The sequence below is a fragment of the Acidovorax sp. M14 genome, from assembly GCF_049331375.1.
Taxonomy (GTDB): Bacteria; Pseudomonadota; Gammaproteobacteria; order Burkholderiales; family Burkholderiaceae_C; genus Acidovorax.
In genome coordinates this window covers 1,293,550-1,406,871 of sequence record NZ_CP186263.1, presented here as the reverse complement: position 1 = coordinate 1,406,871, position 113,322 = coordinate 1,293,550, and the positions used below count along the sequence as shown (strand labels likewise).

The window sequence follows — 113,322 nt, the reverse complement described above, 5'->3', positions numbered from 1 at the left end:
CTGTTTGTGATGGACGGCAGCCGCCGCAGCGCCCACGCCAACGCCTACTTCACGGGCTTTGGTGCCGCCAAGCGCGTGGTGTTCTACGACACCCTGCTGCGCCAGCTGGCCCCCGGCGAGGTGGAGGCCGTCCTGGCCCATGAGCTGGGCCATTTCAAGCACCGCCACATCGTCCAGCGTGTCGTGATGATGTTTGCGCTGAGCCTGACAGGCTTTGCGCTGCTGGGCTGGCTCTCCACCCAAGTCTGGTTCTACACCGGGCTGGGCGTGCGCCCCAATATCTCGCTGGACCCGGCCATGGCAGCTGCCCCCAATGACGCACTGGCATTGCTGCTGTTCATGCTGGTCGTGCCGGTCTTCACATTTTTCATCTCGCCGCTGTTCTCGCAGCAGTCGCGCCGCCATGAGTTCCAGGCGGATGCGTATGCCGTGGCCCAAGCCAGCGGCGCCGATCTGTCGTCGGCCCTGCTCAAGCTGTACGAAGACAACGCCTCCACGCTCACACCCGATCCGGTGTACGTGAAGTTTTACTACTCGCATCCACCGGCCACCGAACGGCTGGCGCGCATGCAAACCCCTGCTCACCCATGACTACCATGTTGAAGAAAAAAGACTGGTCTACGCTGACCCGCCGTGCCCTGACAGCCACAGAAGTCGTAGCAAACCTGGCCAAGCTGGAAGGCTGGAGCCTCAGCGGCGACGGCGCCAACGTCGCCATCGAGAAGATCTACCACTTTGCCAATTACTACGAGACCATCTCGTTCGTGAACGCGCTGGCGTTCATTGCCAACGCGCAAGACCACCACCCCGACCTGTCGGTGCATTACAACCGCTGCGTGGTACGGCTGAACACGCACGACGTGCACGGCATCTCCAGCACCGACTTCGAGTGCGCCACACAGTTCGACGCGCTGGTCGCGCTGTGACACAGGCCCACCATGGCTGAACGCAGCGCCCTCATGGAAGGTACCGTGGTGGCCAGCCATGGGCGCCACTGTATGGTCGAGACCCCGGATGGGGAGCGCCGCATCTGCCACCCCCGTGGCAAAAAAAGCCAGGCCGTCGTCGGCGACCATGTGCTGTGGCAGGCACCGCCGCCCGGCCAAGGCGAAGAAGGCACCATCGAAAAGGTCAAGGAGCGGCGCAACCTCTTTTACCGCCAGGACGAGATCCGCACCAAGTCGTTTGCCGCCAACCTGGACCAGGTGCTCATCCTGATTGCGGCAGAGCCGGTGTTCTCGGAAAGCCAGCTGTCCCGCGCACTGATTGCGGCAGAAGCTGAGGGCATCAAGCCCATCATCGCCCTCAACAAGAGTGATCTGGTCGAGCCCTTCGCCCGCGCATGGGAGCGCCTACTGCCCTACCGACACATGGGCGCAGGCAAACACTACGGTGTACTGCCGCTGTCGCTGGCGCTGTCCAGCGATGTGGACCGCGCCCTGCTGATGGAACACCTGCAGGGTAAAACCACGCTGGTGCTGGGCCCGTCGGGCTCAGGTAAAAGCACGCTGATCAACCTGCTGGTGCCCGGCGCTTCTGTGCTGACCGGGGAAATCTCGCAGGCGCTGAACTCTGGCAAACACACCACCACCAGCACCCACTGGTACTGGATGGATGCGGCGCGCACCACCGCACTGATCGACTCGCCGGGGTTCCAGGAATTTGGGCTCCACCATATCGCCCCCATGCAGCTCGCCGCCTGCATGCCCGACATCGCAGAACACGCGACGGCCTGCAAGTTCTACAACTGCACTCACCTGCATGAACCGGGCTGTGGCGTACTGGATGCTGTAAAAAGTGGCCCAAGCGCTGGAGGAATAAGCCCCTCGCGCTACAAAATATATAGCGATTTATTTGAAGAGCTGAGCCACACCCGGTATTGAGGACCTCCGCCTGAAGCGCTGCTCTACGCCGCGCCAACAAGCTTTGACCCGCTAGCCCAGCAAGCGCGCCAGCGTGAGCAACGCCAGCAGCAGCATCCAGACCACCACCGAGCGCCACACCAGGCCGACCACGCTGCGCAGGTGGCCCACTTCGGGCTCGCGGCCAGGGGTGGAGTCGCTATCGCCCATGTCAGCGTCGATCTCCAGGCCCTGCGGAGCATGCAGCTCGGTGCGCGCCTTGAGCGCCTCACCGCCCAGGCGCACATTGATGGCCCCCGCTGTCGCGGCGAGCACCACACCATCGTTGTCGTTGGGAAACCGCTGTGCGTGAAAACGCCAACCTTCAATCGCTTCTTCAAAGCTGCCCACCACCGCAAAACTCAGCGCCGTGAGCCGCGCTGGCAACCAATCGATGGCGGTCCAGGCCTGTGCCGAGGCCTGCTGCAGGGATTCGCTGGCTGGCAGTGCACCGGTACGCTGCTTGTAGTGCCAGTAGCGGGAGACAAATTCAGCCAGGCGATACAGCACCGCTCCCGTTGGCCCCAGCCCCAGCGCAGCCAGCACCGAGAACCAGGCCAGCACGCCAAACACGTGCCGGTGGGCGGCCAGCACCGAATACTCAATCACATGGCGCACGATCTCGCTGCGCGGCAGCGCGCCCACATCGACCTGCTGCCAGTGCGCGAGGCGCTCGCGGGCCGCATCTTCGTCCCCCTCCTCCAGCGCATCGCGGATGCCAGTGAAGTGGTGGCTGAACTGCCGAAAGCCCAGCGTGACATACAGCACCGCCACACTCCAGAGCACTGCAAACGGCCAGCCCAGCCCCCACAACAGCAGCCAGTGGATGGCCAGCGTGACCAGTGCAGGAACAAGCACTGCGAGGCTCCACGCCACCCAGCCGTGGTGCGATTTGCCCGCGTCGAAATTGCGGCTCACGGATAGCGCCCACGCACGCAGCCCCGCATGGATGGGATTGCTGCGGGCCAGGGGACGTGCCTGCTCGATCAGCAGAGCGAACAGGATGGCGAAGAAACTCATGGAGGGCAATGATACTGGCGCTTCGCCCTGGTGCACCCCATTGCGCGCACGGCAGCTTCAGGCCTGCATGAAGCGGTAGAAATTACGCAGCATGCCCGCCGTGGCACCCCAGATGAAATGGGTTTTGCCACCCTGCTCGTAGGGCATGGAGAACCACTCGCGGTGCACGCCATCGCGATCAAACACGTGGCGACGGTGACGGGCCGGGTCCAGCAAGAAGGCCAGGGGCACCTCGAACAGGTCGGCCACTTCATACGGGTTGGGCTGCAGCACGCAATCCGGCTGCACCAGAGCGACCACGGGGGTGATGATGAACGATGAGCCGGTCACATAGGTGGGGAGGGTTCCCAGCACCTCGACAAACGCACGGTCGAGCCCCACCTCTTCCTGTGCTTCGCGCAAGGCGGTGTCGGCCGGGCTGGCGTCTTCCGGATCGGCGCGCCCCCCCGGAAAGGCAACCTGCCCGGAATGGGTGGACAGATGTGCCGTGCGCTCCGTCAGCAGCACCATGGGTTGCTCACGCAACACGATGGCCAGCAACACGGACGCATGGGCCGGCTCGCGGTTCATGAACTTCTTTTCCAGCACCACCTCCGGCTCCCACTGGGGCGGCTGCGCAAAACGCGCACGCAGTGCATCGGGCGTCTGCGCCGCCAGGGGCACGGCAGGCAGGTGCGCATCCACCCCGACCACCGGCACCATTCGGGGGTCAAAGTCGGGCAGGCTCGACAGAGGCGCGATGACCGATGAGACGGCGGGAGGAGAAGGAGGGTTCACAACTAGCGGAACAGGTTGTCGACAGACAAAAAACAAAAAGCCGCTACAGGCTGACGCTGTAGCGGCTTGTCAGGACAGGCCCTCGCCTTGCTTGGATTAAGCGGCGGTGGCAGCAGCCTTGACGCGCGAAGGCAGCTTTTCCTTGATACGTGCCGACTTACCGCTGCGATCACGCAGGTAGTACAGCTTGGCACGACGCACGTCACCACGGCGCTTGACTTCAATGCTGGCGATCAGCGGGCTGTAGGTCTGGAACGTACGTTCCACGCCTTCACCGCTGGAGATCTTGCGCACGGTGAAGCCGCTGTTCAGGCCGCGATTGCGCTTGGCAATCACCACACCTTCGTAAGCCTGCACGCGCTTGCGGTTGCCTTCCACCACGTTCACGCTCACGATGACGGTGTCACCAGGGGCGAATTCGGGGATGGACTTGTTCAAGCGGGCAATTTCTTCCGCTTCCAGGGTCTGGATCAGGTTCATGTGAGTTTCCTAGTGATCTTGTCCGCGCCAAAAATGGCTGCGTCGGGATTGACGTCTCAGTGTTTTGCGGGAGAACTCCCGGGCAAAACGGCCGGCCAGAGGATCGAAAAGCCTTTGATTATAGCAATTCAGCCGAGCTTGGCCAATACTGCTTCATCGGCGGGGGCCAAACGCCCGGCCTGGCGTGCGGCGTCGATGAGATCGGGCCGATGGCGAGCCGTGGTGGCCAGGCGCTGGTCGCGCCGCCAGCGCTCGATCTGTGCATGGTGGCCCGACAGGAGGGCAGCAGGCACCTGCTGCCCCGCCCACTCTTCCGGCCGCGTGTAGTGCGGACAGTCCAGCAGGCCATCCAGTGCCGGATTGAAACTGTCGAGCTGGTGGCTGCCCTCGTCATTGAGCACACCGGGCTGCAGGCGCGCCACGGCATCCAGCAAAGCCATGGCAGCAATCTCGCCCCCAGAGAGCACGAAGTCGCCCAGGCTCATCTGCACAGTCACATGCGCATCGATGAACCGCTGGTCGATGCCTTCGTAGCGGCCACACAACAACACCGCGCCCTCGCTGGCAGACCAGCGCTCCACAGCGGCGTGGTTCAACGACTCGCCGATGGGAGAGAAAAGCACCACCGGCGCCTGAGCCTCCTCGGGCTCACCCCGCTCCGCCCGGATGGCCGCGAGGCAGCGCGCCAGAGGTTCGGCCATCATCACCATGCCCGGGCCGCCGCCAAACGGACGGTCATCCACCCGGCGGTAGTTGCCGTCGGCGTAGTCCCGGGGGTTCCACAGGCGCACATCGACCTGGCCGCTGGCATAGGCGCGTCGGGTCACGCCGCTTGCCAAGAAGGGGGCAAACAGCTCAGGGAAAAGGGTGATGATGTCAAAGCGCATGGTGCGCGGCGCGGCTCAGGGGGCGCCTGTCAATAGTCGGGCTGCCAGTCAACGGTGATACGTTTCTCAGCCAGATCCACCTTGTCCACAAAGGCCGAGACAAACGGGATCATGCGCTCCTGCGCCTTGCCGTCCTGCTCGTAAGCCAGTACCAGCACGGTCTGGGGGCCGGTGGACATCAGCTCGCGCACCTGGCCCAGCGCCACGCCTTCGCGGTTGAATACCGACAGGCCGATCAGATCGACCCAGTAATACTCGTCATCCGAAGTGGATGGAAAACTGGAACGCGGCACAAAAATCCGTGCGCCCCGCAACGCCTCTGCGCCGTTGCGGTCGTCAATGCCCTGCGCCCAGGCCACCACGGAGTCCGAGTGGTCCTTGGCCTGGCGGATGGGCAGCAGCACGGTGCCGCTGAAGGTCTTGGCCCCGCGCTCGGACGGCTGCAGGTACCAGCGTTTGGACGAAAAAAGTGCCTCGGGATTGCTGCTGTGCGGCAGCACCTTGAACCAGCCCTTGACGCCCCAGGCATCTGCAATGCGCCCTACTTCAACGGCGTCAGCAGGCAGTTCTGCGGGTTCGAGGGTCAGTGGTGTGGTGGCCATGGCAGTGAATCCAGAATGAGAAAAGGGCGGGTTCCGCCAGACCAGCCGACGGAACCCGCCCTTTTCGGGGCGCTTTAAGCAGCCTTCTTGGCGGCTTGCTTGATCAGGCGGTCCACCGTGGGGGAGGACTGGGCGCCCACGCCCACCCAGTAAGCCAGACGGTCTTGCACGATGCGCAGGCCTTCTTCGGATTCCTTGGCGGTCGGGTTGTAGAAGCCGATGCGCTCAATGAAGCGGCCGTCACGGCGCACGCGCTTGTCAGCAACGACGATGTTGAAGAAAGGACGGCCCTTGGAGCCGCCGCGGGAGAGTCGAATGACGACCATGATTTATCCTTCGGGTGGTGAACTCCGGCAACATTTGCCGTAAGCCACAGTGTTCGCAACCATATTCGCAACGCTTGAGACACGCGACATGGCCACCCGGCCAGCGACACGCTGCAAAGCCCGCGATTATATCTATTTGTTCCAATGTCCACCATCCGCCCCAGCACCGACAGCGATATCCCCGCCATTACCGCCATTTACCAACACCATGTGCTCCACGGCACGGGCACGTTCGAGATCGATCCCCCTTCCGAAGCCGACATGGCAGGCCGCCGCGCTGACGTACTGGCGCGCGGGCTGCCCTGGCTGGTGGCCGAGCAGGATGGACAGGTGCTGGGCTTTGCCTATGCCAACTGGTTCAAGCCCCGTCCGGCCTACCGTTTCTCGGCCGAGGACTCGATCTACGTGGCCAACAGCGCCCGGGGCATGGGCCTGGGCCGCAAGCTGCTGGCCGAGCTGGCCGTGCAGGCCGAGGCCGTGGGCGTGCGCAAACTGCTGGCGGTGATTGGCGACTCGGCCAACGCGGGCTCCATTGGCGTACACCGGGCACTGGGCTTCACCGATGTGGGCATCATGCGCTCGGTGGGCTGGAAGTTTGGCGCCTGGCGCGATATCGTGCTCATGGAAAAGACCCTGGGCGCGGGCGACACCACCTCCCCCGAATAACGCGACGCCCCCATGAAAAACAAAACCGTGGCGGCCTGGCTCGCCTTTGTGGGCGGGCCCTTGGGCCTGCACCGCTTCTATCTGCACGGCCTTTCCGACATGCTCGGCTGGCTGCTGCCCATTCCCACGGCGCTGGGCATCTATGGCATCCAGCGGGTGCAACAACTCGGCCAGGACGACCACTACAGCTGGGTGCTGATTCCGTTGCTGGGCTTCACGATTGCCGCCTGTGCGCTGCGTGCCATCCTGTATGCGCTTATGACGGCCGAGGCCTGGAATGCGCGCTACAACCCCAGTGCCGCGCCCGATGCCGCACCGGGCCGGACGCAATGGATCACCGTGGGCGCCATCGTGGTGTCGCTGCTGATTGGCACCACGGTGCTGATGGCCAGCCTGGCGTTCAGCTTCCAGCGGTACTTTGAATACCAGATCGAGGAGGCGCGCAAGATCTCTCAGTGATCTGCCGACAGGCACCCAAACAAAAAGCCCCATTGAATTCGCATTCAATGAGGCTTTTGCGCTAGTGCTGCTTGCCCTGAAAGCTATCTATTTAATAGCAATCAGAAGCACCTGGGCATATCGCCCATCAGAACAGCTGCAGGCTGATCCAGTAGGCGACGGCGGCCACAAACGCACTGGCGGGAATGGTCAATATCCACGCCCAGATGATGTTGCCCGCCACACCCCAGCGCACGGCGCTGGCACGCTGGGTGGAGCCCACACCGACGATGGCGCCCGTGATGGTGTGCGTGGTGGAGACCGGAATGCCCAGCGTGGTGGCCAGGAACAAGGTCAGCGCCCCGCCCGTTTCGGCACAGAAGCCGCCCACCGGCTTGAGCTTGGTGATCTTCTGGCCCATGGTCTTCACAATGCGCCAGCCGCCAAACATGGTCCCGAGGCCAATGGCCACGTAGCAGCTGATGATGGCCCAGGTGGGGGGCGAGGCATCAGACGCCGACGAGTACCCCGTGGCAATCAGCAGCAGCCAGATGATGCCGATGGTCTTTTGCGCATCATTGCCGCCGTGCCCGAGGCTGTAGGCGCCGGCAGACACCAACTGCAGCCGGCGGAACCATTTATCCACCTTGCTCGGGCGCGTGCGCCGGAAGATCCAGGCCACCGCCACCATCATGAGCGAACCCAGCGCAAAACCCAGCAGTGGCGACACGAAGATGAACGCCACGGTCTTGAGGATGCCTGCCGAGATCAGCGCCCCCGCACCAGCTTTGGCAATTACCGCACCCACGATGCCACCGATGAGGGCGTGCGAGGAGCTGCTGGGAATGCCGTAGTACCAGGTGATCACGTTCCAGGTGATCGCGCCCACCAGGGCGCCAAACACCACGTGCGTATCCACAATGCCCGGCTGCACAATGCCCTTGCCCACCGTCGCCGCCACGCTGAGGTGAAAGACGAAGATCGCCACAAAGTTGAAGAAGGCGGCAAACAGCACCGCCTGCGCCGGTTTGAGCACACCGGTGGAGACCACCGTAGCGATCGAATTAGCCGCGTCGTGGAACCCGTTCATGAAGTCGAACAGGATCGCCAGGGCCACAAGCAGAACCACAACCCAGAGGGCCGTCTGTACGGTTTCCATACTGGTCAGCCTGCGGGGTTCAGGAGTTTTCGAGGACGATGCCCTCGATGCAGTTGGCCACGTCCTCGCACTTGTCGGTGATGGTCTCCAGCAGCTCGTAGATGGCCTTGAGCTTGATCACCTCGCGCACATCGGGCTCCTCGCGGAACAGCTTGCTCATGGCGCTGCGCATCACGCGGTCCGCGTCGGATTCGAGCTTGTCGATCTCCTCGCAGGTCTTGAGCGCAGCCTCGGCCACGGCCGGGTCGGCGATCTTCTCCAGCAGCTTGACGGCATCGCGCAGGCGCTCGCAGCACTTGAGGCTCAGGTCCGTGAGGCGGGTGATTTCTTCCGTCATGTGGCGCACGTCGTACAGCGCCATGGTCTCGGCCGAGTCCTGGATCAGGTCAGCCACATCGTCCATGGTGTTGATCAGCGTGTGGATCTGCTCACGGTCGATGGGGGTGATGAAGGTCTTGTGGATGGCCTTGTTCACCTCGTGTGTCACGCGGTCGGCAGCACGCTCGGCGTTGTCCACATCCTGGTTGTACTTGTCGCGCAGGTGCGGGTCGCTGTAGTTGGCCACCAGTTGCGAGAAGGCCCGGGCCGCCTCGACGATGCGGTCCGCATGCTGGTTGAACATTTCAAAAAAATTGCCTTCGCGTGGCAACAGCTTGGCAAACAGCATGGAGACTCCTGGATCGGGAACGAATGGTGAGAAAAGGCTGCGCCATGACAAAACCATGACGCTTTCGTGACCCGGCGAGTTTAACCGTGCGCCCTGCAGGGGGTTGATGCCGCTGCCTCATGCAGTCATGCCGCCCTACGCGCAGGGCCACGGGCGGCGGGGCGACGCCCGTCTCGGCCTTCCCCCGTCAGGCACCCCGGAAGATGAAATACACCGCGCCCACCAGACACAGCCCCGCCCAGAGGTAGTCCCATTTCAGGGGTTGACCCATGTAGAACACGGCGAACGGCACAAACACGCCCAGCGTGATGACCTCCTGCATGATCTTGAGCTGCCCCACGTTGAACTGGGTGAAGCCGATGCGGTTGGCTGGCACCTGCAACAGGTACTCAAACAGCGCGATGCCCCAGCTGACGAGGGCTGCAACGTACCACGGCGAGGAGGCCAGGTTCTTGAGGTGCCCATACCAGGCAAAGGTCATGAAGATGTTGCTGGCGGTGAGCAGCAGCACCGTTTGCAGCGAGATGGGCAGGGACTGGAGCGCGTTCATGGTGAGGCGTCAGGGCTGAGAGAGTGAACGAATCGATCGATTATGAACAAAATCAGCCGATCGCGCCGGTGTTACATGCCTTGACAGCTATTCATTTAATAGCAACATTCTCTCCACTGCACCCGGCAGAAGACACAAAAAAGGCACTCCACTGGAGTGCCTTTCAGAGAGTGCGGCACCGACTGGGCGGTGCGTTTGCTGCAGCGGCTTATTCGCCCAGGTAGGCGGCGCGCACCTTGGGGTCGCTCAGCAGTTGCTGGCCGGGGCCGGTCATGGTGATCAGGCCCGACTCCATCACGTAGCCACGGTCGGCAATCGCCAGCGCGCGGCTGGCGTTCTGCTCCACCAGCACGATGGTCACGCCCAGGGCGTACACATCGCGCACCACCTCGAAGATCTTGTCCACCATGATGGGCGATAGACCCATCGAGGGCTCGTCCAGCAGCAGCACCTTGGGCTGGCTCATCAGTGCACGGCCCATGGCCAGCATCTGCTGTTCGCCGCCCGACATGGTGCCAGCCAGCTGGTCCTTGCGCTCACGAAGGCGCGGGAAGATGGTGAACATCTTCTCGATGTCGGCCAGGATGCCCGCTTTGTCGGAGCGTGTGTACGCGCCCATCTGCAGGTTTTCGGTGATGGTCATGCGCGCGAACACGCCGCGGCCTTCCGGCACCATGACCAGGCCCTTTTTCACCAGATCCCAGGCGCCCTTGCCCTTGATGCTTTCGCCCAGGTACTCGATGTCGCCATCGTTCATCGCCAGCGTGCCGGTGATGGCCTTCATGGTGGTGGTCTTGCCAGCGCCGTTGGAGCCGATCAGCGAGACCAGCTCGCCTTCGCGCACTTCAAAGTCCACGCCCTTCACGGCCTGGATACCGCCGTAGGCGACCTTCAGGCCCTTGACCTGCAGCAGTACCTTGTTGGATTTTTCGGCCATTCTCAATGTCCTCCGGTGCCCAGATAGGCCTCAATCACTTTTTCGTTCTTCTGCACTTCGGCAGGGTTGCCCTCGGCAATCTGCTTGCCGTAGTCGAGCACCGTCACACGGTCGCACAGGCCCATCACCAGCTTCACGTCGTGCTCAATGAGCAGGATGGTGCGGTTGTCATTGCGGATGCGGTCGATCAGCTCGCGCAGCTGCACCTTCTCGGTGGCGTTCATGCCGGCGGCGGGCTCGTCCAGCGCGATCAGCTGCGGGTCGGTGGCCAGCGCACGGGCAATTTCCAGGCGACGCTGGTCGCCGTAGCTCAGGGTACGCGCCTTGTAGTCGGCAAACTTGCCGATGCCCACGTAGTCCAGCAGTTCCTGGGCACGCTTGGCAATCGCGGCTTCTTCTTCCTTGAAGCCCTTGGTGCGCAGCACCGCGCCCAGCAGGCCGGACTTGGTACGGATGTGGCGGCCCACCATCACGTTCTCGAGCGCCGTCATTTCGGCAAACAGGCGAATGTTCTGGAAGGTGCGGGCGATACCGGCCTTGGCCACTTCGTGCACGGCCGTGGGCTCGTAGGGCTTGCCGGCCAGCTCGAACGTCCCGGCGTCGGGGGTGTACAGGCCGGTGATCACGTTGAAGAACGTGGTCTTGCCCGCGCCGTTGGGGCCGATCAGGCCATACACCTGGCCGCGCTGGATGGTGATGCCCACGTCGGACAGGGCCTGCAGGCCGCCGAAGCGCTTGGAGATACCGGCGACCTTCAGCACCACTTCATTGGATTTCTCTGTCATTGCTAACTTTCGGTGGTGTTCTTCTTCAGGTCTTCTGCGTCAGGCTCTTGCCGTGCTCAGGCGACGGCCACAGGCCGCGGGGGCGCATCAGCATGATGATGATCATCGCCAGGGCAATCAGCAGCTGGCGCAGGATGGCGGAGTCGAGGCGACCGTCCGTCATGGCCTGCAGCGGGCCGGCCACGTAGCGCAGCACTTCGGGTAGGGCCGACAGCAGCACGGCACCCAGGATCACGCCAGGGATGTGGCCGATACCGCCCAGCACCACCATGGCGACGATCATGACCGACTCCATCAGGCTGAAGGACTCGGGCGACACGAAGCCCTGGAAGGCACCGAACATCGCACCCGACACGCCGCCGAACGAAGCGCCCATGCCGAAGGCCAGCAGCTTCATGTTGCGGGTGTTGATGCCCATGGCCTTGGCTGCGATTTCGTCTTCACGGATCGCCATCCAGGCGCGGCCGATGCGCGAGTCCTGCAGGCGGTAGCAGATCACGATGGAGACCACCACCAGCACCAGGAACAGGTAGTAGTACAGCGTGACGGAGTTGATGTCGAAGCCGAACAGTTCCAGGCGTTTACCCAGGTCCAGGCCGAAGATCTTGACCGAGTCGATCTGGCCCAGGCCCTTGGGGCCGTTGGTCAGGTTGACGGGGTGGTCCAGGTTGTTCAGGAAGATGCGGATGATTTCGCCGAAGCCCAGCGTCACGATGGCCAGGTAGTCACCGCGCAGCTTGAGCGTGGGCGCCCCCAGCATGGCGCCAAAGAACGCCGCTAACAACGCCGCTACCGGTATCACGATCCACAGCGAGGTGTGCAACCCGTTGGGAAACATGGCGGCAAACGCCGCAAAGTTGTCCGCGAGGTGCGGCGACGCCATCAGGGCAAACAGGTAGGCGCCCACGGCGTAGAACGCCACATAGCCCAGGTCCAGCAGGCCGGCGTAGCCCACCACGATGTTCAGGCCCAGGGCCAGCAGCACATACAGCAGGGCCAGGTCGGCAATGCGCACCCAGGCGTTGCCGAAGGATTGCAGGATCAGCGGCAGCACCAGCAGCGCCACGGCGCCGATGATCCAGTTGGTTTTGGTGTTCTTCATGGTGTGAGGCTCCTCAGGCGCGATCGGCCACACGCTCACCCAGCAGGCCCGAGGGGCGCAGCGTCAGGATGATGATGAGCACGATGAACGCAAAGATGTCGGTGTAGTGGCTACCCAGCAAACCGCCCGTGAGCGTGCCGATGTAACCCGAGCCGATGGCTTCGATGAGGCCCAGCAAAATACCGCCCACCACCGCACCGGCCAGGTTGCCAATGCCGCCAAACACCGCCGCCGTGAAGGCCTTGAGACCGGGCAGGAAGCCCATGGTGTGTTGTGCCGTGCCGTAGTTGGACGCGTACATCATGCCGGCGATGGCCGCCAGCACGGCGCCGATGATGAAGGTGGCCGAGATCACCATGTCGGGCTTCACGCCCATCAGGGATGCCACGCGGGGGTTCTCCGCCGTGGCGCGCATGGCGCGACCCAGGTTGGTGTGGTTGACCAAATAGACCAGCGAAGCCAGGGCCACCGCCGTCACGCCCAGGATCAGGATCTGCGTGGGGGTGATGAAGGCGCCACCCACCTGGAACGGCGTGCTGGGCAGCAGCGTGGGATACGGCTTGTAGTTGGGCTTCCAGATGATCATCGCCAGCGTCTGCAGCAGGATCGACATGCCGATGGCAGTGATCAGGGGTGCGAGGCGCGGGCTGTTGCGCAGCGGCTTGTACGCAATCTTCTCGATGGTGTAGTTGAGGGTGGCAGCCACCACGCACGCGATGATGGTGGCCAGCAGCAGGATGGTCCAGCCCGGCGCGCCCGGCATGGCGGCCTGCATCATTCCAATACAGCTCCAGCTGGTGAGGGCGCCGATCATGAGCACCTCGCCGTGGGCGAAATTGATGAGTTGAATAATGCCGTACACCATCGTGTAGCCCAAGGCTATCAAGGCGTACATGCTGCCGAGTACCAGACCGTTGATGATCTGTTGCAGCAAAATGTCCATAAGAGAAGTCCTTCGTTTGTGACGTACCCACCGCTTTGGCACCGGAATCGGTACAGCCTTGTGGGCCCGACTGCCATCTAGCAAAAAACCCGCCAGGAATGCAGCTGTGCGGGTTTGTGGACGGGATTGTAGCGAGTAGTCACAACCGCCCCAATCCAAGCCGGGCGGGGTTTTCCCTCGGGTTTTGGTCACATCAGCGCGCCACGCACTGCATAAGCATTTTTGATGCACGCAAGATAATTGATGTGCAAACTTATTACCTTAATCATGCCGAATCGGCATAACGCGGTTTTTAAGGATGCAGCTTCGGCTGAAAAGGGACCGCCCCACTCCCTGGCGGTCTAGAGGCCGGCCCCGCGATCAGACGCCGGTGTCTGGCGCCTGCACGTCCGGGTGGGCGGCGGCGACATTGCGCTCGCGCAAATCCCGCATCTTCTGGGCGATCTTGATCTCCAGCCCCCGCTCCACGGGCTGGTAAAAGCCGGGCTCGGCCATGCCTTCGGGCAGGTAGTTTTCGCCTGCTGCAAAGCCGCCCTCTTCGTCATGGGCGTAGCGGTAGCCCTTGCCGTAGTCGAGCTCTTTCATCAATTGGGTGGGCGCATTGCGCAGGTGCATGGGCACCGGGCGTGTGCCGTCCTGCTTGACCCAGGCACGGGCCGCGTTGTAGGCCTTGTAAACGGCGTTGGACTTGGGGGCGACGGCCAGGTAGACCACGCATTCGGCCAGCGCCAGCTCGCCCTCGGGGCTGCCCAGGCGTTCGTACACCTCGCTCGCGTCCAGCGCCAGGCGCAGCGCGCGGGGGTCGGCCAGACCAATGTCTTCGGCCGCCATGCGCACCAGGCGGCGCGCCATGTAGCGCGGGTCGGCGCCACCGTCGAGCATGCGCACCAGCCAGTACAGCGCGGCATCGGGGTCGGAGCCGCGCACCGACTTGTGCAGCGCGCTGATGGTGTCGTAGAACTGCTCGCCGCCCTTGTCGTAGCGGCGCATGCGCTCGCCCAGCACCTTGAGCAGCCACGCGTCGGTGATCTCGGTGAGCTTCTCCTGCGCGGCCGCCATGGCCAGCGTCTCCAGCGTGTTGAGCAAGCGGCGCGCGTCGCCATCGGCATAGGCTACCAATCGGTCGATTGCTACGCTTTCAATAGCTGGCAGCGCTTGTTCTGCCTGTGCCAGGCCCACAATTCGCTTCAAATCCTCTTCGAACAAGGGCTGCAGCACATAGACCGCCGCCCGCGACAGCAACGCGGAGTTGACCTCGAACGAAGGGTTCTCGGTGGTGGCGCCGATGAAGGTAAACAGGCCTGATTCGACATGCGGCAGGAAGGCGTCCTGCTGGCTTTTGTTGAAGCGGTGCACTTCATCGACAAACACGATGGTGCGCTGCTGCATCAGCCCGTCGCGCGCGGCCTGGGCCTGCTCCACTGCTTCGCGGATGTCCTTGACCCCGCCCAGTACGGCGCTGATGCTGATGAACTGCGCATCAAACGCGTCGGCCATGAGCCGCGCAATGGTGGTCTTGCCCACGCCAGGCGGGCCCCACAGGATGCAACTGTGCGGACGGCCCGACTCAAACGCCAGCCGCAGCGGCATGCCCGGGCCCAGCACATGCTGCTGGCCGATCACCTCGCCCAACGTGCGGGGCCGCAGGCGCTCGGCCAGGGGCTGGTGGCTGGATGGGTGCGCCGAAGAAGGGGCTGAGGCACTGCGTGCTGCCATGGTCGTGTCCTGTCTACAGTAGGCTGATTTTCAAGCCAGATAGGCCTCTAGCGCCTACAAATCATGCGCTGGCAGCTACATTTTTAGGATCAACCTATTGCTTCACGACATCAGCCCCTGCCGGAGGCTTGAACTGGAAGGTGCTGGCGGGCAAGGCCGCATTGGCCTGCATGCCGTTGAAGCGGATCAGCGAACGCTGGCCAAAGCTGTCCAGGATGTCGAGCGCCGCCAGTTGCTCGCCCGCAAAGCCCACGCGCACGCTCTTGAGCTGACCGTCCTTGGTCTTGGGGCTGGCCAGCACCCACTGCAAACCATCGGCGTCGGGGGCGGCCTCCAACGTGAAATCGGCCTTCAACGCCGACAGGTCGGGCGCCGATGCCAACAGCGCGGCAGGGGTGCTGCCCAGCGCTTGCGACTGTGAGCGCTGCGTGACCTGATTCAGGTCCACGTCATACAGCCACAGCGTTTGGCCGTCGGCCACGATGGTCTGCTCGAAAGGCTTCTTGTAGACGAACTTGAAGCGCCCGGGGCGCTGAAACTCGAAGCTACCGCTCGACGTCTTGGTGCGCGCGGCCTGGCCGTCCTTGGGCGGCGATGTCACGGTCTGCGTGAAGTCGGCCTTGCCCGTCTGCGTGCCCTTCATGAAGGATTCCAGGCTTTTCAGCCCGTCAGCGCTAGCCACGCTTGCCGCAGCAGCTATCAAAATTGCAGTAGCGATCTTTTTCAACACGAACTCCTGTAAGGGGGGACCGGCCTTGCGGTCCAGCCGGTCACTCGCTGCGGTTGGGCACCAGCACTTCACGCTGGCCGCTGGCCGTGAGGGCGCTGACCAGACCGGCTTTTTCCATGTCTTCCAGCAGCCGCGCCGAGCGGTTGTAGCCAATGCGCAGCTTGCGCTGCACGTACGAGATGCTCGCCTTGCGGTCCTTGAGCACCACTTCGACGGCCTGGTCGTACATGGGGTCCTTCTCGCCGCCTTCACCACCGCCGCCTTCCCCTGACAGATCGCCCTCGCCATCCACAGTTCCGCCTTCGAGCACGCCTTCTATGTAGTCCGGCTCCCCTTGTTCCTTGAGGTAACTGACGACACGGTGTACTTCCTCGTCCGACACGAAAGCGCCGTGCACGCGGATCGGCAGGCCCGTGCCGCTGGCCATGTAGAGCATGTCGCCCATGCCCAGCAGAGCCTCGGCGCCCATCTGGTCGAGGATGGTGCGGCTGTCAATTTTGGAGCCCACCGAGAATGCAATGCGGGTAGGAATATTGGCCTTGATCAGGCCGGTGATCACGTCCACGCTGGGGCGCTGGGTGGCCAGGATCAGGTGGATGCCCGCGGCACGCGCCTTCTGCGCCAAGCGGGCGATGAGTTCTTCGATCTTCTTACCCACCACCATCATCAGGTCAGCCAACTCGTCGATGATGACCACGATGTGTGGCAGGCGCTGCAGCGGCTCGGGCTCTTCGGGCGTGAGGCTGAAGGGGTTGTAGATGAACTCTTCCTTGGCCTTGGCCTCGTCGATCTTGGTGTTGTAGCCCGCCAGGTTGCGCACGCCGAGCTTGGACATGAGCTTGTAGCGGCGTTCCATCTCGGCCACACACCAGTTCAGGCCGTGCGCCGCCTGCTTCATGTCAGTGACCACGGGCGCCAGCAGGTGCGGAATACCTTCGTAGACCGACATTTCCAGCATCTTGGGGTCGATCATCAAAAGGCGCACATCGCGTGCCTCGGCCTTGTACAGCAGCGAGAGGATCATGGCGTTGATCCCCACCGACTTGCCCGAGCCCGTGGTACCGGCCACCAGCACGTGCGGCATCTTGGCGAGATCTGCCACCACCGGGTTGCCCACGATGTCCTTGCCCAGGCCCATGGTGAGCATGCTCTTGGCCTCGTGGTAGACCTGCGAGCCCAGGATTTCGGACAGGCGGATGGACTGGCGCTTGGCGTTGGGCAGCTCCAGCGCCATGTAGTTCTTGCCAGGGATGGTCTCGATCACGCGGATGGACACCAGGCTGAGCGAGCGGGCCAGGTCCTTGGCCAGGCCCACGATCTGCGAACCCTTGACGCCCGTGGCAGGCTCGATCTCGTAGCGGGTGATCACGGGGCCAGGCATGGCGGCCACCACGCGCACTTCCACGCCAAAGTCCTTGAGCTTTTTCTCGATGAGGCGGCTGGTCATCTCCAGCGTCTCGGGCGCTACGGTCTCCTGGCGCTGCTGTGGACCGTCGAGCAAATCCACCAAGGGCAGCTTGCTATCGGGCATGTCGGTGAACAGTGGCTTCTGGCGCTCTTTCACCACCCGGGTACTCTGGGGGACGTCCACCAAAATCGGCTCAATGATCTGCACGGGTTCAGGGTGGTGCACTTCGCTTTCGGTGCGCTCTTCCAGCACTACCACCTCACGTTCGCGCGCGGCCTTGCGGCCCACGGCGACGTCCTTTGCCACTTCGCGTTTCTCAAGACGCGTCTGCACCAGTGCATCAATCCGCCCCCCCAGAAACTCCGCCACATGACCCCATGAAAAGCGGAACACCAGAGCGGCCCCCGCCACTGCCAGCACAATGGCCAGTAAGCCAGAGCCCGTGAAGCCCAGCCATTTCACACTGGCCGGCCCTACCAGGTACCCCAGCACCCCTCCGGCGTGCCCGGGCAAGAAGGACTCGAAGCGATACAGCCGCGACCACTCCAGCGCGGTACTGGAACACATCAGCACCACCAAACCGATCCAGAACGTAGCCCGGCGCACCAAGGGGCTGGCGGCACCGGCCGCCAACTCGCCACCACGCATCCAGCGCGCCAGCGATGACAGCCAGGCGCGCACGCCAGCTGCCACGCACCACCACACCGAGAAGCCCAGCGCAAAGTAGCTGCCATCGGCCAGCCAGGCACCAAAGCGCCCTGCCCAGTTCGCCACAGTGCGCACATCCCGCGTGCCCGAACTGGACCAGGCCGCGTCCTGCGCCGAATAGCTGACCAAGGCCAGCAGCCAGAAAACCAAGGCCAACAGGCCCACCACCAGGGCAATCTCGTGGCCAAAACGGGCGGCGCCCGTGCGGGGCGGCGACTTTGCCGCCGCAGATGCATTCAGGGTATTGAGGGAATAGGTCATAAACGTGCGGGGTGAGCTTACCGCATGCATTGCGCGTGACACGCCGCTAGGCGTAGCGCCGCCCAAATGCCCATCAGCCGAGCGCGTTCAGACGGTCCTTGAGCAAAGTGGCCCCGTTAGGCAACGCTTCAATAAAGCCGCGCTCCTCCAGGTCCTTCATCACCCGGCTGACCATTTCACGGGAGGCCCCCACCATCTTGGCCAGGTCCTGGCGCGAGATTTTTTCCTTGATCAGCAGCTGTCCTTGCGCATCGGCGACTGCGAAGTCCAGTAGCGCATGGGCCACACGGCCATACACATCCAGTAACGCCAGTGACTCAATCTTGCGATCCGCGTGCCGCAGCCGCTTGACCAACCCACGCATCACCACCAGCGACATGGACGCGTTCTCGGCGAGACAGCGGGCAAACTCCGCACGCCCCAACATCAGCACGTCGGTCTGCACCTCGGCACGCACCGTGGCTGAATGCGGTTCGTTGTCAATGATGCTCATCTCGCCCAGATAGTCACCCTGGGCCAGGGTCGCCAGGATCACCTCGCGCCCGCGGCTGTCGGAGGTCATCACCCTGGCACGCCCGGTGAGCAGGATGAACAGCGCATTGGACTTTTGTCCCTGCTCGACCAGCACCTCGCCACGCTTGAAGCGGCGCTTGATCACCGCGCCGCTGATCACCTCGGCCTGCGCCACCGTCAGCAGCGAAAACAGGGGGACCCGGCGCAGCAGGTCGAGGTTGGACAACATCGTGGACATGCAAACTTCTCCTTTCAGGGGCGCGACCCAACCGGAGCCGCAACGGGTTATTGATGGGTTCTTACAATCACCGTGATTGAAAAAGGGGCCTCTCCCGCGAGCGGTGATCGGTTGATACTCCCTGGATCAACCCCCAGCTTTCCCAACAGCGCCCCATGTAGCGGGCGCAAAACACAGGCTTTTACCATGTCCACCACCCAACACGCGAAAGTTCTGATCCTCGGCTCTGGCCCTGCGGGCTACACGGCAGCCGTCTATGCCGCGCGCGCCAACCTGAACCCGGTGCTCATCACCGGCATGGCCCAGGGCGGTCAGCTGATGACCACAACCGAAGTGGACAACTGGCCCGCCGACGTGCACGGCGTGCAGGGCCCGGACCTGATGCAGCGCTTTCTGGAGCACGCTGAGCGCTTCAAGACCCAGATCATCTTCGACCACATCAACAAGGTCGATTTCAGCAAGCGCCCTTTCACACTCACCGGCGACAGCGGCACTTACACCTGCGACGCCCTGATCCTTGCCACGGGCGCTTCGGCCAAGTACCTGGGCCTGCCCTCTGAAGAAGCGTTCATGGGCAAGGGCGTGTCCGGCTGCGCCACCTGCGATGGTTTCTTCTACCGCGACCAGGACGTGTGCGTGGTGGGCGGCGGCAATACCGCCGTGGAGGAAGCGCTGTACCTGTCCAACATCGCCCGCAAGGTCACGCTGGTGCACCGCCGCGACAAGTTCAAGGCCGAGCCCATCCTGGTGGACAAGCTCCACGAAAAGGTTGCTGCCGGCAAGATCGAGCTCAAGCTCTTCCACACCCTGGATGAAGTGCTGGGCGACAACACGGGCGTGACGGGCATCCGCATCAAGAGCACGCAAGACGGCAGCACCCAAGATATCAAACTACAGGGCTGCTTCATCGCCATCGGCCATGCGCCCAACACCGAAATCTTCCAGGGCCAGCTGGAGATGGAAAACGGCTACATCATCACCCAGGGCGGGCTGAAGGGCTTCGCCACCCAGACCAGCGTGCCCGGCGTGTTCGCCGCGGGCGACGTGCAGGACCACGTTTACCGCCAGGCCATCACCAGCGCCGGGACCGGCTGCATGGCCGCGCTGGACGCGCAGCGCTTCCTTGAACAAGAAGCTTGATCACGAGCAAGCCCCCCACGCTCCGCAGCTGCGCGGGTCGCTGCCCCCCCAAGGGGGCTTTTTTGTCTTGGGGCGGCCCGTCGACAAAAATCGGGCTGCAGGCTATAATCTGTGGCTTTGCTGAATTCGGCCCGTTTTTTGCGGTCATCCGAAACCGGCGAATCGGGTTACCGCCACCCTTTCTGGCGAGGTGAGGCCGCAAGCAAACTTGAGCAAATCAAACGCCCAGGGCTCAGCGAACGGCCGTTAATACAGTATCGGAGTGTCCTCATGGCACGCGTCTGCGACGTAACGGGCAAGAAGCCCATGACTGGGAACAACGTTTCCCACGCCAACAACAAAACCAAGCGCCGGTTCCTGCCGAACCTGCAATACCGCCGTTTCTGGGTTGAGAGCGAAAACCGTTGGGTGCGCCTGCGTGTTTCGAGCGCTGCCCTGCGTTTGATCGACAAGAACGGTATCGACTCGGTGCTCGCAGACCTGCGTGCCCGTGGCCAGGCTTAAGGAGTAGCACCATGGCAAGCAAAGGCGGACGCGACAAGATCAAGCTGGAATCCACTGCGGGTACCGGCCACTTCTACACCACCACCAAGAACAAGAAGACCATGCCCGAGAAGATGGCGATCATGAAGTTTGATCCCAAGGCTCGCAAGCACGTGGAATACAAGGAAATGAAGCTGAAGTAATTCAGCCTCTTTCTGGTCTTCCCAAAAGCCGCCCGGCGTCCAGCCCGGCGGCTTTTTTCATGGGCATGCAGGTCTTTGCGTACAGCCTGGCGGCATCCCCGCCGCGCTCCTTCCTTCTCCGCTGAAGCCAACAAAAAACCGCTGCAGGCACAAGTCCTTACAGCGGTTTGTTGGGAGGTGCGCCTGAGGTGCCCGGACCTGTAGCCAGCCCCTCAACGTCCTGAGAACATCTGGTCAGGCACGCGCAGCGCGCAGTCGGATGGAGAACTCTCGCAGAGCCGCCACACCGCTTTCTTCCGCACGGCGGCACCAGGCTTGCAGGTCAGCAGTCAGCTGCTCGCGGGACTGGGAGGTGTTCAACCACAGCTGACGCAGCTCTTCGCGCATGGTCACCATCTTGTCGAGCGTCGGAGATGCCGCACGGGCCTGCGCCAGCTGCGGCAAGGCGCCCGCTGGCACCTTCTCGGCATCGCGGTGCAGCCAGCGCTTGGCCGCCTTGAGCACCGACACATCGGCCTGACGCGCCTGCAGCGCGGCAATCTCGTCCCTGCAAGCCTGCCGCACGCCGCGCGCATAGCCAGCCATCACTTCGTAGCGGTTGGCGATCAAGGCTTCCAGCGTCTTTTCGTCGGCCACGGGCTTCACATCGCCCAGTTGCAGCTTGGGCGGCACCTTCTTCACCGTGGCCCAGCCGATTTTCTTCATGAGGCTGATGTACACCCAGCCAATGTCGAACTCATAGGGCTTGACCGAGAACTTGGCCGATGTGGGGTACGTGTGGTGGTTGTTGTGCAGCTCTTCGCCACCGATGATGATGCCCCAGGGGGACAAATTGGTGCTGGCGTCCTGCGCCTCAAAGTTGCGGTAGCCCCAGTAGTGACCCACGCCATTGACCACACCGGCGGCCCAGAACGGAATCCAGAGCATCTGCACCGCCCACACTGCCGCGCCCAGGGCGCCGAACAGGGCTAGGTCCAGAATGAGCATCAGGCCCACGCCTTGCCAGCCGTAGCGGGTGTAAACATTGCGCTCCATCCAGTCATCGGGCGTGCCGTGACCGAACTTCTTGATCGTTTCCATGTTCTTGGACTCGGCGCGGTACAGCTCGGCGCCGCGCCACATCACGGTGTCCAGCCCACGGGTCTGGGGGCTGTGCGGGTCGTCCACGGTTTCGCATTTGGCGTGGTGCTTGCGGTGGATGGCCACCCATTCCTTGGTGACCATGCCGGTCCCAATCCACAGCCAGAAGCGGAAGAAATGCGAAGGAATGGCATGCAGGTCCAGCGCGCGGTGGGCCTGGGCGCGGTGCAGAAAGATCGTGACCGCTGCGATGGTGATGTGGGTCGTGGCGAGGGTGTACAACACGATCTGCCACCAGGCCAGGTTCCACAACCCATTTCCAAGCCAGTCAATGGCGGCGTTCAGTACAGCCCAGTCGGGTAACAGCATATTCACAAAAACCTTACTACAGAGAACCTGCTCACCAACGAAGCAGCTATTTCATTTTAGAGGGCCTGCCTCTGAAAGGGTCAGGGAAATCCAGCGTGTTTACGCTGGTTTAGAGCCCTACACCCAGCATTTCAGTCCTTCTTGGCCCAGATGGCCGCAAAGAATCCGTCAGTCTGGTGCAGATGGGGCCACAGGCGCAAATAACTACTGCCCGATGCACCGCCACTGCACAAACCCTTGGCGCCTTCGACCTTGAGTTGCTCCAGCAGCTCGCTGGCGTCCAACAACTGGAAGTCCGGATGGGCGGCACTGAACGCCTCGGCAATGGCCTCGTTTTCTTGCGGCAGGATGCTGCAAGTGGCGTACACCAAGCGGCCGCCCGGCTTGAGCAGGCGGGCCGCGCTGTCCAGGATGGACGTCTGCTTGGCCACCAGTTCTTCAACGGCCTTGGGCGACTGGCGCCATTTGAGGTCCGGATTGCGCCGCAAGGTGCCCAGACCCGAACAGGGCGCGTCCACCAGCACGCGGTCGATCTTGCCTGCCAGACGCTTGACGCGGTCATCGCGCTCATGGGCGATGGCGGCGGGGTGCACGTTCGACAGGCCGCTGCGGGCGAGGCGGGGTTTCAGTGCATCCAGGCGGTGGCCCGACACATCAAAAGCGTACAAACGCCCGGTATTGCGCATGCTGGCGCCAATGGCCAGGGTTTTGCCCCCGGCCCCGGCACAAAAGTCCACCACCATCTCGCCGCGCTTGGCATCCAGCAGCAGGGCCAGCAGCTGGGAGCCCTCGTCCTGCACCTCGATGGCGCCGCGTGTGAAGGCGTCCAGCTTGGTCAGCGCGGGCTTGTCGTCAATGCGCAGGCCCCAGGGTGAATACGGCGTGGGATGCGCCTTGATGCCTGCTTTGGCCAACTCTTTTTGCACATCGGCGCGCTTGTCCTTGAGGGCATTGACGCGCAAATCCAGGGGGGCGCTTTGGGCCAGACTTTCCACCAGCGGCCAGAAGCCATCGCGCAGCTGGTCCTTCAGGGGCTTGACCATCCATTCGGGCAGGTTGTGGCGATGGCGCTCCATCAGGTCATCGACCGTGACCGCATCGCACTGGTCGAGCCATTTTTTTTCCTGCTCGGTCAGGGCGCTCTTGAGGAAATCACGCGGACCATGAAACCCCAGGATGGCCAGCCGGCGCTCCTTGGGCCCCGAGCCCGACGGGGCCATGTGGTCAAACAGCAGCTTCTTGCGCAGCACGGTGTAGACCGTTTCCGCCAGCGTGGCGCGCTCGCGCGGCCCCAGGCCCCGGTTGTCGCGGAAGAAACGCGACACCACCGCGTCGGCGGGGTGTTCAAACGTGAGGGTGAGCCTGACCAGTTCGGCGCAGGCGTCGAGAAGAACTTTGGGATGCATCCTGCGATTGTCCCATTCCCCGCCGCGCTACCAATATCCCCCTACCCTCCCACTGCGACAGCCGCAAGTCCACGAGCAAGCCACTCCATGCACGGCCAAGTCGTCAGCGGCTGTAGATCGGCTCGAACGCCGAGCGCTCGATCTGCTGCAGGGTCGGCGACTCACCCGCCCACAGCACCAGCGCGGGGCCCGGCAGGCTCAGGTTGCGCTCCAGCGCGCGGCACAGGTGGTAGCGGCTTTCATCGTCCATGCCCGGCAACTCGACAAACACCAGGTAGGCCCTGCGCTGGGGGTATTCGCGCAGGTTCTTGCGCACCAGCCAGCAACGCGCCAGCGGTGCGCAGCGGGCCAGCTCAGACTGCAGCTCGGCCAGCTCGAACGAGCTGAGGTCATGCCGCACGATCTGGCTGAAGAACGAGGTGCCCGACAACTCTTCCCAGGCCCGCTCTTCGGATTCTTGAGCACGCTCGAGCCGCTTGCGCCATTGCTTGAAAGCGGCCGCATCGTGGTCCAGCCCCAGGCGTGGAGTCTCCAGTTCGGCCAATGCCGTGCGCGCAGCCCAGTAACGGTCGCTGCTGCCGGTTTCCCACAGGCGGTGCAGCAGCAGCAGCTTACCCTCCCGATCCTCCTCTGCCAGGCAGGGCACCAGCCCGCGCAGCGCGGCAGGGTATTCGGGGCTGCGCTGCAGGGCCAGCTCGTACAGGGAACGGACATCGGCATGCGGGTCCAGATGGCGCTTCAGGCGGGCCAGTTCCACCAGGTCGGCGGCGCTGCTCTGTGCCGTCGATGCACCCAGGGCATCGGCGCGTGCGCGCACGCGCCCCAGCCAGGCGTGGTGCTGCTTCCATTCGCTGGCGTTGTCGCGGCACCATTGCTTGTCGAAATGGGCCACCCAGCGTTTGGCATCCGGGCCCAGCAGGGCCAGCGCGTTGCCGCGCGACCATTCCGGCAGGGTGGGCGTGGCGTCCAGTGCCTCGATGCGGTCGCGCAGGCTGGGGTGGGTGTCGTCCAGATTGCTCAGACGCTTGAGCGCCTGGCGCAGGGCGTCATTGGCAAAGGCGGCATCAGGGGCTTTGGCCAAGGCGCGGCGCATGCTGCGGTAGGGACCCACCGGCAACGGGTTGCCCGCCGCTGCACACCAGTGGTTGCCCCAGAACTCCGCCTGCAGCCAGGCACCCCGGATCTCGATCTCGGCCAAGGCCGCAGCGGTCACTTCGCGGCCCAGTAGCTTGCCAGCGATGCGGTCGGCCTCGTATTCGTCCTGGCGGGCCAGTGCAAAGGTCTTCGCTGAAAACCGCGGAAAGTACCAGCGCATGAACAGCTGCGTGGCAGCAGCCACCGGCCCCTCATCGTCGGCCAGGCTGTGATTCAGGCGCATCCACGACAGGCGGGTGCGGTAGATCCAGGCCGCAAAGCGGCCGTGGTCGCCCCGCAGGTGACCGTACTCGTGCGCCAGCACCGCCAGAAAACGTGGCCGGTCCAGCGCCATCAGCAGGGGTAAGCCAATGCTCAGGTGGTTGACCGCCCCACCCAGCAGACCGTAACGCGGCAACTGCTGGATGCTGGCATTGAATTCGTCGGTCAACGTGACCTTGTGAATGGGCGGGCCCTTGATCTTGCGGCGGATGCGCGCCAGCGCTTCAAACAGGTCGGGCGCGTCCAGCGCGGTAATTTCAACGCCCTCCGGCGCATCAAACCGCACCCACAGCGCACGCAGGCTGACCCACAGCAGACCTCCGGCCCCCAGCAAGGCCCAAACCATCGCCAACCGAAAGCGCCCATGGAGCAACTGGGGCACCACCCACAACAAAATACCCACAGCGAGCGCCAGACACCCCAGCACCCAGGCATAACCCAACGCCGCAAACGCAGCCACACTGCGGCGGTACGCACGGCTGTTGCCGGCGCTGGCATGCTCGCTCATGCGCACCATGTGCACAAAATCTGCCTGGTCCACGGACTTCCCTCACTCTGGTTGATTTTTTTCAGCCGCCATCCTAACCACTCACGCCACCGCAGCACCATGACCGACGACGACCTGCCCGAACTCATCCGCACGCCACCCGGCCTGTACCGCCACTACAAGGGCATGCTCTATGAAGTGATCGACACCGTGCGCCACAGCGAAACGCTGGAACCCATGACGCTGTACCGCGCGCTGTACGGCCAGCGTGGCTTGTGGGTGCGGCCCGCCGCCATGTTTGAGGAGCAGGTACTGATCGACGGGGTGCTGCAGCCCCGCTTCCAGAAATGCGCAGAGGGGACGGCGCCCGTATAGCTGGCACCCAAAAGCGGCTTCGGTGCTCGTCCGAAAAGCGCTCTACGCTATATTTTCAATAGCAATCAGATCGCTGCAGCCGGGTGTTAGCTACAGCGTTTGAATTAGCGCCCGTACGGCGCGCGGGTAAATCACATGCTCCTGGGTCAGCACCCTGGCGGCCAGCGTCTCGGCCGTGTCATCCGGCAGCACTGGCACCACGGCCTGGTCCAGGATGGGCCCCACATCCAGCTCGGCCGTCACCTGGTGCACCGTCACGCCCGCAAACTTGCAGCCCGCATCGATGGCGCGCTGGTGCGTGTGCAGCCCGGTAAAAGCCGGCAACAGCGAAGGGTGGATATTGATGAGCCGCCCCGCGTAGTGCGCCACAAATGCGGGCGTCAGGATGCGCATGAACCCCGCAAGCACCACCAGGGCGGGCTGGTGTCGGTCGATGGTGGCAGCCAGTTCCGCATCGAACGCCTCGCGGCTGGCGAAGGCCTTGTGGTCTAGCGCCTCGGCGGCGATACCGTGCTCGCGCGCAAACACCAGCCCCGCAGCATCCGGTTTGTTGCTGATCACGGCCGCCACGCGGGCGCCATAGCGATGGGCCCAGTTCTCTTGTTGCGCGGTGCGAACGATGGTGGCCATGTTCGAGCCGCCGCCAGAGATCAGAATGACGATGTTCTTCATAAATTGCCACGGATTATCCCAGCCATGCCTTTTGATCCTGCGACCCGCCCCCTTACCCCCAACGAAGCCCGCGTGCTGGCCACCCTGATGGAAAAGGCGCGCACGGTGCCCGACAGCTACCCCATGTCACTCAACGGTCTGGTCACCGGCTGCAACCAGAAAACCAGCCGTGACCCGGTGATGAACCTGAGCGACGCCGAGGCGCAGGAGGCACTGGATTCGCTCAAACTGCTGACCTTGGCGTTTGAGAGCAGCGGCAACCGCACCACGCGCTGGGAGCACAACTTTCAGCGCGGCGTGGGTGTGCCCGAGCAATCGGCCGTGCTGCTGGGCCTGCTCATGCTGCGCGGCCCGCAGACCGCCGGCGAGTTGCGCATCAACGCCGAGCGCTGGTACCGGTTTGCGGACATATCCTCGGTCGAGGCGTTTCTGGACGAGTTGCAGGAGCGCAGCGCCGAAAAGGGTGGCCCGCTGGTCGTGCAGCTGCCCCGCGCGCCCGGCGCCCGCGAGCAGCGCTGGGCGCACCTGCTGTGCGGGCCGGTGGACATGTCTGCCAGCCAAACACCCGCAGCTGGCGCGGGCGCCAGCCCCTCCCCCGCCCTGCAGGCCCGCGTGGACGCACTGGAGGCGGAGGTGGCAAGCCTGCGCAACACCGTGCAGCGGCTGTGCGCCGAGCTGGGCATTTCCCCTGACTTCAGTCCAATGTCGCCACCCGGACAGGAATAAAACGAACGACCGTGCTACAAATGCGGATCACTTGGAGACAAACCGATGGATCTCGCATTTACCCCCGAAGAACAGGCGTTTCGCGAAGAGATTCGCGCCTGGGTTAACGCCAACCTGCCCAAGGAAATTTCGCACAAGGTGCACAACGCCCTGCGCCTGACCCGCGAAGACATGCAGGGCTGGGCCAAGATCCTGGGCAAGAAGGGCTGGCTGGGCTTTGGCTGGCCCAAGGAGTTCGGCGGCCCCGGCTGGACAGCCGTGCAAAAGCACCTGTTTGAAGAGGAATGCGCCCTGGCGGGCGCGCCACGCATCGTGCCGTTTGGCCCGGTGATGGTGGCCCCGGTGATCATGGCGTTTGGCAATGCGGAGCAGCAAAAGCGCTTCTTGCCCGGCATCGCCAGCGGCGAAGTCTGGTGGAGTCAGGGTTACAGCGAACCCGGTTCGGGCTCGGACCTAGCCAGCGTCAAGACCCGCGCCGAGCGCGTGGGCGACAAGTACATCGTCAACGGCCAGAAGACCTGGACCACCCTCGGCCAGCACGGCGACTGGATGTTCAACCTGGTGCGCACCAGCACCGAGGGCAAGCCCCAGACCGGCATCTCTTTCCTGCTGGTGGACATGAAGTCCAAGGGCGTGACCGTGCGCCCCATCAAGCTGCTCGATGGCGAGTGCGAAGTGAACGAAGTGTTCTTCGACAACGTCGAAGTGCCCGCCGAGAACCTGATCGGTGAAGAGAACAAGGGCTGGACCTACGCCAAGCACCTGCTGAGCCACGAGCGCACCAACATCGCCGACGTGAACCGCAGCAAGCGCGAGCTGGAGCGCCTCAAGCGCATCGCCAAGACCGAAGGCGTGTGGGACGACCTGCGCTTCCGCGACCAGATCGCCCTGCTCGAAGTCGACATCGTGGCGCTGGAAATGCTGGTGCTGCGCGTACTGTCTGCCGAGAAGTCCGGCAAGAACTCGCTCGACATTGCGGGCCTGCTCAAGATCAAGGGCAGCGAGATCCAGCAGCGCTACGCCGAGCTAATGATGCTGGCCGCAGGCCCCTTTGCCATGCCCTTCATCGAAGAGGCCATGGAAGCCGGCTGGCAGGGCAACTTCCCCGGCGGCGTCACCGCCAACGCACCGCTGGCATCCACCTACTTCAACCTGCGCAAGACCACCATCTATGGTGGCTCCAACGAAGTGCAGCGCAACATCGTGGCTCAGACCGTCCTCGGCTGATCCCAAGTTCCAGGAGACAAGAACATGGATTTCGATTTTTCTGACGACCAGGAACAACTGCGCGACGCCGTGCGCAAGTGGGTGGACAAGGGCTACACCTTTGAGCGCCGCCGCGCGGCCGTGGCCGCAGGCGGTTTTGACCGCACTGCCTGGAATGAACTGGCCGAGCTGGGCCTCACAGCGCTCACCGTGCCCGAAGCGCACGACGGCATGGGCCAGGGCGCCATCGACGCGATGGTAGTGGCCGAAGAACTGGGCCGTGGCATCGTGCTGGAGCCCATCGCCCAGGCCTTCATCGCCAGCAGTGTGCTGTCGCACTACGCACCCACTGAAGTGCAGAGCGCCTGGCTGCCCCGTGTGGCCAGTGGCGAAGCCCTGATCGTGCTGGCACAACAGGAGCGCAAGGCGCGCTACCGCCTGAACGTTTGCGAGGCAAAGGCGGCTCAAACGCAATCAGGGTATGCGGTAACAGCTATCAAAAGCGTAGTACCCACTGGTGACAAGGCCGACGCCTTCATCGTCCCTGCGCAACTCGACGGCAAGATGGCCCTCTTCCTGGTCGAACGCACTGCGAGCGGCGTGACCACGCAGGGCTATGTCACGCAGGATGGCAGCCGCGCCGCCGAGGTGCAACTGGCCAACGCCCCCGCCACGCTCCTCACCACCGACGGCCTGGCCGCGCTGGAGCTGGCCGTGGACACCGGCATCGCCGCCACCTGCGCCGAAGCCGTGGGCGTGATGGACAAGACCGTGGCCATCACCGTCGAATACATGAACCAGCGCAAGCAGTTCGGCGTGTTCATTTCCAGCTTCCAGGCGCTGCGCCACCGCGTGGCCGACATGAAGATGCAGCTGGAGCTGGCCCGCTCGATGAGCTACTACGCCAGCCTCAAGCTCGGCGCTCCTGCGGAAGAACGCCGCGCCGCCATGGCCCGCGCCAAGGTGCAGCTGGGCCAGTCGATGCGCTTTGTCGGTCAGCAGGCCGTGCAATTGCACGGTGGCATCGGCGTGACGGACGAATACATCGTGAGCCACTACTTCAAGAAGCTTACCCAGCTGGAAGTGACCTTTGGCGACACGCTGCACCACCTGGGTGAAGTGTCCGCCCGCATGCAAGACACCGCAGGCGTGTTTGCCTGACGGTCACTGACGCAGGCGCGTCACAGCCATCAACGATGCTCGTGGATTCACTGGTCCACGGGCATTTTTTCTTTCTGGAGACAGCTTCATGAACAACACACTCTGGCTGCAACGCCGATCTCTCCTGCTGGCCACCGCTGCTGCGGCCACCCTCGCCTTGGCTGGCTGCGCCACCCAAAGCCCCAGCCTGGCCGAGGCACCACCCATCGTCTTTGTGCACGGCAACGGCGACACCGCTGCGCTGTGGCAAACCACCGTGTGGCGGTTCGAATCGAACGGCTGGCCCCGCGAGCGCCTGCACGCCATCGACGTGCCCTACCCGCTGTCGCGCGATGAGGATGCCAAACCCCAGGCAGGCCGCACATCGGCCGCAGAGCACATGGCCTACCTGAAGGCCGAGGTGGACAAGGTGCTCCAAGCCACGGGCGCCCGCCAGGTCGTGTTGGTGGGCAACTCACGCGGCGGCAACGCCATCCGCAACTACATCTACAACGGCGGCGGCGACAAGACCGTGAGCCACGCCATCCTGGGCGGCACCCCCAACCACGGCGTGTGGGCGATCCCGGGGTTCCGTGAAGGCAACGAATTTTCCGGCACCGGTCCCTTCCTCAAAGCACTGAACGCCCCCAAGAACGCAGCGGGCGACGAAGTGAGCGGCCCGGTGAAATGGATGACCATCCGCTCGGACAACAACGACAAGTTCGCCCAACCCGACGGCCTGTGGATCGGCCAGAAAGGCACGGCCACCAACGTGACCGCCGCAGGCCCCGAACTCAAGGGCGCCACTAACGTGGTGATCCCGCGCATCGATCACCGCGAGACGTCGTACTCCCCCGCTGCGTTTGAAGCCACCTACCGTTTCATCACAGGCAAGGCGCCAGCACGCACCGAGATCGCTGCGGAAAAATCTGTGGTGCTGAACGGTAAGGTCACGGGCCTGGGCGTTGACTCCACCGACCCCAAGACCGGCAACTTCAGCAACAACCTGCCGCTGGCGGGCGCACAGCTGGAGGTATATGCCACCGACCCTGCCACCGGCACCCGCAAAGGCAACCCTTTGCTGCGCAAAACGGTGGGACCTGATGGCCAATGGGGTCCGCTGGCGATTGCACCCGGCGCACCCATCGAGTTCGTGATCACCGCACCGGGCTATGCGACCACCCACATCTACCGCAGCGGATTCCCGCGCAGCAGCGACCTCATCCACCTGCGCGCAGAACGCATGGCCGATGCCGACAAGGGTGCCGACAGCGTCGTGACCCTGACCCGCCCGCGCGGCTACCTGGACCCGGCGCGCGACAAGATGCTGCTGGACGGTGCAGTGCCTGCTGGGGTGCCCGCAGGGGCCGGCGTGGCCTCGGCCAAGGTCAAGCCTGCCGGTGGCGTGCGCAGCATCGTTGCCGAATTCAATGGCGAACGGGTGGTGGGGCAGACCTGGCCTGCTGCGCAAGGCCACGTGGTGATGCTGGAAATCAGCCAGTAGTTGGCCGATATCCCTGCGCGCACGTCAGGGCACTGCGATCCGTCGCGGACACAAGCGCATCAGTGCGAGTGCCCTGCGTGACCGTGGCTTTCCGCACGCTTGCGGTCTTCCACAACGTTCACCGTCGCGCCATTGGGTAGCACCATGTCTCCTGGCCGCTGCGCAGCGCCACATTCGCCCAACCACCGGCCCTCGAACTCGGTGCGCCCTGGAACGAAACGCACAGGTTTGGAATAAGTGACCTCAAACACGCCGCGGTAGGCGGTTTGAAGGTCGCCTGACAGTTGTACCGTGGCGTCCACGCGGTTGTCGTGCACATAGCAAACGGTGCGCACCTCACTGCCACGTGCATTTTTCTTTACTCTCACGTTGTGACAATGCTCCTGCCCGGGCACGATCGCAAGCAACATGATCGGCTCCGCCTGGCGATCAGTGCATTGCAAAACCTTCTGCTCATTCGCTACCGAGTTGCCGGTACTGCGGACCGTGACCTCCCAGAGCCCCGGCTTTCGCGCCGGCATCTGCTGCGCATTTGCAGATTGGATAGCGACAACACCCATCCACACGCCCAGGCCAGCAAGGCACGACCAGCGTGCGACATGCGCAATCTGTCTCATCAAAAATCTCCAGTAAAAGGGGCTGGCAGCGCTTGACGGAACACTCCAGCCCCAAGCTTCACGCTTCCTGACAGGCTCAGCGCGCCTGTCGGCGGTGGAAGTAGATGAAGAACGCAGCCATCAATGCTGACAATATCAATAGCCCCCATTCGGACAAAGTTGGAATGGATGCTGGAACGGCGATCGCCACAAAAGTCACGCTCACCGTACAAGACGCGTTGACCGGGTTTGTCGTATAGGTATTGCCAACCAGGGTGCCCCCGCACGCTCCGCCACTGGTTGCGATACGCGCCACAAAGCCAGGGTCGGGCGTCACTGTGTAGACCACGGTGTTACCGGGCGCTGCAACATTGGTCACCCCCAAGGGCGTGACAGTGCCATTGGCGCCTGCGGTTGCCGTCACGGACAGCGGTGCAAAGCTGAAAGCCACATTGCAATCGGCCGTCACCGGGTTGACGGTGTAGGTGTTGCCGGTGAGCACGCCGTTGCAGGAGCCACTGGCGCTGAGAGTATTGCCTGCGTTGGGTGTGAGCGTGTAGGTCACAGTCCCGCCTACTGGCACCGTGCGTGAGCTGGCGGGAGTCACAGTTCCTCCGGCTCCAGACGTCATGGTGACGGTAGCGGACAGAGCAAAATTGGCGACTACTGCGGCGTCCGCAGTCATGGCGGGTACGGTACATGGGTTGGTGGTGCCCGTGCATGCGCCCGACCAGCCGGTGAAGATGCTTCCCGATGCCGCCGTGGCCGTGAGTATGGCCTGGCCGCCGTCTGCCACTGGCAGCGTGCAGGTGGCACCGCAGTTCATGCCAGCAGGCACACTGACCACAGTGCCGCTGCCCGCTCCCGACTTGGTCAGGCTCAGGTTGTGCAGCGTGGCGGCTACCGAGTTGGTGTCGCCAGCAGTGTTGTTGGCAGTGTTGTTATCGGTGACACCCGCAGGGGTCGCAATGCTGAAAACCGTGGATGCCGAAGTCGGCCCAGTCACGGTCGCACCGAAAGTGAGCGTGACGCTCCCTCCGACCGGAATGTCCAGCAGCACACCGCCACCAGGCAGAGTACCCGCCGAGGGCGCCCCACCCTGACACGATCCGCCCGCTGTGCCGCTGCAGGTCCAGTTGCCCGCTGTGAGGCCCGACACAGTCGGCTGCGTCAATGCCGCTCCAATCACAGGAGCCGGACCGTTGTTACTCACCACGACGGTGTAAGTGGAAGCGCTGCCCGCAGCGGTGGCCGATACACCATCGCTCACACCGACCGTCAAGTCTGTCAACGTTGCACCACTGACAACGCGGGTCTGCACCAACGGCCCCAGCACCGTACTGGCCCCTGTGGCTGACATGGAGTAGGTGCCATGGTTGAGCGAGTTGGTCGGACTGCTGGCGCTCGCACCGGCGGGCACGCCCCATACGATCTCAAAAGTTCCACTCTGGTGGTCGACCAATGAGCCAAAGTCGCAGGTCACTGTGCCCGCCGACCCCACCGCCGGTGTCGTACAAGTCGCACCAGCAGGCGCTGTCACCGACTGAAACACCGCATCGACGGTGGCAGTGTTGGCTGCGTTTCGCACTTGCGGGCTTTGCGCACTGACTTTGCTGTTGAAAACCATCACCCCGCTGTTGTTGCTGTAGGTGTAGGTGTAGGCCACGTTGTCGCTTGGCTGGGCGGTCGTGGGCCCAGTGGCTGAGACCAAGAGGCCGGCAAAGAAGGGGCCGATCGAATCTACGTAAACCTCCCCTGAGTGACCGCCTTGGCTGCAACCTGCGGCGATGACCTCGACTTCGACGGTATCACCGACATCCAAAAGTCCGTTCCCAGGAGCCACGTCAATCGCCTGCCAGCCGGTGTACTGATAGCCCCCCAGGGTCTGCCATGGCACGCCTGGCTGGGCCGCAAAGTTGAAGGTGTAGAACAGGCGCGTACCCTTGGTGACGTTACGCACTTCGACGTAGAAATAGGCTTGTTGTTCAGGGCTGTGGCCGCCGTCCTGGATCACCGGAGCGACGGCCATGCGCAAGTGCACTTTGCCATCCACGGGGTCCACATCGGCTAGCACCATCTGGGCGGACTGCTGGATGCCGCTGGCACGGTTGTTGTTGCCACGCGCGTTGATCCGTGCGCTGTACGAGCCCTGAAACGGGATGGTGATGGCTTGTCCGGGTGCGTCTGGCGCACTCGCGGGCGAGCCGGATGCCGCGCTCACCACCTGCGTCACTGGGGCCGTAACGGGAGGCTGCAAATTCAGATGGCTTTTCTGGGTGGGCGGGAATGTGGCAATACCGTTGTTGCGGTAGTTGGTCACCGTCCAGCCCGTGAAATCTCCACTTTCGAAATCGCCGTTCACCACCCCCGCCTGAGCGGTGGATAGCAAACACAGCGCAGCAACAAAGAGCGCGAAGACTCCACGCAAGCAGCGGCAAGCCAAGGTCCGCAATGCCATCCAGTTATCGATCATTTTCAACACTTCCCCCTCTTGGTAAACCGCAAATTCCCGCGGATGGCCGCGGGTTGACTCACACACAAAACCAAACTGATTTCGAACGGCTGGCGCACAGGCAAGCCTCTCCCCTCGTTGGCCTTCAAGCCATCGAAAGAGAATGGGTAACTGGTTGAATGGGTGGGCGATGCTGCGCGAGTGCAGCCGCAGAAGCCCCTGCGCAGGGCTATGTCACGAAGACGAGCCCCTTGCCGAACACTGCACGCACCGGCAAGGGCATGCTGGTGATTTCCAGAGTCTTGCGGCGCAACCGGTTGAGCGCCGACTCGATGCGGTGGAAGTCGTCCTCCAACCCTCTTCCACCCACGGCGTGCATCAAAACCTGCTTGCTGACAACCACGCCCTTTGTCTTGAAAAGGCAAGACAGAAGTTCAAGCTCACGGGTCGTAAGAGGCACCAGCAGTTGATTGGGCGCGCGCAAGGCCGCATTCGCTGCGTCCAGCTGCCAGGGCACAGCAACCGACGCGTCGCCTCCCCCTTGCAAGCGCTTGCTGCGCAACTGGGAACGGATGCCAGCCACGAGTTCCTGCATGTCCACAGGCTTCACGAAATACTGCAATGCACCGGCATCGAGACCTTTGATCCGACTATCGAGATCGGCGCGGGCCGTCATGAGTACCGTGGGAACGCCCTGAGATGCCAAACGGGTGAGCAAGCTCAGGCCATCTTCACCGGGCAGCCCAATGTCGATCACAACCAGATCCACACGAGACTGCAGCAAACGAACGTAGAAGTCCTCTGCGGATTCGGCGCCCCAAGATTGAAAGCCAGAGCGCGCGAGGAATCGGCACACATTGCTGCGGATGTCCTCGTCGTCTTCGACAACAGCAATGATCGGTTCGGCAGACATGAGAAAAATGGGAGCAAATCAGGAAGTGGGTTGCGTAACATTGTGTCAGCGCATCACGCCGCCAGCCATGCACAAGAACTCTCAAGAACTCACAGAAACGATGCGCCGAAAGCCTTCCAGAACAACGTACTTCCCCTTGACCGCGATTTGGCTCTTCGCTCTGCTATGGGGTTTGGCATGCACACCAGCACAAGCGCTACAAACGCCAACCAGTTGGCAGCTGGGATGGGATGTCCCCATGGACAGACTGGATGATCCCAGCGGGAACCTGGGACCTGAGGCGATCAGCACCACTCCGGCAGAAGGAGCTAAAGCCAACCTTCAAGCGCCTTTGAGCGCTGGGTATCTGCGTCACACCGTATGGCTGCGCTTCAAGGTGCCAGCCCTCCCCCCTGAACATGAACCGGGAGATCTCTGGCTGCTGGCACAGCCGACCTATCTCGACTTTGTGACCCTGTACCAGAAAGGCAGCGATGGTGCGTGGCGTATACAGGAGAGTGGGGATCTGGTGCCCACGGATCGCAAACCTGGCGTTAGGCAACATCTGTTTCGTTTGACACCAGGTCGGGAAGCTCTCATCCGGATTCATACAACCAGCGCGACGCAGTTCCAAGCGGACATTCTTGACACCCATGCCCTTGCAACCACCCTGGCATCCGCTGAACGGCTCATGGGGCTTTATTTCGGCGCCATGTCCGCTCTTTTGGTCGGCATCTGGGCTGCCACCATCATTTTCCGGACGCGTGCGCTCTTCTCGCTCGCGGTCTTGGTGACTGCCAGCGCCATTCACGTGTTCAACGTGCGGGGCTACTCAAGTCTCTGGACCCCACCGGACTTCAGCTTCTGGGACAGCAACGCTGTCAGCATAGGGGCTTTTTTGCTACCCGCGGCGCTGGCATGGCAAATCAAAGAACAGCTCACACGCCATACGCCCTACCAGTGGACCGACAGATTCCTGACCCTCCTTATAGGAGTGAATGTGCTGGGCGCTTTCAGCGGACCTCTGGGCTTTTACCCCGATGTGGCATGGGTCAATCTGATCTCTCTGCTTGCCAGCGACATCGCAGGAATCTCATTGTGCTGTCTGGCATTGCGGCGCAGAGACCGCATCGGTCCGCATGTACTTTTACTCCTGGCATACGGCCTGCATTGCCTGTGCGGCGTACCCATCGCCATTCTCATGACGGGTCAGATTCAATGGAATGTCGATGCGACATGGATCTGGCAACTTGAGGCCATCGCATTCACCGCTCTGCTGGCGAGTGCGGTGTTCGTCGGGATGGTGACCCGTTATCGCAGAGCCCAGCACGCGAAGGACCAGGCCATAGAGCGGCTGGCGCTGTCCGAGCAATCGCTGGAGGAACGCATCCTGCAGCGGACTACGGAGCTATCTGCGGCCCAAGTCGCGCTTGCAACATCGCTTGAAAGCGAGCGCGCCTTGCGAGATGAACAACGGCAGTTCTTCCACATGATCAGCCATGAGTTCCGAACCCCATTGACGGTGATCGATAGCGCTGCGGCAGAGCAGCAGAGCTTCCCCTCCGCCGAGCTGCAGCCCCAGGTCGATCGGGCCGTGCAAATACGCAGGGCCAGCAGGCGCCTGACCGCATTGGTCGACAGCTGCCTGATCAATGAGCGACTCGACCACAGCGGCCTCGCGCTGCAGGCCTCTCCGGTCAAAGTCATCGATTTGCTTCACCACGCCGCTCAACTGGTGCACTGGTCGCCCCGCCACCGATTGCAGCTTTTTACCGACTCTGCGCCCCCGGAATGGGTCTGCGACGCAACCCTGGTGCACATTGCCCTGTCCAACTTGGTGGACAACGCCGTGAAATATGCCACCGCCGGGGAAATTTTCATCGCAGCACAAAAAGGGAAGACGGGGCTGCTTGAAATCTCTGTGGCGGACGAAGGCTCGGGAATGTCGCTGGACGTGATGAACCGTATCTTTGAACAGTTTGAGCGAGGCGACCGCACGGACCAAAGCAAGGGGTTTGGCCTTGGACTATGGGTTGCTCGCCGCATTGCACGCTTGCACGGGGGCGACATCACCGTTCAATCCAGCGAGGGCTTGGGCGCTTGCTTCACGTTGACACTGGCCTCGCAGCGCATCAGTCCCAGCGGGAGATAAGGTATCACCTTCACCAAGCAGCCAGAAAGCTTCACCGGCTGAATCCTGGATAATCACCCCTCGCATTTCTTGTTGACGCCGACCCTTCTACGTCCGGCAGACTGCCCTGCGGTCTATTTTCAAAGTTCCAGCACCCATGAGCGCCACAGCGACCGACCCCAACCTTCAGCACCTGACCCAGGCCCGCGAGCAGATTGCACAAGGCGATCTCAAGAACGCCGCGCTCACACTCAACAAGGCCAACGCACAATGGCCTCAGGATCCGCGGGTTTTCATGCTCGGCGGTCTGCTGGCTGAAAAAGCGGGCAACGTTCAAGGCGCATTTGATGCGCTGCGCAAGTCAGTGTCCCTGGCGCCTGACTGGGGGCCTGGACTGCTGGAACTGGCATTGCTGCTAGCGCGTCAGAATCAGTTTCCAGAAGCTATAGAAACCGCCGAAAAAGTAGCCGCACTTGAACCCAAAAACCTGCAGGTGCTCGCAGGTGTGATCGATATCGCACACCGTGCCGGTCATCTGGAGATGGCTGTCCGCCACTTGCAACGAGGCCTTGAGCTGGTGCCCGGCGATATCGCGCTACGGCGCCTGCTGGCACGCGACCTGAGTGAGCAAGGCAAGCACGCGGAGTCCCTTGCGATCTGGGACAGCCTGGTGCAGGAACAACCGCAGGATCCGCAGTCCCTGGTCGGCCGTGTCCAGGCGTGTATCGCAGCCGGGAAGCCAACCGACGCTAAGGAAAATACAACGGCTTTGCTGAGCCTGGCACCGGACAACGCGGTGTACCAGTACTACGGACAGCTCGCAAACGGTGCAACGCCAGGGGAACAGCCCCCAGAACTAACGCGTTCTATCTTTGACAACATGGCTGAGTTTTACGACTTGCACGTGGTGCGTGGTCTCAAGTACCAGTTGCCCAAACAAGTCGGCGACAAGATCCTGGCGCAACATCCTGACAAAAAGATCAATGTCCTGGATCTTGGCTGTGGAACGGGGCTGCTAGGGGTGTGCTTGGGCCGCCTCGACGGCGCGCTGGTGGGCGTAGACCCATCGATGAAAATGATTGAGCAAGCAGCGCGGCACAACGTCTACGACCGCTTCCATACGGTGAATTTGCATGACGCCCTGCGCGAAACACCCGATGCGCTCTATCAAGTGATTACAGCGTTGGACGTTTTTATCTACGCTGGCGACGTGACGCAATCGATCCCCAACGCGCACCGTGTCCTGACGCCAGGCGGCATGATGGTCTTCTCGTTTGAAACAGCTCCTGAACAGGGACCTGATTTGGTCCTGCAGCCGACGGGCCGGTATGCACACAAGCGAAGCCACGTGGAGTCTCTTTGCCAGTCCACCGGCTTTGCGACTGTGGAGATCCAGGACACCGTTTTGCGCGAAGAAAATCGCCAACCGGTTCCCGGGTTTGTCGTAACAGCCTACAAACAAGCCTGACGCTTAGCGCCACCAGCGCATCGTTTGCGTTGGAGCAAGGCTTCATCTCAAGCGAGCAGGCGCGACGACTTGGGCACGTGGGCCATGAGGAATTCCATCTGATCGGCCAGGATGCGCCGATTGCGCAGGATGAAGTCCTCCCACAGGCTCGGCACATAGGGCGCGTACAGCAGCGGCATGTGCGCCTGCTCCGGGGTGCGCGGGCCCTTGCGGTGGTTGCAGGGGCGGCAGGCCGTGACCACGTTCATCCAGTGGTCCTGACCGTTGCGCGCGAACGGCACGATGTGTTCGCGCGTGAGGTCCTCTTCGTGAAAACGCCCACCGCAGTAGGCGCACACATTGCGGTCGCGAGCGAAGAGCTTGCTGTTGGTCAGGCTGGGCTTGAGCTCGAACGGATTGATGCTGGGCACGCCCTTGGTGCCGATGATGCTGTTGATGGCGATCACCGATTGCTCACCCGATATGGCGTTGTACCCGCCCCGGAACCGGGCAATCTGGCCGCCGGACTCCCAGCGCACTTCCCCGGCGGCGTAATGAATCACCGCCTGTTCGAGTGAAATCCACGATTGGGGCAGCCCTTGGGCTGAGAGCTTCAAGACCTTCAAAACACGCCTCCTGGAACACAAAGTACACAAGGACATGACTTCCGCAAAACAGGACTCTGGCAAGTGGCTCGCCCCAACGTAAAGGCGGTTGTTGCATCCCGATTTGCGCAAGTCCTAAAGGATTCTGAACGCAGATGTCTCGCGGGCAGCCCTGCGCTGAACCAGCCGTGGGTCACAATATACTCTTTTTGTGACAAATTGGCGTCCTGCGCTTGATGGACCTGCGCATGGCGCTATCAAAAAGATAACAAACCGATGAAGATCTTTCGCGGATTCCACCACCCGGGCATTGCCGATGCCTGCGCGCTGACCATCGGCAACTTCGATGGTGTGCACCGGGGTCACCAGGCCATGCTGGCCCTGCTGAACAGCGAGGCGGCCCACCGGGGCGTGGAAAGCTGCGTGCTCACCTTCGAGCCCCACCCGCGCGACTACTTTGCCGGCGCCCATAACAAGCCGGAGCTGGCCCCAGCCCGCATCGGCACCTTGCGCGACAAGCTCACCGAGCTGGCCCGCTGCGGTGTGCAACAGACCGTGGTGCTGCCGTTTGACGCGCGGCTGGCCGCCCAGTCACCCGACGCTTTCATCGATGAAGTGCTGGTGCGTGGGCTGGGCGCACGCTACGTGTTGGTGGGTGACGATTTCCGCTTCGGCCGCCAGCGCGCGGGCGACTACGCGATGCTGGACGCCGCCGGCCAAGCCCAAGGTTTTGACGTGGCTCGCATGAACAGTTACGAGGTGCATGGGCTGCGCGTGTCCAGTTCCGCCGTGCGCCAGGCGCTGGCAGCGGGAGACATGGAGGCCGCCGCGCGCCTGCTAGGGCGGCCCTACACCATCAGCGGCCATGTGGTGCATGGCCGCAAGCTCGGACGGGAACTGGGCGCCACCGCAGAGGGCGCAGGCGACGGCTTTCGCACCCTTAACCTGCGGTTTGCGCACTGGAAGCCCGCCGCCAGCGGCATCTTTGCCGTGCTGGTTCATGGCCTGGCCGATGCCCCGCTGCCAGGGGTGGCCAACCTGGGCGTGCGCCCCTCGCTGGACCCGAACGACGTCAACGGCGGCCGCGTACTGCTCGAAACCCATTGCCTGCACTGGCCCGCCGAACTGGGTGCCGAAGGGGCGTACGGTAAAATCGTGCGCGTGGAACTGCTGCACAAACTGCACGACGAGCTGAAGTACGACGGTCTGGACGCCCTGACAGCGGGCATTGCCAAAGACTGTGCGGATGCGCGCGCCTACTTTGCATCGGCCCACGCCCCCAATCACACCGAGACCCGGCGTCAGACCACGCGCGATCGAATTTAGGGGGCTGCCTGCGCAGCGCCTGCACTGCAGGCCCGACACCTCTCGCGTTTCGCCCTCTGTTTCCCCGCATTGCTCCGGGCCCGCCCCGGAATGCCCCGTTTTAAGGCTCCCTCATGTCCGACAACGCCAGCACGCCCACCTCCACTGCCCCGGATTACCGCAGCACCCTGAACCTGCCCGACACCCCCTTCCCCATGCGCGGCGACCTGCCCAAGCGCGAGCCGGGCTGGGTGAAGGACTGGGAAGACCAAGGCATCTACAAGCGCCTGCGCGACGCTCGCCGGGGCGCGCCCAAGTTCATCCTGCACGACGGCCCGCCCTACGCCAACGGCCAGATCCACATGGGCCATGCGGTGAACAAGATCCTCAAGGACATGATCACCAAGGCGCGCCAGCTCGAAGGCTTTGACGCGCTGTACGTGCCCGGTTGGGACTGCCACGGCCTGCCGATCGAAAACGCCATCGAGAAGAAACACGGCCGCAACCTGAGTCGCGACGACATGCAAGCCAAAAGCCGTGCGTTTGCCACGGAGCAGATCGCGCAGCAGATGGTGGACTTCAAGCGCCTGGGCGTGCTGGGCGAATGGGACAACCCCTACAAGACCATGAACCCCGCCAACGAGGCGGGGGAAATCCGCGCGTTCAAGCGCGTGATGGAGCGCGGCTTTGTGTACCGCGGCCTCAAGCCTGTGTACTGGTGCTTTGACTGCGGCAGTTCGCTGGCCGAGTTCGAGATCGAGTACCAGGACAAGAAGAGCACCACGCTGGACGTGACCTTCAAGTCGCACGACCCCGCCAAGCTGGCAGCCGCCTTTGGCCTGCCCGCATTGGCCAAGGATGCATTTGTGGTCATCTGGACCACCACTGCCTGGACCATCCCCGCCAACCAGGCGCTGAACCTGAACCCCGAGATCAGCTACGCGCTGGTGGACACGGGCGAGCGCATCCTGCTCGTGGCCGAGCCGCTGGTGGCGTCGTGCCTGGAGCGTTACGGCCTCACGGGCAGCGTACTGGCCACCACCCTGGGCAAGAACCTGGGCGGCCTGGAATTTGAGCACCCGCTGTACGACGTGGCCAGCGAAGAAGGCAGCTTCGGCTACCGCCGCCTTTCTCCCGTGTACCTGGCCGACTACGCCACGGCCGACGACGGCACGGGTATCGTGCACTCCTCGCCTGCGTACGGGCTGGAAGACTTCAACTCCTGCCGCGCGCATGGCATGGCGCTCGACGAAATCCTGAACCCCGTGCAGGGCAACGGCACCTATGCGGCCGATTTCCCGCTGTTCGGCGGCCAGCACATCTGGAAGGCTGTGCCCGTCATCATCGAAGCGCTGCGCAATGCAGGCCGTTTGATGACCACCAAGGACATCACGCACAGCTACCCCCACTGCTGGCGCCACAAGACGCCCGTGATCTACCGCGCGGCGGCCCAGTGGTTCATCCGCATGGACGAGGGTGAAGGCGTGTTCACTAAAGCAGGCATGAAGCCTGCCAAGACGCTGCGCCAGATCGCGCTCGATGCCATCGAGCACACCAGCTTCTACCCCGAGAACGGCAAGGCCCGCCTGCACGACATGATCGCCGGGCGGCCGGACTGGTGCATTTCACGCCAGCGCAGCTGGGGCGTTCCCATCCCGTTCTTCCTGCACAAGGATTCGGGCGAGCTGCACCCGCGGACCATGGAAATCATGGACCAGGCGGCCGACATCGTGGAAAAGGGCGGTATCGAGGCCTGGAGCCGTGTGACGACCGAAGAAATCCTGGGCGCCGAAGACGCGCCGCACTACACCAAGAGCACCGACATCCTGGAAGTGTGGTTCGACTCCGGCTCCACCTTCAGCCACGTGCTGCGCGGCACGCACCCCGAGGTGCACCACGACACAGGCCCCGAGGCCGACCTGTACCTCGAAGGCCATGACCAGCACCGCGGCTGGTTCCACAGCTCGCTGCTGCTGGCCTCCGCGCTGGAAGGCCGTGCGCCGTACCGCGGCCTGCTGACCCACGGTTTCACCGTGGACAGCCAGGGCCGCAAGATGAGCAAGTCGCTGGGCAACGGCATTGACCCACAAGAGATCAACAAGAAGCTGGGCGCTGAAATCATCCGCCTGTGGGTGGCCGCCAGCGACTACTCCGGCGACATCGCGGGCGACGAGAAGATCCTGGCGCGTGTGGTGGATGCCTACCGCCGCATCCGCAACACGCTGCGCTTCCTGCTGGCCAACGTGAGCGACTTTGACCCGGCCAAGGACGCCGTGCCGTTCGACCAGATGCTGGAGATCGACCGCTACGCACTCACCCGCGCATCCGAGTTCCAGGCCGAGGTGCTGGCCCACTACAAGGTGTATGAGTTCCACCCGGTGGTGGCCAAGCTGCAGCTGTACTGCTCGGAAGACCTCGGCGGCTTCTACCTGGACGTGCTCAAGGACCGCCTGTACACCACCGCGCCCAAGAGCCTGGCCCGCCGCAGTGCGCAGACAGCGCTCTACAACATCACGCACGCCATGCTGCGGTGGATGGCGCCATTCCTCTCGTTCACGGCCGAAGAGGCGTGGAAGGTGTTCGGCAGCTCCGACTCCATCTTCCTGGAGACCTACGGCAATGTCGCCGGCGTGGGCGCCGGTGCCGACGAGGGCCTGCTGGCCAAGTGGTCGCGCATCCGCGAGATCCGCGATGCGGTGAACAAGGAGATCGAGGCCCTGCGCGCCGCAGGCCAGGTGGGCTCCTCGCTGCAGGCGACGGTCACGCTGACGGCTGCGCCCGAGGACCATGCGCTGCTGGCCAGTCTGGGCGATGACCTGAAATTCGTGTTCATCACATCCGCTATCGATTTGGTAGCTGGTAGCGCTTTGCAGATCAGCGTCAAGCCCAGCTCCGACGCGAAGTGCGAGCGCTGCTGGCACTACCGCAGTGATGTGGGCAGCGATGCCGCCCATCCCACCATCTGCGGCCGCTGCACCAGCAACCTCCACGGCGACGGCGAAAGCCGGGCGCACGCGTGATGGCGCGCACAGCACAGGCCGGACGCACCGGCGCGGGCATGTGGCCGTGGCTGGCGTGGGCGGTGTTTCTTCTGGGCGCCGACCAGATCACCAAGACGCTGATCCTCAACCACTACCAGCTGGGCGACTCCACGTTCATCACCAGCTTCTTCAACATCGTGCGCGCTCACAACACCGGCGCAGCGTTCTCGTTCTTGTCGGACGCGGGCGGCTGGCAGCGCTGGCTGTTCACCGGCATCGGCGCGGCGGCCACGATCTTCATCGTGTGGCAGCTGCGCGCGCACCCGGGCCAGAAGCTGTTCAGCTTTGCGCTGTCCAGCATCCTCGGCGGAGCGGTGGGTAACGTGGTGGACCGGCTCATGCACGGCTATGTGGTGGACTTCTTGCAGTTCCACTACGCGGGCTGGTACTTCCCGTCGTTCAATCTGGCGGACTCGGCCATCACGGTGGGTGCGGCCTGCCTGATCCTGGACGAGCTGCTGCGGGTACGGCGCGAGCGCTGACCCCCACTCGCTTTGCCCCCTGAACGGCCCGCTGCATGCGGGCCGTGCTGTTTGTGCGCAGCAACGCACCCAGCGCCGACATGGGCATCTGCTCCGACGCTATGGAATCAGGAGTATGCTTATGTGTCAGTTTTATGACAGCCCGGTGTGCGCGGTTCTTGCATTGGCCCCTGGGTCTGGTCATAGCAGGGTTTGCGCCCATCACAAGAAGAAGAAACAACGGTTTTCATGAAGCATCTCCTCAATCTCTTGGCAGCCGTGGCGCTGCTGATCTGGGGCACCCACCTGGTGCGCACCGGCATCCTGCGCGTGTTCGGCGCCAACCTGCGCCAACTGATTGCGCACAGCGTCAGCAGCCGCTTCACCGCAGTGCTTTCCGGCATTGGCGTGACGGCCGTGGTGCAGTCCAGCACAGCCACCGCGCTCATCGTGTCGTCCTTCGTGGGCCAGGGCCTGGTGGGCCTGCCTGCGGCGCTGGCCGTGATGCTGGGCGCCGACGTGGGCACCAGCGTGATGGCCGTGGTGTTCTCCATGGATCTGTCGTGGCTGTCGCCCCTGTTCATCTTTGTGGGCGTCGTGCTGTTCATCTCGCGCAAGGACACCGCTGTGGGCCGCGTGGGCCGCGTGCTGATTGGCCTGGGGCTGATGCTACTGGCGCTGCGCCTCATCACCGAATCGACCACGGTGCTCACCCAGTCGCCCACCGTGCGCACGCTGCTGGGAGCGCTCACCAGCGATTTGTTGCTGGAGATCTTTACCGGCGCCATCCTGGCCATCGTGGCGTATTCCAGCCTTGCCACCGTGTTGCTCACGGCGGCGCTGGCGGGCTCGGGCGGCATTCCGGCCGATGTGGCGCTGGGACTGGTGCTGGGCGCCAACCTGGGCAGCGGCGTGCTCGCCGTGTTGACCACCATGAAGTCCAACGTGCAGACACGCCAGGTGCCCCTGGGCAACCTGTTCTTCAAGATCATTGGCGTGCTCATCATGACGCCGCTTACCGGCCTGTGGCTGCAGCATGTGCGGCCCTACGTGCCCGAAACTGCCGCCCTGGTGGTGCTGTTCCACCTGGCCTTCAACATCGTGGTGGGCATCGTCTGCATTGGCCTCACAGGCACGGTGGCCCGCACCGTGCAGCGCCTGCTGCCGGTGGAAAAGGCGCAGGCTGCCGCTGGCACCCGCCCCCAGCATCTGGACCCCTCCGCCCTGGCCACGCCGTCCCTTGCCATCTCGTGTGCGGCGCGCGAAGCCCTGCACCAGGCCGATGTGGTCGAATCGATGCTGCTGGGACTGCACAAGGTGATCCGCACGGACGACCTGCAATTGGCAGAAGACCTGCGCAAGCTCGATGACGAGGTGGACGGCCTGTACTCGGCCATCAAGTACTACATGACCAAGATCTCGCGCGAAGCCCTGGACGAGCGCGAGGGCCGCCGCTGGGCCGACATCATCAGCTTCACCATCAACATGGAGCAGATCGGCGACATCATCGAGCGCGTGCTGATCGACATCGAGGACAAGAAGATCAAGAAGGGCCGCCAGTTCTCCGAGGCGGGCATGGAAGAGATCAATGAACTGCACGCCCGCCTGATCGACAACCTGCGGCTGGCGATGAGCGTGTTCTTGAACGGCAGCGTGCGCGACGCACAAAAGCTGCTGGAAGAAAAAGCCCGGTTCCGCGACCTGGAACACGCCTATTCGGCCACCCACCTGGCACGCCTGTCAGACAACACGGTGCAGAGCATTGAAACCAGCTCGCTGCACATCGACCTGATCAGCGAACTCAAACGCATCAACTCGCTGCTGTGCTCGGTGGCCTACCCCATCCTGGAATCGGCCGGTGCCCTGGCGCCCAGCCGCCTGCGCACGCTCAACGAGCAGAGTTGAAGCCTTTGGGGCCGCAGGCGCATGTTCTTCATGCGCCTGCAGCTATACAAAAGATAGCAGCCTGGTTGCCTACGCACTGCGCCGCGCATAGCGCTGCGCCAGCACCGCACACACCATCAGCTGCATCTGGTGGAACACCATGATGGGCAGCACGATGGCGCCCACCGCGTGTGACGCAAACAGCACCTTGGCCATGGGCACGCCGCTGGCCAGGCTCTTCTTGGAACCACAGAACACCAGCGTGATTTCGTCCTCCTTGGAGAACCCCATGCGCCGCGCGACCGAGGTGGTGGTCACCAGCGCGAGGGTCAGCAGCACGGCACACACGACCACCAGGCCCAGCAGCGCAGACGCTGGCAACTGCCGCCACAGCCCCTCGACCACCGCAGCGCTGAAGGCCGTGAACACCACCAGCAGAATGGAGCCCTGGTCCACCAGCTTGAGCGCTGCCGCCCGGCGCTGCACAAAACCGCCAATCCACGGACGCAGCAGGTGGCCCGCCACAAAGGGCACCAGCAACTGCAAGGTGATGCGGCCGATGTTGGCCAGCGTGTCGTGCTGGGCGGCGCCCGCCTGCTGTTGTGCCTCGGGCAGCAGCAGACCCACCAGCAGCGGCGTGATCACGATGCCCAGCAGGGTCGATGCCGACGCGCTGCAGATGGCCGCCGGCATGTTGCCGCGCGCCATGGCCGTGAACGCGATGGCCGACTGCACCGTGGCGGGCAGCACGCACAGGTACAGGATGCCGGTGTACAGCCCGGGCGTGACCAGCGGCAGCAGCACCGGCCGCAGCGCCCAGCCCAGCAGCGGGAACAGCACAAACGTGGTGCCCACGACCACCAGGTGCAGCCGCCAGTGCGAGAGCCCCGCCACGATGGCGTCCCGCGAGAGCTTGGCCCCGTGCAGGAAGAACAGCAGCGCCACGGCCGCCACGGTGATGCCCTCCAGCGCCTGGGCCGCCACGCCCGAGGCAGGCAACACGCTGGCAAGGGTAACGGTGCCCAGCAAGGCCAGGGTGAAGTTGTCAGGGAGAAAACGGGAACGAGCCATGGGTGACAGCGCAGCGGCAGCGCAAAAAATGCAAAAGGACATGGGGCACACAAACCCCGAAGACACGCATTGGACCGTAGCCCGATTCCAAAGAGAAATGGATTTCTCTGATGGATTTATGATTCAAGCGCATGAATATCACCCTGCGCCAGCTGCATGTGTTTCAGTCGGTGGCCACCACCCGCAACTTCAGCCGCACCGGCGATGCGGTGGGCCTGACCCAACCGGCCGTGAGCCGCTGCATCACCGAACTGGAAGCCCAACTGGGCCTGAAGCTGCTCAACCGCACCACGCGCGAGGTGACGCTGACGGACGCGGGCCAGCGCCTGTCGGCCCGCCTGCCCCGCGTGCTGGAAGAGCTGGAGAACACGCTGCTGGACGTGCGGGAAATGGCCACCGAGCGGCGCGGACGCGTGCGCGTGGCCAGCAGCCCCACGCTGTCGGCCAACCTCATGCCCGACTGCATCGCGGAATGCCAGCGCACCCTGCCCGGGCTGGAGCTGGTGCTGCTCGACCGCATCCAGAGCGCGGTGCTGGCCAGCGTGCTGTCGGGCGAGGTGGACTTTGGCGTGGTCATCGACCCCAGCGAGCGCGAAGCGCTGCACTGCGAGACCATCCTGACCGAACCGTTCTGCCTGGCCTGCCCACCCAGCCACCGGCTGGCGGACAAACGCCAGGTGCGCTGGACCGACCTGCAGGGCGAAGCACTGGTGCTGCTGGACCACGACTCCGGCAGCCGCCGTCTGATCGACCGTGCCCTGGCCGAGCACGGCGTGGCCTGCACAGTGGCCCAGGAGGTGGGCCACCCCACCACCATCTTTCGCATGCTGGACGCGGGCCTGGGCATCTCGGTGATCCCCACCCTGGCCTTGCCGCCCGAAGGCCTGGCACGGCTGGCGGTGCGCCCCCTGGTGCCGCGCGTGGACCGGGAGATCATGCTGGTGCACCGGAAGCACCGCGCGCTCTCGCCTGTGGCGCAGGCGGCGTGGGATCTGGTGAAAACGGTGGCGGTGCAGCGCAATGGCGTGCAGGCTCTTGGCAGCAAAGGCCGGTGAAAGAAGCCTCTGACGTACCACCATGGGCATCTTCAGCAGCCCAATAGATCGCAGCCTTCCACCCTCATCCGATTCAGCGGACTAATCGGCCGATTCGTCGCTGCCTAGTCTTTCGACAAGGTACCGCTCCAGCCCCACCACCAGCGCATCAAACGTGCGCCTGCAGCGCGGACTGGTGCGCAGGTCCTCGTGCATCACCACCCAGGTCTCCAGCCCGTATTGAAGCTGCTGCGGCAGCACCCGCACGAGTGCGGGGGCACTGCGCAGGGCCAGTGCTTCCTGGCAAATGCCGATGCCGGCGCCTGCGCGGATAAAGGCCAGCTGCGCCACATCGCTGTCGCTGCGCACGGCAAACCGATCTCGCCGCCACACAGGCAGGGCCTTTTGGGCCGCACGCAAAAAAGGGGTTTCTGCATCAAAACCGATCAGGCGGTGCTGCGCCAGTTCGGCCAGGGTGGCGGGCATGCCCTGAGCGGCGATGTAGCGCGGATGGGCATACAGGCCCAACGGGATGGTGCCCACGCGGCGGGCGATGAGCGCGTCCTGCCGGGGTTCGGTCATGCGGATGGCGATGTCGGCCTCGCGCTGCAGCAGGTCGTGCACGCGGTTGCTCAGCACCAGCTCCACCGTCAATGCGGGGTGCTCGGCCTGCAACTGTGCAAGGAGGGGCGGCAGCACCTCGACCCCCATCACCTCGCTGGCGCTCACACGCACCGTGCCGCGCACGCCGTCGCCCTGGCTGTCAGCCGCGCGCACCAGGGCCGCCGCAGAGTGGCCCATGGCTTCGGCGTAGCTGCGCAGGGCCAACGCGGCCTCGGTCGGCAGCAGGCCCTGCTGAGAGCGCGTGAAGAGCACCAGCCCCAGGGCCTGCTCCAGCGCGGCAATGTGGCGGCCCACGGTGGGCTGCGTCACCCCCAGGGCCCGCGCGGCGCCCGACAAGGAGCCCTCTCGCAGCACGCCGAGGTACGAACGGTACAGCTCCCAGCCAATGTCATGGCGATCCGGTTGGTCCATACACAAATGTATAGCTAAGCACTCATTTTCAGCAATTCCATTGGATCGCCCTGGCGCGGACACTGCCTCCATCCACAGGTTTTTGAAGGAGTATCGAGATGAGCAACAACCCCACGGGCAGCCGCCCCAAGGTACTGGTTCTGGGCGCCACCGGCGGCATTGGCGGCGAGGTGGCGCGCCAGCTGCGTGACCGGGGGTGGGAGGTGGTGGCTATGCACCGTAACGCAGCGCAGGCCCGAGAGCAGCGCGACGGGTTCACCTGGGTTCGGGGCGACGCGATGGCCCGCGCCGATGTGATGGCTGCCGCCAAGGGCTGCCAGGTGATCGTGCACGCGGTCAACCCGCCCGGCTACCGGCGCTGGAGCGAGCTGGTCCTACCGATGATCGACAACACGATTGCAGTGGCCCGGGCGCACGGCGCCACGGTGGTGCTGCCAGGCACCGTCTACAACTACGGGCCGGATGCCTTCCCGGTGCTGCACGAAGACGCCCCCCAGCACCCCCGCACGCGCAAAGGCGCCCTGCGGGTGGAGATGGAGCGCCGCCTGCAGCAAGCCACCGTGCCGCACCCGCTGGAGGAGACATGCCGCGTGATCATCGTGCGCGCGGGCGACTTCTTTGGCCCGCAGGCGGGCAACAGCTGGTTTGCGCAGGGCCTGGTCCAGCCGGGACGACCGGTGACCACGGTGAAGCAGCCCGGCGCACCGGGCATCGGGCACCAGTGGTCGTACCTGCCCGACGTGGCGCGCGCCATGGTGCTGCTGCTGGAGCGGCGCGCCGAGCTGCCCGCGTTTGCCCGTTTTCACCTGGCTGGGCATTGGGATGCCGACGGCACGCAGATGGCGGCTGCCATTGGCCGTGTGGTGGTGGCGCGGGGCAGCCAGGCGCCGCGCGTACAGGCTTTTCCGTGGTGGCTGGTCACGCTGGTCTCGCCGTTCGTGACCACCTTGCGTGAAATGCGCGAGATGCGCTACCTGTGGCAGCAGCCGGTGCGCATGGCCAACGACCGGCTGCGGGCGGTGCTGGGCGAGGAGCCACACACCCCGCTGGACGAGGCGGTGCAGGCCACCTTGCAGGGCTTGGGCTGCCTGCCAGCCTGCTCCGGTAGCAGCGGGAGCGGGCACGCACAGGCCGCACCGGCAACTACACCCCCAGAAACCCCGCAATCACCAGCCCGGCTTCCAGCGTGAACGCCCCCTGGGCGACGCGCTCCCGGACCACCTCCAGAGGCAGCAGGTCAAAACGCTCGACCTCGCCGTCCTGGTTGTCGGGCTCCATGCCCTGAGGCACCTGGGCGCGAAACCAGTCGATGCGCTCGACCATGAAGCCCGCACCCCCGCCCTCGCGGCTGGGGCGGCTGAACAGCACCTGGCCACCGTGGGCCAGGTCCGCCAATGCCTCGACCCGCAAACCGGCCTCTTCCCAGGTTTCGCGGGCCAGGGCCTGCGGCAGCGAGTCGGCCGCCGAGACCATGCCGCCCATCAGCGTGTCCCACAGCCCGGGGTTGTTGGGTTTGGTCAGGGAGCGCTTTTGCACCCACATGCGCCCGTCGGGCGCCAGGCCCACCAAGTGCACGGCACGGGTGGCCACGCCCAGCACGCGCACCGCCCCGCGCTCCACGGTGCCGATGACCTCGCCGGCTGGATTGGTCACCGCCAGCTGCTCGTCGCGCCAGGGGCCACACAGGCCCGCATCGCGCAGCGCGGCCGCCAGGGTGTTGAGTGCATCCGTGGCATCCGTGGCGTCAGAGGGCGATGCCTGCAAATGCCAAGCAAGGCCCTGAGAATGCTCTGCTTCTGATAGCTGGTAGCGCTTATCCATCAAGCGCTGCAGGCTGATTTGGTTAAAAAACCCCTGCGCTACCGAGCCCACCACCTGCCCCGCCACCACCAGCGGTTGGCGCGGCAGGACCGGGGGCTGCTGCGCCAACTGGCGTGCCCCTGCCAGCCACTGGTCGAACGTGGGCGCCTGTGCAGCCGCGCTCACAGCGTGAGGATGGTGCAGCCGGTGGTCTTGCGCGCTTCCAGGTCGCGGTGGGCCTGCTGCACTTCGGCCAGCGGGTAGCGCTGGTCGATGTGGATCTTGACCTGCCCACTGGCAACCACGGCAAACAGGTCGTCCGCCATGGCTTGCGTGGCCTCGCGCGTGGCGATGTGGGTGAACAGCGTCTGGCGCGTGACGTACAGCGAGCCTTTGGCGCCCAGGCTGCCCGGCGCAAACGGTGCCACCGGGCCGGACGCGTTGCCGAAGCTGGCCATCAAGCCGAAGGGGCGCAGGCATTCGAGCGACTTGTCCCAGGTGTCCTTGCCCACCGAGTCGTAAACCACCTTCACGCCCTTGCCGCCGGTGATCTCCTTGACGCGGGCTGCGAAATCCTCTTGCTGATAGTTGATGGCGTGCGCCGCGCCGTTGGCCAGCGCCAGCTGGCACTTGGCATCAGACCCGGCCGTGCCGATGAGCTGCAGGCCGAGCGCCTTGGCCCATTGGCAGGCGATCAGGCCCACACCACCCGCTGCGGCATGGAACAGCACATGGTCGCCGGGCTGCAGGCCTTCCACGGGCCGGGTTTTCTTGAGCAGGTATTGCGCCGTCAGGCCCTTGAGCATCATGGCTGCGCCAGTCTCGAAGCTGATCGCGTCGGGCAGCTTGCACACGCATTTGGCGGGCATCACGCGCACTTCGCAGTAGGCGCCGGGAGGGTTGCTGGCATAGGCGGCGCGGTCGCCCACCTTCAGGTGCGTGACGCCCTCGCCCACGGCCTCAATCACACCGGCACCTTCCATGCCGATGGTGGCGGGCATGTTCAGCGGGTACAGGCCCGTGCGGTGGTAAACGTCGATGAAGTTCAGGCCGATGGCGTGGTGGCGGATTCGGATTTCGCCGGGGCCGGGCTCGCCCACGGGGACGTCAACGATGTGGAGTTCTTCGGGACCACCGTGCTGGCGGATCTGGACGGCAAGGCTCATGGCAATCAATCTCCTCAAAAGGGGTGGGATGCTGACAACGGCGGCCATCCTGCCATGAATCTCTCGACCGTGCCGGGGGCATGGCCCGCACCGATTTGCCTTGGGGACATGAGGCCCCGCCGCAGCAGGGCCCTGCCTGCACCGTTACAGTGCAGCCCCATGACTCAAAAAATCACACCCGGCACGGCCGTGCTGCTGGTGATTCCGCCCCTGCTGTGGGCCGGCAACGCAGTGGTAGGGCGGCTGGTCCACGAACTGATTCCCCCCATCACCCTGAACTTCATCCGCTGGGTGCTGGCCTTTGCCATCCTGCTGCCCCTGGCCCATGGCGTGCTGCGCGCCGACAGCCCACTGTGGCCACACTGGCGCCGCTATGCGCTGCTGGGCCTGCTGGGCATCGGGGCCTACAACGCGCTGCAGTACATGGCGCTGCAGACCTCCACCCCCATCAATGTGACGCTGGTGGGGTCGAGCATGCCGGTGTGGATGCTGGCCGTGGGCGCGCTGTTCTTCGGCGCGGCCGTCACGCGGCGCCAGGTGCTGGGCGCGCTGCTGTCGGTGTGTGGGGTGCTGCTGGTGCTGAGCCGGGGCGAGTGGTCGCAGCTGCTGGCCTTCCGCCTGGTGCCGGGCGATTTGTTCATGCTGCTGGCCACCATCTCGTGGGCGTTCTACAGCTGGCTGCTGTCACGCACCAGCGAGCCCACCAGCATCCGGGGCGACTGGGCCGCGTTCTTGATGGCACAGATGGTGTTTGGGCTGGCCTGGTCGGGCAGCTTTGCGGGGGCCGAATGGGCCAGCGGGCGCACGCATATCGAATGGGGCTGGCCGCTGATTGCCGCCCTGGCCTTCATAGCTGTGGGGCCTGCGGTGCTGGCCTACCGCTGCTGGGGGGTGGGCGTGCAACGCGCCGGGCCTGCAGCCGCCGGGTTTTTCATCAACCTCACGCCCCTGTTTGCCGGGGTGCTGTCGGCGGCGTTTCTGGGCGACACGCCCAAGGCCTTTCACGGCGTGGCGTTTGCGCTGATTGTGGGCGGCATCGTGGTGTCGTCACGGCGCTGAAGGACGCAATTTTTGATCCAAACTGCCGGTAGCGCAGGTATTGATTGCCTGAAGCGCTACACAAAAAGTAGCAAAAAGGGCCAATTCCCTGAGCCTGAGCCAATCAACCGGGGGCAGTGACAGTGGCGGCGGACTCGATCAACGCCTCCAGGTCCACCACCGGGGTGGGCCGCCCCAGCAGATAGCCCTGGAAGTACACACACCCGTGCCGGGCCAGGAAGTCCTTCTGTGCCTCGGTTTCCACCCCTTCGGCAATCACATCCAGCTCCAGGTTGCGCGCCATGCCCAGAATGGTCTGCACGATCACATCGTCGGTGTGCCGTACCCCCAGATTGCGAACGAAGGACTGGTCGATCTTGAGCTGGTCCAGCGGCAGCCGCGTGAGGTACGCCAGCGATGAGTAGCCGGTGCCAAAGTCGTCCACCGAAAAGCGCACGCCCTTTGTCTTGAGCATGCCGATCTTGGCGATGGTGTCGTCCACGTTGTCCAGCACCAGCGATTCGGTGAGTTCGAGTTTGAGCAGGTGCGGCCGGGCACCCGTCTCGCGCAGCACCTCCACCACGCGGGCCACAAAGTCGCGCTGCCGGAACTGCCGCGCGCTCACGTTGACCGACACCTGCAGGTGCCGGTAGCGCTCGTCCCCCTGCCAGGCCGCCAGCTGCTCGCAGGCCGTGCGCAGCACCCAGTGCCCCATGGGCACGATGAGCTCGCTCTCTTCGGCCACACCAATGAATTCGCCCGGGGCTACCAGCCCGCGCTCCGGGTGCTGCCAGCGGATCAGGGCCTCGGCACCCACCATGCGACCATCCAGGTGGAACTGCGGCTGGTAGTGCAGCACAAACTGCCGCGCCGTGAGGGCCATCTGCAGGTCGGCCTCCAGCTGCGCGCGCATGCTGATGACGATCTGCATCTGCGGGTCAAAAAAGCACAGCGCGTTGCGCCCTTGCGATTTGACCTGGTACATCGCAATGTCGGCCTCCTTGAGCAGGTCCACCGACGATTGCAGGGTACCGCCCATCAGCGTGGCGCCAATGCTGGGCGTGCTGTGGTGCGCGTTGCCGCCCAGGGTGTACGGCACGTTGAGTTTTCGCAGGATCTTCTCGCCCACCCGGCGCGCCTGGGCAGCGGCCTCGTCGCGGTGGACCGACAGGTCGCTGAGCATGACCACAAATTCGTCGCCCCCAAGCCGTGCCACGGTGTCCTCGCGCCGCACGCAGGTCTTCAGGCGCTGAGCCACCTGGCGCAACAGCATGTCGCCCACCTCATGGCCCCGCGTGTCGTTCAGGGTCTTGAAGTGGTCCAGGTCCAGGAACAGCAAGGCGCCGTATTGCCCGCTGCGCACGCTGGCGGCAATGGCTTGCTGCATGCGGTCCATCAACAGACGGCGGTTGGGCAGGTTGGTCAGCGGGTCGTAGAAGGCCAGGCTCTCGATCTCGGTGCTGGCCTTGCGCAGCGCGGTCACGTCGTGGTAGCTGATGACCAGGCCCCCATCGGGCGTGGCGCGTTCGGTGATCTGGATGGTGCTGCCGTTGGCGTACGACTGTTCGCGTGGCTCGGGCTGGTGCTTTTGCCGCTCCAGGCGCTGGCTCACCCACCGCTTGCGCTCCTCGTCAGACAGGCGGGGCACATGGTGCTCCACCGTGGCTTCCAGCACCGCTCGGAACGGCATCAGGGGCGTGATCACGCCCTGCAGCCACGGGAGGATGGTTTCGAGCTGGCGATTCCACTGCACCACACGCTGCTGGCTGTCCAGCAGCAAAAATCCGCTGACCATGGATTCCAGCGCCTGGTCCAGCGTGGCCTTGGACTGCGCGATGGCCAGGCGGGCCTGGGACATGCGGTCCACATACCGCAACGCCAGCACCCCGGCCGCAAAGATCATGGCAATGAACAGCGCGGTGGTCAGCGCAATGGCATCGCGCTGTTCGCGCCAGCCGGCAAGCGCTGCGTCCAGCGGAATGCTGGCCGCAATGCGCAGGTCCTGGTACAGGATGGGCCGGAACACCACCAGCGAGGGCTCACCGGTCAGTCGCGCCGGGGCTTGCCAGGCCAGGCCCTGATCGGCCAGATTGCCAATGGGGGGCGCAAGCGTAGGCGCGGTCACGTCTTCGCGGTTGGGCACGCTCAGCAGCAGTTGCCCGGTGGCCCGCTCCAGCGTGACCTGCAGGCCGCTGATGTCCACGCCCTGCACCAGCACTGAGCTCAGGGCCGACACCGGCAGTTCGGCCACGGCCACCACCCGCGAGCTGTCGGCCATGCGCAGATGGCGTGCGAAGTACAGCACTTTTTCGGAACTTGCAAAGCTCACCACCGGCGCGCTGACCATCAGGGTGGATACCGGTTGCTCCAGCACGCTCTCCAGAAAACCGGCTGGCAGTTGCACCGACAGGCTGGCGCCCGCAGGGTCGGACGATGCCAACGCCTTGCCGGTGCCGTCGAGCACCGCCACGTACCGCACCATGAGGTTCTGCCGCGCCGATCCGCGCAGCCGCTGGCTGGCCGTGTCGGGGTCCAGCCACTTGGGCATGGCGTTGGACAGGCCCAGCAATTCGTCCATGCTGGCCAGCAGCACGTCCACGGCGAGCAGGGAGCGATTGAGTGCAGCCTCTGCACCAGCCACAAAACGCGTGGCCTGGGCCTCACTGTCGGCCAATGCGGCCTGGCGGGCGTTCCACGCCAGGGTGCCAGCCACCGCCACCACGGCCGCCACAAACACTGCGGCGCCCGCCCAGACGTAGGCCCTGATGCGGGAGGGGGCTGCGGATTCTGTCATTTCGCAGGCGCTGCCTGCAGGCCACGCGCCGGCCCGATGGTCTGGTTCCAAACCTGCGCACAGCGGGCGCCGCAACGCTGCACCCAGCGCGGCAAAACGGTGGATTCGAGGATCTCCTGGCGACTGCGCTCATCCTGGGGCGAAACCGGCACCACCACCATGCTGCCCTTCGTGCCCGCACTACAGGTGGGTGCCCCCCGGTTGCAGGCCAGGCCATCGGCAGTTTCGCGCTCGGACTCGGCCCAGATGGCGGCCTCCAGGCGGGGCAGCTCCCGTTGGAGCAACGTGCGCAAATCGGCCGGCAAGGCCGCCCAAGCGGCCTGGTTGGCCCCAAACACCGCCAGCCCCCAGGTGACAGGCAGGGTGTGCACATGGGTGGTGATGGAGGGCAGGCCCAGGATGTTGCCGGACATGGTGCCGGTGATGGCGCATTCGGTATTGCCGGCCGTCAGGCTGGGCACGATCTGCGAAAAGCTGGTCAGCACCGGCACCCCGCCCAAGGCCCCCACAAAATCAGCCTGGCTGGCCGACGACACACGCACACGGCGGCCGGTCAGCTCCGACAAGGTACGCAGCGGCTTTTTACAGAACACCACCTGCGCCGGATACACGTAGATGGCGAGCGCCTCGACACCATGCTGTTCGCGCAGCGCCTTTTCGAGGTAAGGACGGAAGGCCGCCAGCGTGGTCTTGAGTGTGGCAATGTCGGGGTTCAGCCCCGCCAGGTCGGGCGCGGTGTATTCGGGGTATTGCGCCGTGAAGGAGCTCATCAGGGTGGTGCCGAATGGGACCACCCCCAGCTGCAACAGCCGCAGCATCTCGGCCCCGGGCACACCGGCACGGTCAAAGGGCACGATCTCGGCCTGGAAGCGTCCGGCGCTCAGGCGTGACAGCTCTTTGGTCCAGAAAGGTTCTTCCTGCCGGATGTACTGGCTGATACCCGCCAGCCCGCCCACGATGCGCAACCGGTAAGGTGCCGTCGCAGTGCTGTTTGCACCGGGCGTGCTGGCGGCGCCAGCAGCCTGCACAGCCCCCGCCACACCCAGCGCCAAGCACAGCACGGTGCAGTGGCGTTTCAGGCGCGGCAGGATGGATGTGTGGGCAGGATGCATGGCGTCGGGCGATAGCGGGCGCTGGCCCGCAGTATTCCACCAATTATTCAGCGCTCCGGTAAAGCTGTCGGCAAAACACCACGACTGCCTCCCGTTCTGCAGAACCTCTGCGGCGGGTCAGCCCGCAGACCACTCCGGGCCCGAACCGCCTCAGAACGTGCCGGGATAGGCCCCGCCGTCGGCCAGCACGTTCTGCCCCGTCATGTAGCCCGCTTGCACGCTGCACAGGAAGGCGCAGATAGCGCCAAACTCTTCCGCCGTGCCGTAGCGCCCGGCCGGAATCTGTGCCTGCTGGGCAGAGCGCACGTCCTGAACGCTCTTGCCCGCCTTGCTGGCAGCCGCATTGACGGTGGCGGCCAGGCGATCGGTATCGAACTTGCCGGGCAGCAGATTGTTGATGGTCACCCCGCGCGCCGCGACCTTGCTGCGGGACACGCCCGCCACAAACCCCGTGAGACCACTGCGTGCGCCGTTGGACAGGCCCAGGATGTCGATGGGTGCCTTCACGGCGCTGGAGGTGATATTGACGATGCGGCCAAACCCCCGCGCAGCCATGCCATCCACGGTGGCCTGAATCAGTTCGATGGGGGTGAGCATGTTGGCGTCCACGGCCTTGATCCAGGCATCGCGGTTCCAGTCGCGGAAATCGCCAGTGGGCGGCCCCCCTGCGTTGGTGACCACGATGTCGAAGTCCCGCCCCGGACCTCCGGCCACCGAGAACACTGCCGCACGCCCCTCAGGGGTGGTGATGTCGGCCGCCACGGCCAGCACCTTCGGGCTTGCGCCCTTCTGGCTGCTGACGCCCGTTGCAGCTGCGCCTTCAGCTATCAAACGGGTAGCAGCCTGGTTCATCGCCTCAGCGTTGCGGGCGTTGATGACCACATTCACCCCCTCCCGCACCAGAGCCTGCGCGCAGCCATAACCCAACCCCTTGCTCGCGCCACAGACCAGCGCCCATTTGCCTGCAATACCCAAATCCATAACAATCTCCTGGTTGCACACTGATACAAGTGTGCGTTGTCAAATCATAGTTGGAGAGCATCACCATGAACCGGCCGCACTGGAAAGCCCTGGCGCCTTGGCTGGCATCGGCCGCGATAGCCTTGCTACCCCTGCTCAGTGCCACCGCCCAGGCCCAGGAGGCCGCTGTGGTCAAACGTGCCACCCAGTTGCGGGACAGCCCGGCAGAAAACGGCGCCAGTGTGGCGTCGCTGGAAGCCAACGCCGTAGTTACCCGCACCAGCGAACGCAAGGGCCCCTGGACCAAAGTCAGCACGTCCCAAGGCGCCACCGGCTGGGTTCACATGTTTGACCTGGGCCCTCAGTCCGGCGCAGCCCCTGCCACTGGCAATGCCGCAACCAGCGGGATGCGAGGCCTCGGAAGCTTGTTTGGCGGAAACAGCGGTGGCACCACCACGGCCACCTCCACCGTAGGTATCCGAGGCCTGGGCGCTGAAGACATCGCCAAGGCACAACCCAACCCTGCGGCGGTGACCCAAGCCGAGAGTCTGCGCGTGAATGCCGACCAGGCCCGCCAGTTCGCCAGCAATGCGTCGCTGCAGCCACGCAACGTCGCCCCGCTGGCTGAACCGCCCCGGCCCTCCTCCAGCGGCGGATCGGGAGCGACAGGCTCGTCCAACAATCCGTCCGACCCCAATTTCAGCCCCAACTGAGCGAAAGCTGCCATGCGCCTGCCCCATTCCCTTCCCCGCATCCGGCTGATCGCGACGGCCTGCACCGCCCTGGCCCTGACCCTGCTGCCCAGCCAGGGGCAGAGCCAGGGGGTCATGAACCTTCTCAACGCACTGGGCGGTGGCGGCAGCGCCACCAGCAACACGGGCGGCGGCCTCCTGGGCGCAATCACCGGCGGGGGCGCGCCCGCAGGCCAGGGGGACGATCTCATCAGCATGCTCACCCGTTCGGTCGAGAGCATTGACGAGCCCCGCGAGATCGAGATCGGCCGGCAGCTGTCGGCCGTGCTGCTGGGCAGCAAGCCCTTGCACCCCGACATGGCGCTGCAACGTTACGTGAACCAGTTGGGACGCTGGATCAGCCTGCAATCCCCCCGCCCCAACCTGCCCTGGACTTTTGTGGTGCTGGACGACCCGGGCTACAACGCCTTTGCAGCCCCCGGGGGTTATGTGTTCGTGACCAAGGGGCTGATTGACCGTTGTGCCGACGAGGCCGAACTCGCGGGCATCCTGGCCCACGAAATCACCCATGTCACCGCCAAGCACCACCTGCTGGCGATCCGCAAGACGGCCCAGTCCGGCATGCTGACGCAGTTGGTGGCCTCCCAGATCAAGACGAACGCCGTGGGCAGCGTGGTGGCCTCGCAGTTCCTGGCCCTGGGACGCAATCTGTATGCGCGCGGCCTGGACCAGACCGACGAGTACGATGCCGACCGCACCGGCGTGGCCCTGGCCACCCGTGCAGGTTTCGACCCCTACGGACTGGTGTCGGTGCTGCAGCAGCTGCGCACCGCAACGCCAGACAACCCGGCCTTCACGCTGGCACTGGCCACGCACCCACCAGCACAGGCGCGCCTGGAGCAGCTGGAGCTGGCCATGGGCAAGAATCTCGATGGTTTCACCGGCACGGCCCCCGTGACGGTAGCCCAGCGCATGAGCCCCAAGGCTGCCCCCGCCGCCGCAGCGGTGCCATCACCCGCAGCCCCTGCCGAGGCACCAGCCCGCAAGGCGGCCCCCAAAAAGAAAACGTCGTAAGACAAGCAAGGTTGCCTCTGTCCCGGGACCCGAGAGGGCTGCGGGATGGAGCTATCAGGGCCTGCGCGCCATGCGGGTGAAAATGAAAATGCCCGTCATCACTAGCACCGTCCCCGTTGCCACCCACGCCGTGAAGGGTTCCCCCAGAATCCACACGCCCATGAGGATGGTGGACAACGGACCCACCATGCCGGTTTGTGCGGCCATGCCTGCGCCAATGCGCTCGATGGCCATCATCACCATCAGCACGGGCGCGGCCGTGCACAGGGTTGCGTTGAGCACCGACAACCAGATCACCTCCGGGGCCACCACCGCAGCACTCAACGGGCGCAGCACCACAAACTGCAGCAGACAGCACAGGCACGCCACCGTGGTCGCCAGCCCCACCAATCGCAGTGACCCCAGGCGTTGCACCATCTCACCGCTGTAGACCAGGTAGATGGCGTAACTGACTGCGCTCAGGAACACCAGCAACGTGCCCCAGGCAACATTGGCGCCCTGCAGGTTGGCCTCGTGCCCGAAGACCAGCACCACGCCGCTGTAGCTCACCAGCATGCCGGCCGCCTGGGCCCAGCGGATGCCGCGCCCATACAGCGCCCAGCCCAGTAGCACGACCAGGGTGGGGTTGAGGTACAGGATCAGCCGCTCCAAGCTGGCACTGATGTAGGCCAGCCCGGCAAAGTCAAGAAAACTTGCCAGGTAGTAGCCCGTGACCCCGAGGCCCAGCACGCCCAGCCAGTCCTTGCGGCTGAGCGGTGGCTTGCCTCGACTCGCCCACCACGCCATCACGGCAAAGATGGGCAGTGCAAACAGCATGCGGTACATGATGAGCGTGACCGCATCCACCCCATAGCGGTAGGCCAGCTTGACGATGATGGCCTTGCCGCTGAAGGCGATGGAACCCAGGAATGCCAGCGCCAGGCCGGTCGCAATACTCTTCTTTTCGGTGGTCACGGATTTGCAGGGGTACGAGGCGCCCGGTGGATAGTCTGGCGGTCAAAGGGCGTCAGAAAGGTGCGCCCAGTGTGACAGATGAGGCGGCAGCAGGCCATCGAACCTCTGTGCGGGCGACCCCTCGATCAGCGATGGCGCGCGGGCTTCACCGATCCCGGTCAGCCCGACTGACCATCCAACCTGCGTCCTCAGCGGTGTTTGTGGAACACCCGCTGGTGCAGGCGCCGCAGCGACCACCACACCCCGGCCGCCACCACCGGAATCGCCAGGGCTGCCGTGGTCTCAGCCGACAGCGGCCAGCCCAGTTTTTGCGCGCCCTTCGCCAGATAGCTCACCAGCCCAACGATGTAATAGGTAATGGCCGCCACAGACAGCCCCTCCACCGTGGACTGCATTTGCAGCTGCAGGTCCTGCCGGTGGTTCATGGTCGTCAGCAGCGCCTGACTGCTTTGCTGCTGTTCGATCTCTACCCGGGTGCGCAGCAGGTTGCTCATGCGCGACACGCGCTGCGACAGCGCATCCTGCCGCCGGGTGGCCCACTCGCAGGTGCTGCGCGCAGGGGTCAGGCGCCGGTCCATGAACTCCCGGATGGTCTGCATGCCCGCGAGGCGCGACTCGGCAATATCCTGGATGCGGCGGTCCAGTAATTCAAAGTAGGCACTGCTCGCCGAGAAACGCGAATGTGTGGCTGCGTATTGGCTCTCCACCTGCCCGGCCAGGCGGGTCAGCCGGTCCAGCAAAGCTGGCTCGTCGTCGCGGTTGGCTGTGCGGATGGCTTCAGCCAGCGCCGCCAGTTCACGCTCGGCAAAGGCCAGCACGCTGGCTGCCTCGCGGGCGGCCGGCAGGCCCAGCAAGGCAGCCATGCGGTAAGTCTCGATCTCCAGCAGACGCTGCACCAGGCGCCCCAGGCGCCTGGGTGTCATACCACCCGCCAGCAACACCATGCGCGAGAAACCGTCCGCATGGATCGCGAAGTCGGTGTACACCTCGCCATGGCCATCGGCCACCGTGGACGCCACCAGCGTGTCCTCATGCAGCACGTGCTTGACCAGCGAGCCCGAGCCAAACGTATGGGTGGGCAGCACCCAGAGGTTCAGACTGCACAGGCACTGGCCCGGCAACGCGGCCAGCCAGTCGCGGGGCACGGAGTTCACCGCACTGACCGGCTCCCGCTCTCCAAAAGCCTCGACCGGCGCCGGGACCATGAAGGTCCAGGTGACAAACTCGGTGTGCAGCTCCCACCGCAGGCGAAAAGCGCCCAGATCCATGCGCAGGTGGGTGGTCTGTGCATCAGGCAGCGCCATGTGATGGTCCCGCAGCAGCGCGGCCACATGGGCACGACTGGCCTCGCGCCCGGCAGCATCGGCCAGCATGACGATGTGTGCGATGGCCAGCGGCGCATTCATCGCCTCGGGCGGGCGGGCGTGGATTTCGTTGTGCAGCATCGCCCGATGGGGATGCTGCGTGGGATGAAAGGGTGTGGACATGCGGACCTCTGCCCGCAATTGTGTACCGCCGACAGCAGTGCCATGTGGACGCCACTGCCCAAAAAACAACGGCACCCGAAGGTGCCGTTGGTCAGGGTGAGAAAGTCAGCAGAGAAGGATCAATCTTCCACGAAGGCTTCTTCGCGCTTGTTCTTCACGGCGGGCAGCAGCACGATGACGAGCAGCAGGGCTGCAGCTGCCAGCAGGCCGGCAGACAGCGGACGCGTCACAAACACGCTCCAGTCGCCACGCGACAGCAACAGCGCACGGCGCAGGTTTTCTTCCATCATCGGGCCCAGAATGAAACCGAGCAGAAGTGGTGCCGGCTCCGTGCCCAGCTTGTGAAAGATGTATCCGACCAGACCAAACGCACCCACCATCCAGATGTCCCAGGTGTTGTTGTTGGTGGAGTACACGCCCACTGCACAGAACAGCACGATGGACGGGTACAGCCAACGGTAAGGCACGGTCAGCAGCTTGATCCAGATGCCGATCAGCGGCAGATTCAGGATGATCAGCATGGCGTTACCCAGCCACATCGAGGCAATCAGGCCCCAGAACAGCTCGGGGTTGCTCGTCATCACCTGGGGACCAGGCTGGATGTTGTGGATGGTCATGGCACCCACCATCAGCGCCATCACGGCGTTGGGAGGAATACCCAGCGTCAGCAGCGGGATGAACGAAGTCTGCGAACCGGCATTGTTGGCCGACTCAGGGGCCGCTACGCCGCGGATATTGCCCTGACCAAAAGGCACCTCACCAGGGTGCAATTTCGTTTTCTTCTCGATGGTGTAAGCAGCGAAGGCAGAGAGCAACGCACCGCCGCCAGGCAAGATACCCAGGGCTGAGCCCAATGCAGTACCACGCAGCACTGCAGGAAACATGCGCTTGAAATCTTCCTTGGTCGGGAACAGGCCATGCACCTCGGCTGTAAACACTTCACGGTCTTCATCAGGACGCGACAGGTTGGCGATGATTTCACCGTAACCGAACACGCCCATGGCGATGGTCACGAAGCCGATGCCGTCGGTCAGTTCGGGGATGTCAAAACTGAAGCGGGCCACGCCCGAGTTCACGTCGGTACCCACCAAGCCCATCAGCAGGCCCAGCACGATCATGGCCACCGCCTTGAGCAGCGAACCCGAGGCCAGCACCACAGCACCGATCAGGCCCAGCACCATCAGCGAGAAGTATTCGGCAGGGCCGAACTTGAACGCGACTTCGGTCAGCGGTGGCGCAAAGGCCGCCAGGATCAGCGTACCCACGCAACCTGCGAAGAACGATCCCAGACCTGCAGCCGCCAGCGCGGGCCCCGCCCGGCCCTTGCGGGCCATCTGGTAGCCGTCGATCACCGTCACCACCGACGAAGACTCACCTGGCAGGTTCACCAGAATGGCCGTGGTCGAACCGCCGTACTGGGCGCCGTAGTAGATACCGGCCAGCATGATGAGCGCCGCCACGGGGGGCAGCGCATACGTAGCGGGCAGCAGCATGGCGATGGTCGCCACGGGACCGATGCCTGGCAGCACGCCGATCAGCGTACCGAGCAAACAGCCGACAAAACAGTAAATCAGGTTCTGGAAGGTGAACGCAACACCAAAACCCAACGACAAGTTGTTAATCAATTCCATGGTCGGTGCTCCTGCTTAACCTGCGATGAAACTCGGCCACACAGGAAACTGCAGCTTGAGCGCCCACACAAAAGCCACATAGCTGCCGATGGCAAGCACGGTGGCCAGAACAAACACACCCTTGGCATTGAACTCATTGCCAGCCAGGCTGGAGATGAAGGTGAGCGCATAGATGCCCACGATGAGACCCATGGCCGGGATGCCCAGGCTGGGCAAGCCGCCCAGCAGAATGCCGAAGGCAAAGTTGGCAGCCAGGATGAAGAACAGCGGCTTCCAGGCCCATTTTCCGATCTTGTCACCATCGGCGGTTTCCACAGTCATCGCCTTGAAAGTGATCACCAAACCAATGATGGCCAGCAAAATGCCCAGCAGCAACGGGAAGTAGCCAGGGCCCATGCGCGCACCGGTCCCTACGTTGTAGGTGGTCGCACCCCACGCAAATGCGGTACCGACGCCCATGAACATGAGCCCGGACGCAAAGTCTTTATTACTCTTGATTTTCACGAATTGTCTCCTTGACGGAATTCTCGACTGCGCGATTGTGCTGGCAAGGAGGGGGCGGCGCGATGTGGATTCCACCTACATCCGGTAACGCCTGGCAGGCCTGCACCACCGGGTGAGTCGCCCAGGAGACTGTCTCAAAAACCACTCAAGAAGACGGCTGGGCAACCGCAGAGGAATGCCCGCCCTCCCCTTCGCTCACTCCAGGGGCGGCGTGGCGGCAATCACTTCTTCCATCGTGGTCAGCCCCTCGGCCACCCGCAGCGCACCCGCCAGGCGCAGGGGGCGCATGCCGTCCTGCACAGCCTGCCGACGCAGCACATCAATGGAAGGCGCCTGCGTGATCTTGTCCTTGAGCGCCTCGCTGACGGTGAGCAATTCATAAAGCCCCATGCGGCCCCTGAACCCCCCCATGCGGCAATCCACGCAGCCCACCGGCTTGTACGGGTGGTAGCTGCCGCTGATCTTCCAGGGCTTGACCACCTCGGTCAGGGCTTCGCGGCTCGCGGCCTCATCCTTTTGTTTGCACTGCTTGCACAGCGTGCGCACCAGCCGTTGGGCCAGCACGCCCAGCAAGGTGGCATTGAGGAGGTACGACGGAACACCCAGCTCCATCATGCGGGTGATGGCGCTGGGGGCATCGTTGGTGTGCAGGGTAGAGAACACCAGGTGGCCTGTCAGCGCCGCCTGGATGGCCATCTCGGCGGTCTCAAGGTCGCGGATCTCACCCACCATGATGATGTCAGGGTCCTGCCGCATCAGGGCGCGCAGGCCTTCGGCAAAGTTGAAGTCGAGCTGCGGCTGCACCTGGGTCTGGTTGAAGCTGGGCTCGATCATTTCGATGGGGTCTTCCACCGTGCTCACGTTGACCTCTTCGGTGGCCACGCGCTTCAGGGTCGAGTACAGCGTGGTGGTCTTCCCCGAGCCCGTGGGGCCAGTCACCAGGATGATGCCGTGCGGCCGCTTGACCAACGCCTCCCAGCGCTGCGCATCGTGCTGCGCAAAGCCCAGGGCATCAAGGTCCTTGACCGCGTTGTCCGGGTCAAAAATGCGCATGACCATCTTTTCGCCAAACGCAGTGGGCAAGGTGGACAGGCGCATTTCCACCTCTTCGCCCCGCTGGTTGCGGGTCTTGATGCGGCCGTCCTGTGGGCGCCGTTTTTCCACCACGTCGATGCGACCCAGCAACTTGATGCGCGCCACCATCGCGTTGTGCACGCCCATGGGCATCTGGTAGACGGGGTGCAGCACACCGTCGATGCGAAAACGGATCACGCCCTGGTCGCGGCGCGGCTCCAGGTGAATGTCGCTCGCGCGCTGGTCAAACGCGTACTGCCAGAGCCAGTCCACCACCTTGACCACGCCCTGGTCGTTGGCGTCCAGCTGCTTGTTGCTCTTGCCCAGCTCCACCAGCTGTTCAAAGCTGTTGCCACCTGAACTGCCGCCGGCCTTCTGCGCCGCACGCACCGACTTGGCGAGCGCAAAAAATTCGGCCGTGAAGCGGTGGATGTCCTGAGGATTGGCCACCACCCTGCGCACTGAGCGGCGGGACTGGCGCTCCACCTCGGCCACCCAGTCGTCGATGAAGGGCTCGGCAGTGGCCACCACCACTTCTTTGCTGGTCACCTGCACGGGCAGCACCTTGTGGCGCTCCGCATAGGTGGCGCTCATGGTGTCGGCCACACGGCCCACATCGACCTTGAGCGGGTCGATGCGCATGTAGGCCAGACCCGCCCGCTGGGCCAAGTACTCAGTCAGCGCCTCGATGTCGAGCGGCTTGCCATCGCTCGCCCGCTCCATGGCCACGTTGGCCAGACGCACCAGGGCATGCTGGGAACTCTCAGCCTGCGAACAGCGGGCCACGGTGCGCTGCGCTTCCTCGTGCGAGATCACCTTGTCATCACTGAGCCACTGCACCACACGGCGCCAGTCCACCGGGCCAATGTGCGAAGCCGATTTCAGCCGTTCCGGCGTCACGACGGGAGCATTCATTGCAAGAATCCTTTCAAGGCTTTACGGGCTTGAACACCCGCAGCCATTTGGAAGTGGGCAGGTCCCAGCGCGCCTGGATGGCCTCGGCCTTTTCGGCCAGCTCCGCGCGCTTGGGCCGCGTGGGGGTGCGCTGGGCCAGCACCACCGTGTTGCCTTCGCGTGTGGGCTTGAACGCCCACAGCGCATCGTCGCCAAACGCTTGCGCCATGCTCTGCAGGCTGCGGTCAAAACTCGACGCGCGGCCGAACAGGTTCACGGTCATGCAGCCGGTCTCCGTGAGCAGTGCGCGGCAGTCGGCATAAAAATCGGGGCTATCGAGCACGGGGGCCGCAGCCTCGTGGTCATACAGGTCCACAGCCAGCGCATCCACCGTGCCCAGCCACATGGGGTTCTGGATCTCCTTGGACGCATCGGCCAGCACCACGCGCAGCTTGGGGCCGTCGGGCGGCAGCTTGAACCACTGGCGGCACACGGCCAGCACCTGCGGGTTCAGCTCGATGGCGGTGGTGCAGATGCGCAGCTTTTTGTGGCAGAACTTGGTGATGGCACCAGCCCCCAGGCCCAACTGCATGGCATGGCCCTTGGACACCTGCGCCAGGTCGGCAAACAGCAGCCAGGCCATCATGCGCTGCACGTATTCCAGCTCCAGGGCAAAGGGCTCGTCGATGCGCATGGAGCCCTGGATCCAGGGGGTCCCCAGGTGCAGGTGGCGCACTTCGCCATCGTCAGACACGCTGACTTCGGGCAGTTCTTGCAAGGTTTCTTTTTTACGGGCCATTCACAGCAATCCGTGCCGGGCCATGACATCGGCCCAGGCGGTCAATTTACGTTCAAAACTCCAGGAGGCATTGGCCGGGCTGGTCGATGGCAGCCGCACGGCCTCAATGGCACGCGCGCCTGACGTGCCCACATCATGCGGCAAGAGCGTCGGCTGCCCAGCAGCTCCCAGCGCGGCAAGCGCCGCCGGCGCGTGCCGAAAACTCTCCGCACCGTTGTGCGCCAGCGCGGCCAGCCGGGGGCACGCACTGCGCAGCGCCGCAAAGTCGTTGAGCCGGGCGTTACGGATACTGGTGTCCAGGCTGCCCTCGCGCTCGCAGCTTTGGTACACGTCCCAAAGGCCCAGGCCGCGATCCAGCAGCCAGGCGCAGCGGTCCGCATAGCTATCCGGCCCCGCCGGGGGCAAGGGATGCTGGGGCCACAAGGCCTGCAGGATCTTCCAGAAGTGGTTCTGGGGGTGCGCGTAGTACTGGCGGGCTTGCAATGACGCAGCCCCCGGGAAACTGCCCAGCACCAGCACCACGGTGCGCGCACCTGCCACCGGCGGCAGGCCCAGCCAGCGCGCGGATGGTCCGACGGCGTCAGGAGTGGCGGCCACAGACGGATCGGCGGCAACAGGGACTGGGGACATGGGCCAATTTTGGCCCCAAAGGGCAGTCAGCCCCGTCCGGCAGCACAAAAAAGATAGCTGTCGGCCCTTTGCCACAGGGCGTCAAGCTCCCAAATTTCTCCCCATTCATCTTTTTTTGCCGATCCCTCATCCACCCTGCGATGGCTACCCTTCTGCCAGCAGCCTCTGTAGCCGGGGCAACGCGGCCAAGGCATTGGCCCAGGTGCTGCCAGCCAGCGCCGGCACAGACTCGCCGCGCAGCTGGGCCACCACGGCCGCAATGCCGGGTAGTTCCCCCGGGCTGTTGCGGCCCTGCAGCTGCCCTGCAGCGCGTTCTGCGGCGGTGGTGTAAAGCCAGTGGGGAGGAATGTCGGGCGCGTCGGTCTCCAGCACCAGGGCATCGCCGGGCAGCTCGGTGGCTAGGCGGCGCAGCTGCAGGGCGCGGTCATAGGTCACCGCACCGCCAAATCCCAGCTTGAAGCCCAGGCCAATGAACGCCTGCGCCTGCTGCAGGCTGCCATTGAAAGCATGGGCGATGCCACCGCGCACCGGCACATCCCGCAGGCCCTTGAGCAGCTTGTCGGCAGAGCGTCGCACATGCAGGATCACCGGCAGGTCAAACCGCCGAGCCAGCTGCAGCTGCGCGCGGTAAAACCGCTCCTGGCGCACCGGGTCGAGGCCGGGCACAAAGTAATCGAGACCGATTTCGCCAATCGCCACCAGGCGTGGGTCTGCGTGGTGCTGCTCCAGATACCGGGCCAGATGCTGCAGGTCCTCCTCCTCGGCGCGCCCTGTGTAGAGGGGATGAATGCCCAGCGCATAGCTGTCCCCATGCTGGTGCGCCAGCGTCCGCACGGTGTCCCAGTTGCTGCGCTCTACCGCCGGAATCACGCAATGGCAGACGCCTTGCGCCGCCGCCTGGGCGCGGACCGCGCTGCGGTCGGCATCGAACTCAGGGGCGTCGAGGTGGCAGTGGGTATCGATCCAGGCGGTCATGCGCCGATGATGCCCGATGCCGTCTGCAAAGGCTGCGTTCTTTAGGGACTGTGCGCCTGTGTAGCCCTGCATGTGCATTTGCCTGCAAACCGTGCTACTGTCGTTTGCGTGCGCCAGGCCCTGGCGTGTACGAGCAAAGGTGACAGGATGCCCCGGCCCGCCCTCTACAGCAGCTCCCGCTCCGCCCGCAGCCGCACGCCTGTGGTAGTGGACGCCACCGAAGCCGTGGCCTCCGCAGCGCCGCCCGCAGATGATTCGCCAGCGACGAACGCCGCCACCGCTGCCTCCACGCCCCCGAATTCCCGGGCATTCAAACGCCAGCTGATCGCCCTGTGGACCATCGTGGTGCTGTTGGCGGCCTTGCTGGTCGCCAGCGCCTGGCACAACACCCGCAGCCCCGCCCGCAAGATCACCCAGGACGACATCGACGCGGCCGTGCTGCGCACGCTGGAGACCACCACCCCACCCTCTGCCGCCGCGCGGGCTGTGGAGAGCATCGGCCCCTCGGTGGTGCGCGTGGTGGGCTACGGGCGCAGCAAGAACGGCAAGGAAGAGGTCGAGCGCGGCATTGGCACGGGCGTGGTCATCGTGGACAAGGGCGTCATCCTGACCAACCTGCATGTGGTGGCGGGCTCAGACCGCATCGGCATCACCTTCCACGACGGGCTGGAGACCACGGCCAGCATCACCGGCGTGCAACCTGAAAACGACCTGGCCGTGCTGCAGGCCCACAAGGTGCCCGATGACCTGGAAGCCGCCACCCTGCGGTCCACCCAGAACCTGCGCCCGGGCGACCATGTGGTGGCCGTGGGCTTTCCTTTTGGCATCGGCCCCTCGGCCTCGGCCGGCGTGGTCTCCGGCCTGCAGCGCGAATTCACGTCGCCCGAGGGCAAGCGCCAGCTCAGCAACCTCATCCAGTTTGACGCGGCCGCCAACCCGGGCAACTCGGGCGGCCCGCTGGTGACGCTGGACGGCGAGGTGGTGGGCATCGTCACCGCCATCCTCAACCCCACGCAGGCGCGCACCTTCATCGGCATCGGCTTTGCAGTGCCCATCGAGAACGCAGCGTCTGCCGTCGGCATGCCTCCGTTCTGACCGCACACCGCCCCACCCACCATCACCACCTTCCTACCCGCCATCGCAAGGAGCTCCATGTCATCCAGTACATTGCCCAATGCATCGAACGCTGCCACCGCCACGCTGATGGAACAGGTGCTCTACGAGGTCAAACGCGTGGTGGTCGGGCAAGACCGCTTTCTGGAGCGCGTCATGGTCGCCATGCTGGCCCAGGGCCACCTGCTGGTCGAAGGCGTGCCGGGCCTGGCCAAGACGCTCACGGTGAAAACACTCGCCAGCACCATCCAGGGCAGCTTCAAGCGCATCCAGTTCACGCCAGACCTGGTGCCCGCAGACCTGGTGGGCACACGCATGTACAACCAGAAAACCGGCGAGTTCAGCACCACGCTGGGGCCCGTTTTCACCCACCTGCTGCTGGCCGACGAAATCAACCGCGCCCCCGCCAAGGTGCAAAGCGCGCTGCTGGAAGTGATGCAGGAGCGCCAGGTGACCATTGCGGGCGAAACGCACAAGGTGCCCGAGCCCTTCCTGGTGATGGCCACGCAGAACCCCATCGAGACCGAAGGCACCTACGCGCTGCCCGAGGCACAGGTGGACCGCTTCATGATGAAGGTCCTGCTGGGCTACCCCACCGAGGAGGAGGAGTTCGTGATCGCCCAGCGCGCGCTCGATGTGCCCGTGCAGGTGTTGCCCGTGGCCACCACGGCGCAGCTGGCCGCGCTGCAGGCCGAATGCCGCACGGTGTATGTGGACCCATCGATGTTGCAATACGCCGTGAAGCTGGTGGCTGCCACGCGCGAGCCCGCGCGGCATGGCCTGAAGGACCTGGCCGGCTACATCAGCTGCGGCGCCAGCCCGCGCGCCACCATCGCCCTGGCAGAGGGCGCGCAGGCCCTGGCCATGCTGCGCGGGCGCAACTACGTGCTGCCCGAAGACATGACCGACCTAGCAGCCGACGTGCTGCGCCACCGCGTGGCGCTGTCGTACGAGGCGCTGTCCGAGGGGCTGGATGCCGACGCGCTCATCCAGCGCATCATGGCCAAGAATCCGGCACCGGCGCGCCCCTTGCACCACGAACCAAAAGCTGCCTGAGTCCCTCGCCATGACCCGCAAGCCATCCACCACATCCGCCACGGTGCACACCCTGCCCACGCTGCCCGGGCAGGCCGACCGGCTGCTGCGCGAGCTGGAGTGGAAGGTGATCCGCCGCCTGGACGGCCTGCTGCAGGGCGACTACCGCACGCTGATGCGCGGCAGTGGCCTGGACCTGACGGACTTGCGCGAATACCAGCCGCATGACGACGTGCGCCACATCGACTGGAACGTGACCGCGCGGCTGAACCAACCCCATGTGCGCGTGTTCACCGAAGACCGCGAAATGTCGGCCTGGTTTCTGCTGGACCTGAGCCCGTCGATCAGCTTTGGCCCCACCGGCCATGCCAAGCGCGACATCCTGACCGGCTTTGTCGCCGTGCTTTCGCGCCTGCTCACCCGCCACGGCAACCGTGTGGGCGCCGTGCTGTACGGCGGCGCCAACCCGCAGGCGGCACGCGCGGTGGACGCCGTGCTGCCCCCACGCAGCAGCCGCGCCCATGTGCTGCACCTGGTGCACAAACTGCTGCCACCCAAAATCCCCGTGCCGCTGCCCAAGACCGGTGGCGGCGCCACCGAGCTGCACCGGCTGCTGCAGACTGGCCTGGCCACGCTCAAGCGCCGGTCCACCGTGTTTGTGGTGTCCGACTTCATCAGCGCCCCAGGCTGGGAAAAGCCTCTGGCCCAGCTGGCCCAGAGGCATGACGTGGTGGCCGTGCGCCTGCTCGACCCGCTGGAGCTGGAGCTTCCCGATGTGGGCCTGGTGACGCTGCGCGATGCCGAAAGCGGCGAGCAATTGCAGGTGGACACACACGACGCGGGCTTTCGCCGTCGCTTTGCCCAGCTGGCCGCCGACCGCGAGGCCGCGCTGCGCGAAGGCCTGACCCGTGCGGGCGCCGACACGCTGGAGCTGTGCACCGACGACGACCTGGTCGATGCCCTGCTGCGCTTCATGGACCTGCGCCAGCGCCGGGTGCGGGCGCACAGCAACCCTCTCGTCCCCGCATCGGCATCCGCAGGCCCTGCTGCACAGGCGGCCGCCGCCTGACCGATCGATGGATTGATTAGTCAGTTACCCGCCGCACACGCTGTACTCGCCACCAAGGACACACACCATGGTTTTTCTCTGGCCCACCCTGCTCTGGCTGCTGCTGGCGGTGCCCTTGTTAGTACTGCTGTACTGGTGGCTGCTGCACCGGCGCAAGAAAACAGCGCTGACCTACTCCAGCCTGTCCCTGGTGCGCGAGGCCATGGGCCCCGGCCAGCACCTGCGCCGCCACATCCCGCCCGCGCTTTTCCTGCTGGCCCTGGTGGCCCTGCTGCTGGCCGCCGCGCGCCCGCTGGCCGTCATCACCCTGCCCTCGCAGGACCAGACCATCATGCTGGCGATGGACGTGTCGGGCAGCATGCGCGCTGCCGATGTGGAGCCCGACCGCATCACCGCCGCGCAGAACGCCGCCAAGGCCTTCATCGCCGACCTGCCGCGCCACGTGCGCGTGGGCATCGTGGCCTTTGCCGGCAGCGCCCAGCTGGCCCAGCTGCCCACCCAGAGCCGTGAAGACCTGGTCAAAGCCATCGACAGCTTCCAGCTGCAGCGCGGCACGGCCACGGGCAACGGCATCATGCTGTCGCTGGCCACGATCTTCCCTGACGCGGGCATCGACATCGCAGCCCTGGGCGGCCGCCAGGCCATGCGCCCGAAGCCCATCGAAGAGCTGGGTAAGCAGCAGGACCCCGCCAAGACCTTCACGCCCGTGGCCCCAGGCTCGTACAACTCGGCCGCCATCATCATGCTGACGGACGGTCAGCGCACGACGGGCGTGGACCCACTGGAAGCCGCCAAGTGGGCGGCCGACCGGGGGGTGCGTGTGTACACAGTGGGGGTGGGCACGGTGCAGGGCGAAACGATTGGCTTTGAGGGCTGGTCGATGCGGGTGCGGCTGGACGAGGAAACGCTGAAGGCGGTGGCTGCGCGGACCAATGCCGAGTACTTTCATGCGGCGACGGCGGCGGACCTGAAGAAGGTGTACGAGACGCTGAGCTCGCGGCTGACGGTGGAGAAGAAGGAGACGGAGATTTCTTCTTTGCTGGCGTTGTTGGGGGCGGTGCTTGCGTTGGTGGCGGCGGGGTTGTCGGTGTGGTGGTATGGGCGGGTGATGTGATCTTTTTTTGGTGATTTTGGCTGGATGCGCTAGTGGGATATCCGCTGGTAGCTATGCTTTTTGAAGCGTTCTCCCTCCGTGCAAAGGGCTGTGTGCCTGGTTGACGGCATGCCTTGATGGAGAGCGGAGGCCGGGAGTCGCCCGGCATGCGAGTCCCTTTCTTTCGCGTCGCCGAAAGAAAGGAACCAAAGAAAGGGCGACCCCACTGTCTGCGTCCCCGCCGCTGCGCGCCGGGGCAACCTGCGGTGCTCGGGTTTGGCGGGGTCTCGCTCGAACTCGCTCCGTTTCACTTCGCTCAGACAATCGCGAGCCCTGATCCGCCAAACCCTGCGCTCCTCGGCACATCCAGAGGGGCAAAGGGGGCAGAACATCCACACGTGCCTTTGCTTCGCTCGGCCGCATCTCGCGGGCGCAGGCGCCGCGCGCTGCGCAGGCCAGGCCGAGCGCAGCAATGGCCCGAACGGATGTTGGCTGTTCGGCTGCCCCACCCCTGCTGGCTGCGCCTGCGGCGGGGCGGTTGCGGGGTGGCACGCGCGTCGCAGCGCGCGTGCTTCGTGAACTGACTCGCCGCAGTTGTTTGAACGAAGCGCGCCAGCGCGAAGTGAGTTCTGCGGCGCACCCCGCAACCGACACGACGCAGGTTTGCCCCTTCGCACCGCGAAGGGGTCGCAGACTGGGGGTCGCCTTTCTTTTGGGTACTTTTCTTTGGCGAAGCAAAGAAAAGTACCTCGCCCGCCGGGGCGACTCCCGGCCTCCGCCCTCCATCAAGGCATACCGTTAACCAGGCACACAGCCCTTGGCACGGAAGGAGAGCGCTTCAAAAAGCATAGCTATCAGCGCATATCCCACTAGCGCATCCAGCCAAAATCACCCCAAAACCCCAGACACCAACCGCATCACCCGGTCACACCGCGCCGCCAGCGACTCATCGTGCGTCACCATCACAAACGCCGTCCCCTGATCCCGCGCCAACTGCAGCATCAGGTCAAACACCCCATCCGCAGTACTCCGGTCCAGATTGCCCGTAGGCTCATCCGCCAACACACACGCAGGCCGCGTCACCAACGCCCGCGCAATCGCCACCCGCTGGCGCTCACCGCCCGACAGCTCAGCGGGCCGGTGCATCAGCCGCTCCTTCAAACCCACCGACGCCAGCACCCGCTCCGCCTCCGCATGGCACTGCGCCAACGGCAGGCGGCGAATGCGCAGCGGCATGGCCACATTGTCCAGCGCGCTGAACTCCGGCAGCAGATGGTGAAACTGGTAGATAAAGCCCAGATGCTGGTTGCGCAACTGCCCTTGGCGCTCCGCCGACAGCGACGACATCTCCTCGCCCTTCAGGCGCACGGTGCCCACCGTGGGTGCGTCCAGCCCACCCAGCAGGTGCAACAAGGTGCTCTTGCCCGAGCCCGAGGCGCCCACGATCGCCAGCGTTTCGCCCGCATGAATCTGCAGGTCCACGCCCTTGAGCACGGTCACGTCCAGGCGGCCTTCGGTAAAGCGTTTGGTCAGGCCCTTGGCTTCCAGCACCACCGGATGAGCGTTGCTTTTGTTGTTGTGGGAGATGGGATCACTCATAACGCAGCGCCTCGGCAGGGTTCACACGGCTGGCGCGCCAGCTGGGGTACAGGGTGGCCACAAAGGCCAGCACCAGCGAGATGACCGCAATGGGCACGATGTCGCTGCTCTGCGGCTCGCTGGGCATCTTGCTGATGAGGTAGATGTCCTTGGGCAAAAAGCTGGCGTTCAGTGCGCGCTCGATGGCCGGCACGATCACGTCGATGTTGAAGGCGATGCCAAGGCCCAGCAGCAGGCCGACCAGCGTGCCAATCACGCCCACCATCGCGCCCTGCACCACAAAAATGCCCATGATGCTTTTCGGGCTGGCGCCCAGCGTGCGCAGGATGGCGATGTCCGCGCGCTTGTCGGTCACCGTCATCACCAGGGTGGAGACCAGGTTGAACGCCGCCACGGCCACGATGAGCGTGAGGATGATGAACATCATGCGTTTTTCGAGCTGCACGGCGGCAAACCAGGTGCGGTTCTGCTGCGTCCAGTCGCGGATCAGCAACTGACCGCTCAGGGACTGCGCCAGCTGCTGCGCCACTTCGCGGGCCTGGTGCAGGTCCTTGAGCTTGAGGCGCACGCCCGTGGGGCCTTCCAGGCGGAAGATGCGCTGCGCGTCCTCATGGTGCAGCAGCACCAGGGCCGAGTCGTATTCGTAGTGGCCCGAGTCAAACGTGCCCGCCACCGTCATCTGCTTGAGGCGTGGCACTACGCCTGCGGGCGTCACCTGACCGGCGGGCGCAATCAGCGTCACCGGGTCGCCCACACGCACGCCCAGGGCGCGGGCCAGCTCGCCCCCCAGCACCACGCGGAACTCGCCGGGCACCAGCAGGTTCAAGGTTTTCTCGTTGGTGGCGGCCAGGTCGGTCACCGCGCCCTCCAGCGCCGGGTCAATGCCGCGCACCAGTGCGCCCTTCATGTCTTCGCCACGCGCGAGCAGGGCCTGGGCCGCCACAAAAGGCGCGGCACCGATCACGTTCGGGTTCTTCTTGGCCTCGGCCAGGGTGAGCGCCGGGTCGGGCAGTGCGGCCCCCAGGGGCGCAAAGATCTCGATGTGCGAGACCACGCTCAGCATGCGGTCGCGCACGTCTTTCTGAAAGCCGTTCATCACCGACAGCACGATGATCAGCGCCGCCACCCCAAGCGCGATGCCTAGCATGGACACGCCCGAGATGAACGAGATGAAGCCGTTGCGCCGCGTGGCGCGGCCCGCGCGGGTGTAGCGCCAGCCCAGGGCCAGTTCGTAGGGAATTTGCATGGATATGGGAAGAAGGGCCTGCGCGGTGCGGAATGCGCGCCACAGGCGGGGCAGATTGTGGCATCCCGGACAATAGAGGGATGTCGGACACCACCCATTTGCTCATTCCCTACGCCGCCAGCGCCTCGCCGGGATGCCAGCAAGCCCAACAGGGCCTGGCCCTGCCCCACCTGGACCGGCTGCTGGCCCGGCTCAGCCCCCGCCCCGAATACAACGACACCGGCGAAGAAACCAGCTTCTCAGCCCCCCACGAACGCGCCCTGGCCCGCGCCCTGGGCCTGCCTGCGCAGGATGGCCGCATCCCCTGGGCGGCCTGGCACCGCCATCAGCAAGGTCTGACCACCCACGGCGAGGCCTGGGCCTTCGTCACGCCCTGCCAGTGGCAGGTCAGCACCGACCACGTCACGCTGCGCGACCCGGCGCAACTGGGCCTGGACGAAGCTGCATCGCGCGCGCTGCTGGCCATCGTCTCGCCCTGGTTTGCCGAGGACGGCATCACCCTGCACTACGACCAACCCACGCGCTGGCTGGCCAGCGGACCGCTGTTTGCCGGCCTGGCCACCGCGTCGCTGGAGCGCGTGCTGCTGCGCGACGTGCGCGCCTGGATGCCCGATGCCAAACAGGCCCGCACCCTGCACCGCCTGCACAGCGAGATGCAGATGCTGCTGTACACCCACGCCTTCAACGAGGAGCGCTCTGCGCAGGGGCTGCCGGTCGCCAACTCGTTCTGGGTACACGGCACGGGCGCAATGGCTGGCCCACCGCCCGCCACCCCATCCACCCCACCGCCCCACATGCCCACCACCCTGCGGGACGCTGCCTTGCGCGACGACTGGCGCGCTTGGGCCAGTGCCTGGGCCGCGCTCGACGCAGGCCCCGTGGCCGACCTGCTGCGCCAGGCTGAAAGCGGCTCGCCCGTGCAGTTGACCCTGTGCGGCGAACGCAATGCGCGGGGATTCCACACCGCTCCACGCAGCCTTGCCCAGCGGATTCAAGGCCTTTTTCGCCCCATGCGCTGGTCGAACATGCTGGTGCAGCTATGAAAATAATAGCGAGAGACATTCCTCCCCGAGCCGCCTGGGCGCTGGAGCAGGCCGGTGTGCACCCGCTGCTGGCGCGCCTGTACGCCGCGCGCGGCGTGCGGGCCAAGGACGAGCTGGACGATGGCCTGGGCCGCCTCCTGCCGCCCAGTGGCGACCAGGGCTTGAAGGGCATTGACGCGGCCGCCCGCCTGCTGGCCGATGCCATAGCACAGAACCAACGGCTCATCATCGTGGCCGACTACGACTGCGACGGCGCCACCGCCTGCGCCGTGGGCGTGCGCGGCCTGCGGCTGCTGGGCGCCCAGAACGTGGACTACCTGGTGCCCGACCGCGTGACCGACGGCTACGGCCTCACCGCCTCGATCGCCCGCCGCGTGGCCGAGCGGGGTGCCGACATGCTCATCACCGTGGACAACGGCATCGCCAGCGTGGACGGCGTGGCCGAAGCCAAGGCGCTGGGCCTGCAGGTGCTGGTGACCGACCACCACCTGCCCGGCCCCGAACTGCCCGCCGCCGACGCCATCGTCAACCCCAACCAGCCCGGCTGCCCGTTCGAGAGCAAGTCCATGGCCGGGGTGGGCGTGATGTTTTATGTGCTGCTGGCATTGCGCGCCGAGCTGCGTGCACGTGGCGTGTTTGACGCCGCCACCCAGCCCAAGCTCGACCCCTTGCTCACGCTGGTGGCGCTGGGCACAGTGGCCGACGTGGTCAAGCTCGACGCCAACAACCGCCGCCTGGTCGCGCAAGGCCTCAAGCGCATCCGCGCGGGGCAGATGCCCGCGGGCATCGCCGCCCTGTTCCACGCCGCCGGCCGCAAGGCGCCGGTGGCCACTACCTTCGACTTTGGCTTTGCCCTGGGCCCGCGCATCAACGCCGCAGGCCGCCTGGCGGACATGACGCTGGGCATCGAATGCCTGCTGACCGACGACACCGCCCGCGCTACCGAGCTGGCCGCCACACTGGACGGCATCAACCGCGAGCGCCGCGACATTGAAAGCGGCATGCGCGAACAGGCCATGCTGATGGCCGAGAGCCTGTTTGACGAGAGCGAGGAGCCCCCGCCCGCGATCAGCGTGTTCGACCCCGACTTTCACGAAGGCGTGGTCGGCATCGTGGCCAGCCGCATCAAGGACAAGCTGCACCGCCCCACCTTCGTGTTTGCAGCCAGCAGTGCGCCGGGCAAGGAGCATGAGCTCAAAGGCTCGGGCCGCTCCATCCCCGGCTTTCACCTGCGCGACGCGCTGGACCTGGTGGCCAAGCGCCACCCGGGCGTGATCCTGAAGTTCGGCGGCCACGCCATGGCGGCGGGCTGCACGGTGGCGGAGGAATCGTTCGACGTGTTCGAGCAGGCGTTTGCCCAGGTCGCGCAGGAATGGCTGGACGCCGCCACCCTCACCCGCCGTATCGAGACCGACGGCCCGCTGGCCCCTGAATACTGCCGCGCCGACATCGTGGACACCCTGCACCGCGAGGTCTGGGGCCAGGGCTTTGCGCCGCCCACCTTCAGCGAAGAGGTGCAGATCGTGAGCCAGCGCCTGGTGGGCGAGGCCAAGAACCACCTGTCGCTCAAGCTCATCCACCAGGGCAACCCCGTGGACGCCATCTGGTTCGGTCACACCGAGCAGCTGCCCGCCCGGGTGCTGCTGGCCTTCCGCCTGGATGTGAACGAGTGGAAGGGCGAGCGCAAGGTGCAGTTTTTGGTCGAAGGTGCGCAGGTCTAGCGCGCCACGGCTCAAGCCTGCGTCGGCCCCCTGCTTCGCTGGCGGATCACCGTTACTGGCTCGCCGCCTTGCCCCCAATTCTCAGGATCTATCTCGTCAATGATGACAGTGACGCTTTCCGGCCGCTTGTCCAGCACCTGCTGCATGAGCTGGGTCACGCCGGCAATCAAAGCGGCTTTCTGAGCGGCTGTGGTGGGCACGTCGCGGCGCGCTAGGCGGATGTTGACCAGGGGCATCGGAGAGTCCTTTCAGGGTGCACCAAAACAAAAGGCAGCTCACGCTGCCTTACTGTCAATTCGGCCGGAATACCGACCACAAAAATAGCTGCCAGCGCTTGACGGTCATGCGCTAGCAGCTATCGATTTAGAAGCTCTCCCAATCATCATCTCCGCCCTGCGGCGCCGCCTTGGCTGCGGGCGCTGGGGCTGGTGCCTTGGCCGCAGGCAGGCGCACCGGGGCGGGCGCAGGAGCCTTCGGCGCGGCGGACGACGCCACGCGGGGCGCGCTGGCGGTTGCCTTGGCCACGGCGGGCCGTGGTGAGGGCGCAGGTGCTGCAGCGCGGGGCGCCGCTGCCGGCGCCCGGGTCGCCACCGCGCCCACGTTGAAGACCGACACCACCTCTGCCAGGTGCTGCGCCTGGTCGCGCATCGAGGCGGCTGCGGCCGTGGATTCTTCCACCAGCGCCGCGTTCTGTTGCGTCATCTGGTCCAGGTGCGTGACCGCCTGGTTGACCTGCGCGATGCCGTCCCGCTGCTCGGTGGCCGAGGCGGTGATCTCGCCGATAAGGTCGCTCACGCGCTGTACGCTGGCAACGATCTCTTGCATGCTTTGCCCTGCCTGCGCCACCTGGGCCGAGCCCGATTCCACGTTCTCCACGCTGGCGCTGATCAGGGTCTTGATCTCTTTGGCCGCCTCGGCGCTGCGCTGCGCCAGGCTGCGCACTTCGCTGGCCACCACCGCAAACCCACGGCCCTGCTCGCCTGCTCGGGCGGCTTCCACCGCAGCGTTCAGCGCCAGGATGTTGGTCTGGAAGGCGATGCCGTCGATGGTGCCGATGATGTCGCTGATCTTGCGGCTGCTGTCGGTGATCTGCTGCATGCTGGTGACCACTTGGCTCACCACTTCGCCGCCCCGTGCTGCCGCTTGGGCGGCCGTGCCAGCGAGCTGGTTGGCCTGGCGGGCCGTGTCGGCCGACTGGCTCACGGTGGCGGTGAGTTGTTCCATGCTGGCTGCCGTCTCTTCCAGGTTGGAGGCGGTCTGTTCGGTGCGCGCCGACAGGTCGTGGTTGCCGTTGGCAATCTCCACCGACGCCGACGAAACCGAGTCCACCCCCTGGCGCACTTCGCTCACCACCCCGCGCAGCCGTGCCGACATGGCCGACAGCGAGCGCAGCATGTGGCCAAACTCGTCCTTGCGGGTGGATTGCAGTTCGCGCGTCAGATCGCCTGCTGCAATGGCATCGATGGTCTCGACCGCTTCGTTCAGCGGCAGGGTGATGGAGCGCACCAGCTTCCAGGCCAGGAACAGGCCGACTGCCATCAGCACCATGGAGCTGATGATGCCGGTGATGGCGTATTCAATGCGGCGCTGGGTGGCTTCGGCGCGGATCACGTCGCGGCGCTTTTCGAGCGTGGCCACAAAGTCGTCCTGCGCCTTGAGGTACTTGGTGACCAGGGGGGCGAATTCCTCGTCCGCATAGCGCTGGGTGGCCACAGCGTCGCCCGCGCCCTTCAGCTCCCAGGTCTTGGCGGTGGCGGCCAGCACGGCCTTGCGGGCCTCCAGCACCTTGTCGAGCGAGGCTTTTTCCTCGGGCGCGGTGGCAGCCGCCACGATGCCTTCCTGCACCTTGTTGATGTTGCCAATGATCTCCTTGACCTTGGCACCGTATTGCTCAGCCAACACGGAATCGGTGGTCACCGCGCCGCCCATGACCATGGTGACGGCGGTCTCGGTGGCACCCCGCCAGCGCACGGCAGCCGAGATGCGGGCCTCGATCTCGACCACGGCATCCATGGCCGCAGACATCGACGAGTTGCCGCGGTTCTGCGCAAACGCAGACAGCAGCAACATGGCAATCATGAGCCCCAGAAAGGCGCCCCACAGCTTGCGGGAGACGCGGATATTGTCAAATTGCATGGCTCTTTTCCTCGTGGATCGTTCTTCTTGGTCGGCCGTTCGCCACCATGAAACATTCGATTACATCCAATGTCGGCCGTAAGCCTACGCCAGCCCGTTGCCTCAACAGGCCTCGGACCCATCGGTACAAACCCGCATACTCATCGGTACCAGCACTGCTGCAGCGCCTGGCAGCCCCGCCCCGGCACGCTGGCGGCGCAAAGCCTAAAATGGGTTGGTGACTTCCATCCTCAACGCCGACCTGCACTGCCATTCCGTCGTTTCCGACGGAACCCTCACGCCCGAAGACCTGGCCGCGCGGGCCAAAGCCAACGGGGTCGAGCTGTGGGCGTTGACGGACCATGACGAAATCGGCGGCCAGCACCGCGCTGCTGCTGCTGCCCGGGCCCAGGGCATGGCGTACCTCACCGGCACCGAGATTTCGGTCACCTTTGCCGACACCACCGTCCACATCGTCGGCCTGGGCTTTGATCCCGACGACGCCCAACTGGCCCAGGGCCTGGCCGCCACGCGCGGCGGGCGCGGCGAACGGGCGCAGGAGATGGCGGCCCAGCTGGCACAGGTGGGCATCAAGGGTGCCTATGAAGGCGCACTGCAGTTTGTGGGCAACCCGGCCCTCATCTCGCGCACCCATTTCGCGCGGTTTCTGGTCGAAACCGGCGTGTGCAAGGACACCTCCGAGGTGTTTCGCAAGTTCCTGACCGAAGGCAAACCCGGCTATGTGCCCCACCGCTGGGCCAGCCTGGGCGACGCCGTGCGCTGGATCACGCAGGCGGGGGGCATGGCGGTGATCGCTCACCCCGCGCGCTACAAGTTCAGCGCCAACGAAGAATTCGCACTGTTCTCCGAATTCAAGCAGCACGGTGGCCGGGCGGTCGAGGTCGTCACAGGCAGCCACAGCGCGGCCGAGTACGTGACCTATGCCGACATGGCGCAGGAGTTTGGCCTGGCCGCATCGCGTGGCAGCGACTTCCACAGCCCCGACGAATCGCACACCGACCTGGGCACGCTCCCCTTGCTGCCCGGTGCACTGACCCCCGTGTGGGAACTGCTTTCCGACCGGATTTTGCGATGACCCCGCGCTGCCGCAGCCGCGCCAGCCGCCCCCTGGACGACCTGCCACCCGGCAAGACACCCACACGCAGCGCCACGCATCACTGAGAACCTGCTCCATGGCCCAGTATTTCGAAGCCCATCCCGACAACCCGCAACCTCGGCTGCTCAAGCAGGCTGCACTGCTGCTGCAAAAGGGCGGCATCGTGGCCGTGCCCACGGACTCCAGCTACGCGCTGGTCTGCCACCTGGACGACAAGGACGCGGTAGACCGCCTGCGCCGCATCCGCCAGGTGGACGAAAAACACCACCTCACCCTGCTGTGCCGCGACCTGTCGGAGCTGGCCAACTATGCGCGGGTGGACAACCGCCAGTACCGCCTGCTCAAGCTGGGCACGCCGGGGCCATACACCTTCATCCTTGAAGCCACCAAGGAAGTGCCCCGCCGCGTGAGCCACCCCTCGCGCAAGACCATTGGCCTGCGGGTGCCCGACCGCAAGGGCCTGCAGCTGCTGCTGGAGCTGCACGGCGCCCCGCTGCTCGCCACCACGCTGATCCCAGCGGGCGAGACCGAGCCCCTGAACGACCCGCAGGAAATCCGCGAGCGCTATGAAAAGCTGGTGGACGCCATCGTGGATGCCGGGGCCTGCCCGCTGGAGCCCACCACGGTGGTGGACCTGACCCCCATGGGCACCGGCGGCGACCCGGTGGTGGTGCGCGAGGGCCGGGGCAGCCTGCAAGCGCTGGGGCTGTAAGAGCCCCCTAAAAAAGCCCGCTGAAAGAGCCCGCCGCAAGAGCGGCACCCCGCTCGACACATTCGCCGCAGTGCAGCGCGCTTCGCCCTGCCGCCGGTAATGCGCCCCTGAAGGGAGAGCCGCGCGGCGGCTCAGAGACTCGTCAGAGCTTGAACGCTCCCACCGCCTGCTCCAGGTCGCGGGCCTGCGCCGACAGGGCCGACGCCGTGCTCACCGCATGCTGCACCAGCGAGGCTGTCTCCTGCGTGCTGCCGTCCATGTGCGACACCGCCACATTGACATGGCTGATGGCTTCGCTCTGCTCGCGCAGGGCGGTGGAGATTTCGCCCAGCAGCGCGCTGACCTGGCCCACAGCGCCGACGATCTCTTCCATGGTCTTGCCCGCCTTGCCCACCTGACCAGCGCCGCTTTCGACCTGTTCGACCGACGCGCTGATCAGCGCCTTGATCTCGCGCGCGGCCACCGCGCTGCGCTGGGCCAGGTTGCGCACCTCGCTGGCCACCACGGCAAAGCCACGGCCCTGCTCGCCAGCACGGGCGGCCTCCACAGCGGCATTGAGCGCCAGGATGTTGGTCTGGAAGGCGATGCCTTCGATGACCTGGATGATGTCCACGATCTTGCGCGAGCTGCCGCTGATGGCCTGCATGGTCTGCACCACCTCGCCCACCACCGACCCACCCTGCTCAGCAATCGCCGACGCCTGCACGGCCAGGCCGCTGGCCGAGTGGGCGCGCTCGGCGTTCTGGCGCACGGTGGCCGTCAGCTGCTCCATGCTGGCCGCCGTCTCGGTCAGGGACGACACCTGGTCTTCCGCGCGGCGCGACAGGTCGGTGTTGCCGTGGTCAATGTCTGCCGCAGAGGCGGTAATCGAATCGGTGCTTTGCTTGATGCGGGACACCAGGTCGGTCAGCGTGTCCTCCATGGTGCCCAGCGCACCCAGCAGGCGGCCAAAGTCGCCCTCCAGGTCAGAGTTGAACTCCTGGCTCAGATCGCCAGACGCCACCGTTTCGGCAATCAGAATGGCCTGGTTGAGCGGCGCCACGATGCTGGCGCGCAGGCTGAGCGTGGCCCCCAGGGCCAGCACAAACACCACCACACTGCAGCCGATAACCCAGCTGCGCGCACTTTGCAACTGTGCCAGCGCCGCCTGGGCCGGGGGCGTGGCGCCCTGCAGCGCCTGCTCGGCACCGCCGATGCCGGACAGCGCCATCACCATCAGCAGCAGCACGACCAGTGCGAGGCCGCCAAACGCCAGCAACAGGCGCGTTCCGATCTTCAAGTTGTTCCACATGGCTTCAATGTCTCCAGGCCTGTTGTATGTCGTTGTGGGAGGGGCCGCCGCGCAGCGCTGCGCGCCAAAGGGCACGAACTTGCAAAACTGGCACGGGCTGCAGGCAAGGGGTTGATGCTAGCAACGAACACCCCGCCTGGAGACCCGTCGGCATACGTACAACCCACAATACGCGGCCGCCCCCGGGCGCCTGAACACCCGCCGGGTCACCCTGGCAACGCCGGGGACAGCGGGGCGTCTGAGACAATCCCCGCGTGGACACCTCCAATCTCATCCAAACCGTTCTGATCTACGCCCTGCCGGTGCTGTTTGCCATCACCGTGCACGAGGCGGCCCATGGCTACGCGGCGCGCCACTTTGGCGACAACACCGCGTACATGATGGGGCGCATCACGCTCAACCCTTTCAAGCACATCGACCCGATCGGCACCATCCTGATGCCGCTGCTGCTGTACTTTGCAACCTCGGGCGCCTTTTTGTTCGGCTATGCCAAGCCGGTGCCGGTCAACTTCGGCAATCTGCGCAACCCCAAGAAGCACATGGTATGGGTGGCCTTGGCCGGGCCCGCGTCCAACTTCATCCAGGCCATCGCCTGGGCCGTGCTGCTGGTGGTGCTGGTGGGCACAGGGATTGAGGAGCGCTTCTTTCTGGAAATGGCACGCGCCGGGGTCATGGTCAACCTGGTGATGTGGGCCTTCAACCTGTTTCCGCTGCCACCGCTCGATGGCGGGCGCATCCTGGTGGGCCTGTTGCCCTGGCGGCAGGCGCACATGGTGTCGCGCATCGAGCCCTGGGGCTTTTTCATCGTGATGGGCCTGGTGATCGCCGGGGTGGTGGGCACGCTGTGGCTGCGCCCTCTGATGGCTGTGGGCTACACCGCCATCAACCTGTTGCTCACCCCGCTGACGGCCCTGCTGCGCTGAGCGCAGCACAGCTTGCGAGCCTGCCACTTCCTGTTCATTTGATCTGCTGAGTTTTTGTTTCCCATGAGCACCACCCGTTTTCTCACCGGCATCACCACCACCGGCACCCCCCACCTGGGCAACTTCGTCGGCTCCATCCGCCCGTCGGTGGCGGCCAGCCTCACGCCCGGCGTGCAGAGCTTTTACTTTCTGGCCGACTACCACGCGCTCATCAAGTGCGAGGACCCGGTGCGCATCCAGCGCTCCACGCTGGAGATCGCGGCCAGTTGGCTGGCGGCAGGCCTGGACCCCGAGAAGGTCACGTTCTACCGCCAGTCCGACATCCCCGAGATTCCCGAGCTGACCTGGCTGCTGACCTGCGTGACCGGCAAGGGCGTGCTGAACCGCGCCCACGCCTACAAGGCCAGCGTGGACAAGAACACCGCCGCCGGGCGCGAGCAGGACGACGGCGTGACCGCGGGCCTGTTCATGTACCCGGTGCTGATGGGCGCGGACATTCTGATGTTCAAAGCCCACAAGGTGCCGGTGGGCCGCGACCAGATCCAGCACATCGAGATGGCCCGCGACATGGCAGCCAGCTTCAACCACCTGTACGGCGAACACTTCGTGCTGCCCGAGGCGGCCATCGACGACCATGTGGCCACACTTCCAGGGCTGGACGGCCGCAAGATGAGCAAGAGCTACGACAACACCATTCCGCTGTTCAGCTCGCGCGCCCAGCTGCAAAAGCTCATCGGCGGCATCCTGACCGACTCGCGTGCGCCCGGCGAGGCCAAAGAGGTGGAAGGCTCGGCCCTGTTCCAGATCTACCAGGCCTTTGCCACGCCCGAAGAGACCGAGGCCCTGCGCAAGGCCTATGCCGACGGCATTGCCTGGGGCGACGCCAAGCACCTGCTGCTGGAGCGCGTGGACCAGGTGATCGCCCCCATGCGCGCGCAGTACGAGGAACTCATCCACAACCCCGCTCGCATCGAGCAGACCCTGCTGGCCGGCGCCGAGCGCGCCCGCGCGCTGGCCACACCCTTCATCCGCGAGCTGCGCAGCGCCGTGGGCCTGCGCAGCCTGGTGCAGGCCAGCACGGCCGCCAAACCGGCCAAGGCCGCCAAGACTGCCCTGCCCGCCTTCAAGCAGTACCGCGAGGCCGACGGCAAGTTCTACTTCAAGCTGGTGGCCGCCGACGGCCGCCTGCTGCTGCAGAGCACGGGCTTTGACGCGCCCAAGGAGGCCGGTCAGGCGATCGCCCAGTTGCAAAAGGACAGCGCAGCGCTGCAGACCCTGGCCCCGCGCCTGGCACCGGTGGACGGTGTGGACACCGCCGAGGTAACGGCCGCCCTGCAGGCGCTGGCCGAAGCCGCCGCTACATAAGCCCGCGCCCCCCACGCGCACGGTGCGCCCCGTGCAAAGCACACAGCCCGAGCCGCAAGGCTGCGGGCTTTTTTCACTCTTTCCAATGTCCAAAAAGCTACGTTTTTGATAGCTGCTCAGGCATATTCCACTGGCGCTACCGGCCAAAAAGGCTTCAAACACCCTTCCATCACCCGGTAAAGGCCCCTCTGCATACTGGGCGCTCCTTCAGTCCCGGTACCGCACCAGGGCCCACAGCGTTGGGCGCTCTCCGGTGCGCAGCCCGGTCTGCACCGTGCCGGTGAAGCTCCAGCGCCGGTCCTGCGACTCCCAGCCATGGGCCAGGGCCAGGCTCCAGCCCGGGGCGCGTTGCACAGTGTTGGCCTCGTCGCTGTAGCGCATACCGCGCCAGGTCAGGCGCAGCAACGAAAAGCTGCGCGCCTCATGGCGCCATGTGGTCTGGCCCAGCACCACGTGGCGGGCAAAGCCGGGCAGCCAACGCCCCTCCAGACCCGCCCCGGTGTTGCGCGATGTAGTGTGGATGTAGCTACCCAGCACGCTCCAGCGCGGACCCAGCAAATGGTTGACGGACACCGTGGCCTGCGCCAGCTGCCCCTGCCCGAAGAGGGGCGTTTCCTCATAGGTGTTGAGCGTGGTCTGGGCATTGAGCACCACGGGCGCAATGGTGGCCACGTTGTCGAACAGCGCCCCCGTGTTCTGTGCAAACAGGCGACCGTTGGCGGCCACGAGGTTGCTGATGCGCTGCCCCGACAGGCTGGCACCCCAGAAGGTGGTGGGGCTGGCCTCCCAGTCCAGTTGCACCGCGTGCTTGCGGGCGTAGCTGCCCGCCAGCAGGTACTGGTTATCCACGGCAATGGCGCCCGTGGCGACGGGCGACAGGGTGTGCGTGCCGGGCGCCCGCACGCTCTCCTGCCAGGCCCAATGCAGTGCGCGGCCCGGGCCCAGGCGCAGGCTGGCGCCCAGACGCGGCAGCAGCCGGTGGTGGTGCGCCGCGCCGTCGTCCTGCGCGGGCAGCAGGTCTTGCCCCGTCGCCGTGTCTGCATAGCGGTCGCGCTGCCGGGTGGTGAACCGAGGCCAGTACGCCTCGGCCATCCAGGTCCAGGCACCGCTGCGCCATTCGCCCGCCACCCAGGGCATGTGGTAGCGCTCGGCGTTGGTGCGCGGTGTGGTGATGCCAGGGTCGGAGATGGCGCTGACGGTGTCCCGGTCCACGCGCTCCCAGCCCAAACTCAGGCGGTGCACGCCCCAGAGCACCGTGTGGCGCAGGAACAGGCCCTGCTCGTCACTGGCATAGCGGTAGTCCTGCGGGCCCCAGCGCGCATCGTCCAGCACCAGGCCGGAGGTCTGGCGCCCGCTGTGCACCTTGAACCAGGTCTGGCTGTCGGCCGACCAGCGCCACGCAGCGCCCAGGTCGGTGCGGCGGGTGCGCGTCTCGGCGCCGCCGGTGAAGGTGATGCCGTTGCCAAAGTCCAGCCCCTGCGGAAAGCGGTAGCGCAAGGTGGTATCGCCGTGCAGCGCGAACAGCGACAGGCTCTCGTTGGGCAGCACACCCAGCGCCAGATCCACTCCGGGCGATGACAGGCGGTACTGCGTGGCGGCGGGACCTTCGCGGGGCCACATCTGCACATCGTTGGCCCGCACCAGCCAGGCCACAGTCACGCTGCTGGCAGCGAACCCACGGTAGCCCATGTCAGCCGTGGCGTTGTGGCGCAGCGGGTTGCGCTCGGCACTCACCCCCGCCGATGTTTCGCGGCCTTCCGACAGCAGCAGGGGCGCGCGCTTGTCGCTGGCGCCAAACACGGTGGGGTCGGTGAGGTAGCCCTGGAACAGCTCGGAGCGGCGGCTGAAGTCGCTCTCGTACCGGTCGGCCAGAAAAAAGTGGCTGCCGGCCCACAGCGGGTAGTACGACGCACTGGCGTAGGCCCGTGCCCAGTGCTCCATGCCGAAGTCGCCCAGCGCCTTGCCCAGGTTGGCCGAGCCCTGGCTGTCCGAGGCCAGCGGGTTGAGCGACTTCAGGTAGGGCAGCCGGGTGAGTGCTTCGCGCGCGGCGGCCATGGCCGCCACGGGCTCGCCGCTGTCGTTGCGCAGCATGGCCTCCACCTGCCAGGGCAGCGGGTCCCGCGCATCGGCCAGGCGGGCGCGGTCCAGCGCGTCCAGCGCTGCAGCGCGTTCGCCCAGCGTGTATTCGGCCACCGCCAGCCATACCTGTGCGCGGGCGTATCGCGGCTCGATCACCAGTGCCTTGAGCAGCGCAGTGCGGGCGGCCTCGGCATCGCCTTGCCGCAGCGCCAGCAGTCCGGCAGCCGCCAGGGCCACGTAGTCGTCGCCCGACTGCGCCAGCGCGGCATCCAGGTCGGTACGCGCCTCGGCCAGGCCCAGGGCTTCGATGGCCGCCGTGGCGGCTTCGCCCCGGTAGGCCGCATGCTCCGGCGCCAGGGCCACGGCCTGGGCCAGCGCACTGCGGGCCGCACGCAGGTCTCCACGCTCTTGCAGTGCGCGGCCCAGCCCTGCCAGGGCGGCAGCCCACTGCGCATCCCCCTCCGCGTGGGCCACTGCCTGCCGGTACAAGGCCAGGGCGGCGTCACCCTGCCCTTGCAGCCGGTGCCAGTCGGCGTCGGCCTGCAGCAATGGCGCAAAGCCGGGAGACGCGCCCCGCGTGGTGTCCAGCCAGGTGCGCGCCTCTGACAGGCGATCCAGCACCATGAGCAGGTCGGCGCGGCCTGCAGCGGTGCGGGGGTCTTGCGTGCGCTGCCAGGCCAAGGCCAGGCGCTGCTGCGCGGCGTCAGGCTGGCCGTCCAGCACCTCCAGGTCCGCCAGGGCCAGCTCGACCACGGCCCCACCATCCTCCTGCGCCGATAGCGTCTGCAACAAGGCTCGCGCCTGGGCCCATTGCCCCGCGCGCAATGCGGTGCGTACCTCCGCCAGAGCGGCTGGCGCCGTCTGCCCGGGCTGGAACTCGGCCCAACGCGTCAGGTCGCCCGGGTAAGCGGCCACCCACTGCACCCGCTCGCGGGGGTTGACCAGAAGGCGCTTGACGGGCGCCTGGCCGGGCTCGGCCACGCCCTGCTCGGCGGGCCCCAGCTGCACGCTGCCCTGGTCGTTGCGCAACTCGACGGCGCCAGACAGCACGGTGAGCGTGGTCCGCCCCGTTCCGTCCACCTCCACGTCCCAGTCGGTACCCCGCACCACGGCCAGCGCTGCCGGCGTTTGCAGTTGCAGGTTGGCCGGGGCCTTTTTGGTGCGTGCCCACAGACGGCCCGCGGCCAGCTCCAGCAGGGTGCGAGTGGGCTGTGCCTCGCACAGCCGCAATTGCGCGTTGGCCGACATGCGGATCTGCGTGCGGTCCGCCAGCAGCAGCGCTGCCGACGACAGCGCCAGCGTGCGCATGTCTGCGCCCGGACCTAACGGCTGGGCAAGTGTGGCAGGCAGCCAGGGCTGTGTGCCCGGGGGGCGCGTTTCGCCTTGGCCGCTGAGCGCCACAATTTGCGCAGCCACTGCGTCAGGCGCCAGGGGCAACCCGGCACATTGCGCACTGGCACCGGCAGCCGTCCAGGTCGACAGGGCAACACCCACCAGCGTGAGCCACACCGGGCGCGACGGGGAGGACACAAGGGGGATGGGCATGGTGGGCCTCTCTCTGGGGGAGTCTTGCGCCGGGGACTCAGGTCTTGTCCAGCGCCTGCGCGGTGAATACGGCAGTGGCGCCCGCTACAGGGCCGTCCGCCAGCGCAGTGTCTGCCTGGGCATGCACCCGGGCCTGCCAGCGCAGCGCCTGCCCGTGCCACTGCGGGGCATGTGCGGCCGCGTGCGCGCACGCATCGGCACAGCATTGCAGAGCCTGCGCCCAACGCGCAGCGTGAAGGTGGTCCCGCAGCGTGTGGCTGATGGAGGCCAGCGCGGCGTCGTCACACGGCGTGTACACGTCCACACCGGTGCTGCGCCCAGCCAGCACCACGGTGTCCAGCCACATCAGCGGGACCTCTGGGGCATCACCCGCTGGCACTGCCTGCAGGGCATCGTGTGTGGCGCCCGACAGGAGGATGCCTGTGCCGAAGGCCTTGTTGGCGCCCTCCAGCCGCGCGGCTGTGTTCACGGCGTCGCCCACGGCGGTGTACGTAAAGCGCTCATGCGACCCGAGGTGCCCTACCGCCGCCTCGCCCGTGTGCAAGCCAATGCGCAGTTGCACCTGCGCAAACGGTGTGCCCCGCCACAGGGCCCGCAGGTCCACCATGTCGGCCTGCATGGCCAGCGCGCAGGCCAGGGCACGGTCTGCGTGCCGGGGGTTGGGCAAAGGCGCGTTCCAGAAGGCCATGACAGCGTCGCCGATGAACTTGTCCAGCGTGCCACCGTGCTGGTGCACGGTGTGGGTCATGCGGGAGAAGTAGGCATTCAGCGCCTGGGCCACGGCCTCGGGCGGCAGGTGCTCGCTGGCGGCGGTGAAGCCTGCCAGGTCAGAGAACAGCAGCGTCAGCACACGACGCTCGCCATGCAGTTGCGGCTGGGCACCGTCGGCCACCAGGGCATCGACCACGGCGGCGGGCACGTAGCGGGCAAAGTCTGCGCGCAGCTGTTCGCGGCGGCGGTGTTCGCGCCAGTAGCTGTCAGCGGCGCCCACGTTCAGGTGCAGGGCCAAGCCCGCTAGCGTGGGCAGTGCCGTCCACCACACCCCTGCCAGGTAGGCCCACAGCCCGCCCAGCAGGGCCAACAGCGCAAGCGCGGCACTGAGCATCACCGCCCGGCCACCGCGCCAGCGCCGGGTCCAGGCGGCCACGCAGCCCACGGCCAGCGCGGCCTGTAGCCAAGGGCCTGCCGGTTGGGCGGGTACCACCCAGTCCCCCGCCAAGCCATTGACCAGGGCCGTGGCGTGCACCAGCACGCCGGACTGCGTACCCGCGCCCAGCGCACGCAGGGGCGTGGCGAACTGATCGACTCCGTCCACCGGCGTGTTCTGCCCCAGAAGCACCAGGCGCCCCTGCACGGCCGCAGCCGGTAGCGCCTGGCCGGCCTCCAGCGCCTGGGTGTAGTGGGCGTAGGGCAGCGGGACCTCGGGGGCGTAGTAGCGCAGCAGCGCGCCCGGCGGTGGGGGCTGAAAACTGCGCCCGCCGCTGCGCGCCAGCTCCTGCCACAGGGCATCGCTCCGAGCGGGTGCAAGACGCAGCACGCCATCGTCATCCGGCTGCACCGCCACACTGCCCTGGCGGGCCATGGGAAACACCGAGGGCACGGTCTGCCGGTATTGCGCCACCTGCGAGGTGTTGACCGCCACATCGGCCGCAGCCAGCACCACCGGCATGCGCCCTTTTAGGGTCGCCGCAAGCGCTGCATCGTCCGCAGGGGACTGGGATGCGGCAAACAGCATGTCGATGCCCAGCGCCGAGGCGCCCGCCGCAGACAAGGCCTGCAGCAGTTGTGCGTGCAGGCGGCGCGGCAGGGGTGGGGTCAGGTTCAGCGCCGCCAGGCTGGGCTCATCCAGCCCGACCACCAGCACGCCCACGTCGGGCGGCGGCGCAGCGGTCCAGCTGGCCAGCAGGTCATGCTCCAGCCGTTGCAGCGGCGTCCAAACTGGCAAGGCGGGCAGCAGCGCCAGCAAGCCCAGCGCGAGCAGTACCCGCAACGCCCAGGGCCGCCAGGCGTCTTGTGTGACCGGTGCTCGCGTACTTGCCATCCCGCCCCTCCACCGCTGCATGCAGCCGTGCATGCAGCGCCCACTGTAGTGGCTGTGCCTGCGCATGCACAGTGGGGGCTTACACGCATGGCCCACGCTACGAACGCCCCGCATAACACCTATGGGCAGCCACCGGGCATGTGCGTAAACTGGCCTTTTGATCGGCTTGGGAGACTTCCATGAAACTGCTGTGTGCCTCCGTGTCCGTGCTGGCCTTGCTGGCGGGCTGCAATGCAACCAACCCCTACGGCCCCGCGGGTCCCATGGCCTCGGGCCGCGACCGCACCTTCAGCGTGCCGGTGTACGGACCCGACACCTCGCAGGCGTATGCGGCGGCCAACCGCGAATGCCAGCGCATGGCCCTGCACGCCAAACTGTTGCGCAATGACGGCTCGCGCCTGGTGTTTGAATGCGTGAGCGAGCTGCAGGACAAGCCTTGAGGCCAGCCGCCCCGCCAGCGTGCCGCCACTGGGCGAGCGGTGCAGTATTGCTGGCGCTTTCTGCGCTGATCGCAGGCTGCCAGCACACGCCCTCGCCCCCGGCAAGCACAGCCACGTCGCCCTGGGTCAACAGCCTGGGCATGGCCTTTGTCCGTGTGCCTGCGGGCACTTTCTGGATGGGGGGCGTGCCCCCCATCGAGGCGCTGGAAAAGACCTTCCCGCTGCTGGAGCGCAAGCGCCTGACCGACCTGGCAGATGAATCGCCTGCCCATGAGGTGCAGATCACGCGCGACTTCTACCTGGGCCAGCACGAGGTCACCGTGGGGCAATTCCAGCGCTTCCTAGAGGCGTCTGGCTACCAGCCAGAGTCAGAGGCCGACGGCACCGGGGGTTATGGCTACAACCCTGCCTACGACCCGGCCACCACGCGGCGCGGCGATGCGTTTGAGGGGCGCGACCCGCGCTACTCGTGGCGCAACCCTGGCTTTGCGCAGGGCCCGGACCACCCCGTGGTGAACGTGACCTGGAACGACGCACAGGCCATGGCCCAGTGGCTCAGTCGCACCGAGGGCCACCGCTACCGCCTGCCCACCGAGGCGGAGTGGGAATACGCCTGCCGTGCAGGCAGCCGCAGCCTGTACCCCCACGGCGACAACCCGCAAGAGCTGGTGTCTGCAGGCAACACCTTCGACCAGGCTGCGGCCCCGCAGTGGCCACGCTGGCGACAGCAAGCGCTGGCGGGCAACGATGGGTACGCCTTCACCGCACCGGTAGGCCGCTTTGCGCCCAACGCCTTTGGGCTGTACGACATGCTGGGCAACGCCTGGGAGTGGACGGGCGACTGGCATGGCGACACCTACTACGCCGAGTCCCCACGCAATGACCCCACCGGTCCAGCAGAGGGCAGCGTGCGCGTGCGCCGGGGCGGCTCGTGGCACACCTGGGCGCTCTATGCACGCTGCGGATACCGCAACTGGAACAGCCCGCAGACCCGCTACACCCTTGTCGGCATGCGGCTGGTGCGCGAGATAGCAGCAGAGCCCCCCGCGCGGTGACCAGCATGAGCCGGGAGGGTTAACAAATGTCAAAACCCTGCTCGCCCCGCGCGGAGCGCGCCTGCGCCGTGGTAGTTATCGCCAATAATGCCCAGTTCGATTTTGGATGGGGAGAACCATGCGCATAGCCGCTTTGGACGACGATGCGCTTCAGCTGGATCTGATCAAGCAGGCCACGGAGGCGATGGGTCATGTGTGCCACACCCACCTGACCGGTGCGGAGCTGATGCGCACGCTGCGCCGCGAGACCTTTGACCTGCTGATCGTGGACTGGCACCTGCCCGACACCACCGGGCCTGAGGTGGTGCGCTGGGTGCGCCAGAACGTCGCGGCCCGCGTACCCGTCTTGTTCGTCACGCACCGCCAGGAAGAGCGCGACATTGTCGAAGGCCTGGGCAGCGGCGCGGACGACTTCATGGTCAAGCCGGTGCGCATCGGCGAGCTCAACGCCCGCATGGCCGCCCTGCTGCGCCGCGCCTACCCCGAAAACACCGGCGGCGTGATGGAGTTCGGCCGCTACCGCTTTCTGCCCGAAACCCGGTCCATCGAAAAAGACGGGGTGGCCGTGGAGCTGAAAAACCGCGAATACGACCTGGCGCTGTTCCTGTTCCAGAACATGGGCCGATTGCTGTCGCGCGACCACCTCAAGGAAGTGGTTTGGGGCCAGGTGGCCGATGTGATGTCGCGCTCGCTGGACACCCACATTTCACGCCTGCGGACCCTGCTCGACCTGCGCCCTGCCAACGGCTTCATCGTGACGGCGGTGTATGGCGTGGGCTACCGTTTTGAAGCCGTCGAGGGCCAGCACAAGGGCTGACGCAGTGCCGCGACGGCGTCTGGCGGGCACTGCCCCCTGAAGGAGACATGAGTTGATCACCCCCCTGCCATTTCGCATGCACGCCAGCGTTGCAGCCCTGTGGTGCCTGGCAGCCACCACGGCCTTCTCGGCCCAGCCAGGCGCCAGCACGGCAGCTCCCCAGCAAGGCGATGAAATTGCCCACGCCGTGAAAGAAGGCGACACCCTCGAAGGGCTGGCCCGCAGCTACCTGGCCAACCCGCGCCAGTGGCCGCTGCTGCAGGCCCGCAACAAGGTGGCTGACCCCAGGCGCCTGCAACCGGGCTCGCTGATCTTCATCCCCGTGCGGCTGCAGCCCAGTGAGTCGGCCACCGTGCAGTTTGTGCAGGGCGAGGCCACGGCGCAGGCGCGGGGCAGCAGCACACCCGCCCCCATTGCAACCGGCAGCAAGCTGGAAGAAGGCACCGAGCTGAAAGTAGGCCCCGAGTCCTTCGTGGCCGTGCAGCTAGCGGACGGCACCGTGGTGCGGGTACAGGCGCAGTCCGAGCTGCAGCTGCGCCAGTTGCGCCGACGAGGCCGCGCAGGCAGCGTGCAGTCGGTGCTGGAGATGCACAAGGGCGGCGTGGAATCGACCGTCCCCCCCAGCGCCGAGCCGCAGCGCCGCATGGAAATCCGCACACCGCTGGCGGTGACCAGCGTGCGGGGCACGCAGTTCAGCGTGGCGTTGGCCGATTCGGGCCAGACCACGGCGTCGGTAGAACATGGCTCGGTGGCCGTGCAGTCGCGGCGCGACACCGACAGTGAGCCCGGTGCCGCACTCAAAGCGCCCACTGCGCTGCTGACGCCCGGACAAGGCCTGGCGGTGGCCACCGATGGCACCGTCGGCGCCGCTCGCGCGTTGCTGCCCGCCCCCGATACCTCCGGCATGCCCACCACGCTGGGCGATGCAGGCCTGATGACCATCGACCTGCCGATGGCCGCAGGCGCCACGCGCTATGTGGCGCAGGTGGCGCAAGACCCCGCCTTCACCCAGGTGCTGCGCCACGGCAGCTTTCCCGATGGCCGCCTGCGCTGGAAGGCGCTGGACGATGGCCGCTACTACCTGGCCGTGCGGGCGCTGGACGATGCGGGCATTGCGGGCCTGCCGGCCGTACAGCCGTTCACCGTCAAGACCCGCCCGGTCGCACCGCTGTACCAGCACCCTGCGCCTGGCGCGGTAGTGCCCAGCGGCGCGGCCGAGCTGCGCTGCACGGAAGTCCCCGGCGTGCGCTGGTACCGAGTGCAGGTGGCCGCCGACGTCCAGTTCACCCAGCCCCTGCGCGATGAGCAGCGCCTGACCGAATGCCGCCTGCCCTTGGGGGCGCTGCCCGCAGGCAGCTACTTCTGGCGCATCGCCAGCCTGCTGGCGCTGCCCGACGGGCAGGCAGACCAGGGACCGTTTGCGCCGCCACAGCCCTTCACTGTGGCCGACCGGCCGACCGCCTTGTCCCTGCAGGCGCTGCAGGCAGAGGACGGAGATCCGACCGTGCGCCTGCACTGGCCTGCCCAGGCTGGCCAGCGCTTCCGGCTGCAGCGCACCGAGGCCACCGACCTGGACTTTGCCAAGGTTGCCGAGGACACCGTGCTCGACGCCCCGACCTGGACGGCCAGCAACCTGGCTGCCGGCGAGTACCTGGTGCGCATCCAGGTGCTGGACGCCAGTGGGCTGGAGAGCGACTTCTCCCCACCGCGCAAGATCCGCGTGGGCACGGGCATCCGCACGGGTGCGGGCTTGCCGGTGTCCACCAGCAGCGGCACACCCGTGGGCCGGCCTTGAGCGGGCCATGGAGCCTGCTCAGCCCCGCCGTACCAGTTGCACCAGCGCGTGCTGCTTTCGCGGCACGTGCTGAGCAAACGTCGCACCCACCACCACCCCTGCCATGGTGACCATCGCCCACCTGCGCCGCCGCCGACGCCGACTGGAATGGGCGCTGCTGGCCTGCGCGCTGATGGCGCTGGTGGCATGGCTCAGCACCGCCGACAGCCTGGACCGCGTCAACCATCTGGTGCAGGACGCGGGCATGCGGCTGGTCTCGCGGCCCGCCCACCCCGACATCGTGATCGTGGCCATCGACGACGCCAGCATCGCCGCCATCGGCCGCTGGCCCTGGCGCCGGGCCTTGCATGCCGAGCTGATCTCGCGCCTGACCGCCCAGAACCCGCGTGCCATCGGCATGGACGTGCTGTTCAACGAAGCCGACCTGGACTACCCCGAGGACGACCTGCTGCTCACCGACGCCATCCAGCGCAGCGCGCGCGTGGTGCTGCCCGTGCTGCGGCGCGGCTATGGCCCCGTCAGCAACCAGACCGACCTGCCCTGGCCCGCCTTTGCCGATGCTGCCGCCGGCTTGGGCCACGTGCATGTGGCACCCGACAGTGATGGCGTGGTGCGCAGCCTGTACTTGCTGGAAGGCCCGGCGGCCGCCCCCTGGCACCACTTCAGCACCGCGCTGCAGTGCGTGGCAGACCGGCAACCTGCGGCTGCCTGCAGCCGCTCGCCCGCCAGCGCCACCGACACCAGTCCCTGGCAGCGCACTGAGCCCACGCTCATCGCCTATGCCGCCGGGCCATCGCCCTTCACCACCTACTCGTACATCGATGTGCTGCGCGGCCAGTTGCCGGCCGGGGCGCTGGACGGCAAGTACGTGCTGGTGGGCGCAGCAGCCTCGGGCCTGGGCGACATGTTTGCCACACCCGTCAGCCAGCAGTCGCGCCTGATGCCGGGCGTGGAGGTGGTTGCCCATGTGCTGGATGCCCGCCTGGCCGGCGAACACATCGTGCGCGCACCGCAGGCACTGAACTTCGCCTTCAACCTGGTGCCACTGGCCTGTGCGCTGCTTGCGTTGCTGCTCATTGGCCCATTGGCGGCCCTGCTGACCAGCGCCGCACTGGCGGTGGCCACCTTGCTGCTGAGCATGGCCCTGCCCTGGTGGGCAGGTTTGCAGTTCGCACCCGCAGCGGCCTTGCTGGGCCTCGCACTGGCCTACCCGCTGTGGAGCTGGCGGCGCCTGAGTGCGGCCGCGCACTTTCTGCGGCTGGAGATGGAGAACCTGCAACGCCAGGGCCTGGCCATGCGCTTGCGCAGACGGCCCGGAGACTCCGCCGACTTTCTGGAGCGCCGCATCAATGCCGTGGAGCGCGCATCCCGCCAGCTGCGCGACCTGCACCAGTTTGTGAGCGAGAGCCTGCAGCAGCTGCCCTCCCCCACCATCGTCTGCGCCCCCGACGGTGAAATCCTGCTGGCCAACCAGGCAGCCCGCCAGCATCTGGGAGGCACCACCCAGCCCTCCCTGCAGGGGCTGTCGGTGGTGGACCTGCTGGCTGATCTGGTCGAGTCAGGAACCGATGCGCCAATCGTCACCCAGGCGGCCTTGCAGCATCGCACCCTGCCCGAGCAGGCCGAGGGCACGGACGCCCAGGGCCGCAGCCTGTTGGTGCAATGCAAGCCTTTCACCAACCTGGCCAATGCAGGCTGGCTGCTGACCCTGGTGGACCTGACCGAGATGCGCCGCGCGCTGCAGCAACGCGACCAGGCGATGCACTTCATCTCGCACGACATCCGCGCGCCCAACGCGTCCATCCTGACGCTCTTGGAAATGCAGCGCGCCTACCCCGGCCGCCTGTCAGACCAGGAGTTGCTGGAGCGCATTGAGCGTTACGCGCAGGCCTCGTTGGGCATGGCCGAGAGTTTTGTGCAACTGGCCAGCGCGCAATCGCAGCCATACCGCATGGCGCCGCTGGACCTGGCAGCCCTGCTCTCCGAAACCACCGACGACCTCTGGACCCTGGCCCGCGACCGCAATGTGGACGTGCGCACGGTGGCCACGCCAGACTCTGCGCCCTGCCTGGGCGACCGCGCCCTGCTGTCCCGCGCCCTGACCAACGTGATCCACAACGCCATCAAGTTCAGCCCCGATGGCGGCACGGTGCAGTGCGCCATCGTGGCGCGGGGCGCGCACTGGGTCGTGTCGGTGCGAGACCAGGGCCCTGGCATCGCGCCCGAGCAGCAGGGCCGCCTGTTCACCCCCTACCAGCGGCTGCACGACCACAGCCACCCCGCCATCGCCGGGGTGGGCCTGGGCTTGGCACTGGTGCAGACCGTAGTGCTGCGCCACGGCGGGACGCTGGAGGTGGAGAGCGATGTCGGGCGGGGTGCCGAGTTCCGGCTGGTGCTGCCGCAGCAGTTGGATGCGCCGTCGGACGACGACGAGGCGTAGTAGCTAGCCGCGAGGCGCCGACTGCGACCGCAGAAAGTCGAGCACCGCCCGGTGGTCACCCTGGAAAACGATGCGGTCGGCGCGGCTCCGCCGCTGGTAGGCGTACATCGGGTCATAGTAGTCACGCATGAGCGCAGCAATCCAATCCCGGTGCAGCGACAAATCGCCCCGGCTGCGCTGCTGCACCAGCGCTGCCAGCATCGACCCGCGAAGCGCCTGGTAGCGGTCGCCTCCCAGACGCTTGGCAAGTTTGCCCAGGCTGTCGAGCAGCCGCGCCGCAAACAAGTCGGTCCCTGCCGCATCTCCATGGACCGCCACAAAATCAGCGCATTGCTGCTGCACATAGTCGCGCAGGATGCGCTCCACACGGGCGTCAAAAGCATCCTCCAAGCAGACGATGGGTACCCGTTCCAGCCGCTGACGCAGCTCCAGCGGCACTGAGCAACTGCCCACATGACGACCCTCATCTTCCAGCACAAAAGTCTCGTGGCCCCGAGCACGCCTCTTGAGCACATCGATGGCCAGCCGGTTCTCAAAGTCGATCTGTGTGGGCTGACCGCTGACGCGCTGGCCGAAACTGGAGCCGCGGTGGTTGGCATGGCCTTCCAGGTCCAAGCCGTTGGACAGTTGCGCAATCACTTCGGTCTTGCCGGTGCCGGTCAGGCCACTGAGCACCACAAACCCGCACTCTGCCGCCGCAGCCTGCGTGGTGCCGATGAGGAACCCGCGCATGGCCTTGTAGCCCCCCACCACCCGGGGGTAGTCGATGCCCGCTTCGTTCAGCAACCACTGCTGCACGATCTGCGAGCGCAACCCGCCACGAAAGCAGTACAGCACGCCCTGCGGATGCGCCCGCGCAAACTGCGCCCACGCCTCGATGCGCTGGCGCTTGGTGGCGCCCGACACCAGTTGGTGCCCCAGCGCAATCGCGGCCTCCTGGCCCTTGTGCTTGTAGCAGGTGCCCACTTGCTGGCGCTCACCATCGTCCATCAGGGGGAGGTTGGCAACACCAGGAAACGCGCCCTGCCCAAACTCCACCGGCGCGCGCACATCCATCATGGGCACATCGTTCAGGAAGATGTGCCGGTAGTCCGTCAGGTTGTCGGGCATCAGCGCAGCTCGACGGCAAAGGCCTGTCGCGGGGTGAGCTCACCGATAGGCTGCAGCGCCAGGCCCAGCTCTGCGGCCACCTGCAGAAACTCGGCCTCGCCCTCCGGGCTCACGGCCACCAGCAGCCCCCCGCTGGTCTGGGGGTCGCACAGCAGGTGCTTTTGCACCTCCGTCAGGGGCGCAATCTTGGCGCCATAACTGTCAAAGTTGCGCAGCGTGCCGCCGGGCACACAGCCCTGGTCCATGTAGTAGTCCACCCCCTCCAGTCGCGGCACGGCCGCGTAGTCAATCACGGCGCTCAAGCCGCTGCCCTCGGCCATCTCGACCAGGTGCCCCAACAGGCCGAAGCCGGTCACATCCGTCATGGCCCTCACGCCCGCCAGTCGGCCAAACCGGCTCCCTGGCTGGTTGAGCGTGCACATCAGGTCGCGCGCCACGCCCACATCCTCGGGCCTCAGCTTGGCCTTTTTTTCGGCGGTGGTCAGGATGCCGATTCCGAGGGGCTTGGTGAGATAAAGACGGCAACCCGCCGTGGCCGTGTCGTTGCGCTTGAGGTGGCGCTTTTCGACGATGCCCGTCACCGCCAGGCCGAAGATGGGCTCCGGCGCATCGATGGAGTGCCCGCCCGCCAGGGGAATGCCCGCCGCGTCGCACACCGCACGCCCCCCGCGCACCACTTCACGCGCCACCTCGGGCGGCAGCACATTCACCGGCCATCCCAGGATAGCGATGGCCATCAGCGGATCAGCCCCCATGGCATAGATGTCGCTGATCGCGTTGGTGGCAGCAATGCGCCCGAAGTCATACGGGTCATCCACGATGGGCATGAAAAAATCGGTGGTTGACACCACGCCGCGCTCCGCATCCAGGGCATACACCGCCGCATCGTCGCGCGACGTGTTGCCCACCCAAAGCCGGGGGTCCAGGTGCTGCGCCCCGCTGCCCGCCAGGATCACGTCCAGCACCTTGGGGCTGATCTTGCAGCCACAGCCGGCGCCGTGGCTGTACTGGGTCAGGCGGATGGGGGGTGTTGTCAAGGTGTCTGGGAGCATGCAATGTTCTTTCATGGCATCAGGCGCGGGCCGCGCAACCCGTATTCTGGCGCTGCAGGGAAATGCGGCCATGCATCGCAATCAATACCCTGTCACTCCCGCATCTGCATGGTGATGTCCACACAATGGCGAATCTGCGAGTCTCTTCAACCGCAGCGCCCGAAGCGGACCATCCAGCCGCCTGAAGTTTTCCAGCGGACCCAAAGAAAAAGGCCCTGTGCTATCGATTAAATAGCTACAGGGCCTTGATGCTGGCGGGAGGGTGTCATTCAGAAAAACCGTGGAAGACCTCATAAATGCTAGATATTGGGCAAAATTTCACCATTTATGCCCCCAAATATGCCCCCAGCCCCATAACCTTGCACATAGTGAACCAACTTCAATAGTTGCGACCCAAATTTCTCAAAATCAGGGTTTGCCCAGCATTTGCGGACTCCATCGCAGACCGACCAGCTCGCAATTGGCAGCCTGCGTATCCCGGCCGCACCTGAACACTGAGTCCATTCCGATCTGACCACTCCGCCGGCACCGCTAAACTCAAACGTTAGGCATCAAAACCTCATCTTGTGCGCTCGAACGGCAGGAGCCCGAATTGCACCTATCTCCAAGCGAGAAGCATCCACACGAACCTTGCAGTAGGCACCCTAGATGTGCAAGCTTCGACTTAGGTAGTCTTTAATCTCAAACAGATTGACTTGAAAACGTTCGGCATCTTCTGGGCGGATCATTATTGTCAGCTTGTTGCTAAACACCTTTCCGACTGCGGCATCGGCAAACGATTGCGCGATCTTCTCTGTCATCTTCTTTCGCGACGTATCTATGCGGCCCCTCCCCGTCCCAACTAGAGGAACCGCAAGATCATGCAGATGTCCCTGATTGGCAATGAACTGCCAAAGACACTCAAGCGCATCCTCTACGTCGCGGAGCGTTGAATAGGCTGTGCCATGAGAGTTCAATCTCGACATGGCTAGAAAATAGAACGTCTTGTTGCCGGCATTGACCTTTGCCACCGTCCCAATGGGGTATTCATGCTTCTTGCCGAGGGCATTGGGATTGATTGACGAATTGACCCCGCTAAGCCCCACTGCAAGCTGTCGGTCAATCTCTGCGGTGTTTCCTTGAAAGAACTTCAGCGCGAGCTGCCCCTGAAGACTATCCGGAGAGATCAGGCCGCTGGCCATGTCTGTGTCGAAGGTTGTATTGGTGCTGATGACGGTGTCGCCACCCTCCGCAAAGATGTCTCCAATCTTTACCTCGAACATTACATCCCGCTTTGGAACTTTATAAACAACCCTAGAGACAGGTCGACGAGTGGCGATCACCCAGAGAATCGCCGCAGCAAGGATTGGGAAGATTGCGAATTTGCTGTATTTGTCCTTGGTATAGATTCCCAAGAAGTCCATTAACTCCATGAGGAAGTAGAGAGACCCAACGGTCGCGAAAATGGCAATAAGTGCGTCTCGCGAGAACAGCGCGTACTTCCAGAAAGACGCTGTCGCAAGCGATCGAATGAAGAACTTCATAGATGTGATGCCGGCGCTCGATCAGGACAAATTGGCCGGATACAGGAAGCAGCCAGGAGCGCATTTGGTCGCAAGCATCAGGTCGGTATCCTTAAACGCTTGGGTGATCAAGCCTTTTGCCATAGGCACGTGCAGCGTTGGCACCAGATTCATCGAGTCGCGAAACACAGGAAGTCCGTCCCATAGGCCCTTTACCGATTGCTTCAACAATCCATTGTTGAGAAGACTCTCTTTTGAGTCATATTCCGGATAGATCACGATAACGGGCAAGCCCTGATTGTTGATACCGTAGTCCACCTCTTCCCTCAACGCCCTCGAGTTTCGAGTGGCCGAGCTAAGGATGAGCACAATGTTCTTTGATGCGCGAAGCCGCTCCCGAAGTCTTGGCTTCAGTGTGGTTTCCCAATCACTGTCGTCTCGTACGCTGTAAGTAATGGCGTGAGAGTCGGTAAATGGAAACGAAGCATCTTGACCCTTCCACATTCGCAGCGTGTTGTAGTAGCAGAAATCCTTCGTCGCATGCGCACCAAGCGAACTGAGATTGAACGGTTCTGCAACATAGAACGCTGTGTAGTTCCCGCTTCTTTGAGCCATAGGATCCTCCCTTGTTGCCTTCGCCGGAATCTTACAACTTTGCCAGTCTCCGCCGCCGCGGGCGCCTTAGCTCAAACGCTGGGCGTCTGCTCTTGGCCGCTTGCGGCCGTTGACGGAGCATTCCTGCTGCAGCCGTTCATGGTGCCGAACTGACTGGTCATCATCACCAGAACGCGCAACAGCCTATCGTCCATCATGGGTGGCGAAGCAAAAAAGGTCCTACCTAGTGGCGCAATCCGGCATCGACTTCACGCCATCTCCAGCATTTCGTTCATGCAGCCAGCGACGATTCCCTCGCACTCACGATGCTGACTCAGCAACTCTGCGTAAATTTGCAAAGAATCTCCCATTTCTCGGCCCCCATGGATACGCTGCAGCTTGGAGACATCTTCGAAGTAAGAGTTAGCAAAACTGATGAGACGGTCGTGGTGCACACCCAGCAGAAAAGGCTTTGCTTTGGTTGTAGCTCCGTGAAGGGCCCCTCCCAGTGCGGCGATAGCGCCGTAATCCACGTCCAAGCCAACCCGCCGTGAGGCTTCGATCATCGAGAGCATGACCCCCATGCCGGCGGCTGCCTCATGCAGACTCTGTATCGCTGCAAATTTCATTTCGGCAATCTTCACCGCCATCGCCTTCTTGACATCCTGGCTCGCCTTAATTGCTTCGGCTTGAGCGATTAGAGAGGTGCGATATGCCTCAAGTTCTCTTGCATAGCTGGCCTTAGCACGTTCTAAATCCTGCTGATGTCGAGCCTTGATGCCCTCGATGTCTTTGTTCAGCCAATGGGTCAATTGGCTTTTCCCGAGAACAGCCGCAATTGCCAACAAAGTTGCGCTGAGCCCTCCGCCCGCTAGACCCGCCCAAACGAATCCTGCAACGTCTGCCATGTTTCACCTCCTTTCAAGAGCTTATCGCTCTGCGCCATGAAAGGACGAACAGCCAAACAAAACGGAAAGACATTAAAAAGTCGGCAGGACGCCGACCTTGATTAGTGGACCGACTCGCAGCGCCCGCTAGACGCGTCCGCTATCAGCCCCAGATGACGCCACCCCCGCAGGCGGAGCCATCAACGGCGCCCAGATGGGCTTCCACAGGAGTGGTTCAGTCAGGATTCTCTACCCACCGAATTTGCAGCGGGCGCCTGCTTCCTAGGGTGAACGAATTGCTGCAGCGTTACTGCGCCGATTTGCTTCATTGCCGCCACTGCTGCGCTGCGGGTCTGACTCAGTGTCTTCATTTCCGATACCAGAGCATTCGAGCGAGAAAGGGCTTCAGCAACGGTCAAGCCTTCTGGGGCTGGCTTCGCGCCGACTTTGGACAGGGCTTCGGCGGCAAAGGCCTTGATTTCCTCATCGCCCCAGATAAGTGCCAGCACGTCGAGCGCGTCACCGTCATGGCCAATGATGTCGAGGTGCGCCACGTTTCTTTTTTTGAATTGCAATTCACCATCGCCGTTGTAACTGGCACCGCTCTCCGTTTCCACGTGACTTACCAGGTGCAACGCACGGCCTGCGGCCGCATAAATTTTCTCGCGCCTGGATTTCAGCAATCTGCGAAGCGTATCTACCACAAGTGCAGCAGCATCTTCAAAGCAGATCGACCCACCAACCGTTGCGAACTCCTTTTGCTTGACCGCTATACCGTCCGTAAGTGCATCGATGTCACGCAGCGACTCCTGTTGCAACGCCTCAATCTTCTGAATGATCGACTGAGGCACTTCGGTGAATTGATATGGACTTTGGCTCATGATGCTGATGGGAGAAAGCGTTGAATTTGTCCAGACACCTGCATAGCGCCGGCCTTGCTACGGAGCACACGGGCCATCGCTTCTGCCTGCGCGCCAGTCAGCGTTGCTATCAGCTCAACCCCGTCATGCCACATGGAGACTGTGGCGCAATCGACATTGGCTCGGGCTGCAATGCTGGAACAAGGAGAACCTATGGCCGACGCGTGTAGGGAAGCCCCCTGATAGATCGCCTCTCGGGCATGCATGATGATGCTGTTGGCCAAGCCAAGAGCCTCATCAGGTGTGAGCTGGGCCGATGCGTTTCGTCCGCAGATTTCCAGCCTGAGCCCTGGCCATAGGCGGACTTTTCGCGATGTGATGGATGGTGGTATTGCTGTGTTGTTCATGATGCACCTCATGGTGTGCATGAAGTGTCAACCTCCCACAGCGAATGACATTCAGAATTTTTTCACGTCATTTTTACGCCGAGCGTAGGCTGGATCTCCGCGCGCTATACGTTCGATCTGGCGGCGGCTCAGCGGTTTTCCATGATCGCGCACCAGCTCAGCCAAAAGGGGAAAACTTTTCGGCTGGAATGAACCAGCACGTTGTGGCACGCTCGGCGGAAGGGTCAGGTAATAGAGCCAAAGGATCTCAACCGCCAGAGCGCTCGCGGCCCTCGGTGGCCCCATGTCAGAAACCAGCTGGCGAATGAGCTCATCCCGCCGCAGCTTTTTCGACAGGTTGGCAGGCGCCTCATGCGCCCGACCCCGCGTGGGCGCCTTCAGCCCGAGACGCCCAGCAATGTCGTTGTCACCATCAAGACACGGACGCAACGCCTGCGCCAAGTGCACCGCAGCCCGCGCTGGCACAGGCGTCCCGTCCATCAACGCAAGCAACACTGTGCTGACGGTATCAAGTCCATCATGTCGACCGGCATGCTGCGCTACCAGGCCGGACCATGGATTGGCGATGACAGGCCTATTCATGGCAAGACTCCTTGGCATCGCATCCGAGGCGTGTAGGGGTCCGAGAATGCCCGAAAGTCGCCCCCCCTGGTCGTAGCCCAATCTTCACTTAACCCCCTTGGAGCATTGCGTGAACAGTCCGAGCATGCGGCGCGAACGATCCGCACTGTGGAACACCTGCAAAGAACCCAATGCTGGGCCTATCACCATGCTTACTTACCTCGAACAAAAGTGGACGACTAGAAAAATAACGGGGTGCGAATTACCCGTGCTGCCCCCCTCCCGGAAGGACCCGGACACACCCCCCTCACCGACAACACAGCAGCCCTACGCACTCGGCAGTCACCCGCACCTGGTGACTGCCCAACCCCGTCGACAGGTCGACAAAGTCGACAGACTGGGTGGACCTGGGCGCTCAACACATTCGGAGCGGGTCGGGTTTGTCGACTTTGTCGACCTGTCGACAGGGGTAGGTCTCCTTTTTCGTAAGTCATTGATATAGAAAAGAAAAGAGGTTCTAAAACTGCTTATGGCGACAAACTCAACTATGTCGACAGAGCCTTGGGGTTCACCTGATAGCAAGTGCTCGGTGGTGCGCCCTTGTTGTGGCGCTTGAATGACCGCACAACGTCCTGGTGCTCCAATCTGTCGAGGGCCTTCTGCAACCTATCAACGCTCCTGAATCGCCCCTCCTGCGCACGCTGTGCCTCACGCTTGGTGAACTCAGCCAGCCCATGCACCCGAACCCAGCGCACGATGGCCCCTGCATCCACATCTGTGGCATCGGTGCCCAGCATCCCAAACGCTGCCTGCGCATGTGGGATCAGCAGACGCGCCAGGGTCACGGCGTTGTCCATGCACTCAAACCCCACCTCCTTAGTGTCCAGGCCGGAGGTGGCCAGCTGCAGCAGGGCAGCAATACGCGCCACCGCGCCGGGTAGCTTGCTGGTCCAGTCGCTGATGGATTCGTACCGCCCGCCCTCGCCCTGCTGGCGCTCGATGGCCTCGGACATGTCCAGCCAGATTTCCCGCGCTGCCTCGCACAGAGTCAGGGTCTTGGGTGCAGCGGTCGGTGCGGGCACACCCTCCAATAGCTGGTGCAGGCGGCGCTCGTAATCGTCGCGCACGCCATCGGGGATAGGAGCTCGCTTGCGTACATCACGGCTGCCCACATTACTGACGGGGATGGCGTACAGGAACCGGGCCAGCAGGCCCGAGTCGCGGAACCTGCGAGAGCTGGCAACCTCAGCCATCACGCCAGGCTGCAGCAGCAGGCCAAAGGACAACGCGGGTTGGTCGATATGGGCGCTGCGCCCCGCTCGGTCCACGCGCATAGTGGTGCCCGCGTGCCCCTGTAGGAACACATCCAGGTTCGATGCCCCACCGTTGTAGATGCCAGCCATGATGAGGAAGATTCCCGCCTCATCGCTGTGCACCGCCATGCGCTCGCCATGCTCCACCAGCAGCGCCTGCAGTCGCTCGGCGGTGGTGTCGCCGGTAAACAGGCGCGGCGCCCGCAGCTCGTCGGGCATTTCGTTCTGCTCGCGCTCAATCTCTGCAGTCAGCGCCTCCCGCTCGGTCGAATCCTTGGCCTTGGCCGCGTCTTGCTTCAGGCGCTCGATGCGCTTTTCCGCCACTGCCCGGACAGAAGCAACGCGCACGATCTCCCGGCGCATGCGGTCGCGCAGCAGCTTCTCCCAATGCACCAGCGGCCCCAGCATTGCATTCAGCACCGCGCTCTTGCGAGTGCCGCTGGGCGTGGCGCTCAGGGTCCACAACGCCAACGGCTCGGTGTAGCTGTCGCTGTAGGGCGCCACCTCAAACCGGCGCTGTAGCACCGTGGCCAGCACCGCCAAAGACGACATGACCGCCAGGGCTGGCGGTGTCTGCGTGCTCTCAGCCACGGCATTGGCCATCGCAGCAAGCCAGTCCGGCAACACGGTCACGGGAATGTCAGGCACGCGCCGCATGCCGGGCAGGATGGGGTCAGGCCATTCGGGCGCTGGCGGTGGCGGTGTCGCGGGCGCAGCCTGGTCGATCAGCTCGCGCACCGCCTCCAGGCCCTCGGCTGCAGCCAGGTCATTGAAGTCGGTCAGGTTCTCAGCCAACGGGGGGAATGTCTCAGACACCATGGCGCACCCCCTCGAAACGAGGCACAGCCACAAACCCACCCACGGCCCGCGCCGCCTCGGTGGCCTTGGTCAGACCAGGGTTGCCAGGCGTGGCGGCATCGTTGTCGGCACACACCACGATGCGCAGGCGCGGAAACTTCGACCGCAAAGCCCTGGCCACCGCCATCAGGTTGCCGCAGTTGAACACCGCAGCCGTGGCCACACCCGTGGCCTGAAACACCGTCGCTGCCGTGGCGTAGCCTTCACACAGCAGCAGGCAATCCACAGGCCGCCCCATGGAGTAGTAGCAGCCCGCGATGCGCCCGCCGGACAGAAAGCGCTTGGAGCCATCTGGCCCGATGAATTGCAGCGTGTGCAGCGTGCCATTCGAATCCCGTGCCGGAATCAGCAGCATGTCGCGCAGCTGCCTGATACCGATGGCGCCAATGCGCTTACGCTCCAGGTACGGGTGCGCATTGGTAGCCGGCCTGGCCTGCCGCCACAAACGCGCCGCCTTGGCCTGCGCCTCTGCGTGCACGCGGCCTTGCTCAACCACCCGCGCCGCCTGCGCGGCCTGTAGGTGCCTGCGCAGCGCGGCCTGCTCCTCGGGCGTGGGGGGCTTCGCGCGCACTTCATGCCAGTTGTGCGATTCACCAGTTTTCCAACTGCCAAACGCACCGGCCAGAATGGGGTGACTGTGCAGCACATACCAGCCATTGGTGCTACCCGACTTGTCACCCTCAACGCGGTAGCGGCGCAGCTTGCCATCAGGCACCAGGTCAAGCGCTTTGGCGGGCGCCATGCCTGCCATCTGCATGGCTTGCAGCATCGAAGCGCCCTGCCCCCCAGCATTGACGCGCCCAATGTCGCCGACAATAATCACACGGTCTGGTTTATGGATAGCCGCCTTGGGTGCTGGTAACACCCTGGCGGCTTTTTCTTTGTGGGTCATCAGGTTTCCTTGTTGTCGTCAGCAAGCGATGCGCCAGGTACAAACCCCGGCACAAGCTGCTGCAGTTGGCCCGGCATTGACCGGGCCAACACTTCGCCCGTCGCCGGGTCACACACGAGCAGCACGCCAGGGAACACGAAGCGCACCAGTACCGGGCGCGATCCGGGACGGCGCATCAACTTTTCAAACAGGGGCTTTGTCGTCGCATGCAGCGCTGCGAACTTGTGGGCCTGGTGCAAGGTGCGCTCTGCTGCGGCCAGGGCCGCCTGGTGTGCTGCCTGCCGCGCGTCGTGGGTGGGTTGCATGGCTCATTCCCCCACATTCAGAAGTTCATCGAGGCGGTGATAGATGCCGTCCAACACAGTCGCAGCGGTGTCGGGGCATTGGCTCCATTGGCGACGCATATCAATCGCGCCGGTCAATGCCTCACCGATGTGGGGCATGCCTTCTGCAACCGTATCAATCGCCTCCAGGGTGCGCCGAGCCTCCACAGCAAATGCAACAAGCCCTATCACATCCCGCATTTGGGCCAATTCCATTTGCACAGTGCCGGGCAGTTTCGTTTTCTCAGTCATGCCCTGCCTCCTGCTTCATCTGGCAGGACAGCGGCCATGCGGTCACGGTCGTGCATCAGCGCTTGTATCGCCAAGCCCATGACACCAGGCAGACACTGCAGCCGGTGCGTGAACATGGCATTGAAGGCACAGCCTTGGTCCGCAACACCGTCGCGCCCAGCTGCAGCGCTGGCGTACACGCCCGCAGCTTCGGACAGGCTCTCAACCTCCCCCCAGCACCATGCCAGCACCGCCAGCGGGTGCGCATCGGGGTTCAAGATCACGGCGGGGGCGTTGTCTTGCAGTCCGATAAAGTTCTCTGCAAGGTTCCCCATAGGGGTAACGATGGCGGTGCTCATACGTCACCACCTTTCGTCAACACAGCCAGGCGCCGCAGTGCGGCCAGCGCCTGAACGCTCTTGCGCGCCGCGCCCGCGTGGTTGCCCTTGCGGGTGTAGTAGGTAGCCATCGCGCAAGCGTTGATGGCCTCGCCATGCAAGGCGACAGGGTCAAAGTGGGGGGTGTTGCCCGTGCTGGGCTTGGATGCGGGCGCAATGCGGCCCATGGGTGTGGTGTTAGCCATGATGGCTCCTACTGAACAGGTTTGAAACCTGCCGCCTTCATCGCCAAATGAAGGTGGCAGACCGTGTCGGGTTGGCGAACCGGCAGTAGGTACCGGCACACCCTTGCGGGTGTCCCAACACGGCCCGCCGTAAAGGAAGCCGTGCGCCACACGCAGCATGTGGACATGAAAAAAGCCGCTGACCAAAAAGGGCGCGGCTGCTGCGCCTACTGTGATCGGGTCGCCAAACCCGTGGTGTTTTTCAACACCGGGGTGGAATGTAGCACGGCTTGCCGCCGCTGTGTAAAGCGCCGCGCTCATGCGTGCGCCACCGTTTGCGTCAGCGCCTCGAAGCGCTCGGCCCGCTGCGCGTGGAGCTTGTTCACCAGCGCGCGAATGGCCTCATCGGGTTGCCCCGCAACACGCGCCGCCGTGACGGCTTCAACCTCGTAATCTGGCCACCCCACTGAGCGCAGGCCAATCGCCACAGGCTTGGTCAGAAGCCCGGCTTGGACTGCGTTGTAAACCGATGTTTTGGACCGATGGCCCGTGATTGCAGTGACCCCGCAGATTCGCAAAATTGCCATCTTGGCCGCCCTTGTCTGTTGTTGGACATGGGGCGACTGTGCGAGCGGTTTTCTGTATTCAGTACGGCTGGCAGGCTAGCCGTTACATGCGGCGGGCTAGCGGTTACGGCTGGTCAGCCACAGGTAACCCGCATTTCAGCTTTCGCATAACCCGCAGTGCTTCATAGATCAATCGCTCCGGATCAACGGACACATCTACAAATTCGGCAGGCAGCTTTGCGGCAAGAGCTCGGCTAATTTCTCGGTCAGACCCGCGACTGGCGCAAGCATTTTTAACAGCCCACTCCTTCAGCGCTCTTGTTTTCGCGTGCTTAGCATCAGCTCCTCGTGCACCGGCCGCAGCAAGTTCGCTTCTCAGCAAGGTAATTTCGCGAGAAGGTGCGTCACCGCTATCAATGGCATCGAGTTGTGCATTCAAACCTCGCAAGCTGTGCGAAAAACCGACCAGCGACCGCCATCCGAGATCTACATTTCCTTTTTCGTACTGTGATCGAGACTCATGCAAGACAGCCACCAAGCTCAGAAAGGCGAGCTGATTGGTGTTCGTGATCGTCGTAACTTCACCAGTTTCTACGTCACGTAAATGAGCGGAATCCGACTCGGCAAACCATTCGACATTAACCACTGTATCTGGTGCAAAGAAAGCCTCAACCAATGCAGCGCCACCCGGAAGAATGCGCTCAAGAACCTTCTCTAGCTCAGCGACTTCAAGGTCATAAACAGCGCCAAAACCAAGAAATCCAAAATCCTCTTTCCCATCACTTCCGCTCTCATGAATCATGGCGCCCCCTGTGTCACGCCCTGAATAAGTAGCCAGCGCCGCCAGGTCAGGGTGTCCCGGTTTTCGCCCTCGGGGATCAGTCTCGGGCTAGGCGTGGCTGAAAACTGTGCGCACTTGGCGCCCGGCCTATGAGCCCATCACGCTACTCCAGCGCGCAGCGGAACCACGTCGGCGCCCCGCCGCAGTTTGTCCAGATGGTTCGCCCACTCGCACATCATCACGCGCCGCTCTTTCAGGTACAGGGCATGGTTGTAGGCCGCGCTTACTTCGTTACGCTCCTGGTGGGCCAACTGCAGCTCAATGGCGTGGTGCGGGTAGCCCTGCTCATGCAGGATGGTGGACGCCATGCCCCGGAACCCGTGGCCCGTCATGCGGCCTTTGTAGCCCATGCGCTCCAGCGCTTTCAGAATCGTGTTGTTGCTCATGGGCTTGGCGTGGTCACGCTCGCCAGGGAACAGCAGCTCGCGCCCGCCTGAGAGGGTGTGCAACACCTTCAGCACCTCCACCGCCTGCGGCGACAGGGGCACGATGTGGGGCGTTTTCATCTTCATGCGCTCGGGCGGTATGCGCCACTCAGCGGCCTGCAGGTCAAACTCTGCCCAGCGTGCCGCGATCAGCTCGGTGGTGCGCACGAACGTGAGCGCCATCAACTGCATGGCCAGACGCGTGTAGGGCCCGCCCTGATACGCCTCGATCTTGCGCAGCAGCTCGGGCAGCTCTTTTTCACCCAGGCGGGCGTAGTTCTCTTTCCTGCGGCTCTTGAGGGTGTCGCTGGGCTTCACATCCGTGGCCGGGTTGCGATCAATCAGGTCGTGCGCCACGGCGTAGCGCATCACTTGGCCAGCCATCTGCAGCACCCGGTGCGCCAGGTCGATGGCGCCGCGCTCTTGCACGGCTTTGGCCATGCGCGTCAGGTCTTTGGCGGTCAGGCTGGCAATGGGCCGCGAACCCAGCAAGGGGAAGGCGTCCGCCTCCAGGCGCTTGATGGCGTAGTCAGCATGGCGCGGGCTTTTGCCGTCCCTCCAGTGGTCCCACCACAGCCGCGCCACGGCCTCGAAAGTGTTGGCCTGGTCAAACGCGCTGGCCGCCTTGGCTTCGCGCCGGACCTGGCCGGGGTCGGTGCCATCTTTCAGCAGCTTGCGTGCATCGTCGCGAGCCTCGCGGGCCTGCGCCAGGCTCACTTCAGGATAGACACCCAGCGCCAAGCGCTTTTCTTTGCCGCCGTGCCGGTACTTCCAGCGCCAGTATTTGCCCCCGGCTGCGGTCACCTCCAGGTAGAGGGCTTTTTCATCGGCCAGGCGAACGCTTGGGCGCCCCTCGGGGCAGGTGGCCTTCTTGCACGCTGTGTCGGTCAGAGGCATTTTGGGGGCACATTTTGGGGAGCATCGGAAAAGCCCGATTTATGCCCCCGATTGTGCCCCCCGGTTTGCGTGGCTTCAACTGTCTGCCTTTGGACGACTTTGGACAAAAAAAACCCCGCTTACCTGTGGGAAAGCGGGGTTTGCTGGTCAGTTTTGAACGTCGTTGAACGTCAAACTGGCGGAGAGGGTGGGATTCGAACCCACGGTAGTGTTGCCACTACGCCTGATTTCGAGTCAGGTACATTCGACCACTCTGCCACCTCTCCTGTGTGTCGAAGCCTTCGATTATAGCCAGATTTTCAGGGCTTGAGCACGGCGGTGCCGCCCAGGTAGGGGCGCAGCACCTCGGGCACCGTCACGCTGCCATCGGCCTGCTGGTAGTTTTCCAGCACCGCCACCAGCGTGCGGCCCACGGCCAGGCCAGAACCGTTCAGGGTGTGCAGCAGCTCGTTCTTGCCTTGGGCGTTCTTGAAGCGGGCTTGCAGGCGGCGGGCCTGGAAGGCTTCGCAGTTGCTCACCGAGCTGATTTCGCGGTAGGTGTTCTGCGCGGGCAGCCACACTTCCAGGTCGTAAGTCTTGGCGGCGCCAAAGCCCATGTCGCCCGTGCACAGGCTCATCACGCGGTAGGGCAAGCCCAGCTTTTGCAGCACGGCCTCGGCGTGGCGGGTCATTTCCTCCAGCGCTTCGTAGCTCTTGTCGGGGTGCACGATCTGGACCATTTCGACCTTGTCAAACTGGTGCTGGCGGATCATGCCGCGCGTGTCGCGGCCGTAGCTGCCTGCTTCGGAACGGAAGCATGGCGTGTGGGCCGTGAGCTTGATGGGCAGGTCGGCCTCGGCCACCACCACGTCGCGCACGAAGTTGGTCAGCGGCACTTCGCTGGTGGGGATGAGGTACAGCGCCGCGTTGTCGGGCACGGGTTCGCCGTCCTGGCCGCCCTTTTTGGCGGCAAACAGGTCGCCTTCAAACTTGGGCAGCTGGCCGGTGCCCTTGAGCGAGTCGGCGTTCACTGCGTAAGGCACGTAGCACTCGGTGTAGCCGTGCTCTTGCGTCTGCACGTCCAGCATGAACTGGCTGAGCGCGCGATGCAGGCGAGCAATCGAGCCCTTCATCACGGTAAAGCGCGAGCCCGAGAGCTTCACGCCCATGTCGAAATCGAGGCCCAGCGGGGTGCCCACATCGACATGGTCCTTCACTTCGAAATCGAACTTCGCAGGCGTGCCCCAGC

Annotated in this window: 104 protein-coding genes and 1 tRNA gene (2 of these 105 cut by a window edge); 39 read left to right on the top strand and 66 right to left on the bottom strand. The window is 64.7% G+C overall.

The window, feature by feature from the left end; genetic code table 11:
• The 3 genes in view from ACOYR4_RS06595 to rsgA are tightly spaced (at most 12 nt apart) and all read left to right on the top strand, a layout consistent with a single transcriptional unit that may run on beyond the window.
• Positions 1–591: the 3' portion of a M48 family metallopeptidase gene (locus tag ACOYR4_RS06595; protein ID WP_422849016.1), read on the top strand. Its footprint begins 717 nt before the window's first position; the window shows 591 of its 1,308 coding nt (coding positions 718–1,308); its start codon lies beyond the left edge, outside the window; it ends in the stop codon at positions 589–591.
• Positions 588–926, top strand: coding sequence for a 4a-hydroxytetrahydrobiopterin dehydratase (locus ACOYR4_RS06590; protein WP_422849015.1), 339 nt, complete (start codon positions 588–590; stop codon positions 924–926). The genes ACOYR4_RS06595 and ACOYR4_RS06590 overlap by 4 nt, the downstream gene beginning before the upstream one ends.
• A 12-nt stretch (positions 927–938) precedes the next feature.
• Complete coding sequence (rsgA, locus tag ACOYR4_RS06585; RefSeq protein WP_422849014.1) at positions 939–1,883, top strand: ribosome small subunit-dependent GTPase A; 945 nt, start codon at positions 939–941, stop codon at positions 1,881–1,883.
• A gap of 51 nt (positions 1,884–1,934) precedes the next feature.
• Here the strand turns inward: rsgA and ACOYR4_RS06580 are convergent, their stop codons facing one another.
• From ACOYR4_RS06580 to rpsP, 6 genes are all read right to left on the bottom strand, one after another.
• The gene (locus tag ACOYR4_RS06580) at positions 1,935–2,921 is read right to left on the bottom strand and encodes a CobD/CbiB family protein (protein WP_015013109.1); all 987 of its coding nucleotides are present in this window, start codon (positions 2,919–2,921) and stop codon (positions 1,935–1,937) included.
• Between the two features lie 57 nt (positions 2,922–2,978).
• Positions 2,979–3,698, bottom strand: a complete 720-nt coding sequence (locus tag ACOYR4_RS06575; protein ID WP_422849013.1) for a CoA pyrophosphatase — start codon at positions 3,696–3,698, stop codon at positions 2,979–2,981.
• A gap of 96 nt (positions 3,699–3,794) precedes the next feature.
• On the bottom strand, positions 3,795–4,178 hold the full coding sequence (rplS, locus tag ACOYR4_RS06570; RefSeq protein ID WP_060986900.1) for a 50S ribosomal protein L19: 384 nt from the start codon (positions 4,176–4,178) through the stop codon (positions 3,795–3,797).
• Between the two features lie 128 nt (positions 4,179–4,306).
• Positions 4,307–5,065 (bottom strand): tRNA (guanosine(37)-N1)-methyltransferase TrmD, encoded by a 759-nt coding sequence (trmD, locus tag ACOYR4_RS06565; protein WP_291445112.1) that lies wholly within the window; start codon positions 5,063–5,065, stop codon positions 4,307–4,309.
• A 29-nt stretch (positions 5,066–5,094) separates the two neighbouring features.
• On the bottom strand, positions 5,095–5,667 hold the full coding sequence (gene rimM, locus ACOYR4_RS06560; RefSeq protein ID WP_422849012.1) for a ribosome maturation factor RimM: 573 nt from the start codon (positions 5,665–5,667) through the stop codon (positions 5,095–5,097).
• A 74-nt stretch (positions 5,668–5,741) separates the two neighbouring features.
• Entirely contained in the window at positions 5,742–5,993 is a 252-nt protein-coding gene (rpsP, locus tag ACOYR4_RS06555; protein WP_015013104.1) for a 30S ribosomal protein S16, read from the bottom strand.
• Positions 5,994–6,137: 144 nt separating this feature from the next.
• Between rpsP and ACOYR4_RS06550 the strand changes: the two genes are divergently transcribed.
• Positions 6,138–6,659, top strand: coding sequence for a GNAT family N-acetyltransferase (locus ACOYR4_RS06550; protein ID WP_209817259.1), 522 nt, complete (start codon positions 6,138–6,140; stop codon positions 6,657–6,659).
• 12 nt (positions 6,660–6,671) lie between these two features.
• Entirely contained in the window at positions 6,672–7,118 is a 447-nt protein-coding gene (locus ACOYR4_RS06545) for a TM2 domain-containing protein (protein ID WP_209817260.1), read from the top strand.
• A 127-nt stretch (positions 7,119–7,245) separates the two neighbouring features.
• Here ACOYR4_RS06545 and ACOYR4_RS06540 read toward each other — a convergent pair whose 3' ends face one another.
• From ACOYR4_RS06540 to ACOYR4_RS06490, 11 genes are all read right to left on the bottom strand, one after another.
• Positions 7,246–8,256 (bottom strand): inorganic phosphate transporter, encoded by a 1,011-nt coding sequence (locus tag ACOYR4_RS06540; protein ID WP_056747483.1) that lies wholly within the window; start codon positions 8,254–8,256, stop codon positions 7,246–7,248.
• 19 nt (positions 8,257–8,275) lie between these two features.
• Complete coding sequence (locus tag ACOYR4_RS06535; RefSeq protein ID WP_015013100.1) at positions 8,276–8,923, bottom strand: DUF47 domain-containing protein; 648 nt, start codon at positions 8,921–8,923, stop codon at positions 8,276–8,278.
• 187 nt (positions 8,924–9,110) lie between these two features.
• On the bottom strand, positions 9,111–9,473 hold the full coding sequence (locus ACOYR4_RS06530; RefSeq protein ID WP_015013099.1) for a DMT family protein: 363 nt from the start codon (positions 9,471–9,473) through the stop codon (positions 9,111–9,113).
• Between the two features lie 208 nt (positions 9,474–9,681).
• Positions 9,682–10,410 (bottom strand): ABC transporter ATP-binding protein, encoded by a 729-nt coding sequence (locus ACOYR4_RS06525; protein WP_209817261.1) that lies wholly within the window; start codon positions 10,408–10,410, stop codon positions 9,682–9,684.
• Positions 10,411–10,412: 2 nt separating this feature from the next.
• The gene (locus tag ACOYR4_RS06520) at positions 10,413–11,195 is read right to left on the bottom strand and encodes an ABC transporter ATP-binding protein (protein WP_015013097.1); all 783 of its coding nucleotides are present in this window, start codon (positions 11,193–11,195) and stop codon (positions 10,413–10,415) included.
• Positions 11,196–11,220: 25 nt separating this feature from the next.
• Positions 11,221–12,297 (bottom strand): ABC transporter permease subunit, encoded by a 1,077-nt coding sequence (locus tag ACOYR4_RS06515; RefSeq protein ID WP_015013096.1) that lies wholly within the window; start codon positions 12,295–12,297, stop codon positions 11,221–11,223.
• Positions 12,298–12,310: 13 nt separating this feature from the next.
• A complete protein-coding gene (locus ACOYR4_RS06510; protein ID WP_015013095.1) occupies positions 12,311–13,240 on the bottom strand; it encodes a branched-chain amino acid ABC transporter permease in 930 nt (309 codons plus the stop codon).
• A 360-nt stretch (positions 13,241–13,600) separates the two neighbouring features.
• Entirely contained in the window at positions 13,601–14,956 is a 1,356-nt protein-coding gene (locus ACOYR4_RS06505) for a replication-associated recombination protein A (protein WP_422849011.1), read from the bottom strand.
• 94 nt (positions 14,957–15,050) lie between these two features.
• A complete protein-coding gene (gene lolA / locus ACOYR4_RS06500; RefSeq protein WP_060986904.1) occupies positions 15,051–15,683 on the bottom strand; it encodes an outer membrane lipoprotein chaperone LolA in 633 nt (210 codons plus the stop codon).
• A 43-nt stretch (positions 15,684–15,726) separates the two neighbouring features.
• Positions 15,727–18,063 (bottom strand): DNA translocase FtsK, encoded by a 2,337-nt coding sequence (locus ACOYR4_RS06495; RefSeq protein WP_422849010.1) that lies wholly within the window; start codon positions 18,061–18,063, stop codon positions 15,727–15,729.
• 73 nt (positions 18,064–18,136) lie between these two features.
• On the bottom strand, positions 18,137–18,814 hold the full coding sequence (locus tag ACOYR4_RS06490) for a Crp/Fnr family transcriptional regulator (RefSeq protein WP_422849009.1): 678 nt from the start codon (positions 18,812–18,814) through the stop codon (positions 18,137–18,139).
• A gap of 186 nt (positions 18,815–19,000) precedes the next feature.
• Here ACOYR4_RS06490 and trxB point away from each other — a divergent pair, with 186 nt between their 5' ends.
• The 3 genes from trxB (at position 19,001) to rpmG (ending at position 20,640) form a co-directional block, all read left to right on the top strand.
• Entirely contained in the window at positions 19,001–19,954 is a 954-nt protein-coding gene (trxB, locus tag ACOYR4_RS06485) for a thioredoxin-disulfide reductase (protein ID WP_015013087.1), read from the top strand.
• Positions 19,955–20,224: 270 nt separating this feature from the next.
• The gene (rpmB, locus tag ACOYR4_RS06480) at positions 20,225–20,458 is read left to right on the top strand and encodes a 50S ribosomal protein L28 (RefSeq protein ID WP_015013086.1); all 234 of its coding nucleotides are present in this window, start codon (positions 20,225–20,227) and stop codon (positions 20,456–20,458) included.
• 11 nt (positions 20,459–20,469) lie between these two features.
• Positions 20,470–20,640: a 50S ribosomal protein L33 gene (gene rpmG / locus ACOYR4_RS06475; protein ID WP_005797189.1), complete on the top strand. Its 171-nt coding sequence runs from the start codon at positions 20,470–20,472 to the stop codon at positions 20,638–20,640.
• 234 nt (positions 20,641–20,874) lie between these two features.
• Here the strand turns inward: rpmG and ACOYR4_RS06470 are convergent, their stop codons facing one another.
• The 3 genes from ACOYR4_RS06470 to ACOYR4_RS06460 all read right to left on the bottom strand — a co-directional run bounded on the left by ACOYR4_RS06470 (position 20,875) and on the right by ACOYR4_RS06460 (position 25,452).
• On the bottom strand, positions 20,875–22,089 hold the full coding sequence (locus ACOYR4_RS06470; RefSeq protein ID WP_309825888.1) for a DesA family fatty acid desaturase: 1,215 nt from the start codon (positions 22,087–22,089) through the stop codon (positions 20,875–20,877).
• Positions 22,090–22,220: 131 nt separating this feature from the next.
• Positions 22,221–23,495: an RsmB/NOP family class I SAM-dependent RNA methyltransferase gene (locus ACOYR4_RS06465; RefSeq protein WP_422849008.1), complete on the bottom strand. Its 1,275-nt coding sequence runs from the start codon at positions 23,493–23,495 to the stop codon at positions 22,221–22,223.
• A 103-nt stretch (positions 23,496–23,598) separates the two neighbouring features.
• Positions 23,599–25,452 carry a M48 family metalloprotease gene (locus tag ACOYR4_RS06460; RefSeq protein ID WP_422849007.1) on the bottom strand — a complete coding sequence of 618 codons (1,854 nt, stop codon included), beginning with the start codon at positions 25,450–25,452 and terminating at the stop codon, positions 23,599–23,601.
• Between the two features lie 66 nt (positions 25,453–25,518).
• Between ACOYR4_RS06460 and ACOYR4_RS06455 the strand changes: the two genes are divergently transcribed.
• Positions 25,519–25,773: a DUF1653 domain-containing protein gene (locus ACOYR4_RS06455; protein WP_015013082.1), complete on the top strand. Its 255-nt coding sequence runs from the start codon at positions 25,519–25,521 to the stop codon at positions 25,771–25,773.
• Between the two features lie 90 nt (positions 25,774–25,863).
• Here ACOYR4_RS06455 and purN read toward each other — a convergent pair whose 3' ends face one another.
• Positions 25,864–26,445 (bottom strand): phosphoribosylglycinamide formyltransferase, encoded by a 582-nt coding sequence (gene purN, locus ACOYR4_RS06450; RefSeq protein WP_422849006.1) that lies wholly within the window; start codon positions 26,443–26,445, stop codon positions 25,864–25,866.
• A 24-nt stretch (positions 26,446–26,469) separates the two neighbouring features.
• Between purN and ACOYR4_RS06445 the strand changes: the two genes are divergently transcribed.
• From ACOYR4_RS06445 to ACOYR4_RS06430, 4 genes are all read left to right on the top strand, one after another.
• Complete coding sequence (locus ACOYR4_RS06445) at positions 26,470–27,171, top strand: YceH family protein (protein ID WP_422849005.1); 702 nt, start codon at positions 26,470–26,472, stop codon at positions 27,169–27,171.
• A gap of 45 nt (positions 27,172–27,216) precedes the next feature.
• Positions 27,217–28,398: an acyl-CoA dehydrogenase family protein gene (locus tag ACOYR4_RS06440; protein WP_422849004.1), complete on the top strand. Its 1,182-nt coding sequence runs from the start codon at positions 27,217–27,219 to the stop codon at positions 28,396–28,398.
• A 24-nt stretch (positions 28,399–28,422) separates the two neighbouring features.
• Positions 28,423–29,538 carry an acyl-CoA dehydrogenase family protein gene (locus ACOYR4_RS06435; protein WP_422849003.1) on the top strand — a complete coding sequence of 372 codons (1,116 nt, stop codon included), beginning with the start codon at positions 28,423–28,425 and terminating at the stop codon, positions 29,536–29,538.
• 88 nt (positions 29,539–29,626) lie between these two features.
• Complete coding sequence (locus ACOYR4_RS06430; RefSeq protein ID WP_422849002.1) at positions 29,627–31,021, top strand: alpha/beta fold hydrolase; 1,395 nt, start codon at positions 29,627–29,629, stop codon at positions 31,019–31,021.
• A 59-nt stretch (positions 31,022–31,080) separates the two neighbouring features.
• On the opposite strand, the gene ACOYR4_RS06425 is transcribed toward ACOYR4_RS06430, so the two are convergent.
• The 3 genes from ACOYR4_RS06425 to ACOYR4_RS06415 all read right to left on the bottom strand — a co-directional run bounded on the left by ACOYR4_RS06425 (position 31,081) and on the right by ACOYR4_RS06415 (position 34,982).
• Entirely contained in the window at positions 31,081–31,638 is a 558-nt protein-coding gene (locus tag ACOYR4_RS06425) for a DUF3617 domain-containing protein (RefSeq protein WP_291445082.1), read from the bottom strand.
• Positions 31,639–31,714: 76 nt separating this feature from the next.
• Positions 31,715–34,090 (bottom strand): IPTL-CTERM sorting domain-containing protein, encoded by a 2,376-nt coding sequence (locus ACOYR4_RS06420; RefSeq protein WP_422849632.1) that lies wholly within the window; start codon positions 34,088–34,090, stop codon positions 31,715–31,717.
• 208 nt (positions 34,091–34,298) lie between these two features.
• Entirely contained in the window at positions 34,299–34,982 is a 684-nt protein-coding gene (locus ACOYR4_RS06415) for a response regulator transcription factor (protein WP_209817272.1), read from the bottom strand.
• Between the two features lie 238 nt (positions 34,983–35,220).
• Here ACOYR4_RS06415 and ACOYR4_RS06410 point away from each other — a divergent pair, with 238 nt between their 5' ends.
• Positions 35,221–37,113 (top strand): sensor histidine kinase, encoded by a 1,893-nt coding sequence (locus tag ACOYR4_RS06410; protein WP_209817273.1) that lies wholly within the window; start codon positions 35,221–35,223, stop codon positions 37,111–37,113.
• A 136-nt stretch (positions 37,114–37,249) separates the two neighbouring features.
• On the top strand, positions 37,250–38,560 hold the full coding sequence (locus tag ACOYR4_RS06405; protein ID WP_209817274.1) for a tetratricopeptide repeat protein: 1,311 nt from the start codon (positions 37,250–37,252) through the stop codon (positions 38,558–38,560).
• Between the two features lie 47 nt (positions 38,561–38,607).
• Here ACOYR4_RS06405 and ACOYR4_RS06400 read toward each other — a convergent pair whose 3' ends face one another.
• Positions 38,608–39,165 carry an HNH endonuclease gene (locus tag ACOYR4_RS06400; protein ID WP_015013076.1) on the bottom strand — a complete coding sequence of 186 codons (558 nt, stop codon included), beginning with the start codon at positions 39,163–39,165 and terminating at the stop codon, positions 38,608–38,610.
• 255 nt (positions 39,166–39,420) lie between these two features.
• Between ACOYR4_RS06400 and ACOYR4_RS06395 the strand changes: the two genes are divergently transcribed.
• The 4 genes from ACOYR4_RS06395 (at position 39,421) to ACOYR4_RS06380 (ending at position 45,856) form a co-directional block, all read left to right on the top strand.
• Complete coding sequence (locus ACOYR4_RS06395) at positions 39,421–40,470, top strand: bifunctional riboflavin kinase/FAD synthetase (RefSeq protein ID WP_422849001.1); 1,050 nt, start codon at positions 39,421–39,423, stop codon at positions 40,468–40,470.
• A gap of 113 nt (positions 40,471–40,583) precedes the next feature.
• Positions 40,584–43,469 (top strand): isoleucine--tRNA ligase, encoded by a 2,886-nt coding sequence (gene ileS, locus ACOYR4_RS06390; protein ID WP_422849000.1) that lies wholly within the window; start codon positions 40,584–40,586, stop codon positions 43,467–43,469.
• Complete coding sequence (lspA, locus tag ACOYR4_RS06385) at positions 43,469–43,972, top strand: signal peptidase II (protein WP_056060982.1); 504 nt, start codon at positions 43,469–43,471, stop codon at positions 43,970–43,972. Before ileS ends, lspA begins: the two co-directional genes overlap by 1 nt.
• A gap of 228 nt (positions 43,973–44,200) precedes the next feature.
• Positions 44,201–45,856, top strand: a complete 1,656-nt coding sequence (locus tag ACOYR4_RS06380) for a Na/Pi cotransporter family protein (protein WP_099729590.1) — start codon at positions 44,201–44,203, stop codon at positions 45,854–45,856.
• Between the two features lie 69 nt (positions 45,857–45,925).
• On the opposite strand, the gene ACOYR4_RS06375 is transcribed toward ACOYR4_RS06380, so the two are convergent.
• A complete protein-coding gene (locus ACOYR4_RS06375) occupies positions 45,926–46,906 on the bottom strand; it encodes a bile acid:sodium symporter family protein (protein WP_422848999.1) in 981 nt (326 codons plus the stop codon).
• Between the two features lie 131 nt (positions 46,907–47,037).
• Between ACOYR4_RS06375 and ACOYR4_RS06370 the strand changes: the two genes are divergently transcribed.
• Positions 47,038–47,961 (top strand): LysR family transcriptional regulator, encoded by a 924-nt coding sequence (locus tag ACOYR4_RS06370; RefSeq protein WP_422848998.1) that lies wholly within the window; start codon positions 47,038–47,040, stop codon positions 47,959–47,961.
• An 81-nt stretch (positions 47,962–48,042) separates the two neighbouring features.
• On the opposite strand, the gene ACOYR4_RS06365 is transcribed toward ACOYR4_RS06370, so the two are convergent.
• Positions 48,043–48,975: a LysR family transcriptional regulator gene (locus ACOYR4_RS06365; RefSeq protein WP_422848997.1), complete on the bottom strand. Its 933-nt coding sequence runs from the start codon at positions 48,973–48,975 to the stop codon at positions 48,043–48,045.
• Between the two features lie 98 nt (positions 48,976–49,073).
• Here ACOYR4_RS06365 and ACOYR4_RS06360 point away from each other — a divergent pair, with 98 nt between their 5' ends.
• Positions 49,074–50,165 carry an SDR family oxidoreductase gene (locus ACOYR4_RS06360; protein WP_422848996.1) on the top strand — a complete coding sequence of 364 codons (1,092 nt, stop codon included), beginning with the start codon at positions 49,074–49,076 and terminating at the stop codon, positions 50,163–50,165.
• Here the strand turns inward: ACOYR4_RS06360 and ACOYR4_RS06355 are convergent.
• Both ACOYR4_RS06355 and ACOYR4_RS06350 read right to left on the bottom strand, forming a co-directional pair.
• A complete protein-coding gene (locus ACOYR4_RS06355) occupies positions 50,119–50,961 on the bottom strand; it encodes an NUDIX hydrolase (protein WP_422848995.1) in 843 nt (280 codons plus the stop codon). The two genes, ACOYR4_RS06360 and ACOYR4_RS06355, sit on opposite strands and share 47 nt — an antisense overlap.
• The gene (locus tag ACOYR4_RS06350; RefSeq protein WP_422848994.1) at positions 50,958–51,941 is read right to left on the bottom strand and encodes a quinone oxidoreductase family protein; all 984 of its coding nucleotides are present in this window, start codon (positions 51,939–51,941) and stop codon (positions 50,958–50,960) included. Before ACOYR4_RS06350 ends, ACOYR4_RS06355 begins: the two co-directional genes overlap by 4 nt.
• A gap of 159 nt (positions 51,942–52,100) precedes the next feature.
• Between ACOYR4_RS06350 and ACOYR4_RS06345 the strand changes: the two genes are divergently transcribed.
• Positions 52,101–53,000, top strand: a complete 900-nt coding sequence (locus tag ACOYR4_RS06345) for a DMT family transporter (protein WP_110959477.1) — start codon at positions 52,101–52,103, stop codon at positions 52,998–53,000.
• Positions 53,001–53,103: 103 nt separating this feature from the next.
• On the opposite strand, the gene ACOYR4_RS06340 is transcribed toward ACOYR4_RS06345, so the two are convergent.
• The 3 genes from ACOYR4_RS06340 to ACOYR4_RS06330 all read right to left on the bottom strand — a co-directional run bounded on the left by ACOYR4_RS06340 (position 53,104) and on the right by ACOYR4_RS06330 (position 57,866).
• Positions 53,104–55,773 (bottom strand): bifunctional diguanylate cyclase/phosphodiesterase, encoded by a 2,670-nt coding sequence (locus ACOYR4_RS06340; protein WP_422848993.1) that lies wholly within the window; start codon positions 55,771–55,773, stop codon positions 53,104–53,106.
• Positions 55,770–56,885, bottom strand: a complete 1,116-nt coding sequence (locus tag ACOYR4_RS06335; protein WP_422848992.1) for a TRAP transporter substrate-binding protein — start codon at positions 56,883–56,885, stop codon at positions 55,770–55,772. Before ACOYR4_RS06335 ends, ACOYR4_RS06340 begins: the two co-directional genes overlap by 4 nt.
• A gap of 150 nt (positions 56,886–57,035) precedes the next feature.
• Positions 57,036–57,866: an SDR family oxidoreductase gene (locus ACOYR4_RS06330; protein ID WP_422848991.1), complete on the bottom strand. Its 831-nt coding sequence runs from the start codon at positions 57,864–57,866 to the stop codon at positions 57,036–57,038.
• A 65-nt stretch (positions 57,867–57,931) separates the two neighbouring features.
• On the opposite strand from ACOYR4_RS06330, the gene ACOYR4_RS06325 reads away from it, so the two are divergent.
• Positions 57,932–58,558: an SH3 domain-containing protein gene (locus ACOYR4_RS06325; protein WP_422848990.1), complete on the top strand. Its 627-nt coding sequence runs from the start codon at positions 57,932–57,934 to the stop codon at positions 58,556–58,558.
• A gap of 12 nt (positions 58,559–58,570) precedes the next feature.
• A complete protein-coding gene (locus ACOYR4_RS06320; protein WP_422848989.1) occupies positions 58,571–59,611 on the top strand; it encodes a M48 family metalloprotease in 1,041 nt (346 codons plus the stop codon).
• 54 nt (positions 59,612–59,665) lie between these two features.
• Here ACOYR4_RS06320 and ACOYR4_RS06315 read toward each other — a convergent pair whose 3' ends face one another.
• The 8 genes from ACOYR4_RS06315 to ACOYR4_RS06280 all read right to left on the bottom strand — a co-directional run bounded on the left by ACOYR4_RS06315 (position 59,666) and on the right by ACOYR4_RS06280 (position 68,559).
• Positions 59,666–60,565: a DMT family transporter gene (locus tag ACOYR4_RS06315; RefSeq protein WP_422848988.1), complete on the bottom strand. Its 900-nt coding sequence runs from the start codon at positions 60,563–60,565 to the stop codon at positions 59,666–59,668.
• 188 nt (positions 60,566–60,753) lie between these two features.
• Entirely contained in the window at positions 60,754–62,052 is a 1,299-nt protein-coding gene (locus ACOYR4_RS06310; RefSeq protein ID WP_422848987.1) for a DUF3422 family protein, read from the bottom strand.
• 119 nt (positions 62,053–62,171) lie between these two features.
• On the bottom strand, positions 62,172–63,683 hold the full coding sequence (locus ACOYR4_RS06305) for a tripartite tricarboxylate transporter permease (RefSeq protein WP_422848986.1): 1,512 nt from the start codon (positions 63,681–63,683) through the stop codon (positions 62,172–62,174).
• A 15-nt stretch (positions 63,684–63,698) separates the two neighbouring features.
• A complete protein-coding gene (locus tag ACOYR4_RS06300) occupies positions 63,699–64,187 on the bottom strand; it encodes a tripartite tricarboxylate transporter TctB family protein (protein WP_015013056.1) in 489 nt (162 codons plus the stop codon).
• 195 nt (positions 64,188–64,382) lie between these two features.
• Positions 64,383–66,176 carry a GspE/PulE family protein gene (locus ACOYR4_RS06295; protein ID WP_422848985.1) on the bottom strand — a complete coding sequence of 598 codons (1,794 nt, stop codon included), beginning with the start codon at positions 66,174–66,176 and terminating at the stop codon, positions 64,383–64,385.
• A 13-nt stretch (positions 66,177–66,189) separates the two neighbouring features.
• Positions 66,190–66,954, bottom strand: a complete 765-nt coding sequence (locus ACOYR4_RS06290) for a spermidine synthase (protein ID WP_209817291.1) — start codon at positions 66,952–66,954, stop codon at positions 66,190–66,192.
• On the bottom strand, positions 66,955–67,584 hold the full coding sequence (locus tag ACOYR4_RS06285; RefSeq protein ID WP_422848984.1) for a DNA-deoxyinosine glycosylase: 630 nt from the start codon (positions 67,582–67,584) through the stop codon (positions 66,955–66,957). It lies immediately after the preceding gene.
• Between the two features lie 144 nt (positions 67,585–67,728).
• Positions 67,729–68,559: a TatD family hydrolase gene (locus ACOYR4_RS06280; RefSeq protein WP_422848983.1), complete on the bottom strand. Its 831-nt coding sequence runs from the start codon at positions 68,557–68,559 to the stop codon at positions 67,729–67,731.
• Between the two features lie 147 nt (positions 68,560–68,706).
• On the opposite strand from ACOYR4_RS06280, the gene ACOYR4_RS06275 reads away from it, so the two are divergent.
• The 4 genes from ACOYR4_RS06275 to ACOYR4_RS06260 all read left to right on the top strand — a co-directional run bounded on the left by ACOYR4_RS06275 (position 68,707) and on the right by ACOYR4_RS06260 (position 72,890).
• The gene (locus ACOYR4_RS06275; RefSeq protein WP_422848982.1) at positions 68,707–69,654 is read left to right on the top strand and encodes a S1C family serine protease; all 948 of its coding nucleotides are present in this window, start codon (positions 68,707–68,709) and stop codon (positions 69,652–69,654) included.
• 57 nt (positions 69,655–69,711) lie between these two features.
• Complete coding sequence (locus tag ACOYR4_RS06270) at positions 69,712–70,728, top strand: AAA family ATPase (protein WP_422848981.1); 1,017 nt, start codon at positions 69,712–69,714, stop codon at positions 70,726–70,728.
• A gap of 10 nt (positions 70,729–70,738) precedes the next feature.
• Positions 70,739–71,776, top strand: coding sequence for a DUF58 domain-containing protein (locus ACOYR4_RS06265; RefSeq protein ID WP_422848980.1), 1,038 nt, complete (start codon positions 70,739–70,741; stop codon positions 71,774–71,776).
• A 67-nt stretch (positions 71,777–71,843) separates the two neighbouring features.
• A complete protein-coding gene (locus ACOYR4_RS06260; RefSeq protein ID WP_056060921.1) occupies positions 71,844–72,890 on the top strand; it encodes a VWA domain-containing protein in 1,047 nt (348 codons plus the stop codon).
• An 867-nt stretch (positions 72,891–73,757) separates the two neighbouring features.
• On the opposite strand, the gene lolD is transcribed toward ACOYR4_RS06260, so the two are convergent.
• The gene (gene lolD / locus ACOYR4_RS06255; protein WP_422848979.1) at positions 73,758–74,468 is read right to left on the bottom strand and encodes a lipoprotein-releasing ABC transporter ATP-binding protein LolD; all 711 of its coding nucleotides are present in this window, start codon (positions 74,466–74,468) and stop codon (positions 73,758–73,760) included.
• Entirely contained in the window at positions 74,461–75,714 is a 1,254-nt protein-coding gene (locus tag ACOYR4_RS06250; RefSeq protein WP_056646585.1) for a lipoprotein-releasing ABC transporter permease subunit, read from the bottom strand. The genes lolD and ACOYR4_RS06250 overlap by 8 nt, the downstream gene beginning before the upstream one ends.
• 80 nt (positions 75,715–75,794) lie before the next feature.
• Here ACOYR4_RS06250 and ACOYR4_RS06245 point away from each other — a divergent pair, with 80 nt between their 5' ends.
• Together ACOYR4_RS06245 and recJ are read left to right on the top strand one after the other, a co-directional pair.
• Positions 75,795–76,757: a phosphoglycerate mutase gene (locus ACOYR4_RS06245; RefSeq protein WP_422848978.1), complete on the top strand. Its 963-nt coding sequence runs from the start codon at positions 75,795–75,797 to the stop codon at positions 76,755–76,757.
• Positions 76,754–78,478 (top strand): single-stranded-DNA-specific exonuclease RecJ, encoded by a 1,725-nt coding sequence (gene recJ / locus ACOYR4_RS06240; protein ID WP_422848977.1) that lies wholly within the window; start codon positions 76,754–76,756, stop codon positions 78,476–78,478. The genes ACOYR4_RS06245 and recJ overlap by 4 nt, the downstream gene beginning before the upstream one ends.
• Positions 78,479–78,489: 11 nt before the next feature.
• Here recJ and ACOYR4_RS06235 read toward each other — a convergent pair whose 3' ends face one another.
• Together ACOYR4_RS06235 and ACOYR4_RS06230 are read right to left on the bottom strand one after the other, a co-directional pair.
• Positions 78,490–78,714, bottom strand: a complete 225-nt coding sequence (locus tag ACOYR4_RS06235; protein WP_060984563.1) for a tautomerase family protein — start codon at positions 78,712–78,714, stop codon at positions 78,490–78,492.
• 127 nt (positions 78,715–78,841) lie between these two features.
• Positions 78,842–80,614 carry a methyl-accepting chemotaxis protein gene (locus ACOYR4_RS06230; RefSeq protein ID WP_422848976.1) on the bottom strand — a complete coding sequence of 591 codons (1,773 nt, stop codon included), beginning with the start codon at positions 80,612–80,614 and terminating at the stop codon, positions 78,842–78,844.
• Between the two features lie 217 nt (positions 80,615–80,831).
• On the opposite strand from ACOYR4_RS06230, the gene ACOYR4_RS06225 reads away from it, so the two are divergent.
• Complete coding sequence (locus tag ACOYR4_RS06225; RefSeq protein WP_060984573.1) at positions 80,832–81,689, top strand: 3',5'-nucleoside bisphosphate phosphatase; 858 nt, start codon at positions 80,832–80,834, stop codon at positions 81,687–81,689.
• A gap of 97 nt (positions 81,690–81,786) precedes the next feature.
• The gene (locus tag ACOYR4_RS06220; RefSeq protein ID WP_056060901.1) at positions 81,787–82,422 is read left to right on the top strand and encodes an L-threonylcarbamoyladenylate synthase; all 636 of its coding nucleotides are present in this window, start codon (positions 81,787–81,789) and stop codon (positions 82,420–82,422) included.
• A gap of 142 nt (positions 82,423–82,564) precedes the next feature.
• Here ACOYR4_RS06220 and ACOYR4_RS06215 read toward each other — a convergent pair whose 3' ends face one another.
• Positions 82,565–83,713, bottom strand: coding sequence for a methyl-accepting chemotaxis protein (locus ACOYR4_RS06215; protein WP_422848975.1), 1,149 nt, complete (start codon positions 83,711–83,713; stop codon positions 82,565–82,567).
• A 254-nt stretch (positions 83,714–83,967) separates the two neighbouring features.
• On the opposite strand from ACOYR4_RS06215, the gene ACOYR4_RS06210 reads away from it, so the two are divergent.
• Both ACOYR4_RS06210 and ACOYR4_RS06205 read left to right on the top strand, forming a co-directional pair.
• Entirely contained in the window at positions 83,968–84,636 is a 669-nt protein-coding gene (locus ACOYR4_RS06210; RefSeq protein ID WP_422848974.1) for a site-2 protease family protein, read from the top strand.
• 63 nt (positions 84,637–84,699) lie between these two features.
• Entirely contained in the window at positions 84,700–86,001 is a 1,302-nt protein-coding gene (locus tag ACOYR4_RS06205) for a tryptophan--tRNA ligase (RefSeq protein WP_422848973.1), read from the top strand.
• Between the two features lie 207 nt (positions 86,002–86,208).
• On the opposite strand, the gene ACOYR4_RS06200 is transcribed toward ACOYR4_RS06205, so the two are convergent.
• Positions 86,209–89,625, bottom strand: a complete 3,417-nt coding sequence (locus ACOYR4_RS06200) for a FecR domain-containing protein (protein WP_422848972.1) — start codon at positions 89,623–89,625, stop codon at positions 86,209–86,211.
• Positions 89,626–89,662: 37 nt separating this feature from the next.
• Complete coding sequence (locus ACOYR4_RS06195) at positions 89,663–91,666, bottom strand: CHASE2 domain-containing protein (RefSeq protein WP_422848971.1); 2,004 nt, start codon at positions 91,664–91,666, stop codon at positions 89,663–89,665.
• 179 nt (positions 91,667–91,845) lie between these two features.
• Here ACOYR4_RS06195 and ACOYR4_RS06190 point away from each other — a divergent pair, with 179 nt between their 5' ends.
• The 5 genes from ACOYR4_RS06190 to ACOYR4_RS06170 all read left to right on the top strand — a co-directional run bounded on the left by ACOYR4_RS06190 (position 91,846) and on the right by ACOYR4_RS06170 (position 98,213).
• Positions 91,846–92,106 (top strand): hypothetical protein, encoded by a 261-nt coding sequence (locus ACOYR4_RS06190; RefSeq protein ID WP_291445000.1) that lies wholly within the window; start codon positions 91,846–91,848, stop codon positions 92,104–92,106.
• Between the two features lie 47 nt (positions 92,107–92,153).
• Positions 92,154–93,161, top strand: a complete 1,008-nt coding sequence (locus ACOYR4_RS06185; RefSeq protein ID WP_422849631.1) for a formylglycine-generating enzyme family protein — start codon at positions 92,154–92,156, stop codon at positions 93,159–93,161.
• A 118-nt stretch (positions 93,162–93,279) separates the two neighbouring features.
• Positions 93,280–93,978, top strand: a complete 699-nt coding sequence (locus ACOYR4_RS06180; RefSeq protein ID WP_422848970.1) for a response regulator transcription factor — start codon at positions 93,280–93,282, stop codon at positions 93,976–93,978.
• Positions 93,979–94,030: 52 nt separating this feature from the next.
• Positions 94,031–95,773, top strand: a complete 1,743-nt coding sequence (locus ACOYR4_RS06175) for a FecR domain-containing protein (RefSeq protein ID WP_422848969.1) — start codon at positions 94,031–94,033, stop codon at positions 95,771–95,773.
• Between the two features lie 103 nt (positions 95,774–95,876).
• A complete protein-coding gene (locus ACOYR4_RS06170) occupies positions 95,877–98,213 on the top strand; it encodes a CHASE2 domain-containing protein (RefSeq protein WP_422848968.1) in 2,337 nt (778 codons plus the stop codon).
• Positions 98,214–98,216: 3 nt separating this feature from the next.
• On the opposite strand, the gene mnmH is transcribed toward ACOYR4_RS06170, so the two are convergent.
• The 19 genes from mnmH to serS all read right to left on the bottom strand — a co-directional run.
• Positions 98,217–99,323, bottom strand: a complete 1,107-nt coding sequence (mnmH, locus tag ACOYR4_RS06165) for a tRNA 2-selenouridine(34) synthase MnmH (protein WP_422848967.1) — start codon at positions 99,321–99,323, stop codon at positions 98,217–98,219.
• A complete protein-coding gene (gene selD, locus ACOYR4_RS06160; RefSeq protein WP_422848966.1) occupies positions 99,323–100,360 on the bottom strand; it encodes a selenide, water dikinase SelD in 1,038 nt (345 codons plus the stop codon). Before selD ends, mnmH begins: the two co-directional genes overlap by 1 nt.
• 659 nt (positions 100,361–101,019) lie before the next feature.
• Positions 101,020–101,898 carry a macro domain-containing protein gene (locus tag ACOYR4_RS06155; RefSeq protein ID WP_422848965.1) on the bottom strand — a complete coding sequence of 293 codons (879 nt, stop codon included), beginning with the start codon at positions 101,896–101,898 and terminating at the stop codon, positions 101,020–101,022.
• 21 nt (positions 101,899–101,919) lie between these two features.
• On the bottom strand, positions 101,920–102,492 hold the full coding sequence (locus ACOYR4_RS06150; RefSeq protein ID WP_422848964.1) for a TIR domain-containing protein: 573 nt from the start codon (positions 102,490–102,492) through the stop codon (positions 101,920–101,922).
• Positions 102,493–102,740: 248 nt separating this feature from the next.
• Positions 102,741–103,379: a hypothetical protein gene (locus ACOYR4_RS06145; RefSeq protein ID WP_422848963.1), complete on the bottom strand. Its 639-nt coding sequence runs from the start codon at positions 103,377–103,379 to the stop codon at positions 102,741–102,743.
• A 218-nt stretch (positions 103,380–103,597) separates the two neighbouring features.
• Positions 103,598–104,239 (bottom strand): hypothetical protein, encoded by a 642-nt coding sequence (locus ACOYR4_RS06140; RefSeq protein ID WP_422848962.1) that lies wholly within the window; start codon positions 104,237–104,239, stop codon positions 103,598–103,600.
• Positions 104,236–104,625 carry a hypothetical protein gene (locus tag ACOYR4_RS06135; RefSeq protein WP_422848961.1) on the bottom strand — a complete coding sequence of 130 codons (390 nt, stop codon included), beginning with the start codon at positions 104,623–104,625 and terminating at the stop codon, positions 104,236–104,238. Before ACOYR4_RS06135 ends, ACOYR4_RS06140 begins: the two co-directional genes overlap by 4 nt.
• Before the next feature lie 51 nt (positions 104,626–104,676).
• Positions 104,677–105,207, bottom strand: a complete 531-nt coding sequence (locus tag ACOYR4_RS06130; protein ID WP_422848960.1) for a hypothetical protein — start codon at positions 105,205–105,207, stop codon at positions 104,677–104,679.
• A 524-nt stretch (positions 105,208–105,731) separates the two neighbouring features.
• Positions 105,732–107,318, bottom strand: coding sequence for a YfjI family protein (locus ACOYR4_RS06125; RefSeq protein ID WP_422848959.1), 1,587 nt, complete (start codon positions 107,316–107,318; stop codon positions 105,732–105,734).
• Positions 107,308–108,249 (bottom strand): toprim domain-containing protein, encoded by a 942-nt coding sequence (locus ACOYR4_RS06120; RefSeq protein ID WP_422848958.1) that lies wholly within the window; start codon positions 108,247–108,249, stop codon positions 107,308–107,310. Before ACOYR4_RS06120 ends, ACOYR4_RS06125 begins: the two co-directional genes overlap by 11 nt.
• Positions 108,249–108,554: a hypothetical protein gene (locus tag ACOYR4_RS06115; RefSeq protein ID WP_422848957.1), complete on the bottom strand. Its 306-nt coding sequence runs from the start codon at positions 108,552–108,554 to the stop codon at positions 108,249–108,251. The genes ACOYR4_RS06120 and ACOYR4_RS06115 overlap by 1 nt, the downstream gene beginning before the upstream one ends.
• A 3-nt stretch (positions 108,555–108,557) precedes the next feature.
• The gene (locus ACOYR4_RS06110) at positions 108,558–108,824 is read right to left on the bottom strand and encodes a hypothetical protein (RefSeq protein WP_422848956.1); all 267 of its coding nucleotides are present in this window, start codon (positions 108,822–108,824) and stop codon (positions 108,558–108,560) included.
• Positions 108,821–109,162, bottom strand: coding sequence for a hypothetical protein (locus ACOYR4_RS06105; protein ID WP_422848955.1), 342 nt, complete (start codon positions 109,160–109,162; stop codon positions 108,821–108,823). Before ACOYR4_RS06105 ends, ACOYR4_RS06110 begins: the two co-directional genes overlap by 4 nt.
• Complete coding sequence (locus ACOYR4_RS06100) at positions 109,159–109,386, bottom strand: hypothetical protein (protein ID WP_422848954.1); 228 nt, start codon at positions 109,384–109,386, stop codon at positions 109,159–109,161. The genes ACOYR4_RS06105 and ACOYR4_RS06100 overlap by 4 nt, the downstream gene beginning before the upstream one ends.
• Positions 109,387–109,682: 296 nt before the next feature.
• Positions 109,683–109,832, bottom strand: a complete 150-nt coding sequence (locus ACOYR4_RS06095; RefSeq protein ID WP_422848953.1) for a hypothetical protein — start codon at positions 109,830–109,832, stop codon at positions 109,683–109,685.
• 223 nt (positions 109,833–110,055) lie between these two features.
• Positions 110,056–110,733 (bottom strand): hypothetical protein, encoded by a 678-nt coding sequence (locus ACOYR4_RS06090; protein ID WP_422848952.1) that lies wholly within the window; start codon positions 110,731–110,733, stop codon positions 110,056–110,058.
• A gap of 137 nt (positions 110,734–110,870) precedes the next feature.
• Complete coding sequence (locus tag ACOYR4_RS06085; protein WP_422848951.1) at positions 110,871–112,094, bottom strand: tyrosine-type recombinase/integrase; 1,224 nt, start codon at positions 112,092–112,094, stop codon at positions 110,871–110,873.
• Positions 112,095–112,270: 176 nt separating this feature from the next.
• Positions 112,271–112,360: transfer RNA gene (locus tag ACOYR4_RS06080), tRNA-Ser, on the bottom strand.
• A gap of 33 nt (positions 112,361–112,393) precedes the next feature.
• Positions 112,394–113,322, bottom strand: the 3' portion of a protein-coding gene (serS, locus tag ACOYR4_RS06075; protein ID WP_422848950.1) for a serine--tRNA ligase. It continues 388 nt past the right edge of the window; the window shows 929 of its 1,317 coding nt (coding positions 389–1,317); its start codon lies off the right edge, out of view; the stop codon is at positions 112,394–112,396.

Bases quoted from the DNA above. Each gene is read 5' to 3' on its own strand.
- ACOYR4_RS06590 (WP_422849015.1), top strand. From the start codon at position 588: ATGACTACCATGTTGAAGAAAAAAGACTGGTCTACGCTGACCCGCCGT.
- rsgA (WP_422849014.1), top strand. From the start codon at position 939: ATGGCTGAACGCAGCGCCCTCATGGAAGGTACCGTGGTGGCCAGCCAT.
- ACOYR4_RS06580 (WP_015013109.1), bottom strand. From the start codon at position 2,921: ATGAGTTTCTTCGCCATCCTGTTCGCTCTGCTGATCGAGCAGGCACGT.
- rplS (WP_060986900.1), bottom strand. From the start codon at position 4,178: ATGAACCTGATCCAGACCCTGGAAGCGGAAGAAATTGCCCGCTTGAAC.
- trmD (WP_291445112.1), bottom strand. From the start codon at position 5,065: ATGCGCTTTGACATCATCACCCTTTTCCCTGAGCTGTTTGCCCCCTTC.
- rimM (WP_422849012.1), bottom strand. From the start codon at position 5,667: ATGGCCACCACACCACTGACCCTCGAACCCGCAGAACTGCCTGCTGAC.
- rpsP (WP_015013104.1), bottom strand. From the start codon at position 5,993: ATGGTCGTCATTCGACTCTCCCGCGGCGGCTCCAAGGGCCGTCCTTTC.
- ACOYR4_RS06550 (WP_209817259.1), top strand. From the start codon at position 6,138: ATGTCCACCATCCGCCCCAGCACCGACAGCGATATCCCCGCCATTACC.
- ACOYR4_RS06545 (WP_209817260.1), top strand. From the start codon at position 6,672: ATGAAAAACAAAACCGTGGCGGCCTGGCTCGCCTTTGTGGGCGGGCCC.
- ACOYR4_RS06540 (WP_056747483.1), bottom strand. From the start codon at position 8,256: ATGGAAACCGTACAGACGGCCCTCTGGGTTGTGGTTCTGCTTGTGGCC.
- ACOYR4_RS06535 (WP_015013100.1), bottom strand. From the start codon at position 8,923: ATGCTGTTTGCCAAGCTGTTGCCACGCGAAGGCAATTTTTTTGAAATG.
- ACOYR4_RS06530 (WP_015013099.1), bottom strand. From the start codon at position 9,473: ATGAACGCGCTCCAGTCCCTGCCCATCTCGCTGCAAACGGTGCTGCTG.
- ACOYR4_RS06525 (WP_209817261.1), bottom strand. From the start codon at position 10,410: ATGGCCGAAAAATCCAACAAGGTACTGCTGCAGGTCAAGGGCCTGAAG.
- ACOYR4_RS06520 (WP_015013097.1), bottom strand. From the start codon at position 11,195: ATGACAGAGAAATCCAATGAAGTGGTGCTGAAGGTCGCCGGTATCTCC.
- ACOYR4_RS06515 (WP_015013096.1), bottom strand. From the start codon at position 12,297: ATGAAGAACACCAAAACCAACTGGATCATCGGCGCCGTGGCGCTGCTG.
- ACOYR4_RS06510 (WP_015013095.1), bottom strand. From the start codon at position 13,240: ATGGACATTTTGCTGCAACAGATCATCAACGGTCTGGTACTCGGCAGC.
- ACOYR4_RS06505 (WP_422849011.1), bottom strand. From the start codon at position 14,956: ATGGCAGCACGCAGTGCCTCAGCCCCTTCTTCGGCGCACCCATCCAGC.
- ACOYR4_RS06495 (WP_422849010.1), bottom strand. From the start codon at position 18,063: ATGACCTATTCCCTCAATACCCTGAATGCATCTGCGGCGGCAAAGTCG.
- ACOYR4_RS06490 (WP_422849009.1), bottom strand. From the start codon at position 18,814: ATGTCCACGATGTTGTCCAACCTCGACCTGCTGCGCCGGGTCCCCCTG.
- trxB (WP_015013087.1), top strand. From the start codon at position 19,001: ATGTCCACCACCCAACACGCGAAAGTTCTGATCCTCGGCTCTGGCCCT.
- rpmB (WP_015013086.1), top strand. From the start codon at position 20,225: ATGGCACGCGTCTGCGACGTAACGGGCAAGAAGCCCATGACTGGGAAC.
- rpmG (WP_005797189.1), top strand. From the start codon at position 20,470: ATGGCAAGCAAAGGCGGACGCGACAAGATCAAGCTGGAATCCACTGCG.
- ACOYR4_RS06470 (WP_309825888.1), bottom strand. From the start codon at position 22,089: ATGCTGTTACCCGACTGGGCTGTACTGAACGCCGCCATTGACTGGCTT.
- ACOYR4_RS06465 (WP_422849008.1), bottom strand. From the start codon at position 23,495: ATGCATCCCAAAGTTCTTCTCGACGCCTGCGCCGAACTGGTCAGGCTC.
- ACOYR4_RS06455 (WP_015013082.1), top strand. From the start codon at position 25,519: ATGACCGACGACGACCTGCCCGAACTCATCCGCACGCCACCCGGCCTG.
- purN (WP_422849006.1), bottom strand. From the start codon at position 26,445: ATGAAGAACATCGTCATTCTGATCTCTGGCGGCGGCTCGAACATGGCC.
- ACOYR4_RS06445 (WP_422849005.1), top strand. From the start codon at position 26,470: ATGCCTTTTGATCCTGCGACCCGCCCCCTTACCCCCAACGAAGCCCGC.
- ACOYR4_RS06440 (WP_422849004.1), top strand. From the start codon at position 27,217: ATGGATCTCGCATTTACCCCCGAAGAACAGGCGTTTCGCGAAGAGATT.
- ACOYR4_RS06435 (WP_422849003.1), top strand. From the start codon at position 28,423: ATGGATTTCGATTTTTCTGACGACCAGGAACAACTGCGCGACGCCGTG.
- ACOYR4_RS06430 (WP_422849002.1), top strand. From the start codon at position 29,627: ATGAACAACACACTCTGGCTGCAACGCCGATCTCTCCTGCTGGCCACC.
- ACOYR4_RS06425 (WP_291445082.1), bottom strand. From the start codon at position 31,638: ATGAGACAGATTGCGCATGTCGCACGCTGGTCGTGCCTTGCTGGCCTG.
- ACOYR4_RS06420 (WP_422849632.1), bottom strand. From the start codon at position 34,090: ATGATCGATAACTGGATGGCATTGCGGACCTTGGCTTGCCGCTGCTTG.
- ACOYR4_RS06415 (WP_209817272.1), bottom strand. From the start codon at position 34,982: ATGTCTGCCGAACCGATCATTGCTGTTGTCGAAGACGACGAGGACATC.
- ACOYR4_RS06410 (WP_209817273.1), top strand. From the start codon at position 35,221: ATGGACAGACTGGATGATCCCAGCGGGAACCTGGGACCTGAGGCGATC.
- ACOYR4_RS06405 (WP_209817274.1), top strand. From the start codon at position 37,250: ATGAGCGCCACAGCGACCGACCCCAACCTTCAGCACCTGACCCAGGCC.
- ACOYR4_RS06395 (WP_422849001.1), top strand. From the start codon at position 39,421: ATGAAGATCTTTCGCGGATTCCACCACCCGGGCATTGCCGATGCCTGC.
- ileS (WP_422849000.1), top strand. From the start codon at position 40,584: ATGTCCGACAACGCCAGCACGCCCACCTCCACTGCCCCGGATTACCGC.
- lspA (WP_056060982.1), top strand. From the start codon at position 43,469: ATGGCGCGCACAGCACAGGCCGGACGCACCGGCGCGGGCATGTGGCCG.
- ACOYR4_RS06380 (WP_099729590.1), top strand. From the start codon at position 44,201: ATGAAGCATCTCCTCAATCTCTTGGCAGCCGTGGCGCTGCTGATCTGG.
- ACOYR4_RS06375 (WP_422848999.1), bottom strand. From the start codon at position 46,906: ATGGCTCGTTCCCGTTTTCTCCCTGACAACTTCACCCTGGCCTTGCTG.
- ACOYR4_RS06370 (WP_422848998.1), top strand. From the start codon at position 47,038: ATGAATATCACCCTGCGCCAGCTGCATGTGTTTCAGTCGGTGGCCACC.
- ACOYR4_RS06365 (WP_422848997.1), bottom strand. From the start codon at position 48,975: ATGGACCAACCGGATCGCCATGACATTGGCTGGGAGCTGTACCGTTCG.
- ACOYR4_RS06360 (WP_422848996.1), top strand. From the start codon at position 49,074: ATGAGCAACAACCCCACGGGCAGCCGCCCCAAGGTACTGGTTCTGGGC.
- ACOYR4_RS06350 (WP_422848994.1), bottom strand. From the start codon at position 51,941: ATGAGCCTTGCCGTCCAGATCCGCCAGCACGGTGGTCCCGAAGAACTC.
- ACOYR4_RS06345 (WP_110959477.1), top strand. From the start codon at position 52,101: ATGACTCAAAAAATCACACCCGGCACGGCCGTGCTGCTGGTGATTCCG.
- ACOYR4_RS06340 (WP_422848993.1), bottom strand. From the start codon at position 55,773: ATGACAGAATCCGCAGCCCCCTCCCGCATCAGGGCCTACGTCTGGGCG.
- ACOYR4_RS06335 (WP_422848992.1), bottom strand. From the start codon at position 56,885: ATGCATCCTGCCCACACATCCATCCTGCCGCGCCTGAAACGCCACTGC.
- ACOYR4_RS06330 (WP_422848991.1), bottom strand. From the start codon at position 57,866: ATGGATTTGGGTATTGCAGGCAAATGGGCGCTGGTCTGTGGCGCGAGC.
- ACOYR4_RS06325 (WP_422848990.1), top strand. From the start codon at position 57,932: ATGAACCGGCCGCACTGGAAAGCCCTGGCGCCTTGGCTGGCATCGGCC.
- ACOYR4_RS06320 (WP_422848989.1), top strand. From the start codon at position 58,571: ATGCGCCTGCCCCATTCCCTTCCCCGCATCCGGCTGATCGCGACGGCC.
- ACOYR4_RS06310 (WP_422848987.1), bottom strand. From the start codon at position 62,052: ATGTCCACACCCTTTCATCCCACGCAGCATCCCCATCGGGCGATGCTG.
- ACOYR4_RS06305 (WP_422848986.1), bottom strand. From the start codon at position 63,683: ATGGAATTGATTAACAACTTGTCGTTGGGTTTTGGTGTTGCGTTCACC.
- ACOYR4_RS06295 (WP_422848985.1), bottom strand. From the start codon at position 66,176: ATGAATGCTCCCGTCGTGACGCCGGAACGGCTGAAATCGGCTTCGCAC.
- ACOYR4_RS06290 (WP_209817291.1), bottom strand. From the start codon at position 66,954: ATGGCCCGTAAAAAAGAAACCTTGCAAGAACTGCCCGAAGTCAGCGTG.
- ACOYR4_RS06285 (WP_422848984.1), bottom strand. From the start codon at position 67,584: ATGTCCCCAGTCCCTGTTGCCGCCGATCCGTCTGTGGCCGCCACTCCT.
- ACOYR4_RS06280 (WP_422848983.1), bottom strand. From the start codon at position 68,559: ATGACCGCCTGGATCGATACCCACTGCCACCTCGACGCCCCTGAGTTC.
- ACOYR4_RS06275 (WP_422848982.1), top strand. From the start codon at position 68,707: ATGCCCCGGCCCGCCCTCTACAGCAGCTCCCGCTCCGCCCGCAGCCGC.
- ACOYR4_RS06270 (WP_422848981.1), top strand. From the start codon at position 69,712: ATGTCATCCAGTACATTGCCCAATGCATCGAACGCTGCCACCGCCACG.
- ACOYR4_RS06265 (WP_422848980.1), top strand. From the start codon at position 70,739: ATGACCCGCAAGCCATCCACCACATCCGCCACGGTGCACACCCTGCCC.
- ACOYR4_RS06260 (WP_056060921.1), top strand. From the start codon at position 71,844: ATGGTTTTTCTCTGGCCCACCCTGCTCTGGCTGCTGCTGGCGGTGCCC.
- lolD (WP_422848979.1), bottom strand. From the start codon at position 74,468: ATGAGTGATCCCATCTCCCACAACAACAAAAGCAACGCTCATCCGGTG.
- ACOYR4_RS06250 (WP_056646585.1), bottom strand. From the start codon at position 75,714: ATGCAAATTCCCTACGAACTGGCCCTGGGCTGGCGCTACACCCGCGCG.
- ACOYR4_RS06245 (WP_422848978.1), top strand. From the start codon at position 75,795: ATGTCGGACACCACCCATTTGCTCATTCCCTACGCCGCCAGCGCCTCG.
- recJ (WP_422848977.1), top strand. From the start codon at position 76,754: ATGAAAATAATAGCGAGAGACATTCCTCCCCGAGCCGCCTGGGCGCTG.
- ACOYR4_RS06235 (WP_060984563.1), bottom strand. From the start codon at position 78,714: ATGCCCCTGGTCAACATCCGCCTAGCGCGCCGCGACGTGCCCACCACA.
- ACOYR4_RS06230 (WP_422848976.1), bottom strand. From the start codon at position 80,614: ATGCAATTTGACAATATCCGCGTCTCCCGCAAGCTGTGGGGCGCCTTT.
- ACOYR4_RS06220 (WP_056060901.1), top strand. From the start codon at position 81,787: ATGGCCCAGTATTTCGAAGCCCATCCCGACAACCCGCAACCTCGGCTG.
- ACOYR4_RS06215 (WP_422848975.1), bottom strand. From the start codon at position 83,713: ATGTGGAACAACTTGAAGATCGGAACGCGCCTGTTGCTGGCGTTTGGC.
- ACOYR4_RS06205 (WP_422848973.1), top strand. From the start codon at position 84,700: ATGAGCACCACCCGTTTTCTCACCGGCATCACCACCACCGGCACCCCC.
- ACOYR4_RS06200 (WP_422848972.1), bottom strand. From the start codon at position 89,625: ATGCCCATCCCCCTTGTGTCCTCCCCGTCGCGCCCGGTGTGGCTCACG.
- ACOYR4_RS06195 (WP_422848971.1), bottom strand. From the start codon at position 91,666: ATGGCAAGTACGCGAGCACCGGTCACACAAGACGCCTGGCGGCCCTGG.
- ACOYR4_RS06190 (WP_291445000.1), top strand. From the start codon at position 91,846: ATGAAACTGCTGTGTGCCTCCGTGTCCGTGCTGGCCTTGCTGGCGGGC.
- ACOYR4_RS06180 (WP_422848970.1), top strand. From the start codon at position 93,280: ATGCGCATAGCCGCTTTGGACGACGATGCGCTTCAGCTGGATCTGATC.
- ACOYR4_RS06170 (WP_422848968.1), top strand. From the start codon at position 95,877: ATGGTGACCATCGCCCACCTGCGCCGCCGCCGACGCCGACTGGAATGG.
- mnmH (WP_422848967.1), bottom strand. From the start codon at position 99,323: ATGCCCGACAACCTGACGGACTACCGGCACATCTTCCTGAACGATGTG.
- ACOYR4_RS06155 (WP_422848965.1), bottom strand. From the start codon at position 101,898: ATGAAGTTCTTCATTCGATCGCTTGCGACAGCGTCTTTCTGGAAGTAC.
- ACOYR4_RS06150 (WP_422848964.1), bottom strand. From the start codon at position 102,492: ATGGCTCAAAGAAGCGGGAACTACACAGCGTTCTATGTTGCAGAACCG.
- ACOYR4_RS06145 (WP_422848963.1), bottom strand. From the start codon at position 103,379: ATGGCAGACGTTGCAGGATTCGTTTGGGCGGGTCTAGCGGGCGGAGGG.
- ACOYR4_RS06140 (WP_422848962.1), bottom strand. From the start codon at position 104,239: ATGAGCCAAAGTCCATATCAATTCACCGAAGTGCCTCAGTCGATCATT.
- ACOYR4_RS06135 (WP_422848961.1), bottom strand. From the start codon at position 104,625: ATGAACAACACAGCAATACCACCATCCATCACATCGCGAAAAGTCCGC.
- ACOYR4_RS06130 (WP_422848960.1), bottom strand. From the start codon at position 105,207: ATGAATAGGCCTGTCATCGCCAATCCATGGTCCGGCCTGGTAGCGCAG.
- ACOYR4_RS06125 (WP_422848959.1), bottom strand. From the start codon at position 107,318: ATGGTGTCTGAGACATTCCCCCCGTTGGCTGAGAACCTGACCGACTTC.
- ACOYR4_RS06120 (WP_422848958.1), bottom strand. From the start codon at position 108,249: ATGACCCACAAAGAAAAAGCCGCCAGGGTGTTACCAGCACCCAAGGCG.
- ACOYR4_RS06115 (WP_422848957.1), bottom strand. From the start codon at position 108,554: ATGCAACCCACCCACGACGCGCGGCAGGCAGCACACCAGGCGGCCCTG.
- ACOYR4_RS06110 (WP_422848956.1), bottom strand. From the start codon at position 108,824: ATGACTGAGAAAACGAAACTGCCCGGCACTGTGCAAATGGAATTGGCC.
- ACOYR4_RS06105 (WP_422848955.1), bottom strand. From the start codon at position 109,162: ATGAGCACCGCCATCGTTACCCCTATGGGGAACCTTGCAGAGAACTTT.
- ACOYR4_RS06100 (WP_422848954.1), bottom strand. From the start codon at position 109,386: ATGGCTAACACCACACCCATGGGCCGCATTGCGCCCGCATCCAAGCCC.
- ACOYR4_RS06090 (WP_422848952.1), bottom strand. From the start codon at position 110,733: ATGATTCATGAGAGCGGAAGTGATGGGAAAGAGGATTTTGGATTTCTT.
- ACOYR4_RS06085 (WP_422848951.1), bottom strand. From the start codon at position 112,094: ATGCCTCTGACCGACACAGCGTGCAAGAAGGCCACCTGCCCCGAGGGG.